This window comes from Pseudoalteromonas sp. JC28, from assembly GCF_013319255.1.
GTDB lineage: Bacteria > Pseudomonadota > Gammaproteobacteria > Enterobacterales > Alteromonadaceae > Pseudoalteromonas.
The window spans coordinates 1-115343 of record NZ_QOKX01000010.1; the positions used below are offsets into that span (position 1 = coordinate 1).

Below are 115343 nucleotides of genomic sequence, written 5' to 3' on the forward strand. Positions count from 1 at the left end.
AAGGCCTTCTTCACACACGCGGCATGGCTGCATCAGGCTTGCGCCCATTGTGCAATATTCCCCACTGCTGCCTCCCGTAGGAGTCTGGACCGTGTCTCAGTTCCAGTGTGGCTGATCATCCTCTCAAACCAGCTAGGGATCGTCGCCTTGGTGAGCCTTTACCTCACCAACTAGCTAATCCCACTTGGGCCAATCTAAAGGCGAGAGCCGAAGCCCCCTTTGGTCCGTAGACATYATGCGGTATTAGCCATCGTTTCCAATGGTTGTCCCCCACCTCAAGGCATGTTCCCAAGCATTACTCACCCGTCCGCCGCTCGTCATCTTCTAGCAAGCTAGAAATGTTACCGCTCGACTTGCATGTGTTAGGCCTGCCGCCAGCGTTCAATCTGAGCCATGATCAAACTCTTCAATTAAAAGTTTTTTGAAGCCTAAGCTTCGTGCTCATTGAATTCTGATTGTTTKTTTCTACTTTTYAAAAAAGTAAAATCAAAACGAATTGACTATATAGTCACTCAGTTACAATTGAGACTCTAAATTTGTTTGCGTCATCTAGCGAACTAGAATCTGCTGTTAGAACTCAATCTGTACGAGTGCCCACACAGATGATTGCTTCATATTTTTAAAGAACGTTTCGAAACATTTCGTTGTTTCGAGGGATGTGCATTCTAAGCATTCCCAATTTTTTGTCAACACTTAATCACTTCGATTATCGATTTAAGTTTCTTTTCGAATCCTCAAAACCTAAGTTTCACTTGACTCCCAACTCGTTAGCCTGTTGCTTTTCAGCGCTGCTCCCCGTGNAGCGAACTAGAATCTGCTGTTAGAACTCAATCTGTACGAGTGCCCACACAGATGATTGCTTCATATTTTTAAAGAACGTTTCGAAACATTTCGTTGTTTCGAGGGATGTGCATTCTAAGCATTCCCAATTTTTTGTCAACACTTAATCACTTCGATTATCGATTTAAGTTTCTTTTCGAATCCTCAAAACCTAAGTTTCACTTGACTCCCAACTCGTTAGCCTGTTGCTTTTCAGCGCTGCTCCCCGTGCCGGTGGATGCGCATTATAGGGAAATCCGATTTTAGTGCAACCCCTTTTTTCATTAAAACTTATAAAAAAGGTTTGTTCGAACAGAAAATACACAAAACCACTTAAAAACCACATTAATGAAATATTTTCTTCATAAAACTGTCACCAGTTTTCGCGAAGGGATCATAAGTATTGATCAAATTTGGGAGGATGCAAGATACAGTTGAAGAAATTTTCACCTGTATCTTGGTATTCAACTATCTATTCTTTTAGTAAAGAAGACTATATAGCTTTCGTCGATATGCTGAAGCAACACTATCGCCATCAGGAAGCGAAGCGATAATATCTAAAAATCCCTTTTTGGCTTCACCGTAGTTCATATCTTTCTTAAGCACCATAAGTAGGCTTGCCAATGCTTCTTCTTTTTTACCCACATCTAACTGAGCTTGAGCTAACTGACAACGTAAGTCTAATGAATCAGGTTCAGCTTCCACCGCTTGCTCTAGACGCTTTACCTCTGGTGAATCTTGTGCAGCCGCAGCTTGCGCCAATTTAGCGACTAAATTGTGGTAATACGGGTCTCGCTGTTCTTCATTTATAGAATCTAATAACGCTTGAGCTTCATCAAATTTTTGAATTTGCATGCAGATATCCGCAAACACCAACTTAACCCGAGTGTTACTACTGTCAATGTCGTATGCCTTCTTCGCATAACCAAAGGCATTATTTAGGTCACCGCTTGCGAGGAACTGCTTCGCTTGATCAAGTAAAATAACTTCAGGTGATGGTAAATGCTCAGACAAAGCTTCTTTAATTTCTTCTTCTGTTTTTGCCCCTGCCAGCATATCTACTGGCGCACCACCTTTTAAAATCACAATCGTTGGCAAAGCTTGTAAACCAATTTGCTGAGCGAGTTGAGATGCCAGCGCTTGTTGGACATCACAATCAATAACGCCTACGGTTATATGCTCACTATAAGCTGCCGCTATCCTCTCCAATATTTGGTCTTGCTGAACACATTCAGGATTTTGATTGCTATAAAAGGTCAGCAATAACACTTTCTCTGGATTTGGATCGGTTATTACTTGCTGAATGTTTTCAGGGGTTAGTTGGATTTTATTGCTCATATTCTATTTTCTGTCTGAGTAATTAATATGGTTGATATAGTGACACTATCTGAATTTACAACCAAGCCAAGAAAACAATTATGCAGAGCTTGGCTTTCTCTTTCGGGTAAATTTCCCCTTTCTTGCCCCACGTTTTTTAAATGCAGGTACAGGAACACCTTTCAGTGCATTCGTATTGATAGACTGAGCGCTGTCAATAAATCCACCTAACTCATCACAAAGCGGTTGCATAAATTGATTATACGACGTTTCCTTATTGGCGATCTTTCCGAGCAATGACTCCCAGAGCGCTGTTCTATCTGGTAATGAAAGTGACTCAGGTAGGGTTTGAATAAATGCTTTTCCCAGCGCCGTAGAATATATCGTCTTACCTTCTCGTCTAAGAAACTGCCGTCTAAACAAAAGCTCAATAATTCCGGCCCGCGTCGCCTCAGTGCCAAGCCCATCAGTGTCTTTCAATACCTTTTTGATAGATTGATCGGAAACAAACCGTGCAATACCTGTCATCGCACCTAATAAGGTAGCTTCAGTGTAATGCTTTGACGGCTGAGTTTGTTTTTCTTTAACTTCACCTTTCTCGCATAAAAGTTGCTCTCCCACCTGTAACTCCGGCAATAGGCTTTCTTTCTCGACCTCATGACCTTTAAACAGTATCTTGAATCCTTGATCTGTTATTTGCTTCGCTTGTGCTTTGAATTGACCACCACTAATCTCCAACTCCACTTTAGTTTCGTTGTAGCGGTAGGGGTGAAAGAATTGCGCAAGATACTGTACAGAGATGAGTTGATAGACCTGTAACTCTCTATGCCCAAGCTGAGCACTGCGGAGCTTTTTAGTGGTTGGAATGATAGCGTGATGCGCTTCTACCTTTTTATCATTCCAACACGCTCCTTTTAGATTCATGTCAGCTAACTTAATAAACTTACTTTCTATTCCCTGATTGTGCTCGGCAGCCGCAATGACTTGCTCTCTTTCAACAAAATGTTCTTGTGGTAGATAACGGTTATCTGATCTAGGGTAAGTGATCAATTTATGTTTCTCATAAAGTGCCTGACAAATATCCAACACTTGCTGAGCCGATAAACCGTAGCGCTTATTTGCGTCAATCTGCAAAGAAGAAAGGTTATAGGGTAACGGCGGGTTTATCTTTTTTGGTTTTGTTTCAACCTTATTTATTGTTGCTTGCTTTTGACTGATCCGATCCGCAACGTTTTCGGCTAAGGCCTTAACCAGAACACGCCCATCTTCGTCCATATAGGGCTTACATGCTTCACTTGGTACCCACTTAGCTTCAAAAACACCCCAATTTGGTTTATTGATGTGTGCAATCACCTCATAAAATGGTTTAGATACAAAGTTCTCTATTTCTAGATCTCTTCTAACAACCAAACCAAGTACCGGAGTTTGCACTCTGCCAACCGACAAAACAGTATTCACTCCCGCTTTTTGCCCGGCCAACGTAAATGCTCTGGTTAAATTCATCCCAAATAGCCAATCCGCTCTAGCTCTTGCAAGTGCAGATACACTTAAAGGAACAAATTCTTGATTAGAACGTGTCGAAGCCAATGCCTTTTTCACAGCTTGTGGGTTTAAATCACTGATCAACAAGCGTCGGATCGTTGCTCTTTTCCGTTCAGGCAAGTTTACAAATTGAAATACTTCGTCCACGAGCAATTGCCCTTCTCTATCAGGATCTCCAGCATGGTAGATTTCATCGGCTTTTGTGAGTAACTTTTTTAAAGTGCTAAGCTGCTTTTTTGTTTTTGGCTTTGCTTTGAACTGCCATTGAGTCGGCACGATTGGTAGATCATGAAACTGCCATTTTTTGTATTTGACGTCGTAGTCTTCAGGTTCTGCTTGTTCCAACAGGTGACCTATACACCAAGAAACCACATCACCATTCGCGACTTCTATATAACCATCTTGTTTTTTATGTGGTTTTGGTAAGACATCGGCGATTGCTCGGCCTAAAGAGGGTTTTTCTGCGATATAGAGTTTCATGATTAGCTTAACTGTATATAGATACAGTTATCATAGTGAATTTTGACGAAAAACACCATAGCTGCAAAGAGACTGTCTCCAGTCTCTTTGCAAACCAACAAACTTACGTTCTTAATAAATTAAGTTGCTTATGTTTTTGTTCGACTATCAGCGTCATTGAACTGGCCGCTTGCTCTACTTCATCTGCAAACTTCGAAAGCTCAGCAGCGGCATCTGAAATGCCCGTCGTATTCGTATTAATTTCTTCGGTAACCATACTTTGCTCTTCCGCAGCCGTAGCAATTTGTGTTACTTCGTTAGAAATGCTTGTCAGCTCAGCAACTAGCGTACTCATTAACCTAGCCGATTCTTGGCAATAACTCACTGCGTCTTCACCTAGCTGCACAGAACTCTCAATGATCCGGCCTGAGTTCGCGACTTCACTCTGTAGGTTATCTATTAGTTTACTAATGTCGTCCGTCGATGCTTGTGTTTTTGACGCCAAAGCTCGAACTTCATCTGCAACAACCGCAAAACCACGCCCTTGCTCCCCTGCCCTTGCCGCTTCAATTGCCGCGTTTAAGGCCAGTAAATTAGTTTGCTCTGCAATAGCTCTGATCACTTCTAGTATTTTAGAAATATCATCACTGCGCTCAGATACCTTCACGACCGCTTGTTTTGCATCAATGACTTGATCCGCCATTGATTGCACCGTTTCGGTCGTTTTAATGATGCTTTGTTCGCTTTGCTGAACTTGATCTGCGGCCTGATTCGTACTTGCAGCCGCTTTTTCCGATGCCCGAGCCACCTCTGAAGCAGTTGCACTGAGTTCGTTAATTGCAGTAACTACGCTATCTATTTCTAAGTGCTGATTAGCGACTTTGTTTTTGATGTTTATCGCGGCTTCTGTTGTTCGATGCGACTGCTCGTAGGAAGATTCAGCAAGACCTTTGAGGTCATCAATCATCTTTCGTAGTTTATCAGTAAAGCGGTTAAAGCCATGTGCCAAGGCAATCAACTCAGCATGATGACTCACTTCTAGTTCATGCGTTAAATCGCCTTCGCTAGAAGCTAAGTTCTCTACCCGCTCCTGAATATGCGTAAGCGGGCCGATAATTGTGTTCACTAATACCACCGCAATGGCAATGCCAATAACAGCAATAACAATACCGATAATGAGCATCCAGCGACCAACGGAGTTTGTCGACTCCTCCAGCTGACTTTGCAGCGTTGTAGCAGAACTAAGTGCAATTGCCTTAGGTAGTTCGATTACTAGAGACCAAGTGGTGTTTGGTAACGCAATTTTAATCGGTACCGCTACGACTAAGTCTTCACCAAGCTCTTTAATCCCAGAACCTGTGTGCAGCGATTTTAACACCTCAGCCCTATCTGACTTTGTCGACTCAGCAAGTGGGCGGGCTAAATTCTTGTAGTGACTAGAACCCACAACAAGACCCAACTCACTTAACAAGGTTACCTTAGCGGCTCCTGAGTAAAGCGAGTTTGAGAGCTCGTCGACCATGGTTTGGAAAATCGGCAAATTTACATCCACGCCCACTAAGCCTCTAAATTGACGATTGACCACGACTGGTGTGGTCAATGAGGTCATCAGCATTTTGTTGCCCGGAGAAATTTCATATAAATAGGGCTCCATGATACACGGCGCCACTTTATCTTTTGCGCACAGATACCACTCGGCTTCTCGTAGGCCAAACTCATTGATTGCATCGGCATATTTTTCTTCTGCCGACTCAACTTTTTGTTGCATCGGACCATTGGCTTCTTGAGTAAAGTAGAGCTCTAAGGTACCAGCGCCCGGCACAGAGTGACTCGAACCACCTTGATTACTGGCATCATTGCCATCGTAACCATTCGGTTCAAACTGTGCATACATAGAAGACACAAAGCGATTTTGCTTTAGCGCACCATTGACAATTTCTTGCACTTGTTCACGGCTCAGAGGATCCTGCTCGGCGGTATGAGATAGTACACCCGCCAAAGTATGAGGAACACGATAGGCTTCATTGATAAAGCCAGCCACACGTTGCCCATATTGATTGCCTTTAGCGATAAGACCTTGGGATATTTCATCATAAATCGCTTGTTGGACCCCTTCACTTTGCTTGGTATTTTCTGCTGCAAGGTGAAACCACATTGTTGTCACTAATATAACAACCAAACTCGTTACTAATGCTGTTACAAAGAATAAGAGTTTGTTTTTAATCGAAGCTTGTTTCATAACATTCCCAGTTTTTAGACTTAGTATGCAAACAAATTGCACTGCACGTTCATCATCAACTTGATAAAACGAGTGACCCCTATTTTTATCGGCGACTATGAAGTCTTTTTTAACTGTAGCAAAAAATTTAATAACGTACTGAAATTTATGATGCTTGAGTGGGATTATTTAGGGAATAAATTATAAAGTGATGGGTAAAAAAATAGCGCCGAAGCACTATTTTTTTATCTTGTCTTTGCCTGTCGTCTTTTCATTACTCGGCAAGCGGTGATGTATTGCTGACTTAATCAGCATATATCCAGAAATAGGGGCAGTGAGCAGCAAAAATATTGAAATCAAGATTTCCTTTACACTCACACCATCAGTCGTGGTACTAAAATACACCATTGCCGAGGTCAATAAGCACGCCATTCCAAGCGTTGTGGCCTTTGTAGGACCGTGGAGACGCATAAAAAAGTCAGGCATTTTCACAAGACCAATAGAGCCTATCAATACAAACGCACCACCTAACAGTAATAAAATGGAAATTATCCATTCCGACATATCGCTCTCCTATTCTATGATGTCGCCGCGTAGCAAATACTTACATACCGCAACCGTACTTACAAAACCAAGCATTGCTATTAATAATGCGGCTTCAAAGTACAATGCAGTTCCCATACTCATTCCGTAAAGAATAATAAGCGCAATGGTATTTATGTACATGGTATCGAGCGCTAAAATTCTATCTGGAATTGAAGGTCCAACAACCAAACGCCAAAGATTTAGCAAAAGTGATACACCTATCATCGCAAAGACAATAAGAATTACAGTTTCTAGCATTCAAAAATCTCCTTCAATGGCGCTTCATAACGAGATTTAATAGTATCAATCAACGCTTGCTCATCCGTAAGATCTAACACGTGGATCAATAAGTATTTACGTTCTGGTTTTTCGCCACTTTTTACAGACTCAGGCCAAGGGTATACCTCAGCACTTACGGTGCCAGGAGTTAAAGATACCGTGCTGGCTAAAATAGTGATTGGCATAGCTTGATCTATATCGAGCGGCACCAACACGAAACCGGGGCGCAATTTCTTCGTTGGTCCTAAGATCTTTATCGCAACCTCAACGTTGGCGGTAATGATATCGTAAAGTACCAAAAGCAAATGAGTAAACGCACGCCATGGCTTAATGATCAGTGGCTGCTTAGTTCTAAACCGATAGGTAATAAGCGGGATCACAATCGCTAGAATAGTCGCGAGAATAATATGCCCAGCTGACACACTATTATTCATCAATAACCACACAGTAAATAGCAGTAAGCTGCGAAATGGAGTTGGTAGCCATTTAAACCTTGCTTCTAAACGCATCTATTTCGCTCCTTTTAACACAGCATTCGTCATGCTAGAAAAGTCGTGCAAAGAGTCGGCTGCCGACAATGCGTAATCAGTCAATGGACCGGCAAAAATCACCATTAACGGCGCACAAGTTATCAAGGTAAGAATTGCGATAATTTGGGCTGGGTGCGCTTTTTCTGCCGATTGTGTATCAGCCTTACCTGTATGATGCCAAAACACTGTGCTACCAGCTTTTGAGACACTTACTAATACCGCTAAGCTTACTAACAAATACACCGCCCAAAACCAATACGTGTGACTCGACTCGATGGTCGACTTTAAGATCCATACTTTGCCAATAAAGCCTGATAACGGCGGCATACCAATCACAGTGATTGCCGCAATCGCAAACATGATGCCAAGTAACATAGGTTGAACTACTGGGCGACCCGCGGTGATCCTATCAGCGACTTTCCCCCTTTGTTTCCCCACTAAATCAGCAAGTAAAAACAAAGCAGCAGACACTAATGTCGAGTGCACTAAATAGTAAATGGCTGCAGCGCTGCTATTTACCGTTTGTACGGCGACTAATGCCACTAGGGTACCAACTGACACCACCACTAAATTTGCAGACAGCTTACGCAAATCTTGACTAGCAAGTACGCCGATCCCACCCATGACGATAGTCGCCAGAGCGAGCCACCATAGCCACTCTTGTGCCATATGACTTAATTCACCAGCTTGGTCACCAAAAATCAGTGTATACACACGCATCATAGAATACACACCCACTTTAGTCATGATTGCAAATAAAGCAGCTACAACAGGTAACGCGGTTGCATAGGTGTTTGGCAGCCATAGATGAAGCGGTAGCAAGGCGCCTTTTAGCGCAAATACAACCAATAATAACAAGCCGCCAATTTTAGCAAGATAAACATCATCTCCTTGTAAGAAGGTGATCTTATATGCCATATCCGCCATGTTTAGGGTACCAAGCACACCGTACAAGATACCTAATGCAATCAAAAATACCGACGAACCTACTAGATTTAGGATCACGTATTGCAGTGAAGCACGGGTATTGTGCTTATCACCACCATGCATTAACAGCGCATAAGACGCTATCAACAAAATCTCAAAGAATACAAATAAGTTGAACGCGTCACCAGTTAAGAAGGCGCCATTTACCCCCATCACCAAAAAGTGCAGTAACGGATGGAAGAAACTTCCTCGTTCGTCGTCTCCGGCACAGCTATACAGCGAACACACAAAACACAACAAAGCGGTTAAGCTGACTAACAGAGTCGAAAGTTGATCAGCAACTAACACAATACCAAACGGTGCTTGCCAGTTACCAATCGCATAAACCTGAATGCCAGACTGCTGAACATGTAGTAAAAGTGAGGCACAAACTGCAAACGTAATTAGCGACATAAGTACTGAAACTTTACGCCTAATCGCTAAGTTCTTACCACACGGTGGCATCAGCAGGATCACCCCTGCCAACATAGGTAATAAAATAGGTAAAGAAGTCAAATGTTGGATCATGCTTTACCCTTTTTGTCAGGAACAATGCCATTTACATGGTCATTACCCAAATCAGAACGACCGCGAATAGCTAAGATCACGACAAATGCCGTCATCGCGAACCCGATAACAATTGCCGTCAATACCAAGGCTTGCGGCAGTGGATCTGCATACTCACTGCTATAACCAAGCACTGCTGCTTTGTTTAAGGTCAATCTACCCGATGCGAACAAAAACAAGTTGACCGCATAAGACAACATAGTTAAACCAAGAACAACAGGGAATGTTCTTGCTCGTAGAATCAAAAATACGCCACAGGCTACTAGCAAGCCCACGCACGATGCATAAAGCAATTCCATTAAATATTCACCTCTTCTTTGGGCGCATTTGCCGTTACTTTACCTAGGCTCGCCAAAATCATCAGCGTTGCACCTACCACGGTGATATAAACACCAAGGTCGAATGCGATGGCACTTGCCAACTCAGTTTTACCTACCAATGGGATATCAAAATAATCAAACCATGAGGTTAAGAATGGTTTGCCAAAGAACCAACTTCCCACACCGGTTGCTAGAGAAATAGCGATACCCGTTGCGATAATCTTGCGGTAATTGACATCAAAGCGCTCTGCAATCCAATTCGAACCATGAGCAATATATTGTAAAATAAAGGCTATCGCCGTGATTAGGCCTGCGATAAATCCACCACCCGGTAGATTGTGGCCGCGCAAGAAAATATAAACCGAGACCAGCAATGCCAAAGGCAATAAGCTTTGTGAAATACTTGCCAGCAGTAGCGGATATCTTTCTTTCGCCCAAGGTCTGCCTTCACTGTCACTGCCAGGCATAAATAATGGTAAATTAATCAGTAACTTATAAATCCCCAGTGCCGCAATACCCAGCACGGTAATTTCACCTAGCGTATCAAAACCACGGAAATCCACTAAGATAACGTTAACGACATTCGTCCCGCCACCGCCAACTTTGGCGTTTGCAATAAAGAACTCAGAAATACTATCCAATGGCCTTGTGATCAAGGCGTAACTGATACTTCCGATGATCACACCAATTGCTGAAGCAATACCCATATCACGGAGTACGCGAATAGAACTAGACTCCTTCGGCGTTCTTTGCGGTAAGAAGAATAACGCAAGCATCAACAGAATAATGGTCACTACTTCTACCGTTAACTGAGTAAGCGCCAGATCCGGTGCTGAGAAGCGCGTAAAGGCAACCGACACCATGAGACCAACAACCGAAATCATTAGCAGTGCAACCATACGAGTACGATGCCAGATAACCGTGCCAATCGCTCCAATCATTAATAAACCAGCACCAATACCGTTATGTACGTCAATTGGCGTCGGCTCTAAATTACCCACTAACTGTGACATTTCAAACAATGGCCAGCCTGCACTCACCAGCACAACGATAAACATCAGCATCAGATAACGCTGTAACGAACCATTTTCTATTGCGTTTACACGCGCGCGACTCCAAGACACTATGTTGTACATAGTGCGTTCAAACGTTTTCTTAGCGTTCATCGGCGGTAATGAAGCTTGGAATTGGAATAGATATTTGCGCTGAGTATAAATTAATAAGCCACCACATACCGCAAGGCCACTCATGAGCAGTGGTAAGTTAAAGCCATGCCAAATAGCAACCTCAAAGGTTGGCGCAGCCTCCCCTAATACCGCACTTGATGCTGTCTTTAACATGCCATCAACGATAAAGTTAGGGAACATGCCGACTATCAAACATAAAGCGACCAAGATTTCGATTGGAAAACGCATATAGCGCGGCGCTTCATGTGGCTCCTTGGGTAAATCAATTGGATCTCCATTGAAGAATACGTCATGAATAAATCGTGCCGAATACGCAACAGAGAATGCACCGGCGATTGTCGCCAAAATTGGAATCAACCACGACATAGAGCCCAGCAGTTGCTGGTGTAGCGTCTCGGCAAAGAACATTTCTTTTGACAAGAAACCATTAAGTAGCGGCACCCCAGCCATCGCAGAAGCGGCAACCATCGCAAGCGTTGCGGTATAGGGCATAAAACGCCACATACCGTTAAGTTTACGCATATCACGAGTGCCCGTTTCATGGTCGATGATCCCCGTCGCCATGAATAAAGAGGCCTTAAACGTTGCGTGGTTAATAATATGGAAAACCGCCGCGACAGTCGCAAGCTCAGTATCCAGACCAAGTAATAAAGTAATAAGGCCTAAATGACTGATCGTTGAAAACGCCAGCAGACCTTTTAGATCATGCTTAAATAACGCGATATAGGCACCAACGAGCAATGTCGCTAAGCCAGTTAACCCTACGAGGATAAACCACAGCTCTGTACCCGCCAGCGCAGGATAAAAGCGCGCCAGTAAGAATATCCCAGCTTTCACCATAGTCGCAGAGTGTAAGTACGCACTTACAGGTGTTGGTGCAGCCATCGCGTGCGGTAGCCAGAAATGGAATGGAAATTGCGCGGACTTGGTAAATGCGCCCAGTAGCACAAGGATTAACGCCACTTCATATAATGCATGGGATTGAATAAGCTCACGACTAGATAAAATCACATCCAGGTTATAACTACCTACAATATCTCCTATCAACATCAAGCCGGCAAGCAGTGCTAAACCGCCACCGCCAGTGATCGCAAGTGCCATTTTCGCCCCTTTGCGGGCCTCTGACTTATGCCACCAATAGCTAATAAGTAAAAATGAACTAATACTGGTAAGCTCCCAGAATAACCAAAGCTGTAATACGTTATTAGACATAACGATACCAAGCATGGCGGTCATAAAGAGCATTAAGTAAGCATAAAGTTTAGGCATGGAATCATTGGGGCTCAGGTAGTATCTGGCATAGAAGATAACCAGCATACCGATGCCCAAAATCATGAAAACGAACAGCAACGCAAGACCATCCAGTCTAAACGCGATGTTAATATCTAGAAGCGGAACCCATTCAAATGTGTACCGAATAGTCTCTCCTGCGAAAACGGCAGGAGCGAGATCAACAGCAAGTAAAATTGCCACTGCTGGCGCTACTAAGGTTATAGCAGTCGACTGATTACGAGAAAGCTTTCCCGTAAATGCAGAGATAAAACTGCCAATTAAGGATAGCAAGGGTATCCAAAATAAAGTCATAGATGAAACCTTTTATTTGCGTCGTTATGGCTCGTTTAGATTAATGTGACATTCCCCCTTCCAAGTTGGAGCGATCGGTACACATCAACCACACGTACATGAACCCTGTTATACTTGATTAGTGTTTGAGTTGTCTAGAGTTTCACTTTCTAGCTGATGCTATTTTAGCCAACCTTAACAAACTATTCAGAATAAGTTCAAAACTATTCAGCCGAATTAACCGCTATTTTATCCTCTAAACGTATTGAATTCAGTACTGCTAACCACCTTTGACGGTAATTTGCATCTAACTTAATTGATTGATATTCGAGCAAAGAGTGACTATTCGAGGGTTTATATGAGGAAAATTTACCTAACTCGCAGGTGCGACTTGGCACCCAATTGTTCGGTGCATGGTCACCAACGTAAAGATTTGGTGCCTTTTGCCCTGAAGTCGCGCAAAGCCATTTTGCTTTTTTAGCTGGTACTGGGTATTCATCTTCAAAACCACTAAAGTGCATAAGCTCGTGTACCAGCGTGTTGTAAGTGCTGGCGCCGCTCAAAGTCATGTGCTTACCGCTGACATTAGCAAGCCCCTCCGTTGCCATAAACACCAAGTGATCGTATTTTGACAAGCCCTGCTCGTATCGTAAGTCGCACATTGCAAATCCCCTTTGCCTCTTACAACTGAGCTTATTCGCCGCATATATCGGTTTAGATAAACAATATACGCCTTTGGCTGGCTCTGGTTGTTGCTCATAAGCATGTTTAAGCACTTGTAAACGCTGCAAACCATCTAAATTACTGGCGATTAATGCGAGATTAAACTGACAAGACGCACCTAAATGCTGACGCTCTGAGAGAGTGTGAAACTGTCTTAAATAGGGGTTATTCAAAAATGTCGTGACAGACTTTCCTTGCCACACAGCGAGCAACGAAGTGAGTTCTGGGTTTAACGCGTAGCGCTTTGAAAGCGCATAAAGCAAGTGATATCGGCCAAGTGATATTAACTGCTCGGACACTTGCTGACGCTGCTGACGATTTAAACGAGACCAAGTATCAAGTAAAAGCAGCTTAGTGCTATTTTTCTCTTGAGCACTCAAATCGCGCTGTAACCGTTCAAACTCCCAACTTGGTTGCTTTAGGCCTGCAATGGCTTTTACTAATTGTGCACTTGCTTGTGAGGGTAACACCTCAAGCGCCGGTGCAATGGCAAAATAGCTATTTGGATTGGCGACGACAAGTGCTGATTTTTGCGCGATAGAGAGGTGTGCATAATTAGGACTGCTTGAAAACAGCAGCCCTATAAGCATAAAAATAAAAAGGTGTTTAGCTCGCGTCTTGTTCGTCATTCAACTGGGCAAGTAAATCAAGCTCAAGACGGGCGTATTTATGTTCTACAAACTCATATACATTGGTTGCCAATGCGAGCTTAAAATAGCTAATCGCAGAGGCTAAGTCCCCTTGCGTCTGATATTGCTTAGCCAGATAAAAATAGGCCTCACAGAGACGCTGCGCATACTCTTCTTGGGTGCTCACGCCCTCAGAGATCTGCGCAAGAAATGCTTCTTCAGATAAAGTACCCAAATACAATGCAACTAACTGAGACGACCACTCGTCAGGGTCTAATGCTTGGCTATTTGCCGCCAATGTCTGCTTAGCAAGCGCATCGTCTACTTGCTGCTGAGCAATATACAGCCACATAGCACGGTACGCATCTTTTGGAGCACGCGCCAAAAAGGCTTCAAAATCTTTTACAGCTAAATCGGCTCTTTCACCGTAATACAATGCGATACCACGATTTAAATAGGCATATTCATGTTGCTCGTCGAGCTCTAGCACAGCATCAAACATTTCATATGCCCGGCCATAATTTTGCTCTAGCGTTTGATGAATACCTAGGAAGTTATATACTTCAGCGAGATCTGGCTTAATTTTTACGGCGCGATTGAAGTCAATACGAGCAAGGGTTTGCAAACCAATGCTATCGTACAGCATACCGCGATTGTATAGCAGCTGCGCGCGTTGCTCATTTGCCATATCCGGCTGCAAGAGTAACTCGTTAAATCGAGCAATGGCAATTTCATTACGGAAATTGGCTTGAAGTGGTACTGCAAGCGGAACATTTACAATGTTTTTAGTGGCCTCTGGCTGCGTGCTTTTACATCCTACCAGCCCCATTAGCACTAATGGCACAACTATTTTCGCTAACTTCATTTCCTTCCTCATTCAATGGCATTTGCCCGTTTAGAGTCTTTGCACAGGTATACCAACAATCTGATTATTTACTATAACTTTGCCTAGTTCTCTATTGACCAGATAAACTCAGTTTTGTTTCATCATTTTGAGTCAAACAGCATTAAAGCATAAAAAAAGGGGCTATTCAGCCCCTTTACACTTCTATTCTATGCAAAGCATTGCAAAGATTACTCAGCGCCTTCTTCTTTAGGCTGCTCAGCTTTTTTCTCTTGTGCTTCTTTGATACTTAAGCGAACACGGCCTTGGCGGTCAACTTCAAGTACTTTAACTTTAACTTCTTGACCAACAGTTAAGTGATCTGAAACGTTATTTACGCGCTCTTCACTGATTTGTGATATGTGCACTAGGCCATCTTTACCAGGAAGTACGTTTACAAACGCACCGAAGTCTACGATACGGATAACTTTACCAGTGTAAAGCGTACCAACTTCAAGCTCTGCTGTAAGCGCTTCGATACGTGAAATAGCAGCTTGTGCACTATTACCATTCGTTGCAGCGATCTTGATAGTACCGTCGTCTTCGATTTCAATCGTTGTATCTGTTTCTTCAGTAAGCTGGCGAATTGTTGCACCACCTTTACCAATAACTTCAGCAATCTTCTTCGCAGGGATCTTCATAGTGTAGATACGTGGAGCAAACTCAGATAGCTCTTCAGAAGGTGCAGAAATCGCTTGGTCCATCACACCTAGGATGTGTAGACGCGCAGCTTTCGCTTGGCGAAGCGCGATCTGCATGATTTCTTTGGTGATACCTTCAATCTTGATATCCATCTGTAGTGCAGTTACACCGTTTGCTGTACCCGCTACTTTAAAGTCCATATCACCTAAGTGATCTTCATCACCAAGAATGTCAGAAAGTACAACGAAATCTTCGCCTTCTTTCACTAGACCCATCGCGATACCAGCAACTGACGCTTTAACTGGAACACCAGCGTTCATTAGCGCAAGTGAAGTACCACATACTGATGCCATTGAAGATGAACCGTTTGATTCAGTGATTTCAGATACTACACGTACTGAATATGGGAATTCAGCCAGTGTTGGCATTACTGCCGCAATACCACGCTTAGCTAAGTTACCGTGGCCGATTTCACGACGCTTAGGAGACCCTACAAAACCCGTTTCACCTACACAGAATGGAGGGAAGTTATAGTGAAGCATAAAGTGATGCTTGTGAGTACCAGTTAGGTCATCTAGCATCTGCGCGTCACGCTCAGTACCAAGGGTTGCTGTTACAAGTGCCTGAGTTTCACCACGAGTAAAGATTGCAGAACCGTGAGTACGTGGCAGTACACCCGTCATCACGTCTAGCGCACGAACCATATCTGGTTCACGACCGTCGATACGTTTTTCGCCAGCAATGATACGGCTACGTACAATTTTCTTCTCAAGTGAGCTGAATGTTTTACCTACCACTTGCTCGTCTAGTGACTCGCCTTCAGCAACTTCAGCGCCTAGCTTTTCAATGACTTCCGCTTTTGCTTCAGAAAGTGCTTCTTTACGTGCAACTTTGTCAGTAATACGGTAAGCATCACCTACTTTTTGCTCTGCAATTGCAGCGACTTTTTCAGCTAGTGTTAAATCTTTTTCAGGTGCTGTCCAATCCCATGCAGCTTTACCAGCTTCAGCGCGGAATTCTTCGATTGCTTTGATGATAGCTTGTGATTGCTCGTGACCATATACAACAGCGCCAAGCATTTCTTCTTCAGTTAACACTTCAGCTTCTGATTCAACCATTAGTACTGCGTTTTCAGTACCAGCAACAACTAGGTCAAGCTTACTTGTCTCTAGCTCTTTTAACGTAGGGTTAAGTACGTATTGACCATCGATGAAACCAACGCGCGCGGCACCTAGAGGGCCATTGAATGGAATGCCAGAGATAGCTAGTGCTGCTGAAGTACCAATCAAAGCAACGATATCTGGTTGGATCTCAGGGTTTACAGAAACCACTGTCGCGATAACCTGAACTTCGTTTACAAAGCCGTCTGGGAATAGAGGACGAATTGGACGGTCGATTAGACGAGCGGTTAGTGTTTCACCGTCTGAAGGACGACCTTCACGCTTCAAGAAACCACCAGGGATACGACCCGCAGCGTACATTTTTTCTTGGTAGTTAACCGTTAGTGGGAAAAAGTCTTGGCCAGGAGCCGCTTCTCTTCTTCCTACAACAGTAACAAGTACCGAAGTATCACCAATGCTTGCAAGTACTGCGCCGTCAGCTTGACGTGCGATAGCACCTGTCTCTAGAGTCACCGTGTGTTGACCTAGTTGAAATTCTTTAATAATTGCTTGCACAATATTTTCCTTACTAAATTGTTTTCAACGTCAACGGGGACCAATCACAGTCTTAAATAAACTCACCATAATTTACTTAAGCACTACAATTGGAAATCCGATTGACGCTTGTTTAAAAGTATTTTTAAACGGCTGTAAGTATACTGATAGAACAGCCACAAAAAAAGGGGCTAATTAGCCCCTTTTTTACTGTTGGATAAATTTCCAACAAGAAATCAAAAATATTAGCGACGTAGGCCAAGCTCTTTGATTAGTGCAGCATAACGGTCAACGCTCTTGCCTTTTAGGTAGTCAAGAAGGTTACGACGTTGGCTAACTTTACGTAGAAGACCACGACGTGAGTGGAAATCTTGCTTGTGGTTAGCGAAGTGACCTTGTAGCTTGTTGATGTCAGCAGTTAGAAGTGCAACTTGTACTTCTGGTGAACCTGTATCACCTTCTGCGCGTGCGAACTTTGCTACGATTTCTGCTTTTTCTTGATTGCTTAGTGACATAATAACTCCAAAATAAGTTTAGTAATGCTTCAGCCGATCACTAATTCAGCCAAAGCGGAAGCTGGCGGATTATACCAGCATAAACTCCCCTTGCATAGGAAGATTTTATTGTGATTCCGGCTGAGCGGAAGATAGCGCGCGTTTTGCTTTCAATAATCCTTGTGGATTACGCTCGCCAATCCCAACAAACTTACCATCGGCAACCACTTTAACAATACCGTCTGGTAAATTTTCGACAGCAACGGTTTGCCCATGACCAAAAGCAACGCCTTGCTCAGCACTAATATCAACAACGCTCAAATCGACCAAAGCGGTATCCATCGGCAACAATAATTCATCGAGATAAGTCGAAGGCGCAACTTCTTCCGCTTTTGCTTTCTCAAGTAACGCTTCTAACTCGACTAAGGTAATCATTTTGTCGCTAGGGTAATGACCAACTTCACTACGGTGTAACATAATGACATGCGCACCACAGCCAAGCTTTTCCCCCAAATCATCGACTATCGTACGAATATAAGTGCCCTTAGACACATGCACCGTCATTTGAATTTGTTGAGTTTGCTCGTCATATTCATCTAACGTAATACGATAAACATTAATCTTGCGACATTTTCGCGGTACTTCGATGCCTTCGCGGGCATATTTGTATAGCGGTTGGCCCTGATATTTGAGCGCCGAATACATCGAAGGGTACTGATCAGATTCCCCCAAGAAGCTGGCAATTTCTTGCTCTAGCTGCTCAAGTGTTACATTTACTGGTCGCGTTTCAACAATTTCACCATCAGAATCTGATGTCGTCGTGCGCTCACCCAGCTGCGCTCTCACCACGTAGGTTTTGTCAGTATCAAGCAAAAACTGGGTAAACTTAGTTGCTTCTCCAAAGCAAATTGGCAACATACCTGTTGCCAGCGGATCCAAAGCACCGGTGTGGCCCGCTTTTTGAGCGAAATAAATGCCCTTTGCTTGCTGTAGTGCTTTGTTAGAAGAAATACCTTGCGGTTTATTTAATAACAGAATGCCGTCGATCGCACGGCCTTTGGTGCGACGCGCCATTACTCTTCCTCTTGGTCTTTATCTCCAGACTCAGGACCACGCTTTGCGTTGTCTTCTCTGATCACAGAGTCAACCAAGTTAGAAATACGCATACCTTCCATTAGGGAGTTATCAATAACAAATTTAAGCTCAGGCATGATACGCGCACGGATACGCTTGCCAAGAAGCGAGCGGATATAACCGGTTGCTTCATTCAGAATAGCCGCACTTTGCTTAGTTTTGTCTTCATCACTCGTATTCAACACAGTAATGAATACTTTTGCATAAGAAAGATCGCGTGATACCTCAACAGCTGACACTGTTACCATACCCAATCTTGGATCTTTAATTTCGCGCTGTAGGATCACCGCAATTTCTTTTTGAATTTGCTGTGCTACGCGATCTGTACGAGAAAATTCTCTCATTTTCACCACTTAAAATTTCAAAATCTATGAGATCACAAATGGGGGCTAGTGCCCCCATCTCAAGTATTTTAATAACTTACAATTAAAGCGTACGCTCTACCTGTACAGTTTCAAATACTTCGATTTGGTCACCGACTTTAACGTCGTTGTAGTTCTTAACGCCGATACCACATTCCATACCGCTACGAACTTCAGCAACGTCATCTTTAAAGCGACGTAGTGACTCAAGCTCACCTTCGTAAATAACAACATTATCACGAAGTACACGGATTGGCGCACTACGTTTAACCACACCTTCAGTTACCATACAACCTGCAACAGCACCGATCTTAGGCGACTTGAACACGTCACGAACTTCAGCAAGACCAATGATCTCTTGCTTAAATTCTGGTGCAAGCATACCTGTCATTGCTTGTTTTACTTCTTCGATTAGGTTGTAGATAACGCTGTAGTAACGTAAGTCTAGGTTCTCAGTATCAATAACTTTACGCGCCGAAGCGTCCGCACGTACGTTAAAGCCAACCATAATAGCGTTAGAAGCCGCTGCAAGTGTTGCATCCGTTTCAGTAATACCACCAACACCAGAGCCTACGATCTTCACTTTAACTTCATCTGTAGACAGTTTAGTCAATGAATCAGCGATTGCTTCGATAGAACCTTGAACGTCTGCTTTCAGTACGATGTTCACTTCAGATACGTCGCCTTCAGTCATGTTAGAGAACATGTTCTCAAGCTTCGCTTTCTGCTGACGAGCAAGCTTCACTTCGCGGAACTTACCTTGACGGTATAGTGCCACTTCACGTGCTTTACGCTCATCACGAACTACTGTCGCTTCGTCACCAGCAGCTGGTACGCCAGAAAGACCTAAGATCTCTACTGGAATTGAAGGACCCGCTGATTTAATGTCTTTACCGTTTTCGTCTTTCATCGCGCGAACACGACCATATTCAAGACCGCAAAGTACGATATCACCTTGGTTTAGGGTACCTGATTGAACAAGTACAGAAGCGATTGGACCACGACCTTTATCAAGGCGAGATTCGATTACCACACCAGACGCCATGCCTTCTTTAGAAGCTTGTAATTCTAATAGCTCAGATTGCATTAAGATAGCTTCTAGTAGCTCATCAATACCAAGACCAGTCTTCGCTGAGATATGAACAAACTGCGTTTCACCACCCCAGTCTTCTGGGATTACATCTAGTTGAGCAAGCTCATTCTTAACGCGGTCAGGGTCAATACCCTCTTTATCCATTTTGTTCACAGCAACGATAAGTGGTACTTCGGCCGCTTTCGCGTGTTGTACCGCTTCTTTCGTCTGAGGCATTACACCATCGTCCGCTGCAACAACAAGTACAACGATGTCGGTTGCTTTCGCACCACGAGCACGCATCGACGTAAACGCCGCGTGTCCAGGAGTATCTAGGAAAGTGACCATGCCACTGTCCGTCTCAACATGGTAAGCACCGATATGCTGAGTAATACCACCGGCCTCGCCGTCAGCAACTTTTGCTTTACGAATGTAGTCAAGCGTTGACGTTTTACCGTGGTCAACGTGACCCATTACCGTTACTACCGGCGCTCGTGGCTCAAGAGAACCTTCTTCACTGCGGTCACTTAGTACTTTTTCTTCCAGCTCGTTTTCTTTCACTAGAATAACTTTGTGACCCATTTCTTCTGCCACTAGCTGCGCAGTTTCTTGATCGATAACTTGGTTAATGGTAACCATGTCACCCATCTTCATCATTGTCTTAACAACTTCAGCGCCTTTAACTGCCATACGAGAAGCAAGTTCTGCAACAGTGATAGTTTCACTGATACGTACTTCTTGTTTCACTTCTGCCGCAGGCTTTTGGAAACCATGCTGTAATGAAGTTGGCGCTTTTAAGCGACCTTTTTTGCCTTTCAGCCTCTTCGCATTCGCTTCTGCTGCTTCTTCTTTCGCACTTGGCTTTTTCTTCTTCTTACGACGTGCGCTTTTCTCTTCACGTGCGTCAGACTCATCTTCCGCTTCACGAGCGTAAGTAGAAGTTGTTAGGTGGTGATCAGCACTTTCTTCTCGACGAAGACGCTCTTCTTCTTCCGCCTTCCAACGTGCTTCGTTTTCTTCCGCTAGACGGCGAGCTTCTTCCGCTTGACGTTTCGCTTCTTCTTCTGCCTTTTTCAGGGCTGCTGCTTCTGCTTCTTGACGCAGACGCTCAGCTTCTTGACGTTCTTTAATTTGTTGCGCGCTATCCACTTCTTTACTCTGCTTATCTTTGGCTTGACGTTCAGCATCCGCTTGTCGCTTCGCCTCTTCTTTAGCTTTGCGCTCGGCTTCCTCATCGGCCTTGCGTTCCGCTTCTTCGCGCGCATTGCGCTCAGCTTCTACTTTGGCCTGTTGCTCTGCTTGTTGCTGAGCCATTAACTCTGCTTCTTTGCGCGCAGCTTCCTCTGCAGCTAAGCGTTCTTCCTCTCTCTGCTGCTCGATTGCGCTCTTTTTAACGTAAGTGCGCTTCTTACGGACTTCTACAGATACAGACTTTGCTTTACCAGATGAGTTAACACTTAACGTGCTTTTACTCTTACGCTGTAGAGTCATACGCTCAGGGCCGGTTGAACCAGTGCCACCGTGTTGCTTGCTTAGGTGATCAAGCAACGTCGCCTTTTCGGATTCAGTAACTTGGTCGCCCTCGGCTTTGGTGATCCCTGCATCTTTTAACTGTTGTAGTAATTTATCAACAGTTGTACCAATACTCTCGGCTAGTTTGTTAATGCTCACTTCTGCCATATGTGATGTTACCTCCGTTAATAAATTACTCTTCGCTGAACCAGCAAATGTTACGTGCGGCCATGATTAACTCACCAGCTTGCTCTTCTGATAACTCAGAAATTTCAACTAAGTCATCAATACCCTGCTCTGCAAGGTCTTCAAGTGTAACGATACCTTTGCTAGCAAAAACAAAAGCGGTATGACGCTCAAGTCCTTCAAGTGCTAGTAGGTCTTCTGCAGGTTCTGCATTTTCAAGACTTTCTTCATCGCGAAGTGCTTTCGTAGTCAGTGCATCTTTCGCACGGTTACGTAGCTCTTCAACGGTTTCTTCGTCTAGACCGTCGATTTCTAAAAATTCAGCTACTGGTACATAAGCCACCTCTTCAAGTGAAGAGAAACCTTCGTTAATCAGTAGTGTTGCAAAATCATCGTCGATGTCTAGATTTTCAGTGAATAGATTAACCAATTTATCTGATTCTTCCGAGCTCTTACGCTCCATCTCTTCCACTGTCATTACATTTAGTTCCCAACCAGTAAGTTGGCTAGCTAAACGTACGTTTTGACCATTACGACCAATCGCTTGCGCTAGGTTGTCAGCTTCAACTGCAATTTCCATCGTGCGCGTATCTTCATCCATTACGATTGAAGCTACTTCAGCCGGTGCCATTGCGTTGATTACGAACTGTGCTGGATTATCATCGTAAAGTACAATGTCAACACGCTCACCGCCAAGTTCTGAAGACACAGCTTGTACACGTGCGCCACGCATACCAACACATGCACCTACAGGGTCGATACGCTTGTCGTTTGATTTTACAGCGATTTTAGCACGAGAACCAGGGTCGCGTGCAGCACCTCTAAGTTCAATCATTTCTTCGCCGATTTCCGGAACTTCAATACGGAATAGTTCCATCAACATTTCAGGCTTAGAACGCGTAACAAATAGCTGAGCACCACGCGCTTCAGGCTTCACTTCGTAAAGTAGACCACGCACGCGGTCACCCGGACGGAAGCTTTCACGTGGTAGCATGTCTTCACGGTAAATTACCGCTTCAGCATTGTTACCAAGGTCGATAACGATAGCGTCACGCGTTGCTTTTTTAACAACACCTGTCACTAGCTCGCCTTTTTGATCTTTATATGCATCAACAACTAATGCGCGCTCAGCTTCACGTACTTTTTGTACGATTACCTGTTTCGCCATCTGTGTGGTGATACGGTCAAATTTAATTGATTCGATCTGCTCTTCAACGTAATCACCTAATTGAACGTCAGGCTCATCAACTTGCGCCGCTTCAATCGTGATTTCCGCATATGGATTTTCTAGTGAACCGTCTTCTTGTGGTTCAACCGCTTTCCAACGACGAAAAGTATCGTACTCGCCCGTTTTACGGTCGATAGTAACGCGTACTTCGATCTCACCGCCGTGCTTCTTTTTTGTTGCTGTCGCTAGTGCGAACTCTAATGCTTCAAAAATCTTTTCTCTTGGGACCGCTTTTTCATTGGAAACAGCTTCTGCCACCAACAATATTTCTTTTGCCATAGGTAATGCCTCGCTTGCCCTTGTCCTTCGCACTCAAAGTTAGAATTTTGCGATGATATTGGCACGCTCAATGTTGCTTAACATCAGGATAAAGTCCTGAGCGTCAACTTTTAACGTGATCATATCGCCATTAACTGCTACTAAGTCGCCTTTAAAATTACGGCGACCTTCTTGCGGAAGTTTAGTACGCAAACGTACTTCCTCTCCCACTGCTGCTTCATAGTGAGCTTGTTTGAATAATGGTCTGTCAACACCAGGAGAAGATACTTCCAAACTATATTCGTTCGTAATCGGGTCTTCGACATCTAAAATTGCACTAACTTGACGACTCACTTCAGCACAGTCATCTACATTAATGCCGTTTTCATGATCGATATATACACGAAGTGTAGAATGACGACCAGCTTGCACAAACTCAAGACCGAGTAATTCAAAGCCACACGCAGCAACTGCAGGCTCCAACATTTCAGTCAAATCTTGCTCGAGTTTTGACACAGAACTCCTCCATACAAACAAAAAAAGGGCCTAAAGCCCCAAATCATAGCTGCTTGATCTTGGGCTCAGAATACACCTTGCGCCAGATACAACAACGCCCCGAACCAAGCGGGGCGTCACACGAATAACAAACTGTGTGGCCAAAGGCCGTGCTTGGTTTGCGAGCTATCTCAGCCAAATTAATCATCAACTTAAACAAAAAAGCCGATGCTTAAACGCAAAACGCGCATTACAAGGAATGCGCGAAATCAAAGAACTCAATCTTTAACTTGGTTGCGGGAGCCGGATTTGAACCGACGACCTTCGGGTTATGAGCCCGACGAGCTACCAGGCTGCTCCATCCCGCGCCAACACATAAAATTGTTTTACTTCTACTTTTCAAAGAAGTGGCAATCGGATTTGAACCGACGACCTTCGGCACTTTACCAAATCAAGCGCCCGACCATCTATCGAGCAACTCCATTCTACACCGAAACATAAAATTGTTTTACTTCTACTTTTCAAAGAAGTGGTAATCGGATTTGAACCGACGACCTTCGGCACTTTACCAAATCAAGCGCCCGACCATCTATCAAGCAACTTCATTCTACACCGAAACATAAAATTGTTTTACTTCTACTTTTCAAAAGAAGTGGCATCTAAAAAATGCCATTTTAATGGGCGATGTATTGCCCATACTTAAAGCCAATTATACTGAAAAACGAAAGTTTCAGTCCGATTGACTAAATATGCTGCGTATTATAAAGACAGTATGCCTAGATAGCAACCTTGATTTAGAACTATCTTCTGACGTTTCAGCTCGTTGCTGAGATGTAATCAGGTATTTTACTTTTCACATACAACACCGTGATGCCCAACTCATCGGTCCAGTTTCGTCTCCTTTCATTTTTTGTAACAAAAAAGAAATATTTAATCCATAATTGGGGACAAGAAAATCACGAAAGAAAGGAAAACCAAATGAGAACGGTTATAAAACCAAGTAAATTGACAGCGCTGTCTATATTTAGCTTTGAAGCGTTAGCAGCGCAATGCGAATCGGCAGGACCACAAACACCGAGAGATATTGATAGTTTGCAGGGTCACAACAAACGGGTTTTTGCTATGGCTCCACCAAAAGAAAAACTCAACCTATGTAACATCCATTTTCATAAAAATGCAGAACATAAAGCCAAAGACTTCTCTGTCGTTTCCAATGACCCAAAGTACGGCGGATTCCAATGCAATGCAACTGCAAGCCTCACCCCAGCAGAGCTTGATCCTGTAGAAGATAAAGTATGTAACAACGTAAAGCCCGGCGATACGATTGAAGTACACTGGGTTCATAGCTCTTGTGATGTAAAACCAGGCCCGACCCTCGGTGCTTGCTTAAATGACAGCTGCGCCAACCCCAATCTACGCGTCGAAACTCAGGTGTTTTTAGTGGTTAATGATGAAAATGCGCAAGACTTCACTGAGCTTGATTATCAAGGCCAAGTTGGCGGTTACCATCAAGCAGGTGTTTTACCAAGTAATACAGGCACACCAGTTGAGTTTTTAGGTTCGACGACTGGACCTAGCTATAACAACCAACAGTGCTCACCTTTACAGGTAAGTTGGAGTGTACGCCCAAGCTGTGCCAAAGTTGATATAAATAGTCTCGCGCATTGGTGTAAAGACAATGCTTTTGAAGAGGACCATGCGCATGGCATTCGTAAACTCGTGACAGATCCACAGTTGCTTTCACCAATTAAGCACTAATATTTTTAAATCAATGTGGGCCGTTACTCAATCTCGGCCTACTATAGCTAGGTCCAGCATATTGAAATTCAATTAATTATTGCAACGTAAGAAAAAGCTCACAAAAAAATATTAAAAAGTCTCGCATTTAAAAAAAACAGCTATACTCAGACTTAGGCTATTTGTTTTTGAGCAAAGGATCCGCTCTTCATCAGTTTGAAGAGGCGTCTATGAGCATTACTCCCTATCAATATCAACTTTTAACTCAAACGCTTGCGAGTATTCGTCCGAATTTCCATGGCTTTTGCACTTCTTGGTACAACCAAATTCAACATTACGATTTGCGCATGCAAATTCCAACAAATGTGGGACAACTCATAATCTGGGAGCATCAAATATTTGATTTTGTTCAAAATTGTGTGATGCGTATCCCACAGCAGTCAAACTTATTACATTATCTGCAAAAACAACGCGGTACGCTGTTATTTATGGGAACGTCAGAAAAAGATATCAGTGTCTTGATGTTTACCTTTACAGCAACGCTGAAAAGTCATCTTGGCAGGCATTTTACCACAGCAGCAAAAAACGCTTGGAACAAAGCACTGTTACTCATCGAAAATATGCTGCGCTTTGAATTATTCAAAAAAACCAATATTGTTGGTCTACAAGAGTTCAAAAGAGCGCAGCAACAAGCAAACTAACTTGAGCTGCTAAACGAAGAGACAACGGTAGCCACTAAACATTACTCTAAGATCAAAGTCATGCAGAGCTTACAAAACCAAACTCTGCGTGACTTCTGGCTCTCAGCTCTTTAGACTTTCACAAAATCTTTATATAGGAAGTGATAAAATGCTAAGAGCGATTGCCTTTGCGTCTACTATGGTCGTTTCACTTACCGCATGCGATATGCTGGAAGACTCTAAAGCCCAAATCGAGGCACAATATTTATCTGAACATCAAGAACTACAACAAGTGGTTGAGCAGATCCGTGATAAAGGAATTGAGTCAGTGCAAGCATCAGCAGAGGCTGGCAGTGTTGCAGCTTGCGTTGCAAATAATCTAGATGCCGATCCGATGGGCGCGCTTATTGCGGTTGAAGGCGCATTGCAAGACAGTGCAAATTTAAGCGACCTACTCAACTCTATTTCTCGCCTAAGCCAACAGGAAATTTCCATCGAACAATTTCCTGATTTGCTTCAGCAAGGTGCTGATACAGTTAGATATTTAAGAACTTTGCTCGAGCAGTATGATTTGGCGGAACTAAAACAGCAAGCGAGCCACTTACTTGAGCAAGGCCAAACCAAAACACAAGACGTTGGTGCTCACTTGCGTACACTTATAGAATCTTGCCAAACTAACTGAGCAATTTAGTTGATCGTTACGTATAGAGTCTTATTCGTTCATGACTGTTAAGAATAAACGTGAAAGTAGGACTCTATTTATTTGAAAACGACTGCCGCCTTAGTGATAACCCCGCACTTACAAAGCTGGCGTCTCTAGTTGATACACTTATCTGCATTTATCTACCCACTGTAAACCTTTGGACGGCTCGCAAAGCGCAGTGCTCAACTTCTTTTGCTGTCGAATGTTATCGCAATCAGACGCTCAACGCCTTGCATCAATCACTAACGTCACAACAACAGAAGCTGTATATGCTACGTAACACAGCTCAGCTCAAAGCACTGACTGAGATTATTCATACACAGCAGGTAACTCATATTGGCCGCGCAGCTCATCCAGGATTCGATGAACAAAAGCTTTGGTTAAAATTACAAGATAACTTTCCTTACATTCAATACGTTAGCGCTTATTCTAGTACGCTGTTTGAACCAGATACACTACCACTCAAAATCAGTGAGCTGCCACCGAGCTTTACGCCATTTCGCAAAGCTGTAGAGGAAATTGAACCTAAATCACCTATTGCAACCGCTACGCTTCCACCAAGACCGAATCGGGTTTTAGATTTAGCTGAATTTAAAGCAAACTCTTCATACAATATCAAAGTAGCCGCAGGCGAAGCGCAAGCCCAGCAACAGCTACAACAATACTTCCAAACGGATGCGGCTTTCACATACAAAGAAACTCGAAACGCCTTGTTCGGTGATCATTTTTCCACTCGGTTTAGTCCAATACTTGCTTCTGGCGCTATCAGTCCTAGACAGATCAAGCAATCACTTACTCAATTTGAGGAGCAAAGAGGCGCAAATGAATCAACCTATTGGATTTGGTTTGAACTGTTGTGGCGTGAGTATTTTTATTGGTATGCCCTCAAACATCAACACACGCTATTTTGCTTTTCAGGCGTCAAAGCCAAAACACCAAAAACCAGTTTCTATCCAGAGCGCTTTTTAAAGTGGTGCCAAGGCCGAACACCCAGCGCACTGGTCAATGCCATTATGCACGAATTGACTAAAACTGGCTGGATTTCCAACAGAGCGAGACAAATAGCTGCGAGCTACTGTGTTAATGAGCTACAGCTAGATTGGCGCTACGGCGCCGCTTTTTTCGAGCAACATCTTATCGATTACGACGTCGCAGCGAACTGGGGTAATTGGCAGTATATCGCTGGTGTTGGAGCAGATCCTCGTGGCGGTCGCCATTTCAATATCACAAAGCAACAAGCACTATTTGACCCAGATGGTGAATATATAAAATTATGGCAAGGAGAAGCCACTCTACAACTCGACAGCCAAGATCATGTTGGTTGGCCTTTGGAGGATAACTAATGACACAACAAAAGCCTCAATATAAAGGCCTCAGATTAATTCTTGGCGACCAACTCAACGCCAAGCATAGTTGGTTTGCTGACGATAAAGCTGAGTACCTTTATCTGATTGCAGAACTCAAACAAGAGGCCGACTACACCAAACATCATATACAAAAAGTATGCGCATTCTTCAAAGCCATGGAAAATTTCGCCATCGCACTGAATAAGGTAGGCTTTCATGTGCTACATCTCACCCTCGATGAGACTCAGGACTATTCTGATCTCCCCGCTTTAATTGCTCATTTATGTGATAAATATCAAGTGTCGAGCTTTGACTATCAACGACCTGATGAATATCGCTTACTGAAGCAAATGATGGAATTAACACTCGACCAGTTACAGGTTCGTTGCTATGACACTGAGCATTTTCTAGTCCCTTACGAAGAGTTGGATGATTATTTAACGCCAGGAAAACACACCACAATGGAGTTTTTTTATCGCAAGCTCAGGCGCCGTTTTAATGTATTAATGGACGACGGTGAACCGCTTGGCAAGCAATGGAATTTCGACAGTAAAAACCGTAATAAGCTCAAGTCAAAAGACATCGACGCTATCCCACAGCCGCTTTGTTTTGCCAACGATGTTAGTGACATTTTAAAGCGGATAAAACGGCATAAAGTGAAGACCATTGGTAACAGCGAAGAATCATTGCTGTGGCCGGCTAACCGTGCGCAAGCTCACGATCTTTTGGCCTTTTTCTGTGAACACCTATTGCCTTTATTCGGTCAATTTCAAGATGCAATGACCTGTAAAAGTGTCGATAAATGGACACTGTATCACTCACGACTCTCTTTTGCGTTGAATACAAAAATGCTTCACCCCAAACACGTTATCGATAGCGCGATAGCGGCTTACCAAGACAACTCACAAATTGATATTGCACAGATTGAGGGATTTGTTAGGCAAATATTGGGCTGGCGAGAGTATATCCGAGCCGTCTATTGGCTCAATATGCCGGACTACCGTCATAAAAATTACTTGCTTGCTCAGCGCAATTTGCCAGGCTATTTTTGGCATGGAAAAACGAAGATGCGCTGTTTAAGTGAAGCTATCAATCAAAGCCTTGATTATGCCTACGCTCACCACATTCAAAGATTAATGGTCACGGGAAACTTTTGTCTGCTAACCGGAATACACCCTGATCAAGTGGATGAATGGTATTTAGGTATATACATCGACGCCATTGAATGGGTCGAAATGCCAAACACCAGAGGCATGACACAATTTGCAGACCACGGCATAGTGGCAACCAAACCCTACTCCGCAAGTGGTAACTACATACAAAAAATGAGTGATTATTGTCAGCACTGCCACTACGACGTCAAGCAAAAATCAAGCAATGATGCATGTCCCCTTAACAGCCTATATTGGCATTTTATGCACCGCCATGAGGATAAGTTTGCCAATAACCACCGTATTGGTATGATCTATCGAAATTGGCAAAAACAAGATGAGAAAACACGGCAAGAGGTGCTTGCAAGGGCTCAGTGGTGTTTAGATAACATCGAGCAACTTTAGGCTACGCTCGCACGCAGCCTTCGGATCAAAAGAGGCGCCAACGCCTTTTTTTTGTTTTTACTTTGTGAACCCAATTCACCTCAATAGTGGTCACAGCTAGCACATCTCGAGACTGCTTTGAGATAAGCTCATAGCTCAAACTTTCATCCGAACTAAAGTCTAGCTCATATTTAAAGGTATCCGCTTTGGCCCAACACTGCAGGATCTTCTTCGATAAACTTTCTCGAATGCAGTAATCCCCTTCGGAAGGCGCATTCACCGTTACTTTGACATCCGCATAGCAAGTTCGCCCTTGGTTCAGGGCTACACACTTGCTCGGCACGGCATGAAGTATTCCCACTGGATTAGTTTCAGCAGCACGGAGTTGTTGGCTCAGTGAAATACTCCAAAACAGCACTGTCCATGTGATTAATTTAGAAAACATATTTCACCCCAGTAAAGAATACTCTGGCGTGACGAGAGCGAACTAAGGGGCTATCTAACGTATCTTGAGAACCAACTAACCACGATGCACCTGCGCTAAACACCCAATCCTCTGCAATTGGGTAATTAAGTTGCATTTGCATAAACGCAGAAGCTGAAGCACCAGGTTTATAGGGGGTTAAATAATCATTGACTTCGGATTCTAAAACACCATAAAAGTAATTATGAAAATTACTAGAGTAATAGTTAGCGCCAAAATTAAGCCATAAATCCCAGTTTCTCAGTTCAAAATTACGTGTCGCTTCGAGGTGAAAAACCCAACCGTTTGTTTCCCCAAAGACATCGTAAACAATCTCAGCAACAGCAAGAAATTCACCAACATGACGGTAATAGGAAAAGCCCAATGAATTATCTTGATCGCGTTTACGTATTCCTCTCAGTTCAGGCACGACATCATCAGTGTCATAGTAACCACGTTCAGAAAAAGGCAACATATAACTGCCATAGATAGCATCTATACCCCATTCTCCATTATTGATAATTTGGTAACCTATATCCGAGCCACCAAAAAAATCACCTGAATGGGTATTCAAGTAAAAGCTTTTATACTCTACCTTTGCATCGACTAAAAAAGTGCCATGTTTGAATGTCGAGTCCGTGCCAATTAAAGCAGGCATTGTCATATCAACGTAAAAGGCACCGACACTCAGCTGCCAAGCAAACTCGTCATCAAGTTCGTCACTTTGTTCTTCGCAAATTCCATAAAACGGTAACAATAAACTGATTATTATAAGTAGTTTTTTCATAGTTCCATTCGTTTAGCGCAGGTGTGCCTAAATTCTCCCCGAGATCATACCTGACCCATTTGTGACCAACAAGCATCTTCTCTGAATTTTAACACAATCAAAATTTAACTTTATTTTAATCAAAAATTCACATAAATTATTTTAAATAGCGCACTTCGTTTTTTAAGTAGAAAAATTGCGTTCACACAAATTAAAATTTATAGAGGCAACTCATGAAAAATTATTTACTTCCTATGGCCCTTTTAGTCGCAGCAGGGCAAAGCCACGCGTTTAGTCAAGAGACACATAAGCGCATCGTCATCGACGCCGTAAATTACATGGCACAGAATCCAACTACAACACAGTACGCAAAGTTACAAGCATATGCTCAAGCTAACGGCATGTCAGTTTCTCAACTAGCCAATTTACTGGGCCAAGCTGCGTATGATGTTGATGATTTTGAGGATACATTCTTCTGCGGCGCCATTACGGGTGACTGTGTACAAGCACCGCTTTGGGGTGCAGCTGAAAGCATCGTGAAATACACCAGTTACTGGCACTTCCAAAACCATACTCAAGGTGCTGATACTCACGGCAATGACTTCGGTGGTTATAATTATCAGAAACTTACCGTATCAGGCTCTGTTGATTCAATGGCTGCCACTTGGCTGAAAGGCGATTATTTAGACGATGGTCATGGCGGCGAAACAGGTTGGTTTAGCGCTGATGATACTGAATATGATAGTTATGGGATCACAGAAAAACACTATCGTATCGATAGCCACTCAACGTATAGCATGTACGATGATTTTGAAGAAATGCCTTTTCAGCCAATTGATAACTTAGGCCAGTACTGGTATCAAAGCTATGTACAGAGCGGTAACCCACAGGTACTAGGCTTTGTTTTTCACACTACAGATTTACTTCAACCGCATCATACTTGGACAACATCAGATTTGAATCATGCAGGTTGGGAGTCTTGGGTGAAAGACTACTATGACCAAGAATCATTGAACGATTTTACCTTAGTAAAGCAAGCGATGAATAGTTTCAGCGCTGTTGATAGCAACTCAACAGATATTCGCCCATTACTAACACAAGGCGGTTCTTTCTCTTATTCACAAGGTGGTATCGTGTTAAATTCAGAGGATCATTACGATCGTGTAAATACAGGTAAGCAAGTGATCCCTCACGCAATAGCCATGGTCGTTCATTTGATAAATCATGCGATGGACGTTAGGTAATGCGTCTAGTTCTATTTTTCTTGGTAAGTAGCTTTTGCTTACCAAGTTTTGCCTCACCGAGCATACCTAAATCTCTGACGCATTTAGTTCATCAACTCTATCTTGAGCAAGGCCGAGAGTTATCAAAAAAGCAAACTACTGCGCAATTGCTTGAAAATCAATTCTTGCTATTCCAAGCAAAGCAACTTAATCCAAGTATTTTAGAGCGCCAATCCAGAGTCGGTTTCAGCACCCAATATCATGTCGATAAGTTTCTCGCCAGTTCACTCCTTCACTGGTTTCCTGCACTTACTCAGCTTGAAAAGAAGCATTACCCTTTGGTATTTGATAAGGATCAGATGCTGTCTTTACTAGGACAGTACCCCGCTGACGGGCAATACACTGCTGAGCAATTACTCAAATGGCAACAGCTGCAACTAACAAAATCAGCGCCACTGACACTTGCTCAAGTATTACATAGCCAATCAATGCAAAACCGCTTTAAACTTCACCAAGGAGAGCTCTCGTTATTGCAAGCTATTGTCAATCAACATCTCAATCAACAGGCGCTATTTACCGCCGCAAAACCTTATGTGGCAAAGCAAGGTCTGACAATAGAACAGTTACGACAAGTGGTAACCGCAGAACTATTGAGGCCGAGCATGCTGGCATTTCTTGGTGTTAAGGAAGAGATGCATGGTGCAACGAGCCAGTATGTCGATACCCTAAAAAGTGAAATTCCTGATAGTGCCATCGCGAAGTATTATGAGCGTCATAAGAAGAGGTTTAAATACGTCAAGCAAGTGAGTGCGAGCGCAGCGAAATTTCCCGAACAAAAAACCGCACAGCAATTTAACGAATATGCAAATGCACACTCATGGCAACAAGCCGTCGCTAAATATACCCCTACATTAATATGGCAGACTGAATTAATTCCGCTGACACGCCAAAGCACGCCGAAATGGGAAACACAACTGGCATTTAGTAGTAAACAGGGCAAGATCACGCCTAGTATTCGCACGCCAAATGGCGAGTGGCTAGTATTGTATAGCCAGTCACCGGTATATGATTACTACGATGTGAAAAGTGAGACAGTACGCTACCAAGCGCTGCGAGCACTGACCCAAGAGTTTGCTCAGCACAAATTCGAGCGAGATTATATGGCTTGGAAAGCGGCAATCAACGGAGCGGTGATATGAAGTACTGGCAAGCATTGATTGTCATACTCCTTGGAGCAGTGATCGCTGTATTCACACTGCGTTTTGCCAACATAGGTTGGCAAAACCCCACATATAACGCCCCCTCGCAGGCTGAGCTTGAGCAAGAGGAAAAAGTTGTAGCATTAAGTCCCCCTATCAATACTTATACTGCTATCAAACCAAATGCCGAGACCTCACGCAAAGCCGTTAAGCCAATCACAGAACCTGAATATCTGCCGCCAATAAGCCAAGCCGAAAAGCAAATAGATGATTTTCATGGCGATTTGTCGGATACCGAAGCTTACCAAGCATATTTGGATCAAAAAGACACCAAGCTAAAACAACAGTATATTGCGGCTGTTGATGGCAAAGTAGAACAAATAGAAACGCTGCTAGCACGTGGGATTAAAGAGGGATTACCACAGCAACAGTTACAAGAAGCAAGAGATAAAATCACAGCACTTAAAGACATGCAAAGTAAACTACGTACTGAATTGAGCGAACGTGATAACAAATAAAGTTAGGCAGTGGCTCTTCTCGCGTCTCCCATACGCTCAGTCATAGAACAAAACGATTAACGTACCTGCAGCTGAACCTTGCCGCTAGCCACATTAGGGTTTTTCATCACCGCATTGAGGACTACATCTTGTTGTCCTCCGTGATAATAGCTAATAATTTCTTCTAGCACTTTTTTGGGAGTACTTGGATTCATGGCAAGTGCTAAGTGCGTAGCAAAGTCTCGTTTTAGACTCAAGTAAGTTAGCGTGTTTGGTGCCGTCGCGGGATTTTGTGCAACAGCAAGATCTATCACATCACCACTTTCAGGCAGATAAGAAACCAACGCTTCAAGTTGCTGAGCTGAAGTGTGGCTGTCTTTGGCTTGTTTTAACACCAAAACATGTTGATTCATGTGTAATAAGATATAAATCGCAATGCTGACAACACCTCCCCAAAGTACTAAGTGTGTATATTTTATGCTCAGAACTAAGCCATCGACATGCATATCATGACGGGCAGCATGCATTTTCAAAAAGAAATAGCTAAAAATGGCACTAAATAGAAAAACCAAGAAGCTATAAATTAGCATCGCGTTTACGCCAATATCCTGCGAGAAGGGCGAAAATTGCACTTGGTGATGAAATTGTGCAGACATGTAAAACAACAAAGTATAAAATCCACCCGCGATGAGTAACGATAACCCACCTGATTTCAACAACAATATCAGCTTATCTTTTAGCTCCATTCTTCATCTCAACGCAATATTTTTCTTCTACCATACAAGTAACTCGCTAAAAACACTACTTAGATAAAAACTAAACACAATGATCGAACCGTTAAACAAAGGTGCAATGAGAAAGTGCTGACTCGAATAACGATAGCCCGTCACTTTAAATCCAAGCGCAGTAGCCCCAAGTACAGCAAAGAATGGGGTAAATGTAAAAATCGCTTCTCCCACCACTAATCCAACAATGACGTCATGCAATGCGCCACTCACTATGAAAGTAAACCAATAGCCAAGTTTTTCCCCCACTTTCGCTGCGCATGGACGAAATACGAAGCGCGCCAAGTAATAACTCCAGATAGGATTCCAATACACCCAGAAACCATCGAAAGACCGAGCGCCGAAAGCCCGCCGAAACATGTTTCCTAGTGACTGACTATGACCCAGTGGTACACCATTTCGTCTTTTTACGTATTGTCTTAGTCCAAGTTTCATTTTCTGGGGGATAACGACTGAAGCATAACTTTACTAATAACAAATGCTTTGTATTTAGGCAAAAAAAGCCGCCTGACGGCGGCGGGTTGGAAATCAATAAATTAGATTGATATTACTTGCTTTCAAGCAAGTTGCCCGAGCCAATTTCTATTTTTCTTGGCTTCAGTGCTTCTGGGATCTCGCGTTCAAGGTCAATAACCAGTAAGCCGTGCGCTAAGTCTGCACCTAATACTTTGACGTGATCGCCAAGTTGGAATTTGCGCTCGAACCCGCGCTCGGCGATCCCTTGATGAATAAATTTACGCTCGTTGGCTTCTTCAGTTGCTTGCTTTTGTCCCTTTACGGTCAACGTATTGTTTTCTGATTCCAGCGTTAGCTCTTGCTCGGTAAACCCTGCAACAGCCATGGTAATTTGGTACTTGTCTTTACCTAGCGCTTCGATGTTGTATGGTGGATAGCTAGGTTGTTTATCTGTTCTTGCAGCAGCATCCATCATAGAAGCTAAATGATCAAAACCTATAAATGAACGATATAATGGTGATAAATCTACTGTACGCATAATTTTGTATCCTCTTAAAGCTATACATAGGTGCTCACTCTTCAAAAAAGAACCAATAAGCACTTTTAAAACAAATAGTTATTTAATTCATGAGGCCCTGTCGGCGTCCTCATAAAGCTATTTATGGTCAGCAAATTTATTTTCAAGAAAATTCTTTTAAAAATTTTCAACTTTTTTAAAAAACCTATTTAAAACAGATAAGTATATTTTTTCTATCGCATGTAGATCGCTGAGGGATAGATGTTCATTCACTTGATGAATTGAATCATTCTTTACCCCACATTCGATCACTTGCGTTTTTCCGGTCGCAAAGAAGCGACCATCGGAGGTGCCGCCTGCAGTACTTAAACTCGGATACTGCCCCGTTGTTTCCTGAATTGCTTGCTCTACCAGCGTTAAGAAACAGTTTTCTTGCCTCGCGCCGGTATAAAACGACTCACAAGGTCGCTCCCAACTGATCGCTAACATAGCACCGGATTTAGCCAGCGACTCTTGAATATAGTGCACAACTTCTTGGCTCTTATAGGCATGGCTGTAACGAATATTAAAGGTGATTTCACACTCTGCTGGTACTAAATTATCCACGATATTTGGAACTGTGATCCCAGTAACTTGCAGCGTGGTTTGCGATCCCGCTTCATCTTTCCACCAAGGTAAAAGCGCGAGTTGACTAACCAGCTGGCCTGCGATGTGAGCTGCATTAACCGTTTGTTCTGGATAAGCCACATGCCCCGTTCTTCCTTTAACCTGAATACGCCCAGAAATCGCACCGCGACGACCATTTTTAACCGTATCTCCCACTACTTGATGTGAAGTCGGTTCACCTACCAAACAAGCATCTAGCTCGATGCCATTTTCAGCTAATCGCTCTGCAATCAATTTGGAACCAAACTCCGCTTCACCTTCCTCGTCAGAAGTGAGTAACCAGTAAAAGCTTCCTCGTAATTTTTCACGATGCTGTAGTAATGTTTTGGTTGCAGCAAGCATTGCCGCAACGCCACCTTTCATATCAGCAGCACCACGTCCATACATCACGCCATCAATAATCTGCGCACTAAATGGCGGCACAATCCAGCCTTTATTATTTGCAGGCACGACATCCACATGACCAGAAAAAGCAAAAGTTGGTCCCAAAGAGAAACGATAACTTGCAATCAAGTTTTTTACTCCCTGCACCTCAAACTGCTCAATAGTAAAACCCAGCGCGGCGAGTTGCTCTGACATAAAAGCGATAGTGCCTGCATCACACGGTGTAACCGAAGGCGCTTGGATCAAATGCGTTAATATCTCGGTTGCGTGAGACGCGCTAAGATTTTGATTCTGTGTTGCTAATGACATAACTGAGAATGACTTGTAGGTGAAATCTAGCAATTATTTAAAGATGAAACTTTGACCACAGCATTGCAGTTTTAATGCAAATTAATGACATCGAGAAAACTTAATCTAAATCAAACTTTCAAAAATTTCTGAAATCTTACAATTTAAAAATTGATCTAGAACAGTTTTTCATTTTTTGAACCCTTTTAAGATGGCTTCATTGAAAACACACACTGTTTCACAGTTTAAAAATGTCCTCACATAGGGTTAGGAGAAGAAAATGAAAACTTTAAGCGCTGCACTTTTATCTACTCTGCTAGTTGCTGCTCCCTTCGCACACGCAAATTTCAGTGTTAATGTTGGTGCTATTAATGTAAACCCTGACAACACGGCTTCTGCCATTGATCAAGATAACTCGCTAGGCTTAGTCGCTGATTCAAACACCCAGCTTGGTATCACTCTTGATTACCACTACAGCGATAACATCGTATTTGAGCTAGTTGCGGCAACACCATTTTCTCACACCGTAGACGGTGCTGGTGGCTTAGCAGGGGCGGAAATCGCTGACATCAAACACTTGCCACCAACGCTACTTGCGCAGTATCACTTCTTTGATGCAAGCGCTAAGTTCCGCCCATTTATCGGCGCGGGTCTAAACTACACAGTATTCTTCGATGAAGAGCCAAGTGCTGCACTAAAAGCAACACTAAAGACTAACGATGTAGAAGTTGATTTGGATAGTTCTTTTGGTATCGCACTACAAGTCGGCTTTAACTACGACTTAAATGAAAAATGGGGTCTACATGGTATGATCTCTAAAATGGATATCAATACCGATGCAACAGTGTACGCAAACGGCGTAAAAGCATTAACTTCAGACGTAGAGCTTGACCCAATTGTGGCCATGTTCGGTGTGAAATATAAGTTCTAATACCTAAATGGTTTAAATCACAGATTTACTGTTACTTTCTCAATCCCCAAGGCCACAGATGTGGCCTTTATAGTTTATAGATTACTGTTTTTCTTTGCCTCTAACATGGCTTTCCAATGCATAATCTCAGGAGATAAAATAGGTGCTTCACCGTTAAACCCAGCTACTTCGAGCATTTCTTCGACCGCAACCACCCCACCCTTACGCTTGAATACCCCACGCACATAAGCAATTGCATGCAGCCCACGCTCTGAATGAAAACGCTGTTCAATGTAAAAGTATTTATGATCCCATCCCACCACCTTAGTGGTAATGGTAAATTTTTGCAGCGGCTTGATATCGCGAATATAGGTAATCGCTGTAGCGTTAACAATTGGGAACCAGCGGCGTTTCATCACAGCTGCAAATAACCCAACTCGCTCTGTCATCCAAGTACGCGCTAAATCCATAAATGCGAGATATCGTGAGTTGGTCAAGTGCATATTAATATCGCAATCGCTTGGCAGGGCGCGATACTCAATATCTATCGGAGACAAAATGGAATCTGCTGTTTGTTTATTCTGTCTTATTCTCCAAAACAACAGCAGTAAACGAAAATATAAATTCATAACAATGGTCTTACCAGTTAATAATTTTTCGATTCTAGCATAGCAATTCATATTCTAAAGTGATTATTTTGCTACGCTTACGTCTATAACTGATACATTACTTTGCCCTTAGTTGCAGTAATGCAGTCGGTAAACTAGATTAATAACCTGAGCTTCAAAAAATGAACGCCTTTCTAGCATGACCAAAAAGGCCTATAAAATGAGCTTAAAAACAATGAGTTCGGTTACTACATACGCGAACCTCAAATTAAGTAAAATAACTGAAGTGAAGTCGATGAAAAAATTATCCCTTGTTACCTGTTCCACCTTATTTGCCTTTTCCAGTATGTGCTACGCAGACTTTGACTTTAAAGGGGAAGGCACACTAACCTACCCAACCGGTGTAGAGAAAGCGTTTGAGTTTGGTTTTGCTTGGAACAAACAGACTGAACAGTTTCGCATCGGTGCAAATCATTATGATATGTCTGAACTACCAGAGTCTTACTCAGTTGCCATTACACTGAGTAAAGACGATACCCGCGTGTGGATCCAAGAATTCAATCAAGGTTTTATTTCTGAATTTAAGTGGCAAATTGCAGATCATCAAATCTCTCTTGTGAAAAAAGAGTTTAGCGACTCTGTAAAGGGTAATTACGTCTTGACGGTAAATGGGATAGATTACTTCTTTGCGCGAGATAACGTGAGCATCACACTCTCTTTTGAAGAAGATGGCGTTAAGAATATTAAGGTAGATGGCGTGACAAAAGACATGGGAACTAAATCATAAAGGCCACACTCATTGCGTAGCCTTATATATCATACTTTGACTGTTTTTCTATTTATCCCATACTCACGCAGCTTGTTGGCTACGGCTGTGTGGCTTAATCCCAAACGTTTAGCCAGTTGCCTTGAGCTTGGATAAGCGGGGTAAAGCTTGCGCAACAAGGTTGCTTCAAATCTCTTCACGGCTTGATCTAACGTCCCTTCAAAATCAGACTCCAAATAACCTAAGTCATGGGTAAAGGTCGGTAGGTTTAGATGCTCAGTACGAAGCTCTTTATCATCAAGCAACGAAACCGCACGATAAATAGCGTTTTCTAACTGCCTCACATTACCAGGCCACGGGTAATTCTCTAAAAATTCAATGCATTCTCTGGCAAATGTTGGCGCTGGATGACCATTTTGCTGGGCATATTTTTGCACAAAGTGTTCAGCCAAAGGACCGATATCCGCTTTTCTATCTCTCAGCGGTGAAATTTCGAGCGTTAGCACGTTAATACGATAGTAGAGATCTTCTCTAAATACACCTTCTTGAACCATTGCTGGCAAGTCTTTTTGCGTTGCAGCTATGATGCGAACATTGACCTTAACTTCATTCTCATCACCGACTTTTCGGAAAGTACCGTCTTGTAAGAAACGCAGTAACTTAGTCTGTAACTGGGTTGACATTTCACCCACTTCGTCGAGGAATACCGTGCCGCCATCCGCTTGCTCTAATACACCGCGTTTTGGCGCTGCATTTTCTTCATATCCTGCATACCCAAACAACTCGGACTCAGCAACGTCATCAGGCAGCGAAGCACAAGAAAGTGCGATAAAAGGCTTTAATGACCGGTTGGAAGCATAATGACATGCTCTGGCAAGCAGTTCCTTACCAGTACCTGTTTCACCTGTGATCAGAATTGGCGCTTCTAACTGCGCCATTTTTCTGGCTTCACGCACGACTCTACGCATGGCAGTGCTGTGATTATGGATGGTCGCAAAACTTTCTTGTCCATAACGACGAAATGCGCTGACTTGCTGTCCTAATCGCGACTGCGATTTAATGTTAATCACCGCACCGGCTAATACATCGCCTTCAATCCCTTGGGGCACCGAAATTGGCAAAATATCAGCAATAAAATCTTCCCCGCCCACTTCGACACGGGTTGTCTGGCCTAACACCTCTTTACCTTCTAACCAACGAGTAAAGTTAAACCCTTTCAAAAGGTTGTTAATGTTGGCACCGATCACTTCCTTTTCAACCATGTTAAGGTCGCGACAAGCTGCGTCATTGCAATGACGTACCCAGCCTTTAGCGTCGATAGAAATTACACCATCAGGCAACGCACTGAGCAAAGTATTCAGCTCATTATGTTCACGTTCTGACGGTAAAAACGCTGTAGTACGAACATCTTCAACGCCATCGATTAAGCGGATCTCAGGCATAATTTTCTGAAACTGTTCAAATTCGATGGGTGGAAAGCTCACGTACATTCGACAATTTACTGAATCGACTTCTATACCTTTCAAGTCGACACGGTAACTCACCAAGATATTGAGAATTTCTTGGGCAATACCAATACGGTCAGCGCAATGTATCTCTAGACGCATTTGTTCCTCAAAGCGGGTTTTCACAATTGACGAGATCATACTCTAAGAATAGCTGTCCGACTAGAAAAACGTAAAGAATATTGAACAGAATTTTAGCTATCTTCGTAAATTCTTGTCCTATACTAATGAAGAACTGAAAAAAGTTGTTTTTTAAGGCGTTTTTCAGCACTTGTTAAGTTTTTGATTTGGAAACTTACATTCCATTTCAAAGGATTGCAACACATAAAGAGTTACAGATATAATACTAAAGAATTAAATAATGTATCTTTTTTGAAAGCAGGCTGGCCACAATGAAAAAAATCTTAAATGTAGTATTGCTATTTGCACTCACAGCCTGCTCAGTTGAGGACCCAAATGAAACAGGTCCTTCACAAATAGATAAGGATGAAGATAAAAGCCAACAAGATAGGGATAGCGAGACGCCCAATTTAAGCATACTTTTGCACGACACAAATGCAACCCCCATTGCCAATGCTAGCCTCACGATAAATGATCAGTTATTTACCTCAAATAACAATGGGATCTTTGACCTGTCGGCTTTAGCATACGGCGCTTATGTCGCAGAAATATCCCACCCAGATTATTTGCCCTTGATTTTTACCTTAGCGAATCAAAATAACAATGAGCAGCAGCTCACGCTTGAACTAAAAGCAAAGTCGAGCACGCTAAAAACCTTACTTTTTGCCGGTGATACCATGTTTGGGCGTCGTTATTTCAACCCTGCTCTCATTACTATGGGAAATTCATTGCCCAGCACCCCTGACGGACTTATTCAGCCCCAAAGCGCAGGACCTGATGCCCAAGCGCTGGTGCAGTTTATGCTTCCTTTATTTAAACATGTCGATTTCGCTTCGGTTAACTTGGAGTCTCCAATCCTAAAAAACCCAACCACGGTCCATCCAAGTAAAGAGTCCGCATTTTTTAGTCTGCCGGAGTCATTAGTTGCCCTCAATGATTTGGGTATTGACTATGTAGCACTTGGCAATAACCACGTCTATGACTATCGAGCACCTGGACTGAACGATACCTTGAAGTATGTCGAGCAGGCAGGGTTTAAATACAGTGGCGCGGGTACAAGTGCGGCAGAGGCATTTAAGCCCTACAGCCAAAGCCTTGGTGAAACAACGATAGACTTTGTGTCTGCGACTTCTATTACAGGCGATCAACATACCGTCACTTATGTGGCATCAGACGCTAAAGGGGGAGCTGCCGATCTAACAGATACCAATGGCATGAAAGAAACGGTGATGCAAGCCAGTACCAACGGCCGCTTTGTTGTGGCTCAGCTCCACGGTGGCGATGAGTATTCATACGCACCAACGGCGTATATTTCAAATCGCTTTGATTTACTTTCCAAAAATGGTGCTAACTTGATGATTGCGCATCATCCTCACGTTGCGCAAGGGTTTGGCTTATATAATGGCGTACCAAGCATACTTGGGCTAGGCAACTTTGTGTTTGAGCAAAATCGTCTTGAAACCTTTTTAGGACTGATAGCTGTGGTAGAGTTAGAAACTGCAGGCACACCTAAAATCAGTGCATTAAAAGCCTATCCCGTTTATCTAGAAGACTATGTTCCTAAGTTTGTAAGTGGCGATCTTGCCAATGCCCTACTGAAACGCATCGCTGAATTTTCTTCACCCGAAATTGGTATCTCATTGCGCTCTGGATTTGCAGAAGTCACCTTTGATAAACCCGCTCAAGCAAAAGCAATCGAACAAAAAGTCATTACCTTAGAAGCCGGTGAGCATATTGTCGATTTACGCCAATATTCAAACAGTGCTGAGTTCCTTAGCAAACTCGCGGCTAGTGATCCTCAAGCAGAGATTGTGCTTGGTCGGGACTTATTGTTCTTTGGTGATTTTGAAGACTGGGACAGCGATAACGAAAAAGGGGAAGTCTCTCGTTGGCTAATTGAGGCCGACGATATTGCGCCCTGCTTAGTCGGCAAATATCGTGGCGTACAAGGGCTTTGTCTACAACGAACACAATTTAACGAAACGCCAACGCGTGTGCCGTTCAAACATACAATTCGTACCATGCCGATTACGCCAGCGCCGAGCACGGCACAGGCTTACCATGAGCTCTCGCTCTTTGGTTATGCCAAAGGAGAGAACGCTGGTGAGTTTAAGGCTGATATTCGTATCTTAACATCAGAAGATAGCCTTATCTTTTCTGAGTCAACGCCCCAATTAAAGCCTGCGGGTAGTTATGAGTGGCAAACATTTAGACAAGATATTACCTTACCTGACGATTCCGTTGTGCTTGGCGAAGAAGGATTGCCCGCTCGTGGCGTCCAGTTTGGCCTCTCCATGGCGCCACCAAGTAGCGGTGAAAGTGCCTTATTTTTAGATGATATTGCGATGATTTCGTGGCAGCGTCCAGTGCAACTTCAGAGCGGTCAGTGGCAAAGCGAGCAAATTCATGGCTTAGAATTTATTAAAGTAAAAACAACGAAGACGACTGAGCTGACTCTCACTTTCAGCCAGCAATAAGAGAGTGAAAAAGCATGTCGATTTTTAGTCAATTAAACTTTATAAAACGCCAACGTGAGTTTTGGCTATTTATGAGTTTATTCGCTATTTTGTTGATCGCGTCAGCATCAGGCTTATATAAACAGGTAAACCTAATTGGGTTACAATGGTTTTCCAAGCTCAACACCACGCAAGCAACGCAAGTAGTCGTGATTGAAGCGGAAAACTTACAGCAACAACATCAGCAGTTAGCAAAAATACTCTCTGGCTATCAACCAAAAGCCGTTGTGTTCTTTGCAAATACCGAACTTTCGCCACAACAAAACAATGACTCAATTTACTATCCATTCAATACGCAATCGGTTTGTTTATTGGAGACAGAAAATTGGTACGGCAGCGCAATTAGTCTCGCACCACCAGCAGGCGCGTGTGACATATTGTGGGATAAAATATTTCCGCAGCATGGTGAATACCTCAACAAAATCATAGACTACTCGCTGCCTTATTATTCACTACCAAAATTTAGTGCGCAGAGAGTGCTTGATGGTGACTTATTCACCGCACAACTTAGCGAAAAAGTCATCTTAGTTGCTCAGCACTCAAAATTTTCACGTTTGAATAGTAATGCTTATTTTGGTGCGCAAGAACTTCCGCCTGTTTACCTACAAGCATTTATTGCCAATAGCTTTGCATCCGACAGTTTTATCCAACCTTTAAATAAAGTGACGATAGTCGCATTGATGGTACTGGCATCAATATTTTTCTTAGTGGGCTACCAAAGAAATGCGACAAAAACCAATGTAGTCATTGCAGTATTCACCAGCATGTTACTTATTATGTGTGGCATTGCTGCGCATCATTGGTATTCCGTGTTATTGCCGCTTGGTGAGTTGTTTTCCTTGATATGGCTATCGCTAATTTGGGTGTTTATTTCACTGAAGTGGTCAGAAGAGGAAAACTTAAAATCACTGATAGCCCTAATCCAGCAACGTATGATGGGTCGATACTTACCACGGCATTTTCTTGAGCATAATGAACCTTGGGATGCAATCATCCAACTTGTAAATCAACAGCTCAACCTGAAAAGAAGTATCTTTCTCACCCGCTTAGAGGGGGACCACAGAGTAACTGAAATACGTGCAATACACTGTCAGCTCAGCGATATCTTAGAGATGCGGAGAGACTACGAACGAGTACCCTATTCAGATGCAATCAAAGCGTTTGGTGCTATCAAAATTACCCGCCCTTTCTTCCAACATCTAGCTGAAGATGAGCAGCAGTACATCGCCCCCTTGATGTACGCAGGAGATGTTCGGGGTTTTTGGGCGCTAACCGTCACTCCTCAAGACAACTTTGATGAGCAAGCATTTATTAAAAATGTAAATCTCTTTGCGCATCAAATTGGTGAATTATTATTCCACTATAAGGTGTTTGCTGCTGAGCAAAAAAATCTCAAAAGCACACTGACTCGAGCGCTGACTTTTTCTCTAAAGGAGCCACTAAGTCATAAAATCAAAAATGCAATTAATGAGATGGATCAAAAACTCACCTCACTGGAGCATGTCTTCAACCAGCTTCACAGTGCCAGTATTTTATATAACTTATTTGGCCAAATTGTGCAGGTAAATGAATCTCTTGAACGCTTTGCTAGAGAACATAAGCTGTCTATTTTCGACATGTCCGCCTTAGACTTACTTTGCCGCTGTACCGAGATGGATAGTGAACAAGCTAAAGGAAAGTTGCGCTATTTAACCCTAAAACGTGGCAAAATCGTATTACCTGTGTATTTAGACAATCGAACTTATTTACTAAGCATTCGCGCCTTACTCAAACAATCAACCAGCCTTAACACCAGTACCCCATTTGAAACCAGCGGGGTGTTGTTTGAATTTATCGACCTTGGCGAGCAATTATCTCAACTAGATGATAAAGAAGCTTTTTTAACACACTTGTCAGAGCAGCTTGCGGTTAACGAGCAACTTTTGCCTGAAAAGTGGGATGACGAATAAATGGACTGGACGCTAATGCTATTCCCAAGTGCGGGCGGACTTGGGCAATCCGTTATCACGTGTGTTTGGATAGGCATCGCGGTTGTTGCATTTTTCAATCTTAGGTTTGGCTTCCCGTTAACTGGTTTAGTGGTTCCAGGTTACCTAGTCCCTTTATTTATCGTGAGCCCAACATCGGCTTGGGTGATCATTGTTGAGGCCATTGTTGTTTATGGCTTAATGCGGTTTTTTGCCAAAACACTTGTTGAGCGACTAGGCTATGCAGAAATGTTTGGCCGTGACCGATTTTTTGCCATCGTTTTGTTAAGCATTATGGTTCGAGTTACCATGGATGTGCTATTTTGGCCGCTGGTCGCCGCGTACTTAACACAATGGGACATCACTTTTGATTACGCCGCACAACTTTATAGCCTCGGGCTGATTATCATCGCATTGACCGCCAATGTAATGTGGAATGGCGGCTTTAAATATGGCATAAAAGTCACCGCTATTCAGTTGATTGTTACCTATATCATCATTCGTTTTGGATTGATGACGTTTACCAACTTTAGCATTGCCAATCTTGCCGTCATGTACGAAGCTGTTGCGGCCTCAATTATTGCAGCCCCTAAAGCTTATATTATCTTGGTGATCACTGCTTTTATCGCATCAAGGGCTAATTTAAAGTACGGCTGGGAATTTAATGGCATTATGCTGCCAGCGCTGCTAGCTCTGCAACTGATGCAACCCACAAAGCTGCTCACATCATTCGTAGAAACAGCGATTATTTTAGTCTTTGGATATGTAGTCTTAAACTTTACTCGTTTAAAACACGCCAATATCGAAGGCGCGCGACTCATGCTGCTGTTTTTTAATATCGGCTTTGTCTACAAACTGATTTTAAACTACGTTGTCGTCGGTTACTTCCCAACCTTAAAAGTGACCGATACCTTTGCTTTTGGCTACATGCTATCGACCTTACTTGCCCTTAAAATTTACCAAAAAAATGCGCTAGGCCTTGTGATCCGTGCAACTTTTCAAACTTCAATTGTTGGTGGCTTTATCGCCATCTGTATCGGTTTTGCAATTATGGTTATTCCAAGCCTATTCGTACAAAGTAATACATTAGCGATAAATGAAACAGCCAGCGATTTAACGCTCGGCCAAGTGATCAGTAATTACAAGAGCCAGCTGTATACTCAAAATGCGGCTAACGTTAATGTCAGCCAATATGTGACCGAGCAGCAACGTAGCCACTTTAAACAAGCAATTAGGTTGCTTAAGCAGGATAGTGAGTCACACTATGCCGAGGCCGCCACCTTACTGCGTCAAGCCGACTTTTCTTTGCAACGTACAACACAATTTTTAGTAATAAAAGACAATCAACAAGATCATAAACGCGGTCTGTTTATCATTAATTTAGCTGCTCAAAAAGCCCATATCATCAGTGTGCCTTACCCCACTGCAGAGCGGCTTGCCAGTGAGGCTGGTGGGATATTGTTTTCCTACTGGCAAAGCCAGGCAATGGCGTTTGGCAATGCGCGACCTAACCAAAGTGGCGATAAGAACGGTAAACAAAGCGAGTTCTACAGTGACTTTTTTATGGCGATGGATATTCCAGAGGTCGTCCAACTCAGAGAAATTAATCGGCAAGTAAGCCAATTGATGCACCAACACAGTTTAAAAGAAGACGCACAGATGTGGATATTTAACAGTGTGCCAAGCTCAGTGCAACAATCTGAACTTGCTACCTTGTTTAACATCAACGATGCACACTTTGGTCTCGCGGCAAATGCGCCTTTACCTTACAGCCAATTCCATGGACAGATGATTGAGGCGTATTTAAGCTCGGATAGCTATTCGTCGTTGCTAAGCGCATATGGCCTGCAACGCATCGACAAAGACATGGATAAAATAAGCACAAGCGATGAGAGCATACAGGCACTTATTGAAGCATTTTCTAGTCACATTAGCGCCAAAGGCAGCGGTGCATTTAGTGCACTGAGCGATACCAGTGCTGCACTGTGGGAATATGAAGTGTTAAGGCCGTTATTTGCTATCACCCAAAACCTTGAGATAGTAACAACGCCAGAAACGCTTGAGGTAAGGCTGAGTCAGATAAATCGCGTAGCAAACCTATTACAGTACCAATTAACTTTAGTTGAAAATAATCAAGGGCAATTCGTTGCGCTTTCTCCTTTAGATACCAAATCTGCCTATGATTTGGGTCAAGGGGTGTACTTTATTGCCTTGCTGGCTAAACCATCCCTCACCATTGCGGTGCCTAGACCACTCTTTGAAAGTAACACGCTGGAGTTCTCTGGGCAGTTGTTTACGGCCACCCATGCAAAGTTACTGGCAATCGCTGGTGCTCATCCGTATACCAGCATAGATGCAAATGTAATGGCAGCCGACAACGTGCGGTCATTATTTAATGTGGTGTATCAAAGTGCACAGCGCTACTTTTATGACAACCCCTTACTTAATTTACAGATCCGCAGTCATAGCGCGCCTGCAAGCATCAGACCTTCAGCGCTTGCGTACCAATTTACAACGCCTAACCCTATTCATAATGACACCATTGCTACACTACAAAGGGTGCTAGCTGATCTTGGTGTTAATACTCAAACCGTTTCAGGACAACAAGCAACCAGAGGCTTAGAACTCGGTACCACACCACAGTCGGGATATCAGCTGTTCGCACCAAAAAGTGAGTTAGCGGCACTGTGGTTGGCATCGGATTTTAAATCGCACTTTGCCATTACCAACGATGCTTTATTGCAACGCCTTTTAGCCGTTGCACACACACCTAGGCTCAAAGTAATCGATTTGCTTACTCTCTCTCCAAATGATTGGCATGAAGCCAGTGCGCAATTTATTGACGCACTTAAAGTGGCCACAGGGCGCTATGCCACCACCCAACATTTACCTGTGCTCCAAGCACTTTGTCAGTTTGAAAGCCAGTGTAAAATAAGCGCCTTTAGCACGCATAGAAATGGTGAGCTGGGATTAATGTTTACCCGAGATAACGCACTGCTCGCGCTATACTTACCAAGAAGAAATCGCGTTATTGATTTAGCCACTTATGCAAAAGCAGTTCATGAGGGGCGTTATGTACTGGATTAAACAGATATTACGATTTGCTATTTTTACAGCTTTGCTGCTACTTTTTGTTTGGTTCGCCGTCACTTTATTTGTGTGGGTAAAATCGGCGGAGCCTTCAAATACCTCGACCTTGTTTAATATTCGCTCCAATGTTCATTGGCTAAAAACCGACAGTGCACTGAAGTTTTCCTTTTCTCCGTCTCGGACCATGTCTGTTCGGGTGTTGTCCAATGGGATATTCGAATCGCAACCACTGGATGATCAGCCTGTCAACTATGCTATTGAATATCAGTTACTTGATGCAAAAGGAGCGATTATTTATCGCGGTACTTATCACCATGCAGCTAAAGCCGCCTCGAACGACTTTCAGCAACAAGTAAAACAGATCATTGAAAACCGTGAAGCGTTGGCCGTGGCGTCTGGGCAATCCTTTTATTTAAATCGTGAAGAGTTACAACAGGCTGCAACCATCACGTTAAAGCTAATACCAGAAAATGCTCAGCTTAAAGGCGTGGTAGTACGCGTCCATGCCCAAACCAGTAACAGTATTATCGACCCTGCCAAAGCATGGCTGAAAAGGCCAACTGAGTGGCGTGAACGCATGACGAATTACCACACCATAGGTGAAAACGCCTTAACCAACGAAGAAAAATACAATTCGGTCATGTTAGATTGGCAAAAGCTAGCGCCACAGGGCGTGCCTAACATCGACTTTCGTGCTGACTTGTTATATGAGTCACTCCCCTACAATGTGCTTAATCATGATTTTTCGACCCAGCTAGACTTAGACAGTTTGTTGATTTCGGAGCAGCTAAGCGCCAGTTTTCGTGTCTATGAACACACTGAATATTTATTAAGCCATCCCGAAAATGCAAATCTTACTTTTGTTTGGCATGATTTACGCCAACTCAACGCGCCAAAGCGACTAACTCCTGAGATGCTAGCCACTACCCAATCTAGACTGAGCAACTTACCTACAGGCCTTGTTACCATTAGCGCAAACGCCCCCACCAGCATTCGGGTATTTAGCAATGGCGTCGACCCTATAGTCCCGCTGCATAGTTATTATTATATGCTCAACGCGCAAACGCCGGTTTACTATCAAGTCTCTCCTAAAAGCGATATCGCTTTAGAGTGGCGCGCGCCCATGGGCAGCACTCTCTCTGTGAGCCTCTATAACAACAATGAGCGGATCAAGGACTACGTTTTTACCGCAACGGCGGAGCAAGCTTTGTTCGATAGACTGATAACTGAAACCACGGAGCGACAAACCTTACCAACCGCAGAGAAGCGTTATTTGGCAATACCAGATAACGTTAATCAAATCAAAATTGAAGCCGAAGATGCGATGGTGAAGCTGCAAGCCCGCAGCCCAACATTTAATTACCTGAGCCATCGTTGCTACCCAGTGTGTGACCCTGAAAGTCCAATTTATCAAGGTATTGACGCATGGTTTAGCCAAAAGGCCGACAACCATTACCTCTTTCACACACAAAAGCAGATAGCATCGGTGCGCTTATTTGAAGCGCCACCAGAAGTACCTGAGTTGCTGCCTCAATACCGCTCCAAAGACTTAGATCAGCTTTTAGCTGTATCGGATATCGCGTTGGTGCCCATTGAGCAAGCTTACTTTGATAACTCAGTACCGCAAATGGAGTTTGAATATCGTCAGGTAGCCAAATCTGCGCTCTTTAAGCTCGGTGAAGCAACAAGCTACCCAAGCAGTGTGATTGTGAAGCAAAAGCGTAAACCAACACTATTTGAAGTTCCGCTAAACAGCTTACAAATAGAGGAGTTAGCTAATACCCAAGCACTTTTCATCAATCAAGGGATCCCAAGAACCGTGCGGAAGATCCGCCTGTACAAAGTAGCGAAAGCAACGCCACTCACTGTTGCTGTTAGAGAGGATAACTTGCAACCTATCGCTTTGGTCGTCAAAGTGTTTAGTGCCGACCCTGAAGATGAAATTACGGTAGCAACCGCTCTGGATAGCACTAAGGTAATCACCCCAAGCGATGAATACACCATTTTAGCTAAACACTTTGTACTACATCTAAACCCAGCACAAACGAGGATGTTTTTTAACCCTAATCACGCGGAGCTGTACGAGTACCCAAGTATTACTTTGCCGCTGTTTCAAGACTTAACATCGCCTAAAACCATGACGCTTAACTTTTCACATGATGTTTGGATAAGTGTACTAGAGGAAAATGAACAGCCTGATGCAACATTAAACTGGTGGCAAGATGAGACACCTTAGTCGCTACGCACTTTACATTACATTGTGCCTGTCATTGAATGTTAACGCTGCGATTCCCGACAGCAGCAAAATGGCGCAATGGTTTAACCAACCTGTAGCGCTCGATGGCTGGCAATTTACGCACCAAGCAGAGCAATTTACACTGACGCCAAAGCCTCAAAGTGACGCGCACGGCGAAGTCACGTATGCGCCAACGCATCGGCCTTGCGTGGTATCTGTTCCACATCGCTTTCATGATAAACATACGCTGACCATTGGTGAGCACATTTTCCAGCACAGTTGCCAAGTGTTACTGAACAACACAAAACACAGATACGATAACAATGACACAGGTAAAACCTATGATTACGCCAAGCAACCTCACAATATTCACGCGTCAGCTATCATAGCTTTTACATCTTTACACCCAATAGCAAAAGTGTTCCAAATACATGGGTTTAGTCAGAAGAAGCGAAAAACCGACGCCGGTAAACTAAGCGAAATAATTTTAAGCCAAGGCAAAACAAATGACGACACACTATGGAAGTTGAAGTCTTGTCTTGTTAAGCAAGGTTATCGGGCGCTGATTTACCCTCAAGAAGTGCAAGAACTTGGCGGGACGCAAAATATCATGCATCAGCTTGCGCTTCCTGAATATAGCTTTATCCATATTGAGCTAAGCTATCAAACAAGAAAGCAATTAATTAATAACAATCAACAACTAGAGCAGTTTACTAAATGCGTGCAATCACTTTTATAATGACACTACTGCTGTTTGCAACGATATCCCGAGCCAATGAGGTAGGGATACAGACGGCTGCCCAATGGATTGATCTGTCACGTATGCAATTTATCCAAGCCAATGCTAACAAGCACTTTGCACCGCAGCAAAAAGCGTGGCTGTTTTTGCCAAGTCACGCGTGGTTAGTCACAACGCCAAGTGCCCTCGACACATTCGAATTTTTTGCGGGGCAAACCCCAGAGCTACGACGTGCCATTCCAACATCCGATTGGTTATGTATTCAATCCCGCTGCCAACTGAGTGCAATAGCACAAAACCGCTTAATTCAGGTTGCTTACACCGGTGATAACGCTCAATCTCTCGCGCTTTGGCAAGGCAGCATGCATAGCCACAGAGATCCGTATCGAAGAGCACTTAGACTGCCAGGGCTTGACGACCAAACACTGCAATTAGCGCAAGATACAGAGCGCTGGTTTCACCTACAACCTACACAAATGACAAGCTTGTTCTTTGAGCACGCCAAAAAGCTCAAACTAGAAGTTCGAAAAGATCTACACGCGATTGCGCAAAATGGTACTGTCACAATTAAAGTCAACGGTGAGGTTATAAGCACCATTGCAATATCAGACATCCAAGCGGATGAGTACCTTGAGCCTAAAGTCGGCTTGTCTAACCAAGATTATATTGCTGTCCCGCAAGGTAGTTATCTCACTATCACAACATCGGTACCTGCCTACCTTAACTTACTACAAATGCACCGTGGTATTTACGACGATAATGCAGGAATAAAGCAGCAAGAGTCGCTATTTAGTCCGTATTGGAATAAACAGCTGAACGAGCAGCTCAGCGCCCTTTACATGAATGGTGATACTTCTCCACTCACTTTTAACGCTTCTGACACGGCGTTAGCGGTCAAACGTAAGCAAATGCTTAACGATATTGCCTCTACGGTGTATTTTTTAACGCCAAGCTCCCCTCAACCGCTCACTCATCATGTTGCGATAAGTGGAGTAACACTGGGCAGCCGCAGCGCCGCTGGGCAAGTGCTGCTCACTTCAAGCGCTCAGCGAGTCAATTACATTACATCGCCTCAGCCACTGAAGTATCATCTTGAGAACATACTGAGAATTGATAATGCAATTACCTTGTATGTTCGAGCAAGAACGCCAGAACGCTTAACCATCACCAGCGAGCATGGCCAACATACGCTGCTTGTTGCGCCTAGCAGTCATTTTCAAAGACTTACCCTACACATGAATCCAGCATCCAAAGTTGTGATGATTGAAGGGGCTAAGCAAGCGCTTGATATCGCTGTAGCAATAAACCGCTTACAACCATTTCCCGACTTCTTAACCATGACGCAAGAAGCGCTAGGCCAAGGGTCATTGATTCAAGGTCTGCTGGCAAGAAGCAAACAAAATCGAGCGGACACTTACTATTTATCTCTTAGCGGGCTGAGTGCACCGGAACTAAGTGTTAAGACAGACAGCCACGGCCAGTTTACCGCCACCAAAGTGCTTGCGGAGCTGCAAATCGTAGCAAAGACCAAACCACTCATGGCACTTGCGAAACTGAAGCCGTATTTGAGTGGGCATAGTGAGCAAGTTGCGTTAATGGCTTGGCAACTGAATATTACTATTTTGACTCAGCTAGAACGCAGTGGAAACGCCGAGGTATTACTAAAATCACTGCTAAAAAGCACCGCTCAATCTTTAAGAGAGTACGCTGCCAATGAACTACTCACGAGATATTTAGCACAGAATGAATATATCCAAGCTAGCCTATTATGCGCTGCCCACGAAACTGATATCACGCAATATCAATGCGATGATATCCTGTTGACGTACCTGCTTGACTCTGGGCTTCAGCAAGAAGCGCTGTGGACAAGCCAGCAAATGGCATTAACACCAAAACAGGCCGAACAAGTCGCGGCAATTCAAACAAACGAACTGACCCAGCCTCAATACAGCCTTAATCACTATGACCTACAAGCCGTGGAGTCACTGGATAATCAAACTGAGCTGTACCCGCTAGGTTCAGGTAAACCCATCAAACTGGTTGCTAAAACGCCTTTGACGGTCAAGCTAAGTGCACGTGCTGCGTACCAAGGACAAGAATACAAAAATACTCAATGGCTGCTATATGAACACAACGCCAAAACCCGGATTTTACCCATATTTAGTGATATTGCAGCAAACTTGCAATTGCAGCCACAAGCGACTCGATTATCTGTTGCATCGCAGCAATATATTCAATTAGCGGCAAATGAAAGCCTCACACTTTTCAGTAGTAATGAGTTGTTTGTAGAGATCCGGGTGCAACCAGAAACCGCTAACACTCCGGCTTTTGCAGATAAGTCTGCGCACTTGGTTAGTAGCACTGATGCGAACATAGCAGATGAGCTCAGTGCTAAAGAAATTGCGATAAATGCCTTGTATCAATTGAGTCAGCAAACATTGTCTAACGAAAGCTACAACAGGGTCCTTCAACGTCTGCACCCCAGTTTATCGGATGATGCCGTTTTAACCGATTTATATGCCCGCTTGATGCGCTATGGTCAATGGCTTGCTGCGGAACAATACACGAGTTATGTGGGCACACAAAAGGTAAAAGTTGATACGCTTGCGGCGCAAAGCGTTGGTGACCAGATCACCGCACACCTCACAGAAAATCAGCCGTCAGGCTTGCCACTCAGAGCAAACGAAATACTGACTATTGATTTTTCTGAGTATCAACAAGTTCAAGTAAGAGTAAAGTTTGCATACTCTGCTGCCAAGCAAATCGTGGCACCGCCTGCTAATGTAGAGCTGGTGGGGCCAAGTCAAAGTGATGTGATCTCGCTGCAGTCAACGCAACCGCTCTATTACGGCATTAAACAAGTTGAGACGCGACAAGGACTATTGCAATTGCGTTGGCTCAACCCTTTATCGGGGCAAAGCGTTAGCGTACGTCCGCAATACTTTGGCCAAGGTCAATGGCATGATATCCCCTTGGATACGAGGCAGATTTTTTATCGCTCTGATAAAACAACCCCAATCACGGCGAAATTAACTAGAGATAGTCTGATTAAAATTGAAACCTTTGCCGATGGTATTAGAAATGAAGCCACCTATTTTCACCCGGCAGGACAAGTCTCACTAACCGGCCAACAACAGCAAACGTTAGCACGCATGTCTATCTGGACGTTAAGTCCAACTTTGCATCGCGTTAACCTAGTACCTGAAGTGCCAATGTTCTTAAAAGCCAAACAACAGTTAACACCAACAAATGCTGAGCCCAAATTTCAGCAAGCTCGTATTGAAACTGATGAAAGTCGCACTGGCGTCGAAGGATTTTTGAATATTGATAGCGACGACATTGTGCAAACAACGGAGCCTAGCCCTAGCCGTACTACACTCGATTTAGGTTTATCGTTGAGAGTGAAGGATGAGAATAACTGGTACCGCATCGATACTTTCTACACGATGGATAATCATCACCAAGACACCTTCTCTATCAATGGTCAATACGATTGGCTCTCTCAGCAGTCGAACTGGTTTGCAGAAGCGAGGGTGCGTAATCGTTGGCAGGATGCAACGGCTATCAGTGAAACCCATTTAAGCTCTAGTATTTCGGCAAAGTTTGGCCAAATTCACCGTTATAACAGCGGTTTTAGAAGCATTTGGTGGTGGCAGCCTTTTTACACTTACACCAGTATCAGCAAGGACGAATTTATTGCAGATGAGCAAATTGGCCCTGATATGTACACCTTTTACCGTAATAATCATAAGCACGGCTGGCAAGCGCATGCTGGGCTGCGCTATCAGCCTTGGGTTGATAGTTACTTCAGCTCCGGCGTTACACTGACGTCAAATCAAGATTGGCAAACGCTCGACAATGCACTGTTTTCATTTGATTGGTATCAATTTTATCAAGGCCATATTTTCCACGCCGGATTAACATCAAGCTATGTATTTGCCGATCAGAACCGTCCTAATCCAACATGGCAATACTTAACTCAATTGGGTTGGCAAACGGGTTTTGACTTTAGTCATAACACCGCGGGTTGGTTAGGTGTAACTTGGACTCAAGACTGGTTTAACAATACCCATCAGGTTGGGCTACAAGTACGTTTAGGCAATTTACAGCAAACCGCTTTTGCCCCCTATGCTCACGATGAAATTATTTTTGAATCGTTACAGCTAAGTCATTTATTAGAGCAAGATTTACATGAGCGTTGAAGCCTTAAAGAGTCAATTAGAAGCCCTATTTTTTGCCGAAACTGAAAAGTTTTGGCTGAACTTGTATCAACATAAATACAGTGCGTTGATCGACGAATTGTGCGCATGGGAACTCATTTACAATCGCCCTGAAAACGAGGATGAAACCGACTGGCTGGTACTTCAATCTATCGCCTTTTTGCGGCATAAAATTGAGACCCTACATGAGCAAATTTTGCTGCTCGAGGTATCCCACACCGGATTTGTACAGCGTATCGCTAAGTCTGAATTTGCCAGCGAAAAAGAGCTACATATTATCGCCTATGCTCAAGAACTTGGCACCACTAAAGTCGCGTTAGAACAAGATAAAAAAGCATTTTCGCGATGGTTTGACGAAGGCGCTGTAGTTGCTCGATATCAACATCAAGTTGCCACGATAGAACAGCAAGTTAAGTTTTTAATTGCCAAACTTGGCGCCTTAACTAACCGATATTTACGTGCTCACCACGATACTCTAGAAAATGCTTGGCAACGTTTGGATTTGCAGCCATTTTGCTTAAATTTACTCGCCCATAGCCAAAATCAACATATTCGTCATGGCTTGATCCGTGCACTAGTCAATATGGTCGCAACCTTAAACAACTATGAAGTCGACTCGGAATTAGACGCAGAGCTTATCGCCAAACTTATTGAGTTGCTTGAGTCTGACAATATGCCCTATCAAGCCACCGTCGATATTCTAGAGATCTTAATACATCAACGCCCCACCTTTATTCGTGCCTACATGTGGGCTTTGCTTGAAGAAGCGAACGACATTGAAAATAGTCAGCAAGTTGATGCCGAAGTACTCTATATTTTGAGTATCTTTCCTAAAATTATTGTCAGCCAGCCACAGCTTACAGAAAAAGATCTCAATATGCTTTGTGCACTCAGCGAGCACACCTTGCCCAGAGTGCGCCAAGTTACGCTAGAGTTTGTCGAGTTTTATCCCACATCCTTTGCACAAGAGTTAATCGCCAAACGGTTTGAGCAAGAAAGTGAAAATGCCGTACTTTTCACCTTGATAAAACAGTTATCCGCAGACCGCTTTTGCCAGCAGGACTTTGCATTTTTACTGTGGCAACGTGTGCTAACAGGCGACTTTAGTATGCAGCTCAAGCGCTTAGCGCTTGAGCAAAGCGCACGTATTATGCTGAATATGCAACTTGAATCAAATCAAGCCGAACTCTGCTTCAAACGGTTTATTGATACCTTAAATGACTGCTTATCGAACGAAACAAACATCGCCGTTTGCCGTTATATCACCAGAGCCAGGGAACAGCTAGGTAGCTTCTATCATCAAGCCATCATCGCGCAGCTCAACGCTTCTCTTGAAGCCAATGAACAAAGTGACGCACTGGCAACTTGGTCTCGTGATGAACTGGGTCGCTCACTTTCTTATATTGCACAGCGCGGTCAAAGTCTTAATGCCTCAAAAACAAAAGCTGGCTGGCGTATCCAACAAGGCTATCGCCAAGCAAGAAGGTTGTGGCGAGTAATACACGAAATAAGACAACCAAGTACCGATAAACGTCAAAGCTATTCTCATACCAAAGCGAAAAAGCCCAGCGTGTCGATCCACGTCCCTAGCTGCACTACCGCGGAAATTAGCGAAACAAAAGTGCCGGGGGAGTTGCTCTTTAATATCGCCGAACAAACGAGTCGACCACATTTACCATTACTCGACTTTTTGCTAAGTGTACTGACTAATGACCACAGTAAAGAAGACGCCAAAACCTATACGCCGGATGGTATTTTAGCCGTTACTCCGCCATCAACTTTGTGGCGACGCCTTAAAGCGTACTGGACCATAACATGGCAGTTTGCAGAGCTAGACCGCTTACGAAAAGGCAACGAACTTGAGCAAGGTAAGTATTTGGATGCACTTAACACGCTGGGGTTTTCTCTACACTTTAGTGCCTATGGCGACATCGCAAAAACGCCATTTCCTGTCGCGAAAGACATTCAGCAACTTTATACTCGCTCTGGTGTCACCTCTGCGCTACTCACAATTTGGAGCAGTTTTAAAGAATACGTCGATGCCATTTATCAAAATAGTATTTCGCAGCTGGTTTTCTTTGTGCTTGCATTTATTAGCTACTTTTGGACTCGGCATATTTATGTCAGTAAAAGAATAAAACAAAATCGAAAACACATTCCGGTGTCCATTGGCGGCTGGGGAACACGAGGAAAATCAGGAACCGAGAGGCTGAAGTCGGCCTTATTTAGCAGTTTGGCGCTGAGAGTCGTGAGCAAGACCACGGGCTGTGAAGCAATGCTTATCTATTCAAAAATTTCTGGTGAGCAATATGAGATCCCACTATTTCGGCCTTTCGACAAAGCGAGTATTTGGGAGCAAGCTGATGTGCTACATTTTGCAAAGCAGGTAAAAGCGGACGTTTTCCTGTGGGAATGTATGGGCCTGACTCCGAGATATGTAAAAATTCTAGTGCGCTGGATGAAAGATAACTTCGCCACCATTACTAATGCCTACCCAGATCATGAAGATATTTTAGGCCCAACAGGCTTGGATGTAGCAAAAGAGATGTCTGCCTTTTTGGGTTACAACACCCAAGTGTTCACCGCCGAGCAGAATATGGCCTCCGTACTCAACTTGGCGGCGGAGCAAAAAAACACGTCACTCATTCAGATTCATTGGGGTGATGGATATCAAATAACGCCTGACATTCTCGCAAAATATCCCTATGTTGAGCATCCGGATAACATCGCCTTAGTCTGCAAAATGGCGCAATATATTGGCATCAATAAAGACTATGTGTTCAAAGAAACGGCTTCTAGGGTTATTCCCGATGTTGGCGTGCTTCAGCAGTTTACGACTGCAAAGATTGGTGCAATCAGTCAAAGCTTTATCAACAGCATGTCTGCCAACGAACGCCTAGCAACGATAGAAAATTGGAAACGCTTAAACATCGTCGAACAGGGAAAGCAGGCGCAAATTGTTGCATTAATTAATAATCGTAACGACCGTGTAGCGCGCTCGCAAGTATTTGCGAACATTCTGGCCAATGATCTGCATTTTGATGCCATTGTGGTGATCGGCACCAATATCGATGGCTTCTTTAAGTACTTTATGGTTGCACTGGAAAATCTCTTACACAGTATTTTCAGCAATAACGACCACAACGCACTGCGCGATTTACTCAGGCGCCTTAGGCTCACATTATCGCGAGATGCGCTGATCGCATCATTAAATACTACGACAGACAAGCTACCTGAGTCTGCGTTTTCAAGCCTCGACTCGCTGCAGTCGCAACTTAATAATGAGGACGACACACATCACCCTACTCTAAAGCGTTTTGAAGCGTGGACAATTGCCCAGTCGCTTTTGGAAGTTGAAGACCTGAGCACTAGGCTTTCGCAAACCGCAGCGCTTGCAGAGCAACTTGCCTCTCTCAAATGTACGTTAGTGCATGATAGCGACATCAAGCCTGATGCTTTAAACCAAATCATCGCAAAACAAGCACTGCCAAATGAACACCAAATTATCGTCGGCATGCAAAATATCAAAGGCGCGGGACTGGGCTATGTTTACATGTGGCAAAAGTGGCAGTTGTTTAATCAGCATTGCGAGCGTCTGAGCCACCGCAGCGTGACACAAACTGAGTTTAGAAATGGCTTAAGTAGAATTTTACAACAAGAGGAACTCAGCGCGATTGAATGCCAATACTTAGCTGACAAGCTCGACTTGTTCGAAGCGTTGCCCAATGCCCAAAGCGAATTTAGCCAAGCCGAATTAACGCAAATAAAGCGCAAACTAGAGCAACAAATACAACGCTTAGGAAGTAAAGATAATACCCGAGCTCGCTCGCCGCTAACACGCTTTTTGAATAAATTGGTCGAGTCATTTTTAGATGCCGGCGCGGCGGTAAAAAGAAAGAAAATAGCAGTTCAGGTATACAAAGATATCGCCGACTTTAGGATCACAATAGAAAAGGCAACCCTTATTTTAAGTGAATTAAATCGTTCGCAAAAACCAGGATGGTTGAAGTTACAAAATGGTAAGCGCCGCAAAAAATAGCTCGGCGCTTGTTACCCGACTACCAAAACGTAGATAAGTTTAATGATCAGCGTCACCATTAATAAAGGCAGTACATATTTGGCATACTTTTGCATTTTATCTAGCCCTAAGCGCTGCTGATACTTTTCCAACAGCGGTATCAAGACAACCAATGCGATGACTAAACTCACTAATAATATAACTACGTTCATCTTAGCTCCTCTTTCTAAACAGGTATCTTACAACCAGTATTCACTTCACGCAAAATTCCAGCTATGCTCATAAACACATCTGACCAGTAGAATAACAATGATGAAAACTGCTATCACCGAATTATTTGGCATCGAAAAACCCATTATATTACCCGGTATGAGCTGGATTTCTGTCCCTGAGCTTGTTGCGGCAGTGAGCAATGCTGGTGGCTTAGGTATTTTAGCCACGGGCCCGCTCAGTCAGGACGAGACACGTCAAGCAATACGAAAAATTCGTGCACTCACCGATAAGCCTTTTGGCATTGGTGTGACGTTAATGATGCCAGGCGCCAAAGAAAATGCCAAAGTCGCATTAGAAGAGCAAGTGCCTGTTATCAATTTTTCTTTAGGAAAAGGCGATTGGCTAGTACAAGCAGCTAAAGCCTACGGCGGAAAAGTCATTGCCACAGTGGTGACGCAAAAGCATGCATTGGCAGCACAAAAATCTGGCGTTGATGCGCTATTAGTTACAGGTCATGAAGCCGCAGCCCATGGTGGTGAGGTAACTTCACTGTGTTTAGTGCCGAGCATAGTCGATATCGTCAATATACCTGTAATTGCCGCAGGGGGATTTGCCGATGGTCGAGGACTTATCGCCGCGCTAGCGCTTGGCGCAGAGGGCGTTGCGATGGGCTCTCGTTTTGCAACATCTAAAGAAAGCCCTTTGCATCAACATGTCAAAAATACCGTTGTGGAAAAAGACGTTGAACAGACGATTTATTCCAAAAACTTCGATGGTCTTTATGCTCGAGTAATGAAAACCCCCATGGCTGAAAAGGCAACGCGCCGCCCGATGAACTTTTTCATGGCCATCATAAAATCATTCAAGGCTGCAAAAATGGTCGACATGCCCTTATGGAAGCTACTACTAGGACTGTTATCTCAATTCGATAAAATTAAGATGCTGTCACTCTTTGGTGCCGCCACCGAAAAGCTTGAAGCCGCCACAATCCACGGAGATTTAGACCATGGCGTGCAATTTATTGGTCAATCTCAAGGCTTAATTCGAGAAATCGAATCAGTACAAACCTTAATGGATAACATGATGGCTCAAGCCACTGAGGTGCATTCACGTATCAGCAACAGTACAGCCAAGTAACGGATGTTTGGTATTGATGCGGTAAAAGCGGTATTATTTGCTTAATATCGCTCTGGCCCTAGCTGCGCCATTCAAGTGCTGGCCATAAACTCTGATTTTATAAGTGACTTTCAATGCCTAAACATTATCTTTTCTACATTGAGCAGCCATATAGCTTTGCCATTCTAAGACCCCTCCAAAATGCTATCCGTGCAAACGGTGATGTGGTGAAATGGTTTTTAAAAGGTAAAGATGTAAACTCAAGTTCACTTGCACCAGACGAATCAGAGTTACTGAGCGTAGAGGACGTCAAGGCGTTTAACCCCAGAGCAGTATTTGTACCTGGAAACGTTGTTCCTGACTTTTTTCCAGGCGCCAAAGTGCAAGTATTTCACGGATTGGAATATAAAAAGAAAGGTCACTTTGGGATCCGCGGTTTCTTCGATTTATATTGTACTCACGGCCCAATTACCACCGTGCCATTTAACCAACTTGCACAAAAACATGGTTATTTCTCAGTGATTGAAACTGGCTGGCCAAAACTCGACCCTTATTTTGATTACACCAAGCAAGAGAATGAAAAGCCAGTCATACTGTACGCTCCCACTTTTTCACCCAATCTCACGTCGCTTGAAGCATTACATGCACAAATCAAACAGCTCGCAGAGTCAGGAAAATACAAAGTCCAACTTAAGTTTCATCCTAAGACGAAACAGCAGTGGCAACAGATGTACATAGAACTTGAAACCATCAGCGACTTTGAAATCGCCGGAAATGACAATCTTATTCCACTCATTCAGCAAGCCGATATGGTGATTTCTGATACCTCTAGCGCCGTTGATGAGTCACTATTAATTGGTAAACCGGTTATCACTTTTAATAATCACCAACCTCAAGATGCCTTAATCAATATTACCGACGCAGGCCAATTATCTGTAGCGGTTGAACAAGCACTCAACCTCTCCGACGCACAAAGTGAACGTATTGAGCAATATATTCAGCAAGTGCACCCTTACCGCGATGGTAAAAGCGCCGAGCGCATACTCGCTGCAACAGAGACCGTAATTGCTGCTGGATTAAAGCGTAAACCGCTTAACTTATTGAGGCGTTACAAAATACGTAAATCATTGAATTATATGAAAATAAAATAAAATGGTAACTTTCGGAAATAAAAAAGCTCACTTTACTGTGAGCTTATGCAAGTTAATTTATCACTAACCTTAACACTCACACTGCCAGTATTGGTTACCAGTTTCCGTCAAAGGCGGACGACAACGAATACCTGTCGCACCACCAGCGATGTTTGGTGTTTGCTCTTGAGGCAAACTTTGTTGTTTATCTAATTGTTTTAATGCTGTTTTTTTAAATTTCAATTTCATCTTCTTATCCTTGAGTTAATCTTAATTTATAAATTATGTTGTTTAAGGTTGATAGTCCAACAAGTAGATTCTCCACCTCATCAGGCTAACCTAAAACACTGCTCGACTATACTAACAACGGCACTGACCGTAATCCGTACCAGTCAACGTTTCTGTTAAACGGCATGGGATTCTAGTATTTGGCTCAGCACCGCCAGCTACTTGAGGCGTTTGCTGTAAAGGTAGGTTTTGGTTTTTATCTAGTTGCTTCAACGCTGATTTTTTTAATTTTAATTTCATTATCATTTCCTTGAAATAGTCGTTTAGTGATCAAAATTTATCACTAATTCTTAAGCTGCCATGAAAAAATAAAAAATTCAACATTATTAACAATAAAATCAACTTTAAAATTCACTCACCACAAATACAACACTTAACCACATGTTAAATAATAACTTCTAACCAAGCACCTCAAAGAAACGCACCATCAAAAACAAACAAAAAATTAATAAGTCTGCAATCTAATGAGATAAGCTTACCTCAACTAGGCATCTTGTTGCTTATCCATAAAATCAGCCATACGCGCGAGTAACTCGGTTTCTGTGAGATCTTCTTTATGCGTGCCAATCGTCCAGACATGACCAAATGGGTCTCGTAGCGTTCCCGCCCTATCACCATAAAACTGATCACAAACGGGCGTGACTTGCTGTGCCCCCAATTCAATTGCCCCCGCAAACACAGTGTCCACATCGTCAACATACAACATCAAGCTAACGGGCGTACCACCAAGCTCACTGGGATCTTTAAAGTGCATATCAGGGCACATATCTGAAAGCATCACATAAGAGTTACCAATCAGCAGCTCCGCATGTGCTATTCCTCCATCTGGTATAGGTAACTGAAGCTTTACGCTCGCGCCAAAAGCAGCTCGGTAAAATTCGATAGCTTTTGCTGCACCAGCCACAATGAGGTAAGGCGTGAGTGAATGATAACCGGAGGGAATTGAAGAAGTCGCCATTATATGGATCCTATAAAGTCCGTTAAATTCCCTCTAAACCTAGCCGATTATTTGAAATATGCGAATTAAAATTGCGATGCTCAGGTTATTGCAGCGATGAGATTTACTCATAACTCGAGTGTTGATTAACGAATTATTTACCTATATGCTAATTTGGTTTTGTTCATAAAACACACAACAACATGTAAGGGATCAGTATGAAACCAACTTCTATATTACGATTGGCTTGGACGAGTGGTGCTCTCATCCTCGCAGGCCAAGCAAACGCCTACGACTGTAGTAATTTAAGCCCTTGGTCTGAACAACAAGTCTACAGACAAGGGGATATCACACAGTCCCAAAACCAAGCATATGAAGCAAAGTGGTATAGTCAGAACGACAATCCAGCAGGCCACTCCGGTCCTTATGATGTCTGGCGGTCATTGGGGACTTGTGCAACGGGGTCAGGTCAAGCGCCAAGTGTCGTACTCACCAGCCCAAATAATGGCGCGGTGCTGGGCGAAAATGACAGCGCTGTTTTTTTCTGCTGATGCCAATGATGTCGATGGTGATCTGGCTTATGTCGAATTCTTAGTAAATGGTCAAGTTATCGCTACGGACACTACCGCGCCATTTCAAACCACTTGGAACGCAGTACTTGGCGAATACGATATCAGTGCAATTGCCACCGATTTACAAGGGCTAACCGGAAGTTCGCAATCAGCACAGATTACAGTAAAACCTAGCGGGGGAAATTTACCACCGAACGTATCCATTGTAGCACCAGCCAACGGCCAGCAGTTCTATCAAGGTGATATGGTAGGGATCAGCGTCACAGCTGACGATAGCGACGGTACTATTGCGGGAGTGGAAATTAGCGTGAACAACCAGCTTGTTGCGAACCTAACAACCTCTCCTTTTGAGTTCCAATTCCAAGCGGAGCAAGTTGGCGTAAACCAACTAAATGTAAAAGCGATGGACAATCAAGGCTTGGTAAGTGAGGCTAATCTTGCCATCGATGTGCTAACAAAAGTGGGAGGTGGCTGCCTAGGCCTTAGATCATACAGCGCTGGACAAAATTACCAGACTGGTGAACTGGTCGCTCATAATAATCATAAATATCGCTGTGATATTGCAGGTTGGTGTAGCTCAAACGCGCAATGGGCATACGAGCCAGGTGCAGGCCAGTATTGGACCGATGCATGGAGCGATTTAGGGATCTGCGCAATCGTGCCAACCGTAACGTTCGAACGCCCGTCCAATAACGGTACTGTTTTGGTCAATACGCCCACCACTATCTCTGTCAGAGCTCAAGATACAGACGGCAGTATTGCTACGCTGTCACTCTATGCCGACAACACACTCCTCGCCACAGCCAATCAGGAAACACTTAGTCACAGCTGGACACCGACAGCCCTCAATCCTGTGAGCTTAAAAGCCATTGCCGTCGATAACGAAAGTAATCAAAGCGAGCAAACAATTACAGTGAATGTGACAGATAAACCGATTGCCGTTGATTTACTTGCCCCCACTAGCGGCAGCCAAATTACCTTGGGTAATTCCACTCAATTGATTGCACAAGCATCCTCTTTTGTTGGACAAATCACTCAAGTACAGTTTTATGCTGATGGCGTGTTACTCAATACAGACACAACGCCACCCTACGAATATAGTTATGCACCGGCCTCAATCGGCACAAAAACACTTTATGCCACGGCCACCAACGACAATAATGATCTAGTGTCCAGTAGCGGCGTGACTGTTCAAGTCATCGACAAACCCATAGGTAAAAAGCACAAACTGATTGGCTATTGGCATAACTTTGTCAATCCAGCTGGTTGCCCTATTCCACTTGATCAGATGTCTACTGCTTGGGACATCATAGATATTGCCTTTGCTGAAAATGATAGAAACTCGAATGGCACAGTGCACTTCACACCATTTGAAAAAGACATTCGCTCTAACTGCCCGCCTATCGATCCGGTAAAATTCAAATCCGACATGCAGGCACTACAAGCGCAAGGTAAAGTTTTTGTGCTAAGCCTTGGTGGTGCAGAAGGCACAATTACCCTCAATACGGATGCCGATGAAGCGGCATTTGTCAGTAGCCTCACCGATATTATTCAACAATGGGGATTTGACGGGCTCGATATCGACTTAGAGAGTGGCTCGAACCTTGTGCATGGCTCTCAGATCCAAGCTCGGCTGCCAAGAGCATTAAAGCAAATTGAACAAAATATTGGTGGCAATATGGTACTTACCATGGCCCCTGAACATCCCTATGTACATGGTGGCATGATTGCCTATTCAGGTATTTGGGGCGCTTATATTCCACTTATAAACGAGCTACGCGATACATTAGATTTACTTCACGTACAGCTATACAACAATGGCGGCCTACCTAACCCATACGAACCGGGAAGTGCTCCAGAGGGCTCAGTGAACATGATGGTTGCCCATGCAAAAATGTTGATTGAGGGATTTGATCTTGCTGATGGCACCCGCTTTGCACCACTTAGGGATGACCAAGTAGCCATCGGTCTACCTTCTGGTCCACAGTCGGCAAATTCAGGTCAAGCGCCTATCGGCAATATCATCAATGCCTTAGATTGTTTAACCAAAGGTACAGGATGTGGCACTATCCAACCAAGTAAGACTTATCCGAACTTTGGTGGCGTGATGACATGGTCGATTAACTGGGACAAATACGATGGCTATAACTTCTCTCAACCCATTGGTGATAAATTAACGCAGATGAATCAGGGGAATTAATACCAACTGCTCAGGGTGAGATGCCCTGATTGTGTGATTTTTTATACCAGCTATTTTAAGTATTGGAGTATTACTTCAATTGGTATTATTCCTCGAACAGGACTGATACTAAGCCACATAAATATCACTATTGTTTATGAACACAAGGAAGTGTTCATTTTCAAGCTGGCTTTTACAACAGTCCACTCAGCCCGGCAGGCAGGCAAAATGTAGAAATGCCAATCAAGCACAGCTCTTGAAATTTGCAAACTAGCCTGTCATCTTAAGCTAATTCAATACCGACTTTTTACGGTACTCTGTAGGCGTGCAACCCACTCGCTGCTTAAAAATATTATAGAAACAAGATTTAGAGTTAAACCCTGATTCATAAGCTATTGTTGTAACTTGTTGGGCTGGTGATCGCAGTAATAAACGCTTTGACTCTTCTACCCTAAGGTTGTTCATATAATCATAAAAGTTTGAATGATAGATCAGGTTTATCGCTTGAGACACTTCGTGGGTAGTCATCACACACGCATTGGCTAACTCGTTAAGCGTTAAACCGTTGCGCAGATACAATTTCTGCTTCTTAACTTCGCTATCTATTTTAGTAAACACCTTCTCAATGCCCTTTAACGCCTCCTTTTCTACCGTCACTTGAGTATCTAAAGGGGCAATTGCAGAAGGAGCAATAAAATCAACTTTGGTGCTTAGTAACAGAGCAAAAATAAACAACAGCCAATGTGTATCAAGCCAAAAGAGCTGAGGCATAAATGGCGATGTACAGACTAAAATCGCCATCGCCGTAATTAAGTAGAGCCACCACTTAAACCAGCTAACATCATGACGTTGCACGTTTGAGAAGTGTGCCTTAATAGAGTCGAGATATTCCTTCAATAGTGCAAACGTAAACATGAGATATGGCAATAAGCTTCCCAAAAAAAGTAAACTAAAAAAAGTGAGAAACAACCTATTTTGCTGTAATTCTGGATATATCTTTTGAGCGCAAATACTCAGTATGAAAAACATCATAATCGGACTTAAGTGCAGTAGCACTTTACTCCAACTAAAACGTTTACATAGTGCCGATGCATATAAATAGGTCAAAGGCCCGAGTACTAGGTTTAGGCTGGTAATAAGTAACGCCCAATAACCCTGACCTTCCGTCAAAAGTCTGTTTTGAACAAAAAACTCATCCGCCAACAAAGTAGCCAAAACAACAAACAGTCCAATCAGGTGACCCGAGGTATGCTCATCATCAAGCTGAGCATACCTCAATCGCATTAGTCGCACAGCAAGTAGTATGTATAAAATACTGGCAATAAATAGCGGCAAGGTCTTCCAATCTATCAATTTACTTCCTTATTCACTAACCAACGCTTGAGCACCGCTTCTTCCGATTTATAAAGGATCATCACGCCGTAAACAAACAGCGGAAAACACACAATGATAGCAGGAACGGTGGCAATAAAAGAGGCAGCTTCAGCCTTCGTAGGATCATGACCCATAAAGCTAAACCAATTAATGAGTATATGTATAACAATAAGCGGAATTAAGCTTCTAGTTCTTAGGTAACATGCCGCAAACCCCATACCAATAAAGGTCGCATAAATAACCTGTCCAATTATTACACCAATTGAATCCGGTTTTTCAAACACGTTCACCAAATGAACTATACCAAACGAAAGCGCAGAGAAGAATGCAGCTTTCAACACTGGACGCCGAGCGCCACCACTGACATAACAGCAAAGTAATATGTACACTACAATACCTCGGCATAACACCTCTTCTAAAATTCCAGTGAAAAGGGTTGAGATACTACCAATAGCAATTTCCGAAAACGAATGCGGGTACCACTGAGAAATATTGATTGATACGTATGCCAGTGGCAATACAAAAAGATACCAGTATTGTTTGGCATCTACGGTTAACCAATATATTTTTTCCCAGACTTTTAAGTATCTAGCAATCAAAATGACAAACACTACACCGAGTAAATTCTCAGTAAAGTTACGCCAATGTGGAGATCCACTAAACCATCCTGCTAACTCCCACCCTAGTCGCTGTACTAAAATAGCTCCAAGATATGCTAGAAAGACCTGAATATAAATTGCTCGCTGCGAAAAATTGAAACGCATTCTGTTACTCCTTTATAAACTTGAGCAATGAATCTACCGCACTAGCTCAGTTTATACGTCCTGCTAGTTAATTGGAGTAAATATAAAAAAGTAACTTTCTATTTCAATTAGTTAAAAGAGCTTTAACTCATACATTTTCTCCGCCTATGCACTCGTTACTTTGCTTTTTGAGCACAGTTATCTTTAAATGCTGGCGCTAAAGAAGGTTCACTCTCGTTATTCAACGCCTTATCAGATCCCCCCAGCAACGAGCTGAAAACCTGAATAAAAATGTACTAGGTAGAACCTAAGCCAAACACCAAAGATTGCTTGGAAATAAACTATTTGTCCCCTACTATTATAGCGTTACACGCAAATCCATAATGAGTCCCAAGGTCGATATGAAATCTTTTCCATCGCTTTATTTAACAAATCTATTCTTAGTCGGTGGGACAGGCCTGCTGACTACTTACTTAGCGCTTTATTTAGGCCAGCACGGCGTCAGTACGTTTTGGATTGGCTTGCTTACCTCGTTTTATTACTTGGGTTTGTTGTTCGGTGCCAAACTAGGCTATCACCTGATCAAATCAGTTGGACATATTCGCGCGTTTGCGGCAAGCACAGCGGCAGTGACTGCCTGCGTAGCAATACATGGGGTGAGTGACAATATCTATCTTTGGCTTGGACTACGACTTGTGGTGGGTCTTGGCATGATGTGTAACTTTATGGTGCTCGAAAGCTGGCTAAATGAACAAGCAGCGCCTGAGCAGCGGGGACGAGTATTTTCTTTTTACATGCTCACCTCCTACCTAGGTATGGTAACAGGGCAATTTGCGCTTTCTAATTTTCCTGAGCTTGGCTATGCGCCGCTGTTTTTAATTGTTGTTGCCTTATCCTTTGGAATTATCCCTATTTCAACGACGAGGCGGATCCACCCTAAGCCACTTAAGCCTATTCAAGTAAGTCTGTTTACCTACTTCAAAAAAGTGCCTCAGTCTCTCACGGCGGTCTGTTTTGCCGGAGTGATTAATGGTAGTTTTTATGGCCTTGCCCCGACTTTTGCCAGCCAGTCAGGATTTAATGCCGAAGAAATTGCTATGTATATGTCGGTAACGATTTTTGCAGGTTTGCTTGCGCAGTGGCCAATGGGCATTATCTCTGACCGAGTTCGCAGAAGTATCTTACTGCGCAGTAACGCTGTTTTTATCGGTTTGATTTCTCTTTGTATATTTTTGCTTCCACTGAGTCCAAGCTACAGTCTCTGGCTGACTTTTGGCTTTGGGTTATTCGCATTTACCATGTATCCACTTTCTTCGGCACTAGCAAACTCCCGCGTTGATGATGAAGACCGTGTTGGCGTTTCTTCTGCACTGTTGGTGGCATTTGGCGGAGGTGCCTGTGTTGGCTCGGCCGCTATTGCACAGATCATGTCCCATTTTGGTCATCAAGCCCTATATGCTTCGTTAAGCGCACTAACCGTTGTCATGTTCTTACTGCTCCACTTTATCAACGCCAGACAAAAAGCTGAGCAACCAGAGCCTAGCGACTATGTTGCTGCGACTTCTGATATTACCAGCTCACCGCTCGCAGCCACCATGGACCCGCGTATCGAAGAAAAAACAGCACACGAACAGCTGCTTGTCGTTGACGAAGACACGCCTCGCGATAACGACGATGAACTCGACGACAATGAGCAAAATAGTGAGCCAACCGAGGAGCTGGACGAAATAACTAACAAACCTCAGCCATAGTCTGACTGATAAACGCTCGTAACCAACGAAGTGCAGGATATTGATGCTGTACTTCGTGCCACACCATAGCGACGTCAAAAGCACAGTCAGGTATCGGATTTTCAACGAGGGTAAAATCTGCTTCGAGTTTTGATGCCTGACGAGCCGGAATCAGTGCAACCAACTCGGTATTTCTCACCAGTTCCGGCACCAATAAAAATGAGGGCACTGACGTCATCACCTGCCTCGATACACCATATTGCTGCAAGATTGAATCAACGAATGTTGAGGTGCTATTTCCTTCAAAAGACACCACAATATGCTCAAGCTTTACATAATCTGCGATTGTCATTTCTGACGTTAGCTGTGGATGGTGTTTTCTGCCAATCAAGACATACTTCTCTTGATATAAGGTTTTAAATCTTAACGAATCAGGCCCACATTCCGGCGACATTAATGCCAAATCGAGTTCTGAGTGTTGTAGCTGGGCTGCAAGTGTTGCTATTGTTAAGTGGCAAAGCACGACCTTGATATTGGGCGCAGCTATTTTTAAACGCCGTATCACCTCTGTCATCACCACCAGCTGTAAATAGTCGGTACATGCCACTTTAAAGGTTAAATTGGCCGTTTCAGGGATAAAGTCTTGATGCTCTACTAACACGTTACTTACAAGCTTCATCGCAGCGCGAAGTTCCGGCAGCAAAGCAAGCGCTTTGGCAGTTGGTAGCATGCCTTTATGAATAGGGACTAATAACTGATCATCAAATAGCCCGCGCAGCCGACTTAGCTGAGTGCTTACTGCTGGCTGGCTGAGGTTCAGCCTATCTGCCGCTTTGGTCACATTGCACTCTTCCAGTAGCACCACCAAAGTCTGAAGCAGGTTTAAGTCCACCTTTTTGCTATCCATTTAATTTATACCTAGGGTAAAAATATTCAATTTCATTTATAGCAAGATTACAGAGATAGTAACAACTCCTATTCGTTACAGAGCACTTATCATGACCAAATCCACACTAGTGGTATCGGCACATCCAGAGCCGACTTCCTTAACCCAGACACTCGCCAAAACAAGTGTCGAAACCTTAACGCGCATGGGCTTGCAAGTTCAAACTTCAGATCTATACCAAATGGACTGGAAGGCTGTGGTTGACGCAGCCGACTTCCCGCAAAATGACTCTCAAACACCACTTGCGATTATTGCAGCGTCTGGCAAGGCATATCACTCAAACACCCTAACCGAAGACGTTATTCAAGAGCAGCAAAAATTGCTGGCTGCCGACTTGGTTATTTTTCATTTTCCGCTTTGGTGGTACAGCGTGCCTGCCATACTTAAAGGCTGGTTCGATAGAGTCTATGCCTATGGCTTTGCTTACGGTTATCAAAACAAAGGGAACCAATTGCGCTACGGCGAGGGAGTTTTACAGGGAAAACGAGCGTTAATTTGTGTAACCACAGGTGGTGGATATAAGGATTACTCTCCTTTAGGGATAAACGGCACAATGGACGAATTACTATTTCCGATCACGCACGGGACTTTGTTTTTCCCAGGTATGGACGTTCTACAAAACCATGTTATTTTCGACGCAAAAGGCGAGCCTAATCAACGTATAGCTGATGAAATCGCTAATTGGTCAGAGCGCTTAACACACGTATTTAGTGAACAGCCAATCCCCTATCGAAAGCAAAATAGTGGCGATTACATCAACGGCCAAGTACTAAAAGCCGAAGTCGCCATGGGAAAAGCGGGTATTGCTGCACATATTGCTTAATCAAGGTGTTATCAGCTATGTTTATAGGATGTAGCTGATGACTGATGAGTATTGTGATTTGCAAAACACTTGGATTGCCTTTTGTGGCGTTATGCTGCTCACGGCTTGTACCATAGCCAATAGCTGTGAGCTTGCTGTACTTGATGGTAATGTCGTGCTCAACTCCTCAAAGATACAGCCTAAATGTCGTTTTAAACAAGATCAAACCGGCCAATTGTCTGCTGTGGCTAAGTTCACCTCCGCGCTAACTCATCAAACGCCAAATTCTAAAATAAAGCCGCTATCACAGGAGCAAGCTCAGCAATCATGCAACATCGACACTACACTGGGCAGTTTGACTTGTACATTTAATGGTAAAAGCGACCACTTCACGCTGACTAACACCGTTAAACAGGGGAAAATCGCATCAACAAACTGGCAAGATGATGAATATGTTTACCTTGGCTGGATGACCAACACAGAGGTATTAATGGGCTATATTGCGTTTGGCGCGCTTAACAAGCACAGCGCTCCCTTTTTCATTCCCACCTCCCAGTTTTGCCAATATGGTCTAAGCTCGCATATTATCGACCTTGGTAAGGGCGACTTATTGTGCCAAAACCACGAGGGGCTTTGGTCTCATAGCCGTTTACTGCCCCTACCACAGCCCTGCCAACAACCACAACAAATGATCCAAGATAAAGGTGGGATTTGGGCGCTGGAGTTTATCGAAAGTAGCTATCAATGGCGGATCTGCAGATACAACGATAACGCAGGTAGCCTATTAGCCGCATACGAATACAGTATAGATTTAAAGGCAACGCTGGCTCGGTATGACTTACAGCCCAGTGATTACACCCAACTTACTTTTTTATCCAATGGCGATACTAACACTATCGCGAATTCGGTGGAAATAGATAACGTCTTTCCTGTCAGTGATATTACGCCAGAGCTTGACCCACAGACGATAGAGCTGCCTATTCAGCAGCTACAATACAAACTGACTAAGCTAGATTAGGCCCTAATTGCCACTTACTCTTGTGCTTCACGTAGCACTTGCGTTTGACCATTTTGCTTTCTAAATTGATTTGGCGTGGTTCCAGTGGCGATTTTAAATGCTCTAGTAAATGGTCCAACCGACGCAAAACCACTTTCCAGTCCAACGACAAGTACTGGCCAATGCTGTTTAGCGGGGTCTTGTAACAGCACTTTGGCATGTTCAACCCTCAACTCATTGACCAATTGGCTGAAATTTCGCGCTTGCAGGTTTTGTCGTATCACTCGGCTTATCTTGTATTCAGGTTCATTAAATTGCTGAGCTAAGTCAGCGACTTTTAACCCTTCTTTGAGGAAACCTTTTTGCTCGATAAGAAAGTGTTCCACCTGTTGCTGGAGCGCAATATCATCCTCGGTTTGTGTTGGCTCGTTTGATTCAACGCACCTAACAGATGTAATTGTACGTTGAGATGAAAATCGCCAATACAGTAACACTTGCGCTGTCAATATGATGAGGATAGCTGCGCTTGTCACTGCCCATTCTTGAACCTCACGATTATCGGCAAAGCGATTTTCGACTAATTTGGTGCCTGCGACGCAAATAAAATAAGCGGATAAGAATAGCACCCTTTGTGCTTTTTCCTGCCCTTGAGACTGCGAGACCCTCGGCACCCTTCCCAAAATGCCAGCATGAGTACACTAGATGACAACAACAAAGTAAGCTCATACGCCGCAATGTTAAGCCACTCAACTAATCCGCTAGCAGCCATGTGTAATTGACTGTCGATAAACAAATAGCCTTGCCGCCACACGACTAAGGCAGCAATGGCGATTGCAAACACAATATGCCTTTTTAAAATGGCATGTTTTTCTCTAAATAATGCCCTTGCAAGCAACCAAAACCCATTACAGGTCACACAAGCGCCCATGCCAATTAAATACTGATATCCATTTAAGGAGTCCTGAGTCAGCTTTTTGGTCGTGGCCAATGCTATCGAGCCGCACACCAAAGCAAAGAGTAAATGTGCTGCTTTTTTCTCTTTTACAAAAAGCTGAGCAACAACCAAAGTGCAACATAGGCTAAGCAAAAGTAGGTAATAGTTTTCAATAGTCATGGCGATTGAAGGAATATTGATAGACGCAGAAACTCTAACAGCCACACCAAAAGCATTCAAATTAACTTTGTAAGTAAACTTAACACCAGCATTTTTAAAATTCGGCCTACTTTCTTTGCTTTGATTTTCAAAATCAAAGCGACGAGATAGCAAAACCTTGTCATTTTATATACCAAGTTTATTGATTTATAAGGATAAGTATTTTGTCTTCCCTCAATCTAACCAAAACAACAGGGGTTTTCTTTAGTCCCTTTAGCGTATTGAATGGTGCCGCAAAGAGCTGGATGTGTGTCGCACTGCTCGGGCAATGGATGTTTGCTGTTTATATCTTAGGCCTATATGCCATCCCGCTTATCGTGGGACTCACAGAGCAAAGTGCAGCGGTTTCACCGGCGAGTGGACACACAAAAGATGCCAAGGTGTTTTTTAGCCATGTTTTACCCGCTGTGATTTTGGCCACCATACAGCTTATTCCTGCGGTGCGAAAACGCTTTCCACGCTTTCATCGCTACAACGGACGCGTATTTTTTATTCTCGGTATTTCGGGCGCACTCACAGGGTTATATCTCACTTGGGTAACCGGTCTTAGGCTAAGCGATGTTGGTGCCATTGGGATAACACTCAACGGTATATTAATTCCCATTGCGATATTTTTTGCTTGGCGCGCTGCCATACAAAAAAATATCGCCGCACATCAACGTTATGCCGCACATAGTTTTTTCTTGGTTAATGGGGTGTGGACGTTTCGTCTTTATTTGTTTGGTTGGTACATGGTCAATCAAGGCTTCAATGGCAATACCGCAACCTTAGATGGCCCTGTCGATATATTTATTTCGTTTGCCTGCTATCTGCTACCAATGGTACTCGCAGAGCTCTACTTTTGGGCAAAACGCCAAACCAACGTCAGCGCACCGGTGTGGATAATCGCGGTGATGATGAGCTTAGGTTTTGTGATCACCGCGATTGGTGTCTGCGCGGCCGCTGTCATGATGTGGTGGCCACGCATTTCAGCCGTCTTTTTTAGTTAAATTACAGTTTAATCAGTTAGGAGTAGAAACATGTTTTCAGTCAAAGCGAACAAAATCAACAAAGGCCTAATTACATCGGCAATTTTGCTCGTGATATTAACGCTGATGTGGCAACATTTAAATGGCGAAATAGTGAGTCACCACTTACTTCACAGAGCTGATTTTCCAGCAGTATCTAACGCATGGGGCATTATCATAATTCCCGTATTAGCTTGGCTTACTGCACTGCGGCTACATAAAGCAATTGGCACAGAGCGCATTAAAAAAACAGCACCCGTGGTTATTCCTACTGAGTTTTTGGTCGCATTCTTTGTGATGTTACTCTTTAGCTTGTTGCAATCAGCCCTTTGGGAGTTCGGTTATCAAAGCCTCACCATGTATACAGCCTTAGGACTTTTGATAGCTGGATTATTTTATCCAATCTACCGCGCAGAATGCATATTGGGACACGTGGTCGGTGCTAGTTTTACCTTTGGTTATGCTATTCCACTGATCGGCATTTTAGTGATGGCAATAGTTTCAGTGTTTTCTCTTTTTTGCTTAAAACCTATCTTTTCTAAATTACTTAAGAAGACACAAACACCAATGAGAATGGAGTGATAGTGATCTTGCAAAGCTCAAGACAACACAAATAATTCCTAGGCGCTGCTATATAACTCGTTCCTTGTCGTTTTGACTCGTGTTAAATTAGTGATGATTTTTAAGCAAGGAACGAGCGGTTATGCAAGCTAGGTTAGTTACTCACATTGTTATCGTGGCTATTTTTACGTTGCTGTCAATTGGTAGCGCTATTGCTAATAAATCAGTAGATTCGAACTCGACACTGCAGCTTTCGTCCGCTTATTTTTCGCAAAAAAGAACGGTTCATATCGTCCTGCCACCAAGCTATGAGCAAGGCAATACAGGCTATCCAGTGTTATATCTAACTGATGGTCAGAGCAATCTTGAACATACCGCTTCAGCGGCTCGCTTCTTGGCACAACAACATAAAATACCGGAACTTATCATTGTTGCCATCGAAACCAACGAACACCGCACTCGAGATCTGACCCCGTCTTATCGCAAAGGTAGCCTTGCGGTACTGGGACATTTTGCAGGTCCAACACGGCAGCAAAATCCGGGCGGTGCAGAAATGCTACTGCAATTTATCGACAAAGAACTCATCCCTTACGTAGACAAGCATTATCGCACATCAGGCTATCGCGCGTTAGCAGGACACTCATTCGGTGGGCTGTTTGCAACCTATGCGCTACTTGAAAAACCCGATTTATTTAATGGTGTGATGTTGGCAAGTCCAAGCCTTTGGTGGGATAAAGAGCGATTATTAAATGACTTACTGGCAAAAGCGTTAATCAACAAGTGTATCTACATCAGCATGGCTGACGAAAGCGCAATCATAACGCAGCCATTTCAACGTCTTAATGATGCTTGGCGAAAGCCAAATGGAATTGACTTCAAAGCGCAGCACTTTAGCGGCGAATCCCATATGAGCGTCGTCTACCCGAGCTATTATCATGGTCTGCAGCACCTCTTTAACCATTATCAGCCATCCTTGAAGGTAGCGACCGCGGGTGTCACTCAGCTGGAAAATCATGTTGCCATCGCTAAATCGCTATACGGACTCAAGACTTACCCCTACGACGCACTGACTTCGCTCGGGTATGGCGCCCTATTCGAACGTAACTTCACTGCGGCCATCAACCTGTTCAGCTTTGTGAGCCAGCACAACTCAGCGTCCCTCAATGCACTGCAGCAATTGGCCATGGCTTATCAGCAAAAAGGAGATAAGCCATCACTATTAAAGACCTACCAAGCCATGCTTAAGCTTGAAGGGCTAAGTGAAAGTGAACAAAAACATTTGCTCTCTGAAATCAAAGCATTGCAACACTTACATTAACTGATTTTTTCTAAAGTGATGATACTCACTCAAGGCAAGTGGCACGGAAACCACTGGATTTTGTGAATGCCCCGCGCCCTCGCTAATGCTGTGTCCCCAACGCACATTGGCAGGCGCATGCTGTTCAAGTGCCTCTAATAAACCGCGAAATGACCCCGTAATGATGTCATTCTCAGCACCGCCTATGGAGAGGTAAATATACTTAGGTTTGCCTTGAATATTGGCTAGGCTTTTTGCGAATTCTTTTACGACAACCGAGTCGTCATACCACGCAGCAGGACTAAAAGCAAAGTAGCCATCAAAAAGCGCAGGTTTAGTCACCATGGTATAAAGTACAAAACTTCCACCAGCAGAGAACCCACTTAACACACGGTTGTCGTTAATTGAGTAGTTAGCTTCTAAATAGGGTAACAGCTCGCTTTCAACAAATTGCAAAAAACGATCTGCACGACCAAAAATGGCAGGATCATTGTCACTCTCTGGACGAGCCTCAATCGCAACATCTTGTCGAGCATAAGGCGGTACTAAGTCGCGGTTGCGGGTCTGCGTCCAAAATTGATTGGGAATAGACACTAAAATGGCATCTTCTACCCTACCTTGTTCGGCAAGGCTGCTTAGTACCTCATCCCACCGCGCGAGATTAAAGTTGCCGTCGGTGCGAATAATGAGTGGATAACTATATGCCTTGTCATATCCTTTTGGGAGGCGAATAAAGACCTTTCGATCTTCGTTAAGCACTTGTGAAGACAACACTACATCAACATAATCTGAAGTGTAATGAGACTGGTACTGGGTAAACTTCCAACCAGCAGCGACGATTGCAATTAAACCTAAGAGAGAAAATAGATATCGCTTCATAAAACTTCCTGTCATTGTTTTTATTATTTCGTACTTTTGAATACAGTTTACTTCATCCTACTGTATATTTTTTAGAAACTAAATCGCAACCGCTATAATATCAAGCAGCTAAACATAACATACTGAAAACACTAAAATTTACTTCACAATTCAATGTAACATTATGTTTTAAAAATAAATTATCGCTGTAATGTGGTGTAATGGATAAAATCAGAATCTACCTTACCTTTATACTGCGTAACAAATTTACAACCAATTAAGTTCATTTTTTTTACTTGCGCAAATCATGTATCTGCATCAGCAGTACAGCCAGATACTTCTTACTCCATTTGAACAATATCTTGTCGCAGCGGTGAGGTTTTCCGATTAGATAATGCAAATGGTATCTTTTGACATGGAGTTCACAATGATGAAAATCATAGTATCTGCCATTGCATTGGCAACCACAATGTCGAGTTTCAATTCGCTCGCTGCGCCTGAATCTTATGGCGTGCTTTTTTTAGACCGTAGTAGTTCAATGAACACGTTGCGCCCAGATGGACAAAGCCGATGTTCATTCTCAAAGCAACAGGCAGTGCAAAAAGTATCAAAGTTCTTTCTAGATGCCACAATTAATGGCCAGCAGCTAAATGTGAAAACGTTTGCTAGTGGCGGTCAAATTCAATCTCTAACTAACGGGTTTGTCGGTTTCAATGCGGCAATGATGGCACTCTATCAACTAGATCCAGAAGGGTGCTCAGGGTTAACTGCACTTGCCCAAGCTATGTGTGATGGCGCTGATGAGTTGAGAGCAAACTACTCAACGGAAGCCGCTAATGGCGCACTGTTAAGAGTGTATGGCTCTACTGATGGCAGCGAAAATGACAGCCCAATCTCTAGCTGCGGTGGCTCAAATTGGCAAACAAGCGTAACCTCTAAATACCTGTTTGAGCTACCTCCAGTGCAATTCAATGCCACAATCTATACAGGTACAGTGCAAAATATTCTGGCTAATAAAGATAAGATGTATGTATTAGATGTTTCACCTGCATCTCAGTCGGTATCTAGTACCCCTACATTTCAGTTTCTTAAACAGCTGAGTATTGACACCGGCGGTACTTACGAAGAGATCAGCGACTCAGATGGCGGCGACCCAGGCGACTGGTAACTCACCAAATACCAAAGCATATGTAAAGGCCGATAAGGCCTTTTTTCTATTCGCCGTTGAGAAAATACAGAATGTTGTTTTTACACATTATTTAAAATAAAAAAACAATTAAATTACACAAAACGCAAATACCTAAGGATCTTCAACTACACTCTCCGTGGGCATTTGCCCTGTGCAAGTTAAAAGGAGATTGTAATGAAGATTAATGGCAAACAACCGAATTTTCTAATCATTACCACAGATGAAGAGCGTTTCCCTCCACCTTACGAAAATTCACAAGCAAAAGAGTATCGACTCAAGCACAGTGCGTGTATGGCAGAAATGCGCCGCTGTGGCATGGAATTTATGAATCATAATGCAGCAGCGACGGCATGCGCACCTAGTAGAACATCCATTTACACGGGACAATATCCATCCCTACACGGCGTGAGCCAAACTCCAGGAATTGGCAAGTCGTCATTTGATCAAAACATGTTCTGGCTGACTCCCAATACTGTGCCAACCATGGGATCTTGGTTTCGCGAAGCGGGTTATCAAACCTATTATCGTGGTAAATGGCACCTCTCCGATGAGGATATTATCGTGCCGGGGAGTCAGCAAGCGCTGTATAGTAACTCTGAAACTGGAGAGCCTTACCCAGCAAAACAAGCTCTCTATGAGCGCGCAGAGCGTCTAGATAAGTTTGGCTTTAGTCAATGGATAGGTCCTGAACCTCATGGCGCTGCAGAGAACAATTCAGGTACATCTCGAGATCCGGGATTTGCCAATCAAGTTTGTGAAACCCTTAAACAACTTGAAGAAAAGGCACAAAGCGGCGACCAAACGCCATTTTTACTGGTTTCTTCATTCGTAAACCCACACGACATTGTATTAATGGGACAAAAAGATTGGTTTTCCAACTTTTATGCCGAAAAAGAAGCCGGTAACCTTCCAAGTATTGCGCCAGCCCCAAGCCAAAATGAAAGCTTAATGGACAAGCCAAGATGCCAAAAAGACTATCAGCTTATGTACCCGCATATGTATCTACCACAGCCACCAGATGAAACCTATCGACAGTTTTATTACTACCTTATCGCAGAAGTGAACAAGCATATAGAACAGGTAGTTAACGCATTAAAGCAGTCATCTTTTTATGAAAATACTATTGTCGTTTTTACCTCAGATCATGGTGAGCTACTAGGTGCTCACGGCGGTCTACATCAAAAGTGGTACACCGCATATCAAGAAGTATTAAACGTGCCGTTTATTATTTCTAATCCTGTGCTTTTCAATCAACCTAAGCAGCTTGATATCACCACATCACATATCGACTTACTGCCTACCCTGCTTGGTCTAGCGGATATAGATATTGAGCAAACTCGTACTCAGCTTGCTAAAGATCACAGCGAAGCACAGCCACTCGTTGGCAGAAACCTAGCTAACGTCATTTTGGGTGAAGCGTCGCCCAAAGAAGAAGCCATTTACTTTATGACCGATGACAACATCGAAGTTGGTAGTGATATGACGAATATGCTTACCGGTAAAGCTTACAATAGTATTATCCAACCGAACCATATCGAAGCTGTAATAACGCAACTACCGGATATCAGCGGTGATACGAAATGGAAGTTTGTGCGTTATTTTGATAACGCTCGATTCTATGAGCAAGACCCGAATTTAGTTGATCTTGGTGGTAACGATGAGCCTACCACGCAATCGTCTGTGAGTAATGTCATTGGCGTCAGCAACCCAGACGGAATAACAACCACTCAGTTCATTCCCAGTGAATACGAGTGTTATAACTTGAGTGAAGATCCGACGGAAGAGAACAACCTGTTAAGCCCGTTTTGCGAAACGCCATTGGATGCGCGGATTTTAAAAGCGCTGCAATTTACGCTACGGGAGCAGCGTAAAGCCAAACGTTTATTACCACAAAACCTCAATGAAGCACCGCAAAAGCCAGTCAACCAGCAAGTGCCGATTAGAAGGTAATCGAAAGGCTCTGCAAGTAGCCCTGAAATATACGGCTACTTGCGATATAGATATTTATGCTTTTTTAAACATTGCCAACAACTGACTTAGCACCGCCGCAATAATGACACCGATCACCGCACCCAATCCAAGCTTGGCGATAATACTCAAAAGCCAGCTCAATGCAGGGATCAGATTTTCAATAGCGTGAACAATTTCTTCAAGTAAGTGGAACTGGTGAGCCAAAATATCAACGCCAACTAAAAGCATTGCCAGCACACCGGCGACTGACAGAAACTTCATCAGACCGTTAGCAAAATAAAGCAGCCCTTTACCCACCCCACGTTTTATCGCTGCAAGTGTAGTCTTACTTGCGTCCTTAATCATGGCTAAACCAATATCATCAAGCTTAACAATCAGGGCCACAATTCCGTAAACCCCGATTGTCAGTGCAAGCCCAATTAACGAAAGGACTATTGCTTGCTTTTCAAAAGGCTGATCAGCAATCGCCCCCAGCGCAATAATGATAATTTCCGCCGATAGAACAAAGTCGGTAACGATAGCGCCCTTGATTTTGTCTTTTTCAAACTCGACTAAGTCAACACGCTCATCCTCAAGCGCTTTGACAAACTCATCGGTTTCTTGCTGTTGTTCCCGACGGTGAAAAATAGCGTGGAGAATTTTTTCGCCACCTTCAAACAGCAAGTACAGCGCCCCCAAAATTAGCATAATGGGGATCATAAACGGCGCAAAGTAACTGCAAGCCAAAGCAGCGGGCACTAAAATAAACTTGTTTAGCAAGGAGCCTTTAAACACCTTCCATACCACTGCAAGCTCCCGATCTGGTTTGATCCCGCCCGAGAGTTGCTCTGCGTTGACGGCAAGATCGTCTCCTAACACCGGAGCGGTTTTGGTTGCGGCTAATTTTGTTAGCGCAGCGACATCATCGAGCAAGGCAAGTAAGTTTGCGGATGGCATAGCACACTCCTTTCGTTTAAGTTATTCATTAAGTGCGGTTGTCAAATAGCTGCTTATGTTAGCAACAGGCCCTAATACACAATATTTTTATCATAGGCCAAACATGATATTGCAGGCATGACCGCTTCAAGACAACTTAAATGTTGTTTTAATTCTCTCGGCTCGGTAATTTTTTATACCGAATCCAAGGGATCAAAGGCGTAGTGTCGCCCTGCTATACCGTTAGATAAGCCTTATACCCTTTTATCCAATCACAACAACAGAAGCCGTTAGCAAAAGCAAATAAGGTCTAATTTCAACACTAAAGTTACCATTAAAGATGCTGCTTTTGGTGATTAGACCTTGATAATATTTGCACGGCAGCGGTTGACTATATGCGCTCCCTTTTAGTACAACTAGCAACAGTCTTAACGCATGCTAATTGACACCGAAATAGCGCAGTGATCGCTGAGCATTTTCTCTTCAGACATATCCGCAAAAAAGTGTACGCTGGGGGCGAATTTTACTGTGTTTGCAAGTTTGTTGCTCAGTAATATATGGTCAATCGGCACAGGGTAACGAGGGTGACAACCTGTCAGCGTCTTAGTTGCATTTATCAAAGGTGTAGAGGCGTTATTTTGGTGCTTGGTTAACTGCTGCCAAAATTGATTGTCGCCATGACTTAAACGATGATTAAAGTCGCCCAACACAATGGTGTTGCTATTTGCGTGTTTCTTCAACCAGGACTTGAGTACTGGTAATTGCTCTGCCAGCAATCGACAGGCTTTTTTATCCGATGTCGAGTAGTTATCAACAAAACAGCCGCTTTTAAGATGGACATTAAGCACTGAAAGCTCACCAAACTGAGTATCTAAGGTCACAACTAGACCATGTCTTAGCCCTTCAACATCCACGCTAAGTTCGCTCACGTTATCCACTTTGCTTGAGGCAAGGCTATTTTTAATTGCAAAAGCGGTTTTCTGCTGTGTAGAGACGTTGCCACTTCCTCTACAGTCGTACGTCACGCTATCAGCTCTACTTGAAATCAGTAATTGCCACTCACTACTTGGAAAGACCTGCTCTAATGCTTTAACCGATGCGACTTCTTGCAGCGCAATAACATCTGCATTAAGCCCTTTTGCATAATCGCGCAGTGCGCTTATCTCCTGCTCATCACGAGGCCTACACCCTGTGTTCGATGGATATGCTAAATGCTCCATGTTCCAAGTCGCGATTTTAAGCGGAGCGACGGTTGCTTGGCCACTTACCGCGGAGGTACCGATATTTGTAGGCTCTGACTGGCATCCCAAAAGCGAGAGGCTAAAAATAGCGCTAAATACAAATGCAGTTAATTTTGTTGTCATAATAAATCCAGTCTATGCGATAAAATCTAATGTCAGTAGCAATCGTCTTTCCCCTGTTACTACTGCTGGTGAGCGATGCACTAAGCCACGGCCTTCATTGCCTTCCCAACGCTCACCTTTTAATAATGCCACATCCCCACAGGCAAGCTGTATTGCATCAGCTTCAGGAGAAATAGTCAGTTTGTTGCCATCCCTTGATACATGCTGGTTTCTAAGCCACTCGCTGCCAGCGCCTGCGAGTGTAGTCACCAGTCGTACTGGCACTTTATCAACATGAAATTTCGGGCACATTGCAGTCTCGAGCATTTTTAACCGTAAACCAACGACGCGAAGTTCAAATAAGCAGCTAAACATATCTACTATTTCAATAATATGCGCCACCATCGCATCACTAAAATTCAACCGCTTTAACGGCTCACTAACTTCGCAAGTGATATTGCTAGTCGCAATTTGTAGCGCTAATTCTATCTCTTTTGCTGTTTCTAAGTAGTGGCCAAACTCTGCTTTCAAAGCAGGTGATAATGCATGTTGCCAAATCACAATATTGGTGTTGGACTCATAAATCTTGGTTAACACAGTTGCATGTTCTGACTGCTCATGATGCAGAGAGTCCGCATCAAGCAAGGGCTCTATAGGCATAAGACTATTCATATTAACTCCAAATAGGGTTTTATTTAGTGAAAATTGCGATGCAGCGCATAATTTCGAAGATGCGCGTAGGAGATGAGTATAGAGCCAAGCACTGTGAACAAGGTTTCTCCACCTTTTTCACCTAAAATAGTTGCTATCACCAAGAGTGTGCAGCCTACTAACCCCATGCCCACAACAAGACCTGACTTATGCCGCACATAGCCAAACCCAAGGGCCAAAACGCTAATAGGTATTACTGCTATTAGTAACCACTCGTGAAAAGCTTCATCAGAGAGCGCTAATAAACCCGCGAAGGGAGGAAGTACAAGTAATAAAAAAGGTAATATTAAACAGTGGACTAAGCACAACATAGATAACCCAATTGCTGCTTTGTCTCCAAACGACTGTACTTTTACGTTCACACTTTCTCCTTTGTCATGCTCGCCTACAATTGATACAATATAACATATCAACCAAAAAAGAGTAAAACGTTAAAAGCCATACTACAAAAGAGTGTTCGATACAAAGCCCAACATATAAAAGTGACGTATATTTAAAGCACTCAGAGAGTCAATCTCTACTTGTCGTGATTTTTCTGTGTTGTAGCAAGTAAACGCAAAGGCACTTTGGAAGGTGTTTGATAAAATAGGAATGCACTGAATTACAATTCATAAGTTTGAGATTCTGAACAAACCTATGAATTGATGAGTAATCGCCAACTATGGAGCAAGGTTACGCGTTACACCCCATAGTTTCACACTCTGGATACGCAGATGGACAATGCGTTGTCCCACAAAAATAAAAGTCTGTATAACCTCGATTATAACCACCAGCAATTTGCAAAGTGACATTTTTAACAACGTGGCTATTGTCTTTATTGAGTACTTTCATGTTCCTTTTCTTAAGGCTTAGTTTCATTTTATTTCCTCGATAATCATTGTTTAAAGTTTCCAAATCGGAAACTACTAATGGCTATACTGGCAGCGGAGAAACAAAAAATCAACATGTAAAACACTTATTAAACATATTAATAATGTGATCTCCAAGCCTAAACAATGCTGTAATGTGGCAAGCGCTAAAAGCCCCATGTATGAGCACTTTTGACTCCCTATGAATTAAATAGCTGACACCCACCACTAACCCTATGAATTAAATAGCTGACACCCACCACTAATTTGCACCTTCTTATTAAATAGCTGACACCCAACACTAATTTGCACCTTCTTAAGATTCCGCCTACGCTTTAATTTTGCACTCAAAGGATTGAGGAAACCAAACTATGGCAACTGCCCGTAAAAAACAAATTAGTTTAACCGACACCAAATGTTATCACTGTATCTCCCGTTGCGTGAGGCAGGCCTTTCTGTGCGGTGAAGATAAATTTACTGGAAAATCATACGAACACCGCCGTGATTGGGTTGAAGAAAAGCTCCTGATGCTGGGCTCCGTGTTTTGTATTGATATCTGTGCTTATGCCGTGATGAGTAATCACACCCACATTGTTTTATATGTTGATGATAAAAAGGCTAAGTGTCTGTCGGATAAAGCGATTGTGATACGGTGGCACAAGCTGTTTAAAGGCAATTGGATAACCCATAAGCTCGTTGAGGGAGAACCACTCAATGAATCGGAACAATTGATATTCAATGAGCATGTCGCTAACTAAATCGCTGACACCCACTACTAATTTGCACCTTCCTAAGATACCACCTACGCTTTAATTCTGCACTCAAAGGATTGAGGAAACCAAACTATGGCTACTGCCCGTAAAAAACAAATCAGTTTAACCGACACCAAATACTACCACTGTATCTCCCGCTGTGTAAGGCGCGCCTTTTTATGCGGTGAAGATAAATTTACTGGAAAATCATATGAACACCGCCGGGATTGGGTTGAAGAAAAGCTCCTGATGCTGGGCTCCGTGTTTTGTATTGATATCTGTGCTTATGCCGTGATGAGTAATCACACCCACATTGTTTTATATGTTGATGATAAAAAGGCTAAGTGTCTGTCGGATAAAGCGATTGTGATACGGTGGCACAAGCTGTTTAAAGGCAATTGGATAACCCATAAGCTCGTTGAGGGAGAANGGCTAAGTGTCTGTCGGATAAAGCGATTGTGATACGGTGGCACAAGCTGTTTAAAGGCAATTGGATAACCCATAAGCTCGTTGAGGGAGAACCACTCAATGAATCGGAACAATTGATATTCGATGAGCATGTCGCCAAGTACAGGGAAAGGCTCGCAGATATTAGCTGGTTTATGCGAGTGCTTAACGAAGACATCGCCCGCCGAGCAAATAAAGAAGATAATTGTACAGGCCGTTTTTGGGAAGGACGATTCAAATCCCAAGCATTACTGGACGAGGCAGCACTGGCTGCTTGTTTGGCATATGTAGACCTAAACCCCATTAGAGCCAAAATCGCCGCAACGCCTGAAACCTCAGACTACACCAGCATCAAAAAGCGCATCGACCACGCTAAGCTGGGCAAACAACCAAAAAGCCTACTACGCTTTGCTGGTAGCCCGCGAAAACATATGCCTAAAGGCCTACCTTTTGAACTCAAGTCCTATATTGAATTAGTTGAGCTCACGGGCAAATGCATTCGAGTCGATAAACGCGGGTATATCAATGAAGCACAACCGATTCTTACTCGACTCAATATAGAACCTGAGAACTGGATAAAACTCACCACGCAATTTTCTCGGGTATTTCATGGTGCAGTGGGCCGAGAACGGACAATAACCGCTTACAGTGAAACACTGCAAAAAAGACGGCGGACAAACCTAACAAACTGCGAGCGTTTGTTGGCTTAGCAAAACTCACATTCTCAACGCTAGAATTTCTTATTTCTGTATTTACAGCGCTTTGTCGTGCACGATAACTCGGTTTTGATGTAGAGATACGCTTGGGCGCTAAAAATTAGCCTATCTATAAACGTTTTTGACCAAAGTGGTTGAAGTATTTTTATACTTTTTACTTCACTTCCTCAGCTTGGATATTAATAGTGATGGATGTCACTTATTTCTTACTCTTCCTCAGCTTGGATATTAATAGTGATGGATGTCACTTATTTCTTACTTTATTTCTTACTTATTTCTTTTATCTATTTATTAGCTTTCATTGGCCAACTCAATTTGACCACTATTTTTAACCTCAGATGCAGCCTAAATTTGATAAGTCTTTAACTGGCTTTTTAAAGCCTTCAACTTTGCTTCTAGATCACCGTAGATATCCGCATCCTCATTAAAAAAAATAGTGTTACGCGTTAAATAGTCCACCGCGCCTTTGGATTGCTTGACGAGTTCTGAGCTAGCAATCGAGTTTGAATCCAGCTTCTCTTTGAGAAGGGATGCAAAACAGCTCGCTATCTCAGAAGCGTCGAATGGTTCATGATCTGTTTTCATTAGGAAGTCAATGAAGAAGTAAAAGTACGTATTAAATAACACATTAGGCATAACTCTTAGTTCATTTGCCCTTTCAATTACGCTGCGAGAAAATGCTGCTGAAATAGACTCGTTAGACTGGTTAAAAAACGTATTTTTGGCATAAGCTAAATCGGGATCACAGCCATAACCTGAAAGCTGCTCTTGCCATATACTTTCGATTGATTGTGTTTCTGTATTATTCATAAAACCTCTTAATAAAAAGAGTAGAAAGCCTACTCCTGCAGCAATTGATAATTAAGGCTAGTCAAACATGCAGCCGATTTATAGTGATGGGTGTCATTGATTTATTCTTTCTTGTTTTCTGTTTTTGATGCAAATAGTAGTGGGTGATGAGATGGACGCTCCCAAATCGGCGTCAATGCGCCAAACTGATAGTTGCAAACACAGTTATTAGGAGAGTCCATCATGAATAACGTTAGCACGCTTTCAATTGATCTAGCAAAAAATGTATTCCAACTTTTATCGTTTGATAAGCAAGGTAATAAATGTTTTTCCAGAAGGTTAGATAGAGCAAAGCTCTTGCAAACATTGACCCAATTACCTGCTTGTAATGTTGTTATGGGATCATGCTCAACGTCTCATTATTGGGGGCGGTACTGCTTACAAGCTGGGCACCAAGTTCAGCTTATCCCTGCGCAACATGTTACCCCTTTTGTCCGTGGCAATAAAAACGATAAAAATGATTGTATGGCGATTTATGAAGCGAGCCTTCGACCTAACATTCGCTTTGTTCCTGTAAAAACAGAGCATCAACAAGCAATCCTAGCACTACATCGCTATCGGGAACGGCTCATACATAATCGAACCGCCTGCATCAACCAAACATGTGGTTTGTTACTTGAATTTGGCATCGTCATCAAGAAGAGCTTAAAGTCTTTTCGTGCAACCATTGCTGATCTGCTCAACCGTAATTTACATGGAGCTTTAAATCTACTCCTCAGAGACGTTTATGAAGAAATGCAAAAGTTAGACGTCAATATTAAAAATGTAGAGGCACAATTTAAGCAGTTTAATGAACAGAGCCAAGCTGCTCAAATTATCCAATCCATCCCCGGAATTGGGATTATCAACGCATCGGCATTGAGTGCCACAATAGATAAAGGGCAAGTATTTTCTAATAAAAAGGAGTTGGCTGTGTGGCTTGGGATCACACCTCGTCAATATGCTTCGGGTGAAACTAATAAGATGGGAGGGATCACTAAACGAGGTGATCGTTATCTAAGAAAGCAACTCATTCATGGTGCCCGTACAGTGGTCAATCATGCGCACAAAAAGCAGGATGATTTAAACAAATGGATCAACGCATTGGTAGAGCGTCGCGGTAAAAATAAAGCGGTGGTGGCCACGGCCCACCGATTGGCTCGCTTAATGTGGATATTGCTACAAAGAAATGAACCTTATAAAGCCCAATATACACAAAGTGAGGCGCAATCATGACTCAAATTATGGCTATCAAGGAGCTCGGTTGTGACAAGGGCCTCAAGCCCGAGTGGGTGTTTATGAGCCCTTGATAGCCATATTCTCATTGCTGTAAACATAACGATGAACAAAAGGTCAAACCTACCTAGTTAAACCCGTTATAGGCAAGGCATTCAATGCCGCGTGGGTGTATTCTACTTTTTGGGTGGCTAGGTTCGAAACTCATTAGGGGCGCTGAAAGTCAGTTAAGCCCGAATATATGTCAGAGCAGCACCTTATTTAGGGTGACTCAAAGTGACTGTTTATCAATACATACAAATAGTAAATGAGAGATAAATAAAAGAAGCAACAAGGCTGTTAAAACAACCTTGTTGGATGAGTATTACTTGACTGCAGCTGAGCGTCCATATATGTCACTTGTTTTTCTTGTTTTTCGTTCACTTGTTTTTTCGACACAGATATTGCACCTGACTATTGTGACGCAGTTATTGATCTGTTTTTACTTGCGACGACTCCACTTCGATGTGACGGCCCATTTGATTTCGCTAATAGCCAACTGAGTAAAGGGCTCAGTGAAAAAGGGCTAGCGTTGAATGGCAGCTCTAACGAGTGGCATACTCCACCTGTAGATGCGTTGTTTATTCACCGCAAACTGGCGGGGTTATATTTAATCGCAGTAAAATTACAAGCTAAGGTAGACTTAACAGCACTGCAAGCATACTTATAATAACGGCCTGCCAGTAAGCAGGCCTTGGGTCATTACAACATGCTTTTTAGCACGCCATCTTTTCTTATAAAGTGATGATAAAGCGCCGCTCCAATATGAACTGCAAGTACTGCAATCAGTAGCAATACAGCAAAACCATGTCCTTCGCGAAATACAGCAAAGTATTCGATGTAAGGCACCATTGCGGCTGGAATGGTGAAAAAGTCGAACACCACTATTGGTCGCGCTGCATAATACTGCATCAACAGGCCGCTAGTCGGTATGATTAACATCAATGCGTAAAGCAGCCAGTGGCTGAATTTGGCCAGTTTGACTTGTATTGTCGACATCCCAGATGGCAAGCTAGGTGTCGATGACTTTATTCTAATAAGAAAGCGCAATAAAAGTAGCAAAAGTGCCAGCACACCAAATGATTTATGTAGCCCAAGTAAGGTAAGCTGCCAAGGCTCAAGCGCACGTACCATCGCAAGTCCTGCAAAAATCATGGCAAAGATAAGTAATGCCATAGACCAGTGAAGCACTCTCATCGCGAGATTAAATCGTGTTATTTGATTAATCATTCACTGTCTCCTCAAGTGCGCCCATCAATTGCTCCTTAGCCCTACGGCGATAAGACTCTGCATAGGCAGCAGAGCGCGCTCTTAGAATTGGATCTTCGGTTGCTTTAACACCGCTAGGTAATATCAAGGGATCAAAATTGAGCGCATGGCAGCTCCCCGATAATTGCGGTTGCCAATGCGTTATGAAGATCTCTCCTGCATCTACCTTCGCGCGGTTACTGGGCCAAAGCTTGGCTGGATTATTTTCATCATCTTCTTGCTTGGCAAATATAAACTGCCAATTGAAGCGTACAGCTCCTTTCTCTAATCGAGTTGCAAATTCTTGCTGTAGCGCGTCTTTGCCTGTGTAAGGATTTTTACTTTCTTCATTTAATGGCAGCATTTTCCAGCGAATAGCCTGACGCTGCGCTTTTTCATCAACCAAATAAAACGCATTAATACTATGATAAGTCTCAAGGGCAAAACTCGAGCTTGGCGTGTAACTCGCTTTCCATGCCAAAAAATCCGCACTCTCAGGGTGCCCAGCAAAAAAGTCTTTTACTGCCTCTTTGCCCTGCTTCAGAGCAACAATTTGCTGATAAAAATCATGCGGATTCGTTACCGCCATCACTGGAGGCGTATTCATCGCAATATTCCAACGCTGAGCACCTGTTACGAAGCTCAGCGCAAAGCTCCTTACTGGTGCAGTCAACTCCGCAGCGTGCGGATTATTTCCAGCAATGGACAATCGACCAATAAATGGATGCGTGCCGGCTTTAAAAACGGTTGCGTCTGAGTACTGAGATAGCCGCCCATTCGATTTAAACTCTCCTGACACACAAATCCCTTTTGCGTGTGCCCTACGAAACCCAGGGAAGTGGTTTTGTCCTTGTTGCAAATCGACAAATTGCTGGGCGGTGACTTGCTCGGTTTGCGCTTGTGTTAATGGTGAAAGTAACAACGCAACAGCAAGGCTCGCAACATAAAACCCCTTTTCTAACAAGGATACAGATGTGTATTTCACAAAACGGCTCCTAAGTTAACCCAGTTTGTCGAATTAGTGACTTATATACAGCGCAAACTGGTCGTGAATAACTAATGCCATCAATAGACCTGTAGTACGAACGTTTCCTTTCACTTATTTTGTATGTAATCCTGATGTTTACGCTATGCTTTGTTATCTACCCGCCTATCGTTATTTAACTTGAGGCTATTTAAAAACACGGCAAAATTGCTTAAGCGGAGTAAATACTGTACTCTTGCCCGCCGCCCAATACAGAGTACAAAATCATGAGCTTTAGCCACCTAGGTTTAGCCCCAGAAATAAATCAAGCCGTTGTCGAACAAGGTTACGACAAACCAACTCCCATTCAAGAGCAAGCCATTCCTGCCATTTTAGAAGGCAGAGACGTGATGGCTGCGGCGCAAACGGGGACAGGTAAAACAGCGGGCTTTACATTACCTTTGTTGCAAAAGCTGATTGCCGGTACTAAGCCACGTGCGAACAATGTACGCGCGTTAATTCTAACGCCGACTAGAGAGCTTGCTGACCAAGTATGGCAAAGTGTTTCGCTGTACAGTAAACACCTGCCTATCAGCTCTGAAGTTGTTTACGGCGGTGTGAAGATCAATCCGCAAATGATGAAGCTGCGTAAAGGCATTGATGTTTTAGTGGCAACACCTGGGCGATTACTCGACCTTTACCAGCAAAATGCTGTCAAATTTGATGACCTTGAAGTACTGGTATTGGATGAAGCCGACCGTATGCTAGACATGGGCTTTATTCACGATATCAAGCGCATCATCAAAGTATTGCCAAGCCGCAGACAAAACTTGATGTTCTCTGCCACTTTCTCTGAAGAGATTAGAGCATTAGCGAAAGGGCTAATTCATGATCCAGTAGAGATTTCTGTGGCACCAGCAAACAGCACCGCAAAAAGCGTGACTCAATGGGTATACCCGGTAGACAAAAGTAAACGCACCAACTTACTCAAGCATTTAGTGCAAACGCATGATTGGCAACAAGTGTTGGTATTCACCCGCACAAAACACGGTGCCAACCGCTTGGTAAAGGATCTAGAAAAAGACAAGATCAATGCCGCAGCAATCCATGGTAATAAAAGCCAAAGCGCTCGCATGAAAGCCCTTGCTGGCTTTAAAAATGGTGAAGTGCGTGTACTTGTTGCCACTGATATTGTAGCAAGGGGCTTGGATATTCAAGAGCTGCCTCATGTCGTGAACTTTGACCTGCCAAATGTTTACGAAGATTATGTTCACCGTATCGGCAGAACGGGCCGCGCTGGTGCGACAGGTGAAGCTATCTCGTTTGTTACCCAAGAGACCGCAAGCGACTTATTTGGCATTGAACGATTAATTCAACAGCTGGTGCCACGTAAAGTGGAGCCAGGGTTTGAGCCGCAACTTGCCGTACCTGAGTCAAAATTAGATACACGCCCAATCAAGCCGAAAAAGCCAAAGAAACCTAAAAAGCCAAAGGCGACAGACGCTGAGCAAACACCTTCCGCTCAGCCGAAAAACAAACCTAAGCAAAATTCAGGTCCTCGCAACAATAAGCCAAGTGGCAACGGTAAACCTGCTGGTAATAACAATGGCAACCGCAGACGCCGTCCATCATCGTCTGCAAACAAGCCAAAGAGCCAACACGCTGGAGAAAAGCGTACACCACGTCAGAAGCCCACTTCTGGCAATTAATGGTGTAAGCAGGTGTAATAGCATTTGCAACACCTTCTCCTAAGCTAAAAGGGCTGTTAATCGTAACAGCTTTTTTAGTCAAAGGAGCTAGACAATGAATATCTTGAAATTGATACTGTTCACATTGTTTGGTAGTACATTTCTAGCGCACGCTGGTACGCAATATGTGACCCAAGCTGCGAGCAATATCACAGAAACCTCCGCCCAATTAAACGGCTATTCCGCCTCTACTATTGGTTTAAGTGGAGAAACGTTTGATTATGGCCCAACTACTAACTACGGCTACAGCGTACTCGCAACACCGGCTGGCATTAATGGCCCGGTTAGCGCACAAATAGCGAACCTAGATTGCGGCAGCGAATATCATTTTCGTTTTCGAGGAGATCCAAAGCCACCTCGCACCACCATTCAAGGGGAAGACTTAACCTTCACTACAGCCCCATGTGGCCCGACGATTTTTACTAATGTGTCGTTTGAAACCGGCGGACAATATTACTTCGTTGCAGAAAACAATGGCGGTAATACAGTAAACGCCAATCGTATTGCGATTGGCCCTTGGGAGCGGTTTAATCTTATCGATGTCAACGGCGGTAACCTGTTTGATGGCGACACCGTCCATATTCAAACAGCCACTGGCTATTACTTTGTTGCAGAGCAAGGTGGTGGCGCTGAGTTAAATGCCAATCGAACGGTGGCTTCTATTTGGGAAACCTTCACGATTGAGCTGCCGAATAACCCCGGTGCTTTGATCCAAAATGGCGATAAAGTGGCGCTTAAGTCAATCAATGGTCACTATATCCAAGCCGCAGGTAATGGTGGCACGGGAGCCAATGTGCATCCTACCGTCATAGGCTGTAATGCCACTTATCCCTGTTCATGGGAAATGTTTAAGATTATTTTTTAACGCACTTGGCCGTGGTAAAAATTTTATCACGGCCTTACACGCGCTATCCGTTCGAGCCATGTTATAATTGCTGTTTTAGAACTACAGAGACAGCGACTTTGACTCAGCCACTTTTTTCAAGTACCTCACTTTCCAGCGCCTTACTCGATAACCTCGCGTCATTGGGGTATCACACCATGACTGACATTCAAGCACAAACCTTACCGCTTATCTTGGCGGGTAAAGATGTCATTGGCCAAGGTAAAACGGGCTCAGGTAAAACCGCCGCTTTCTCTTTAGGACTATTACATAATTTAAACGTGAAACGCTTTCGCGTGCAGGCGCTTGTGGTATGCCCAACTCGAGAGCTTGCCGATCAGGTTGCGGCTGAAATTCGCAAGCTTGCCCGTGCAGTTCATAACATCAAAGTGTTAGCGCTATGCGGTGGTGCACCTATGGGTCCACAAATTGGCTCTCTTGAACACGGCGCGCACATCATTGTGGGTACGCCAGGGCGTATTGAAGAGCACCTCCGCAAAGGCCGTTTGTCACTAGATGAAGTGAATACCTTTGTACTGGATGAAGCGGATCGCATGTTAGAGATGGGTTTTGAAGAGTCGCTGCAGTGCATCATAGATCACTGCCCTACAGCACGCCAAAACCTGTTATTTAGTGCAACTTACCCGCCAAAAATAGAGCAGCTCGCGCAGCACATCATGAAAGATGCAGCCAAAGTCACGGTTGAAGCAACGCATGATGATAGCTCAATTGAACAATACTTTTACGAAGTCGACAACAACGATGCGCGATTGCCTGCGGTACAAAAGCTGTTAATGCAATTTCAACCAAACTCAGCGGTTATCTTCTGCAATACCAAGGTAGAATGCCAGAACGTATGCGACAGCCTATATAGCCTAGGTTTTGATGCAGCAGCACTTCACGGTGACTTAGAGCAAAAAGACCGTGACCGCACATTGGTTCGTTTTGCGAATAAGAGCGTGACCATTTTATTGGCAACGGATGTCGCAGCCCGGGGTATCGACGTCGACCATGTAGATATGGTGATCAACTACCATATCGCCCATGACCCAGAAGTGCATGTTCACCGCGTTGGCAGAACCGGACGTGCAGGCAATAAAGGCGTGGCATGCTCTTTAATGAGTTATAAAGAATCGCATAAAGTAAATGCCCTCGAAGACTATTTAGGTAAGACAATTGAGCCCAATACTCTGCCAAGCGACCAAGTGTTAAATAACAAAATTAACCGAGCGCCGATGGTAACCATTCAAATCGACGGCGGTAAGAAAGCGAAATTAAGACCGGGTGATATCTTAGGTGCACTGACCTCAAATCAAGCGTTAAAAGGTGATCAAATCGGCAAAATCAAAGTCACTGCGATGTCTTCATACGTTGCGGTTGAGCGTAGTATTGCCAACGTGGCGCTTAAAACAATCTCAGAAGGAAAAATGAAAGGCCGAAATTTTAGAGCTCGCAAAGTAACAAAGTAACAGGTCACTCTCCCCTCTCTATGGTGGTCAACTTTTCCCTGACCACCACGACTTTAGATTATCCAAGCAATTACTCGCCTATTAATAACCTATTTGTAACCTATTTCCACCATAGGGGTTTAAATCTGCACCATGACCCCAAGGTCTTAATTGAGCAAACACTTTAAAGGAGTTTATCTATGAAGACCTTAATTATTGGTGCCAGTGGTCAAATTGGAAAAATGACGACAAAGAAAATGCTGGAACAAGGCCATGACGTCGTGGCGTTAGTGCGCAATAAAAGTAAGCTAGCAGATATTCAGTCTGAGCAACTTACTATCATTGAGCAAGACCTTGAAGGCGATTTTAGCTCAGCCTTTGACAACGTCGAGCAGGTAATATTTAGTGCAGGTTCTGGTGGAGAGACTGAAGCGGATAAAACCCTACTTATTGATTTGTGGGCCGCCATTAAAGCCATTGACTATGCTGTGAAAGCAAACGTTAAGCATTTTATTATGGTCAGCTCTATTGGCGCCGACGATCCTGATAACATTGAAAGTGAAATCAAACCATACTTGGTAGCCAAACACATGGCCGACCAACATCTACAAAGAAGTGTCGTAAACTACACTATCGTTCGGCCAGGTGCGTTACAAAATGAACCTGCAACCGGGGGGTTCTCTACTTCACGCCCTACAAATAGAGAAGACGCCGTAATAAGTCGAGAGAATGTCGCAGACGCGCTAGTTTACCTTGCCACTCAACATCCTCAGAATCTAACGTTCGAGCTATTTGACGGCAAGCAGTCAGTCGAACAAACGCTGTGCTAATAGGGCAGCTATGTCTCGAGGTTTAAAGCCTCGGGGCAAACTTAGGTGCTTTAATTTGGCTAAGTGTTGAGGGTATTTATCGCTCTGCCGACATAAAAAGCTTGCTTTAAAAAATGCAATTCTATATTATCCCTCCCTTGCTTTAACTTCCTCTCAAAATAAAGCAAACCTCAAGTAATGCCTCCTTGCCTTGATCCAGTAAGTCCGCATAAAAAATACAAGTAGAGCTTAATATAGTCAGGCGAAAATCAAGCCAATCAAGAAAATTGGTATAAGCTGTCATACCCGTATCGGGTTGTTGCGAGGACAGTGTCTTCTGTTCGCTAAACTGTAATGAAGCTCATCTACTATCAAAAGCATCAGCTAATTTGCTGTGCATTATAAAAGTGAGTTTTATTATGTCATATACATATAACGGAACAGAGATCCGTGTTGAGCAACCAATTCGCTCAATTTCGGTGAACAAATCTAAAGTGATCTTTGCTGACGGCACAGGCCGTAAAATCACACAATTCGCCAATGGCGGCGAAGCACGTCAATTTCTGAGCTGGTTAACTTCAGCTCAGTAATCGCTAAAACGTCGAGCTTGCTCGACGTTTTCCACCCTAATAAAACAAATGAACTAAATACTCAGATTCGCAGCTGTCTAATCGCTTTGATTAGATCTTTGTCGCTGATTCGCGTTGACTTTAATTTGCCGATTAACTTTTTAGCACCTAGGGTATTTCCTTGGAGCATATAGAGCTGGCTTAAACGTAACCGTGCCCAGTTTTTATCTGGACCATCTGTACTGATCTCAAGTGTTAAATACGTTTGTAATGCTGCGATCCCCTCGTCTACATTAACCTCTGAAAACACCGCCGTCCGACCAATTTGGTAAAGCCCCGCAGCGTAATGCTTTGCTTCCTTAATTACTATTAAAGTTCTAAAAAACGCAAATGCACCATCGTAATGTTTGATACTCTGCAGCGCTATTCCAGCTTTAAACAACACTGCTTCATCAATAGTTTTGCGTTCAAGCAAGGTGTCAGTATAGGTTATCAACGCTTCATCATTGCCAGTCAGCAAATAAAAGTCGATCCATAGCTTCATTGCGGCATGGGAAGATAAGGCTTCTATCGCCCTTATCTGTCGCACCGCCTTGGCCTCAGAGCCACCTGCAATGCTTGGTGCTGAAAGGTAGAAATAGAACAACCCTTGCAGCGCTTTGATATGCGTTGCGTCTTTGTCTATTGCCGCTAAAAACGCATCTTCTGTGTTGCTGGCATAACTCAGTTTTGAAAATATAGAAGCATGCTTTATCTGCTCTGCATTTACCTTGGCGTACCAATAATACTCATCCGCACTGTTAGGCTCGAGACGCAGTGCTTTTTCAAGGTACTCTTCTGCTTCATCAAATTGATTCAACGCCAACTTAACTCTGCCAAGATAATAGAACGACTCATTTGGATGCGTTTCTTGCAGCGCCAGAAAAGCTTGCTCAGCATCCACTATCGCCTGTTGCTCAAATAGTATTTTGGCATGCTCCAATGCATCGGTAATATTCGGCATCGCAAACACTTTTGGAGTTACCACTAGTATCATCATTAAACAAAGTACTTTATTCATCTGAAACATTATTTGCTCCCCCTTGCTTGACAGTGATTAAGCTGTTTTTTGTAAAACAGGATGCCCAAGGTGCCAACCACAGCGGGTAACAACCATGGCACTAGCTGCCAAGCCCCAGGCATTAGCTGCGCTAACCAATGACGTCCACCCACCGCAAAAAATGCCGTATATACCGCAATCCCAGCGCCTAAAATGGTACTCATATGCTCCAGCACCCACTCTCGTGGTTTGAGTGTTGGTTTAAATATGTAGAACAACATAGTAGCGACAGTAGAGAGCACAATAAGTGAAAATATTAGATAGAGCGTACTGACAAATGTAAGCGCAGTGTACAACACTCGCCCACCTGTTGCCGCTAAGAGCCCAATTAGCAATAAATGAGACCCGCTTTTTAATCGCTCACGGTGCTGTTTAGCCGCTAAAACCAAGCTTGAATGACGAATATTTGCCAACACCAATACTGACAGCATCAGTAAAAATTCACTTAATTGACGTTGCTTCAATACCAGCTGTTGCCCTAGCGCCTGATCAATGTGTTGAGAGGGGTAACGGATCGCCAATGGGTCGTAGATCACAATTAGGCACATGACAATGCCACTGACGGAAACTAGCCACATACACCAAGTAAATATTTTTCCCCATAGTCTATGCTGTGGGCTGCCTTTTACGGTCACGACTGGAACCCAAAATACAATTAGCGCAATAGCACCAATAATTATGTGCAAATACAAAGCAAACTGATGAACAATAAGCATAACAATTTCTCTTTTACGATTTTGGTCTTTAGCTTAACGTCACTACATTTGGAGTGCCTGTCCCAGACGTCATGATGTAAAACCATGACTTTTGGCCTATAGGCACAACCTTGTTACTTTGTCATACTTAGTGAAGAAAACGGCAAGAGGACATAAGCGTTGGCATTCAGCATATTAATCGCAAATCGAGATATGAGAGATTTACTAGCGCTGATCACATGGGCAGCCCTTTTCGCTATCTCGGTATACATAACGAGTCAACAGCCTGAAGCGCCCGAAATATCTCTCTTTAGCAGCTTCTTCTGTTTCTATGCGCTTGGCTATCTCATTGGCACCTGCGAGCAATGTCAACACAAATTACGATGGCTTGCCCTAGTCCTCATGCTATTTTCAGCCTTTGCCTGTGGCTGGATCCTGCAATTTGGATACCTATCCATTCTCACCATTATCTGGGTTGCCGTTGTCGCTTATTTGCTCCCCATTCGCGTATCAGCTTGCTTCACCCTCATCATCGTATTGGCCTGGTTTACAATGCAGAGTGTAAAGCAACAGCATCTACTTTGGATTGAGGGATTACTATATGGCTTGTTTCACTTATTCGCCTTGCTATTAGCCACCACCCATCAACGAGAACAGCAAGCTAGGGTTGAGCTACAAAATCAACATGCTCAGTTGCAATCCACACAACACTTGCTTTCTGAGCTGTCGAAGCACTCTGAGCGCACCCGCATCGCGCGGGACTTACACGATCTGTTAGGTCATCACCTCACGGCACTCAGTATTAAGTTGCAAATAGCGCAAAGAATGACTGCCGACGCACCAGCCCAGCAGCAAATCCTAGAATGTCAAAGCGTAGCTAAATTACTACTCAATGATGTACGAGATGCCGTGGATATGCTCAGACAGCACAGAGATATTGATTTTCATCAATCGCTTACCTTACTACTCCAATATACTCCTGAGCTAAAAGTGCATGCAACCATTCCACAACATATTGTTGTTGACGATAGCCATATAGCACAAGTGCTGCTGCGCTGTGTTCAAGAAGCAATAACCAACAGCCTAAGACACAGTCATGCGAAGCAATTTTGGATTGTAATGACGCAAGATGAAGAAAAGCTTTTCGTCAATATGCATGATGATGGCTATATCAGTGAACAATGGCACAAAGGGAATGGTTTAACGGGGATGTCTGAACGCGTATCTGAATGTGGTGGCTACTTGCATCTCTATGAGCACAATCGTGCCCTACACTATAAAATTGAACTCCCGTTAACTCCACAGTAAGGACGATATTGATGAAAGTAGTCGTGGTTGACGACCAGAAACTCGTAAGAGAAGGCATTGTCACTTTATTACAATTCAACGAAGAAGTTGAAGTGATTGCCCAGTACGACAATGGTCAGACGTTACTTGATGGGCTATCAGAGGTTGCACCTGATATTATTCTACTGGATCTATCCATGCCAGTTATGAACGGTATCGCTACCTTGAAGCAGCTAAATAGTCGAGGTATAACGATCCCAGTATTAGTGTTAACAACCTTTGATGACCCCAAACTCGTTCTGGACAGCTTAAGTAATGGAGCCAAAGGCTTTGTACTCAAAGATATCGCTCTGGATTCGTTGGTGAATGCAATGAAAACCATCCTCAATGGTGAAACCTACTTTCAACCGGCAATTACAGAAACCCTATTAAAGTATGCACCAAAACTCGACAATGATTTTTCTGAGTTCAAAGCCACAGAGACGCTTAGCGTACGAGAAATAGAGGTATTGAGACTGGTTGCAAATGGTTATTCCAACAAGGAAATAGCCGAAGCCTTACACAAGTCAGAAGGCACAATCAAAAATCACGTCTCCAATTTACTTTCTAAACTGGGTGTGAGGGATAGAACCCGTGCAGTGCTATTAGCAATCGAGATGGGAATATTACAGTAGCTTAAACAAAGCGCACCAATTTACCCCTGAGCAGATTGGTGCATCGTCACGGCGCTTAGCAATAGTAAGCTTCAACCGTTCCTTTTGATTTAATTAGCAAAGGCTGACCTCGGCGATCTAGCGCTTTTGGCGCAGCGACTTTAATCCAGCCTTCACTAATGCAATACTCTTCAACATCGGTACGTTCTTTTCCATTAAAACGAATGCCAATGTGGTGCTCTAGTATTTCTTTAGCATAATGTGGGCTGCGAGGATTGATAGAAAGTCTATCTGGTAGTGCTGGTTTTTCGATTGAATCTGTCATCGTTTTTCTTCAATTATTTAAGCATGCTGTATTGTAGGTAATCCCATGCGTGCGCTCAATAGCTGAGCGTCTTATAATCGCAATTGAATTAAAAACTGTATCGATTTAAGAGCACTATGAGGTCTCTGAAGTTTAGCTAACGTTATTACTTAGAAATGCCTTGGCACATTCACCCACGTATCGACGGCCAGGATTATCTCCACTCAACCATTCTTCCACAGTAAACAGCTCAAATAGACCTATTTTACACAGCGTTGGGATTGCAAGCTTGAGCTCGTCCTCTACTTGTCCTCGCTCACCAGCATTGTAAAGGTCAATGTTATGCAACATAGTTGCTACTGTACCCGTTTGCACTCTACTACCATCTTTTAATTGTACCAATGGTAAGCACTCACCTTCTCTTACTACCTTTTGATTTACCGCAGCCAACTGCTCAGTGTTTTCTACATTTTTCATCAATATATGCTTCCTATAAATAAAATACCCATCCCCCTTGCACTCTCCACTTTTCTCGATAAGATAAACAATGAAGTTAACACAAGGAAACAAGTATGAAACTTAAATTAAACAAAAAGGCGATTAAGTCCCTTTCAAAAGATTTACAAGACTTACCAATGGCGCAAACCCCAAATATTGCAGGTGCTGGCAATCCACCTTTATACCCAGAAAGCAAGTTCGATCAAGGCTGTCCTTGGTTTACACACTTTCAGGTTCGAACTTGTCCAAATCCGTATTAATGCGCCATTGTGGGTAAGTACTCTTACCCACTAAACTTGTTATAACTCCTTTACCATAAAATACTTACAGCCATCTTTAGGGTAATGTTCTTGGATCCATTGGGTCTCATAGCCATGCTTTTCATAAAATGGCATTGCCTGAAAATTTAAGGTATCGAGTAAGCATTTCACGCACCCTCTTTGTTTGGCTGCCGCTTCTAGGCTTTCTAGTATCTGTGAGCCGATATTTTGACCCCTTAGTGTCTCAGACACCCACAAAGTATCAAGCAACAACCAGTTGCCAAAAGTACGCGCGGCTGCACCTGCAACAACCTCTCCAGACTCACCCTTTACTTCAACCGCCAATGGAAGACGCTCTGTGACCTCCCAATTAGCCCAGTTAAACTCGCTAATTTTACTACTTAAAAAATCGACAAATTGTTGCTCAGGATTTTCTACCACGGATATTTTCACTACTGCGCTCCGGTTGATATCGTTGAACTAAGGTAATTGTTGTTCGCTTTAGTATTGTCACCTATCATAGCGAACAAAGTACCTATAAAGGAATCATCTATGATGAAATCAAAATCTAGCATTGGAAGCTCAATTATATCTATTATCGTGATTGGCATTGTGTTACTTTTTTCCATCACATCTTGCACTAACCCCAGCACACCCGCAGGACATGAAGGCTATGTTTTTGAGCAACCTAGATTTTTTGGTTCTGGTGGTTACCAAGGTAGCTTAATCGGTCCGAGCAACTATGGTTTTTCCCCGCTTAGAAATCAAGTCGTCAATATCGATATGCGTCCAAACACGTATACCGAGCGCTTTGAGATCTTAGCCAAGGATGACTTGAATATCAGTTTTGATTTTCATGCCGTCATTGCAATTAAACCAGGTACAGTAAAAGATGTCGTCGAAAATTATGGTGCAGAGAACTGGTATCAGCGTTTTGTTCGCGAAACTTTCAGAACCTATGTTCGCGACGAAGTCCAACAATACGACAGCGGCGCATTAAAAAGCAAACGCGAACAAATTGCTGAAATCGTCACAAAACGTTTAAAAGGCTACCTACAGTTAGCGCCATTTGATATCAAGCAAGTGGTGATCGGTAACATTAATTATCCAGATATCGTAGCCAATGCTGTAGAAAAGAAACTCGCTGCGCAACAGCTGCTAGCAGAAAAAGAAACTCAAAAGGCCATTGCGAAAAAAGATGCGGAAATTCGGATTGAAGAAGCAAAAGGTATCGCTGAAGCGCAAAAGATCATCAACGCCACACTTACTGCAAACTACTTACAACATGAAGCGATAAATGCGCAGCTAAAAATGGCAGAATCTCCTAACCATACAACGGTTTATATTCCGGTTGGCACCAACGGCATTCCACTGGTTAAAGAGAGTCGATAACAAAGTACCAATAATTCGTTTGAGTTGGGAGTAACAATAGCGAGAAGGTCAGTTGTTGCTCTCAACCAGGGTTATTGAGTAAACTCTTTTTCTGTCGCATTTACCAGCTGTTGAAATGCGCGAGTACTGCCAAGTAGCTCTCGCTTTACCTTGTTCCACTGTGCATTGTGATGACCAAACTTTAATTGCCATTCGCGCTTTTCGTCCACACTTAAAGGGTGCAGCTTTGCGCCCAAGGCCATGAGCTCGCGCTCACAGCGTTTTTGCAGTTGCTCAATCTGCGCAATATGAGTATGAAATGTTTGCTTACTCGCGTCCTCGATTTCCCCTTTTAAGCGCAGTGGCAAACTATCTAACCAATGCTGATTTGCGACGGTCACCCAAGCATCGGGGACACTTTCGAGTAAAGCTACCTGCCCTATCTCGTTTTTAAGCAGATCAGGACCTGCGAACAAACCAATAACGCTAGGGTCAATAACCTCTATATGTTTTGTTCTTGCCATTTTGGCCACTTGCGCCCAAGGCACATCAATAACATTTGCCGACGTCATACTGTAAAAATGACTCAAAACCCTAGAAGCAGGTACTCTTAGCACCACTCCTTTGAGTTTTTCAGGCAAGTTAATTAAGCGGTTGAACTGTTTTGTGCTTGTTAATGTGCGACCCCCAACGAGATGATGCATTAAGATATTCAGTTTTCCTTGTTCACTAATAGGCTTAATAACAAGTGACTGCCATTGTGGCGAACAAATTAGATTGAGAAACGCGCGATTTGAGCTCGCCCAAAATGGGATATTAAGGATATCTAGCACAGGTAACGCCCGAGACAGATTTGACACAGAGATAAGTGCGGCCTCCACATGTCCACGAGTCACTGCCGCCATTAACTCGCGGCCACTTCCAAGCGCGCCACTATGGTGAACATCAACATAGATTTTACCGCGAGTCATAGACTCAACATTCTTCTTAAACACTTGATGCATGTGCGGGATAAAGTCACTTTGATCCGCAGGGTATGGGGAAGCTAATCTTAAAATATGGAGGGCAGCACTGCGCTTAGCCATTTCTTGTTCTCGTTCATCTTCTGAGAGTAAATTTAGTGCAAGTACTTGGCTAACCGGAAATGAAGCACTCAAACATGCCACTAGTGAAGCTTCAAGAAATTGACGTCTACTCTTGGACATGGCTGTACAACCTAAATTCCATACCTCAATTAAAGATAGCTGTTTGCTTTGCTGTTTCAACCTATAGTTACATAGCTTTAGCCGCACCTATCACAAAATTCATGCTCCTCTTGCAATTGCTAACAGCGCCAGTCTATCTTCTAATTTATGGAAAATGGAGCCTTATCTATGCGTATGCCTCTTTGCTTTTTTGCTGTTCATTGTGCTCTGAGCTTCAGTGTGCTGGGATGTGAATTAGCTGTTGTAGCAAAAACGATTGCCGTCATCCCTTCTGTTTCAAAACCTGATTGCTATTTTTCACAGGATAAAAATGCAAACCTGCGCCCAGTGCGACAATATGCAGAACCTCTAACGCCAAATTATCCAGATGCTGCAATACCTCTCAATTTCGATAGGGTTCAGTCAGCCTGTAAACTTAAGAGTGACACCATCCATTGCCAGTTTACTGACCGACAAGGCGCTTTGCCTTTAGCTAGTCAATACCAACAAGGTCGGTTAAGTTATGATCAGTGGCGCGTAGACAATGATTATTTTGTTGGATGGACCTCGCACGACCCAGAAAAACCTGCTGGATTTATGGTACTTTCCACCACTAAACCCGCTTATTGGTTACCTGTGGAAGATGCTTGTAAAGCAAGGCTCAGCACACGAGTAGTGACGCTTAATAGCAAAGAGAGTCTCTGTTTGAATCATCAGGGTACTTGGCAGCGCAGTAACACACAGTCACTACCTGCACCTTGCGAAAAACCATACTCTGTCGCTACCGATCAAAATGGGGTGTGGGCTTTGCAGCTAAACAATGAACATAAAAGTTGGAATATTTGCCACTTTGATCACACATTACAACTGGTGAAAGCATATCAATATCAACTTGATGTACCGCAATCGCTAGCGCCATTCAAGCTCATATCTACGCCTTTTACTCAGGTTACCGCCTTATTCGGCGAGTATGACAATGCGCCAGCATACGCATTTGATATTAGTGCTGTTGAGCCTATGTTTCTATCAACCTTCCCAAGCTCAATACGTCGTATACAAATCCCACTTACACAAGCTAAATATCGGTTAAGCCTAATAGCTCACTAGCCTGCTTTAGCGATAACTCAAAATCCATGTGAGATTTTAAAAAATGCTGTAACGGTTCCAAATTATTTTTTCTTTCTCTCCCTTTCAAAACAAAAATTTTCATTTTCACATTCTCTGCACTTTTGCCTGCCAATTTTAAAACTCGAATCACAATAAGGTTTGGAATAACGATGAACAACGCGAACTTTCTACGTGCAATGGCACTTGTTACCGCGGTGGCAAGTTTACCAATAGCAGCACAACATAAGCCTCTACCACCTCCGCCTCCAGGCCAGCCACAACCAAACTCGGCGCTGGATGATGAACTCTCACAAATTATGCGTGCTCGCGGTATTACTGGCAGAGTAGCAGGTGCACAACAACTGCCGAGGATCTCAGATCCCATTGCTCAGCTCGGCATGCAGTTATTCTTTAGCAAGGCCCTTGGGGGAGAAAAATCAGTCGCCTGTGCAAGCTGTCACGATCCAAGGCTCGGTGGTGCCGATGGCCTTTCGTTGCCAATAGGTACAAACGCAGTAGAAAGTGATGTGGTAGGCCCAGGTCGTCAAGCAATCAACGATGACATCAATATTCCACGTAACTCTCCCACCATTTTTAATACCGGATTTGCCAACAACGCTTTATTTTGGGACGGCCGTGTTCAACGTGTGACTATCACTGACGACCAAGGCAATGAAAGCAGTTTTATCAGTACGCCTGATTCAGGTTTTAACCAACCAGATGTAAACGCGGCAGATTCACTAGTTGCAACCCTGTCTCGCTTTCCTGTCACCTCTCGTGAAGAAATGCGTGGAGAGGCTTTCGAAAGTGCCGAAACCAATGAACAAGTCCGCTCACACTTAGCCCAGCGTATTGGCGATTACGGTGAAGAGGCAGGAGGTTTGGCCACCAATGATTGGCTTCAAGCCTTTAGAAAAGCATTCAACTCGCAAGCTGACGCGCAAACCTTAATTACCTTTGATAGTATCGCTTTTGCACTCGGCCAGTATCAAGCGTCATTTGTGATGGTGGATACCAATTGGCATCGCTATGCCCGAGGTGACCGTGGCGCACTCAGCGACAAACAAAAACGTGGTGCTAAACTCTTTTTTACTCCTATAGCTGAAGGCGGTGCAGGATGTGTTGGGTGCCACAGCGGTGAACGTTTCACTAACGATGGTTTCTTTAACCTCGCCTTTCCACAGTATGGTATTGGTACACAAGATAATCAGGCCGATATCGGACGCGCTGCAATTGACCCTTCGACTCGCAACCAATTTGCGTTTAGAGTCCCAAGCTTAATAAATGTTGCCCTGACTGCGCCATATGGTCACGCAGGAGCCTACGAGTCGTTAGAACAAGTGGTCAATCATTACTCAAACCCTGAGCAAACCGTCGAGCAATTTTTTCAACGTGGTGGTGCTTGTGGATTAAAGCAGTTTTCCTTAACCGCTCAGTGTGACACACTAAACCTACAAGCGAGAGAAAATAGTGAAGCGGCGTTAACGTTACTGCGCCAATCACCCTTTGTTGCCGCCAATTTAGCGCCACAACAAAAGCAGGATCTCGTTGCGTTTTTACATGCCTTGACAGACAAGTGTGCAAAAGACCAACGGTGCGTAAGAAAATGGATGCCAAACCGTCGCACACCAGACCCTGATAATTTACGCTTGCATGCACAACGTTAACCGGTGGAATAACAACAACCATGAAAATGACCATTCGCGTCAAACTATTGCTGATAATTTTGATAGCCAACACCACATTGGTGCTGGCTATCTATATCGCCAATAAATTAGCGTTTGAAAAGAGCTTTACTGCCTATCTTGAAAATACCTCTCGGGCACAGCTCAAAGAGGTGGTAACGCAAGTTGCCGAGACTTACGCACGCCATGGTTCATTGGACTGGGTGTATCGAGGCTCAGAGGATTGGGATAGCATAGTACGTAGCTTCTATGGTCTTTCTGAGGATGAGCGCCCACGAGATAGGCTACATTCTCGTCCACCACCAAGACATCGTGAAAGAGGCGAAGGAGGGCCACGAAGACGTGATGGCCCTCCACCGCGTTTGGACAATAAAAAACGCCTGCTGATCAAAGACACACAAGGCAATATTATTATGGGCACACCGAAAAGTAAGCAGACTTCGCTGTGGTTCCCAGTCTATCAAAGCGACCACTTGGCGCAGCCTAAACGCGAACAGATTATCGCCTACTTAGGTGTCGAGCAAAGTGGCTTGGTACGCAATGACTTCGACCAACTGTTTGCAGAGCAACAACGTAAACAGTTCATCATCATTGCGCTCGTCGCCCTGTTGGTTACTTTAGTGATTGCCGTGCCTTTTAGTAAATATATGGTCAACCCAATCGTTTTGTTGCGCCGCAATGCAAAAACACTGACACAAGGAAATTACGATGCTCGCGTCGATATCGCGAGTAAAGACGAACTCGGTTTGCTTGCCAGAGATATGAACCGTTTGGCAGGCACATTAGCGCAGAACCAAATAGCTAGGCAGCAATGGATAGCGGATATTTCACACGAGCTACGCACGCCGATTGCTGTGATCCGCGCGGAACTTGAGGGCATGATTGATGGCATTATCGCAAGCAATCCCGAACAACTTATGTCGCTTAACGAAGAGATCCAACGATTGACTCGGCTGGTGGACGATTTACATCAACTATCGCTGTCAGACCGCGGTGCGCTTACTTACAACATGGATAAAGAAAACCTTTACGACCTGCTCTCACGCACATTTGCAAAAAGTAGTCACCAAATTGAAAAGCACCATCTTGCTTATTCCTTGCAATGCGATGAGCATATTACCTTAGAATGTGACGAGCAGCGCCTTGGGCAGCTATTCGACAACTTACTACAAAACACCTTGCGTTACACAGAGTCCTCAGTTGAACAGCCGGGAAATCTCGATGTAAAAGTCATACAACGACAAGATAAAACGATAATTTACTGGCAGGACAGCGCACCTTCTGTACCACAAGAACAGCTAAACAAACTCTTTGATAGGCTCTATCGAGTAGAGGAAGCGCGGAGTAGAAAAACGGGTGGCTCTGGCCTTGGTTTAGCCATTTGCCAAAGTATTGTTGCTGCCCACAACGGAAAAATCACTGCGGACTTGAGCGAACTGGGTGGTCTCGCTATTATTATTGAACTGAAAAGATAATGAGTTTCTCCCGTGCCAAACAAACATATTTTAATCGTCGAAGATGAACCAAAACTTGCCGATATTTTAAGTAAGTATTTGGCTCAAGCCGAGTATACCAGCCATTGTGTTCACGATGGCGCTTTGGCTGAAGAGGCTTTTAAACAACAGCAACCTGCCCTTATCTTACTCGACCTCATGCTGCCTAATCTTGACGGTATCGAAATTTGCAAGCGGATCAGAGCTTATTCAAACGTGCCAATTGTCATGATCACTGCCAAAGTAGAAGAAATCGATCGTCTTCTTGGTCTTGAAGTGGGTGCTGATGATTACGTGTGCAAACCCTATAGTCCAAAAGAAGTCGTCGCAAGAGTGAAGGCGATTTTAAGACGCGTGACGCTAAACGAGCGCGGCACAGTGTCAGAAACAGAGAGCAAACTTAAACTAGACGAAGAGAGCTTGTTTGTCTCCTTCCTCGACGCGAGAGCGACGTTCACTTATGTCGAGTTTATGCTCTTAAAGGCAATGTACGGACACCCGTGCCGAATTTATAGCCGCGACTTATTGATGGATCACATCTACGATGACAGCCACATTGTTAGCGACAGAACCATAGATAGCCATATTAAAAATATTCGTAAAAAGCTGCAAAGCATCGCGCCTAAATACGACTTTATCCACTCTATTTACGGAGCGGGATATAAGTTTGAGGCGCAGGAACGTAATTCCTAGTCTCTAACCTACAATGAGAGTTGGGTTACACACTAATCCAACTCTCACCTAAGGCTTAATTCACCGCTACACCCCATTCCCTTTTATTGGTAAACTCCAAAAAATAACTAATAATTATAAAAAGGAATGGGCATGAAAAGGCTTACTTTGGCAGTCATAATCACATTAACAGGCTGCAGTAATAGTAATGTTGTAGAGCGAATAAAATCTGAGTCTTCCGTGGTAAAACATAGCTCTGTAGAAGGGTATGAAGATAGATATTCCAACATCTACAATAAGTTTAAAGATTATCCCGTGACTTGCGAAGAAAACTGCTATCCAGTCACCCAACAAATTCAATGTCAGTCCGAGATGCAAGATTGTACTTACGTTGGCAACAACCCCACTCTCTCGCTCAATACCGGCTTTGCTATCCAATGGCTCGGACATGCGAGTTTTAAAGTCAACACCAAAGATGGGCAACAGTTTTTGTTTGACCCCGTCACGGCTCAATTTGACTGGCCTGTAAACTGGGCATTTCGCCTCTCAGAAGGGTTTAATCGCAAGCAACCTGCACAGCTCAGTCAAACAGAGTTACAACAAACCAATGCCGTAATGTACTCCCATATTCATTACGATCATTTTAACAAGAACGATATCGAAGCGATTGGTACTAGGCCTAATTATCTTACTCCACTAGGATTTGCTGAGCACTTTCCTGAAGATGGATACAAGGTTTCTGAAATGGAGTGGTATTCAAGCAAACAACTTGGTGAAGTAACCGCACACTTTGTGCCTGCAAATCACTTTAGCAGCCGTATTTGGGTGCCGTTTTTATACGAAGATCATGGCGCTGCACTATGGGGTGGCTGGATATTAGAACACCAAGGCAAGACTCTATTTTTTGCTGGAGATACGGGATATTCACCACATTTCAAAGATATTCAAGAAAAATATGGTGATATTGATGTGTGCCTACTTCCAATTGCCTCATACTACAGCGAAGAACATCCTGATTGGTATCGTAAAGTACACACCACACCAGAAGATGCACTGACTGCCGCAAAAGAGCTCGGTTGTAAGGTTATGGTGCCGTGGGGCTATGGCAATGCTAGTTGGAAAATGGGAGATAAAACCTCACATTCAGCGCTTTTCCGCTTACTGCATATGCAACAAGTGCTAAAAGCCAAAACGCCACTGTATATTTTAAATGAAGGCGAAAAAGTCCATCTCTAATCCAAAAAGGCACCATAGTCAGATTACATAAAAATAACATTAAACTATAATTCTAAGTTGTCGATAAAAGATCGTTACCTATACGTAGATAAGGAAATATATGAAGATTATAAATCAACCAAGAGAAACGTTGGTAAACAGTCTATCAACTGTAAGCTCAGATACAGTTGCTCAGACTAAAGTCGAGAGATCCGGAGACGCACTGAAAAATGATACATTTTCTCAAACAGCTAAGCATGTGACCCCACCAGTTTATGAGCGACCAATAACGATAGGTGTATCAAAAGAGGTCGAGCAAACGATAAAAAGTGCAAGCGTTATGACTGGTGAAGCAATCGCCGAGCTTTATCTGGGTGGCAGCATGTTTAAATCGGCGGACAGCATGTCTAAAGAATATGACAAAACACTCTCGGATATTGCCACTGAACGACCTGAACTGACTGAAAATGAGTGGGGGTTTTCAGTCAACGAACAGGGCGAATTGAAGGTGACAGGTAATATCTCGGCTGAAGATATTACTTATTTAGAAGGAAAGCTCAATAGCAATAAGGCACTAGTCAACCTTGCAAATGAAGTAAAAGCCAACTTCTTACAATATACGCAGATGGAACGAGACGATAATGGCGGCACCAGTAAACTCTGGGGAAAGTATGATGTTACTAGCGAAAATTTCGCAGATATAATCGACTTCAAAGCACTGATGGATGGTCCTAGAGAAACACAACAAACGACTCTAGCATTAGGAAGACAATTGACTGGGCATGGGTTTATTCAAAATATTGCTGAGCAGCTGGGACAAAATGCAACGGTTAGGTATTCTTAATCTTTAATCAAGAGGCTCTAATATCCGTTAAAGCCTCTAATATACCTTTGGTCTATGAAGGCGTACTGGAAACTAACCTTTGGTAACATATATGTGCGAAATGTACCCATGGAAAGTTATCACCGCCAACACCTATCAAATCCACTTCTTCATCATCATTTAAGTCAACATTGGTAGGTATCTCGATTCGCCATGCACCTCGTTCAAATTGCGACTCCCAAGTATTTTTATAGCCCATACTATAGTCGACATGCCTAACTCGCGCTTCGTTTTCATCGCAGAGATTCAGATCAACTAGCCCGGAAATTATACCATCCGAATTAGAGGTTTGCTGATAACCTACCATACTGTCAACTGGGTTGTACCAATCCTTTACAAACTTCAATGTAGCCGTAGCTCCCTGAACCGGTGCTCCTGTAGAATCTTGAAGCACTAATGACCAATTCAGTTTGTGATAAGCTTGAGTTGTGAGGTATGGGTTACTAAATGCGGAATAAGGGATGCGAATTACACCATTTTCCCCAGAAACAACGTGATTGCTAAATGAGGTGATGATAGAAGCAACTTGCAAACTGTAGGTGTTACTCGGGTTAGCCGAAATAGCTGTGTTAGCCCTAACCCTGATGTTGATTGGTTGATTTTCCTGCAGACCTGTAACTGGGATATATTTACCTTTATCTATTGGCATCCACCCATTATTGTAAATCTCGAAAATATATTCATTAATGTTTGTACTTTCAAGCTTCAAAGAAAGATCTTGTCCTCGAACAGCTGTAAACTGAAAATAATCTATGTCCGTAATACTATCCATGTTCCCGACAATATTATTTTGTCTATCAGGTAAAATCGTTGATGAAGCGACTGTATCATTGAATTCATTTGCATCAAGCTCAGTCGCAACTGCAGCACCGAAGTTAAATGGTGTACCATCTGATTCCACAACTTCGATATACCAGTAATAATGCCCAGGTTCCGTCAATATAACAACTGATTCATCCTGATTTCCGGGATTTTTCGAAGAACCCAGTAACGTATATGTATCGTCATTGTTATGGCGTAGAATAGAAAGATCTACATTAGTAGCACCAACTTGATCCACTAAAATAGCAGTGGTCTTACTTCGTTCCGTAATTTCAAAATGGTAGCAATTTATATTCCCAGCCTGAGAATTTGTTAACGTATATAGGTTTCCAGTATGTAATGTTGGACATGCTGGTGTTATTTGCGCCACACTCTCTTTAATCGCAAATGATACTTTCTGAAGCGGCTTAACGTTTGATGGATTTGTAAATAGAGTTCGCATTCTTTCATCTACATTAAACTGTCCAATCTCTCCCATTGATGGGAGTTCATGCGCAGCAGCGACACAATTAAAACCCACACCAAAAGCCAAGAGACCAACTAGATGATATGATAATTTCATTTAACTTTCCTTTTAAATATAAGATTACACAAAATAAACAAAAGAACAGGTAATTACAATTTAATTACACTCATTTTATATAATATTTTATGGTAATATTTAAGCGCACAATATCAGGAGGCACCATACCCGAGTGAGCAGAGCCAAACTAAGTCAAGACGAAAGCTTATCTTTTAAAATCAACTATCAACTCCTTCCCAAAGAGACAAACCAACTCGACCTGTATTTTTCAATCCCAACCGATATGGGGATTAATACCAACACATTGAACGAAGTAGACTACTTTAATGCCAATATAAAAAGTCACAGTGCATATTACTCGGAGCAGCTTCATCTCCCCTTGGTACGTAGCCGCTTTATCAGCCAAAGCAAAGGTCAAAAAACCGATTACCGCGTTAATCTAAACCTATTTTGCTACCAGATCCGCATTGCGCTAGATGCCGATGTAAAACAGACATTGAAGCTAAAAGAGGCTGATGAGTTTTATCCAGCCGCACAATTATTAGTGGAAGAAACCGAACGCCTATTGAAAAAACTCAGGCGTTACACGCCACCAGACAATAAGCTTAAGCCTTACTATCAAAACGCAGATAACTACCTCAGTTGGCATACTGAACAAGCGTTTTTAAAACTCATCGCTAGCGGGCCTAAGTCAAGCGACTTTAGTCATGAGCGAAGCTGTATTGTTAGTTTCTGTCAACGAGAGAGCCAATACCGCGAGGAGCAGAGCTACAACTCGCAAGTCACGTTGGATGACCCAAACCGCATTACCAATAAAATGAAGTTGCTTGAAAGACTCATTGAATATGGTGTTGTTTTTAACAAACAAACCATCGACTTAAGTACCAACCTAAAGCGTTTAGTTCGCGGAGTGGTTACTGGTATTATCATGGCCTTTGTGATGTTTATTGTGCTCAACGCCCGCTCTAACTTTCAAGAAGTCACCGTCGCCCTTATTGCTTTGCTTGGCGTAATTTATGGCCTTAGAGAAACGTTCAAAGAAGACTTAACCCAGTGGGCATGGCGTCATATTCAACGCGGCCGGCCAAAGTGGCGCAACAAGTTTAAAAATTCAGTAACGGACGCCATCGTTTGTACACAAACGATATGGCTGGAACATATTCGCAAAAAAGACCTACCAGAAGACGTTGATAAGCTGCTAAAAAAACGTCGACAGCAAAATAAACAAGCTGCGCATCTACTGCATTTTTGCTGTAAAAACCAAGTACATATTGATGAGTTTTTACCCGGTTACGAAGAAGTACAGCAACGTATCACCTTTAACATGAGTTCGTTTGTACGCTATCTAAAAAAAGGCGCAGGAAAGCTTTATAGCCTTGAAGGGAAAAAGGTCTCGAAAAAGTCAGTTGAACGTCGCTATCAAATCAACTTGGTAATGCGGTTTAAATCTTCTCAAGGAATACAGTTAGAAAGGTATAAACTCACCATGAACCGCTCTGAAATCGTCGCCATAGAGCTTATGGCAAGCGATTCCGTCTATATTGAAAACGACGCTTAAGCACTGACGCAGCTTCGTATAACCACCGACAAAACGGATTGGAAGCAGGTTTATCCTGCACTCCAATCCCAAATCCAGTGATGCGGCTACTCAAAAGATATTAATGTGCTTTCTTTGGTCCGTAACGAACCATGTCTTTGCCGTTTTCGAACACGTCTTGAGATACCCAACGACCCAACAACAATTGGTGTTTATCATCCAAAATCGCAATAAATGGTCTACCATCGCTGTTGTTCGTTGCCAGCGCCACACCAGCCACGTTTTGTAAACCTAAGCCACCGTTATCAATTAGCAACAAAAAAGCTTCCAGCTCGTCCAAGGTTTCAATGATATCTTTATCGTTGATCATCTCTTCACTCTCACTTACTCAGTATGCCGCGTAGAATACCAGTTCTGCTGAAATGATTGAACCCAACACCAAATGGCGTTTAACCAGTTTGACCCATACTGAAATCCAAAACGAAGCGGGAATGAGCGAGCAACAAATAGCCGAGCTAAATGTAGGGTTGTCGTCGATTCCATTAGGGCGCATGTTACAAGCAACAGCAATGCGCGGCGCGCACATCACTGCTGACGGTGGTTACTGCTTGTAAAAATGTAAGGATCAGTCCGCCGTTGGTTTTACCTCTCTGGGCTGATCCTGCATTTTTTGAAACAGCCAACCAATTCCCACCAAACATAAGCCTAAACCGATAAAAGACAAGGCGCGCAGCAAGCCTTCGAGGTTTGCCATATCGACCACAAAAGCTTTTAAAATAACAATGGCTAGCCCTGCAAAACCGGCGTTAATCAGCACTTTATGCTCTATCCGCTTGGCAACAAAAATTAATACGGTTGAAATCAATAGCCAAACAATCGAATAGGTATATAACTCGGATTGCTCCATCGGCATCGACAGCACAAGGAAACCCTCATGAAATAACGCCCGAATTTCACCATTGATAAACAAGACCCCTAGCAAGGCTATCAGCCCGTATACCAACCGCTTAAATTGCGGTGGTATTAACTTAAACTGGAGCATGAAAGCGAATACGCATGCTGGTACCAACCACTGCAAAAGTAACCAATTAAACACGCCGTCTCCAATATATTGCCTGTCAAAAAACGGATTATTGGCAAACGAAATATCGGCGTGGAGCAACGCGCTTCCAAGTAATAGCAAGCTAGCTGCAAGCGGATAAAGTCTGTTGCCCTTGTCGCTGAGCTGCCCTCGCCACAGATATACAGCGCCAAGCACCAGCCAATTCAAAGCAAGCAACACGGATTCTTGGAAACCGAGATTAGTAAAATCAGGGTAGTCACCAATCAAGAGATAACCTGTTTCGGTCGTAACCAGAAGCGCCACAATATGCATTGCGACGCCCATAAACCAAGTGTTCAGGGCCTTTGAAGGGTTGTATTTGGTAGCAAACCAAATGATGCCCAGCACCAGCGGATAGACCACAAGTGTCCAATGTATAGTTAAAATCGTTTCGTGCTTGTAATCTGCAAGCCAAGGCGCAAAAGTAAGACGGGTAACAACGGCAATAAGTGCAGCCTTATACAACCAATCAGGTATACGCACTTTGTACTTCCAGCTCAAATAACTCATAGACGCTACCTGTGCCGCAATCGCTAAAGTCAACGAGCTTGCCGAGAGTAACATCGTAAAACACAAACTCAGCATGGCATTCGCCAAAATAAGGTAAGTGACCTGCTGAATATTAGTATCCGTTTTCATCGCACAATACGAAGCGAAGAGCCCGATGGCCAACATCTCAACCGCCCATACAGGATATAAAATTGCTTCTGCGACTCTAGGAGAAATAGCGTAGCTTACACCGTAAAGCGCAAGTGGTGCCACGTTCAACAGCATCAAATAAGCGAGTCTTGATGGATATCGCTTAATCATCATCATGCTAA

Annotated in this window: 101 protein-coding genes, 1 tRNA gene, 1 rRNA gene and 2 pseudogenes (1 of these 105 running past the window's edge); 50 read left to right on the top strand and 55 right to left on the bottom strand. The window is 43.4% G+C overall.

Annotated elements, in window-relative coordinates; translation table 11 throughout:
- The 20 genes from DS891_RS19940 to DS891_RS20035 form a co-directional block, all read right to left on the bottom strand.
- Positions 1-413 (bottom strand): 16S ribosomal RNA (locus DS891_RS19940); the annotation flags it as partial.
- An 886-nt stretch (positions 414-1299) separates the two neighbouring features.
- Positions 1300-2157 carry a tetratricopeptide repeat protein gene (locus tag DS891_RS19945; protein WP_010607880.1) on the bottom strand — a complete coding sequence of 286 codons (858 nt, stop codon included), beginning with the start codon at positions 2155-2157 and terminating at the stop codon, positions 1300-1302.
- 78 nt (positions 2158-2235) lie between these two features.
- Positions 2236-4158: a DNA topoisomerase III gene (locus tag DS891_RS19950; protein ID WP_174170739.1), complete on the bottom strand. Its 1923-nt coding sequence runs from the start codon at positions 4156-4158 to the stop codon at positions 2236-2238.
- Between the two features lie 103 nt (positions 4159-4261).
- A complete protein-coding gene (locus DS891_RS19955; RefSeq protein WP_174170740.1) occupies positions 4262-6376 on the bottom strand; it encodes a methyl-accepting chemotaxis protein in 2115 nt (704 codons plus the stop codon).
- 216 nt (positions 6377-6592) lie between these two features.
- A complete protein-coding gene (locus DS891_RS19960) occupies positions 6593-6919 on the bottom strand; it encodes a Na+/H+ antiporter subunit G (protein WP_010370840.1) in 327 nt (108 codons plus the stop codon).
- Between the two features lie 9 nt (positions 6920-6928).
- On the bottom strand, positions 6929-7198 hold the full coding sequence (locus tag DS891_RS19965; RefSeq protein WP_010370838.1) for a K+/H+ antiporter subunit F: 270 nt from the start codon (positions 7196-7198) through the stop codon (positions 6929-6931).
- Positions 7192-7728, bottom strand: coding sequence for a Na+/H+ antiporter subunit E (locus DS891_RS19970; protein WP_010607877.1), 537 nt, complete (start codon positions 7726-7728; stop codon positions 7192-7194). The genes DS891_RS19965 and DS891_RS19970 overlap by 7 nt, the downstream gene beginning before the upstream one ends.
- Positions 7729-9243, bottom strand: a complete 1515-nt coding sequence (locus DS891_RS19975; RefSeq protein WP_174170741.1) for a monovalent cation/H+ antiporter subunit D — start codon at positions 9241-9243, stop codon at positions 7729-7731.
- Entirely contained in the window at positions 9240-9581 is a 342-nt protein-coding gene (locus tag DS891_RS19980; protein WP_010370832.1) for a Na+/H+ antiporter subunit C, read from the bottom strand. The genes DS891_RS19975 and DS891_RS19980 overlap by 4 nt, the downstream gene beginning before the upstream one ends.
- Entirely contained in the window at positions 9581-12373 is a 2793-nt protein-coding gene (locus tag DS891_RS19985) for a monovalent cation/H+ antiporter subunit A (protein ID WP_130164624.1), read from the bottom strand. The genes DS891_RS19980 and DS891_RS19985 overlap by 1 nt, the downstream gene beginning before the upstream one ends.
- 203 nt (positions 12374-12576) lie before the next feature.
- Entirely contained in the window at positions 12577-13704 is a 1128-nt protein-coding gene (locus DS891_RS19990) for a hypothetical protein (RefSeq protein WP_174170742.1), read from the bottom strand.
- The gene (gene nlpI / locus DS891_RS19995) at positions 13682-14569 is read right to left on the bottom strand and encodes a lipoprotein NlpI (protein ID WP_010607873.1); all 888 of its coding nucleotides are present in this window, start codon (positions 14567-14569) and stop codon (positions 13682-13684) included. The genes DS891_RS19990 and nlpI overlap by 23 nt, the downstream gene beginning before the upstream one ends.
- Before the next feature lie 209 nt (positions 14570-14778).
- Positions 14779-16905, bottom strand: coding sequence for a polyribonucleotide nucleotidyltransferase (gene pnp, locus DS891_RS20000; RefSeq protein WP_010370826.1), 2127 nt, complete (start codon positions 16903-16905; stop codon positions 14779-14781).
- Positions 16906-17129: 224 nt separating this feature from the next.
- Positions 17130-17399 (bottom strand): 30S ribosomal protein S15, encoded by a 270-nt coding sequence (rpsO, locus tag DS891_RS20005; protein ID WP_010370825.1) that lies wholly within the window; start codon positions 17397-17399, stop codon positions 17130-17132.
- A 105-nt stretch (positions 17400-17504) separates the two neighbouring features.
- Entirely contained in the window at positions 17505-18452 is a 948-nt protein-coding gene (gene truB / locus DS891_RS20010; protein ID WP_045989551.1) for a tRNA pseudouridine(55) synthase TruB, read from the bottom strand.
- Positions 18452-18856, bottom strand: a complete 405-nt coding sequence (rbfA, locus tag DS891_RS20015) for a 30S ribosome-binding factor RbfA (protein ID WP_010370823.1) — start codon at positions 18854-18856, stop codon at positions 18452-18454. Before rbfA ends, truB begins: the two co-directional genes overlap by 1 nt.
- A gap of 82 nt (positions 18857-18938) precedes the next feature.
- Positions 18939-21626 (bottom strand): translation initiation factor IF-2, encoded by a 2688-nt coding sequence (gene infB / locus DS891_RS20020; protein WP_010607871.1) that lies wholly within the window; start codon positions 21624-21626, stop codon positions 18939-18941.
- A gap of 25 nt (positions 21627-21651) precedes the next feature.
- Positions 21652-23151: a transcription termination factor NusA gene (gene nusA, locus DS891_RS20025; protein WP_010607870.1), complete on the bottom strand. Its 1500-nt coding sequence runs from the start codon at positions 23149-23151 to the stop codon at positions 21652-21654.
- A gap of 39 nt (positions 23152-23190) precedes the next feature.
- Positions 23191-23646, bottom strand: a complete 456-nt coding sequence (gene rimP / locus DS891_RS20030) for a ribosome maturation factor RimP (RefSeq protein WP_010370818.1) — start codon at positions 23644-23646, stop codon at positions 23191-23193.
- 270 nt (positions 23647-23916) lie between these two features.
- Positions 23917-23993: transfer RNA gene (locus DS891_RS20035), tRNA-Met, on the bottom strand.
- Between the two features lie 610 nt (positions 23994-24603).
- Between DS891_RS20035 and DS891_RS20040 the strand changes: the two genes are divergently transcribed.
- From DS891_RS20040 to DS891_RS20060, 5 genes are all read left to right on the top strand, one after another.
- On the top strand, positions 24604-25383 hold the full coding sequence (locus tag DS891_RS20040; RefSeq protein ID WP_174170743.1) for a delta-class carbonic anhydrase: 780 nt from the start codon (positions 24604-24606) through the stop codon (positions 25381-25383).
- Positions 25384-25592: 209 nt separating this feature from the next.
- Positions 25593-26063, top strand: a complete 471-nt coding sequence (locus DS891_RS20045; RefSeq protein WP_174170744.1) for a hypothetical protein — start codon at positions 25593-25595, stop codon at positions 26061-26063.
- Between the two features lie 148 nt (positions 26064-26211).
- The gene (locus DS891_RS20050; RefSeq protein WP_010607867.1) at positions 26212-26724 is read left to right on the top strand and encodes a hypothetical protein; all 513 of its coding nucleotides are present in this window, start codon (positions 26212-26214) and stop codon (positions 26722-26724) included.
- Between the two features lie 59 nt (positions 26725-26783).
- A complete protein-coding gene (locus tag DS891_RS20055) occupies positions 26784-28088 on the top strand; it encodes a DASH family cryptochrome (protein WP_174170745.1) in 1305 nt (434 codons plus the stop codon).
- Positions 28088-29647 carry a cryptochrome/photolyase family protein gene (locus DS891_RS20060; RefSeq protein WP_010607865.1) on the top strand — a complete coding sequence of 520 codons (1560 nt, stop codon included), beginning with the start codon at positions 28088-28090 and terminating at the stop codon, positions 29645-29647. The genes DS891_RS20055 and DS891_RS20060 overlap by 1 nt, the downstream gene beginning before the upstream one ends.
- 25 nt (positions 29648-29672) lie before the next feature.
- Here DS891_RS20060 and DS891_RS20065 read toward each other — a convergent pair whose 3' ends face one another.
- Together DS891_RS20065 and DS891_RS20070 are read right to left on the bottom strand one after the other, a co-directional pair.
- Complete coding sequence (locus DS891_RS20065) at positions 29673-30071, bottom strand: DUF3019 domain-containing protein (RefSeq protein ID WP_010607864.1); 399 nt, start codon at positions 30069-30071, stop codon at positions 29673-29675.
- Positions 30061-30876: a MipA/OmpV family protein gene (locus DS891_RS20070; RefSeq protein ID WP_174170746.1), complete on the bottom strand. Its 816-nt coding sequence runs from the start codon at positions 30874-30876 to the stop codon at positions 30061-30063. Before DS891_RS20070 ends, DS891_RS20065 begins: the two co-directional genes overlap by 11 nt.
- Before the next feature lie 212 nt (positions 30877-31088).
- Here DS891_RS20070 and DS891_RS20075 point away from each other — a divergent pair, with 212 nt between their 5' ends.
- The 3 genes from DS891_RS20075 to DS891_RS20085 are packed head-to-tail and all read left to right on the top strand — an operon-like array spanning position 31089 to position 33795.
- Positions 31089-32099, top strand: coding sequence for a phospholipase (locus DS891_RS20075; protein ID WP_010607862.1), 1011 nt, complete (start codon positions 31089-31091; stop codon positions 32097-32099).
- Positions 32099-33277, top strand: a complete 1179-nt coding sequence (locus DS891_RS20080; RefSeq protein ID WP_174170747.1) for a peptidyl-prolyl cis-trans isomerase — start codon at positions 32099-32101, stop codon at positions 33275-33277. Before DS891_RS20075 ends, DS891_RS20080 begins: the two co-directional genes overlap by 1 nt.
- Positions 33274-33795: a hypothetical protein gene (locus DS891_RS20085; protein WP_174170748.1), complete on the top strand. Its 522-nt coding sequence runs from the start codon at positions 33274-33276 to the stop codon at positions 33793-33795. Before DS891_RS20080 ends, DS891_RS20085 begins: the two co-directional genes overlap by 4 nt.
- Before the next feature lie 56 nt (positions 33796-33851).
- Here the strand turns inward: DS891_RS20085 and DS891_RS20090 are convergent, their stop codons facing one another.
- From DS891_RS20090 to dapE, 4 genes are all read right to left on the bottom strand, one after another.
- Positions 33852-34520 (bottom strand): hypothetical protein, encoded by a 669-nt coding sequence (locus DS891_RS20090; protein ID WP_010607859.1) that lies wholly within the window; start codon positions 34518-34520, stop codon positions 33852-33854.
- Between the two features lie 27 nt (positions 34521-34547).
- Positions 34548-34844 carry a hypothetical protein gene (locus DS891_RS20095; protein WP_010607858.1) on the bottom strand — a complete coding sequence of 99 codons (297 nt, stop codon included), beginning with the start codon at positions 34842-34844 and terminating at the stop codon, positions 34548-34550.
- Between the two features lie 262 nt (positions 34845-35106).
- On the bottom strand, positions 35107-35553 hold the full coding sequence (locus DS891_RS20100) for an Hsp20 family protein (protein ID WP_010607857.1): 447 nt from the start codon (positions 35551-35553) through the stop codon (positions 35107-35109).
- Between the two features lie 156 nt (positions 35554-35709).
- Positions 35710-36891, bottom strand: coding sequence for a succinyl-diaminopimelate desuccinylase (dapE, locus tag DS891_RS20105; RefSeq protein ID WP_010607856.1), 1182 nt, complete (start codon positions 36889-36891; stop codon positions 35710-35712).
- 259 nt (positions 36892-37150) lie between these two features.
- Here dapE and DS891_RS20110 point away from each other — a divergent pair, with 259 nt between their 5' ends.
- Positions 37151-37801, top strand: a complete 651-nt coding sequence (locus tag DS891_RS20110) for an OmpW family protein (RefSeq protein WP_010607855.1) — start codon at positions 37151-37153, stop codon at positions 37799-37801.
- A gap of 74 nt (positions 37802-37875) precedes the next feature.
- Here DS891_RS20110 and DS891_RS20115 read toward each other — a convergent pair whose 3' ends face one another.
- The gene (locus DS891_RS20115) at positions 37876-38409 is read right to left on the bottom strand and encodes an acyl-CoA thioesterase (RefSeq protein ID WP_174170749.1); all 534 of its coding nucleotides are present in this window, start codon (positions 38407-38409) and stop codon (positions 37876-37878) included.
- Between the two features lie 199 nt (positions 38410-38608).
- Between DS891_RS20115 and DS891_RS20120 the strand changes: the two genes are divergently transcribed.
- Positions 38609-39175, top strand: a complete 567-nt coding sequence (locus tag DS891_RS20120; protein WP_039841562.1) for a hypothetical protein — start codon at positions 38609-38611, stop codon at positions 39173-39175.
- Positions 39176-39204: 29 nt separating this feature from the next.
- Here DS891_RS20120 and tyrR read toward each other — a convergent pair whose 3' ends face one another.
- Positions 39205-40761, bottom strand: a complete 1557-nt coding sequence (gene tyrR, locus DS891_RS20125) for a transcriptional regulator TyrR (protein ID WP_010607852.1) — start codon at positions 40759-40761, stop codon at positions 39205-39207.
- 290 nt (positions 40762-41051) lie between these two features.
- Between tyrR and DS891_RS20130 the strand changes: the two genes are divergently transcribed.
- From DS891_RS20130 to pgsB, 7 genes are read left to right on the top strand one after another with little or no spacing between them, the layout of a single operon-like run.
- Positions 41052-43256 carry a CapA family protein gene (locus tag DS891_RS20130; RefSeq protein ID WP_217448683.1) on the top strand — a complete coding sequence of 735 codons (2205 nt, stop codon included), beginning with the start codon at positions 41052-41054 and terminating at the stop codon, positions 43254-43256.
- A 14-nt stretch (positions 43257-43270) separates the two neighbouring features.
- Complete coding sequence (locus DS891_RS20135; RefSeq protein WP_010607850.1) at positions 43271-45244, top strand: hypothetical protein; 1974 nt, start codon at positions 43271-43273, stop codon at positions 45242-45244.
- Positions 45245-48349 (top strand): poly-gamma-glutamate biosynthesis protein PgsC/CapC, encoded by a 3105-nt coding sequence (locus DS891_RS20140; protein WP_174170750.1) that lies wholly within the window; start codon positions 45245-45247, stop codon positions 48347-48349.
- On the top strand, positions 48336-50588 hold the full coding sequence (locus DS891_RS20145; protein WP_174170751.1) for a hypothetical protein: 2253 nt from the start codon (positions 48336-48338) through the stop codon (positions 50586-50588). Before DS891_RS20140 ends, DS891_RS20145 begins: the two co-directional genes overlap by 14 nt.
- Positions 50575-51327, top strand: a complete 753-nt coding sequence (locus DS891_RS20150) for a hypothetical protein (protein ID WP_019647400.1) — start codon at positions 50575-50577, stop codon at positions 51325-51327. Before DS891_RS20145 ends, DS891_RS20150 begins: the two co-directional genes overlap by 14 nt.
- On the top strand, positions 51306-55529 hold the full coding sequence (locus tag DS891_RS20155) for a hypothetical protein (RefSeq protein WP_174170752.1): 4224 nt from the start codon (positions 51306-51308) through the stop codon (positions 55527-55529). The genes DS891_RS20150 and DS891_RS20155 overlap by 22 nt, the downstream gene beginning before the upstream one ends.
- Positions 55519-59586, top strand: a complete 4068-nt coding sequence (gene pgsB, locus DS891_RS20160) for a poly-gamma-glutamate synthase PgsB (protein WP_174170753.1) — start codon at positions 55519-55521, stop codon at positions 59584-59586. Before DS891_RS20155 ends, pgsB begins: the two co-directional genes overlap by 11 nt.
- Before the next feature lie 11 nt (positions 59587-59597).
- Here the strand turns inward: pgsB and DS891_RS20165 are convergent, their stop codons facing one another.
- Positions 59598-59777, bottom strand: a complete 180-nt coding sequence (locus DS891_RS20165; protein ID WP_010370747.1) for a hypothetical protein — start codon at positions 59775-59777, stop codon at positions 59598-59600.
- Positions 59778-59868: 91 nt separating this feature from the next.
- Between DS891_RS20165 and DS891_RS20170 the strand changes: the two genes are divergently transcribed.
- Together DS891_RS20170 and DS891_RS20175 are read left to right on the top strand one after the other, a co-directional pair.
- On the top strand, positions 59869-60915 hold the full coding sequence (locus DS891_RS20170; RefSeq protein ID WP_323054436.1) for a nitronate monooxygenase: 1047 nt from the start codon (positions 59869-59871) through the stop codon (positions 60913-60915).
- 113 nt (positions 60916-61028) lie between these two features.
- Positions 61029-62045 carry a UDP-N-acetylglucosamine 2-epimerase gene (locus DS891_RS20175; RefSeq protein ID WP_174170754.1) on the top strand — a complete coding sequence of 339 codons (1017 nt, stop codon included), beginning with the start codon at positions 61029-61031 and terminating at the stop codon, positions 62043-62045.
- A gap of 69 nt (positions 62046-62114) precedes the next feature.
- Here the strand turns inward: DS891_RS20175 and DS891_RS20180 are convergent, their stop codons facing one another.
- From DS891_RS20180 to DS891_RS20190, 3 genes are all read right to left on the bottom strand, one after another.
- Entirely contained in the window at positions 62115-62273 is a 159-nt protein-coding gene (locus DS891_RS20180) for a hypothetical protein (protein WP_167310207.1), read from the bottom strand.
- A 111-nt stretch (positions 62274-62384) separates the two neighbouring features.
- Positions 62385-62552 carry a hypothetical protein gene (locus DS891_RS20185; RefSeq protein WP_017217813.1) on the bottom strand — a complete coding sequence of 56 codons (168 nt, stop codon included), beginning with the start codon at positions 62550-62552 and terminating at the stop codon, positions 62385-62387.
- Between the two features lie 244 nt (positions 62553-62796).
- A complete protein-coding gene (locus DS891_RS20190; protein WP_010607842.1) occupies positions 62797-63270 on the bottom strand; it encodes a VOC family protein in 474 nt (157 codons plus the stop codon).
- A gap of 197 nt (positions 63271-63467) precedes the next feature.
- Between DS891_RS20190 and DS891_RS24615 the strand changes: the two genes are divergently transcribed.
- Both DS891_RS24615 and DS891_RS20195 read left to right on the top strand, forming a co-directional pair.
- Positions 63468-63800 (top strand): carbohydrate-binding protein, encoded by a 333-nt coding sequence (locus DS891_RS24615; protein WP_254605974.1) that lies wholly within the window; start codon positions 63468-63470, stop codon positions 63798-63800.
- Positions 63775-66021: an Ig-like domain-containing protein gene (locus DS891_RS20195; protein WP_254605975.1), complete on the top strand. Its 2247-nt coding sequence runs from the start codon at positions 63775-63777 to the stop codon at positions 66019-66021. Before DS891_RS24615 ends, DS891_RS20195 begins: the two co-directional genes overlap by 26 nt.
- 267 nt (positions 66022-66288) lie before the next feature.
- Here the strand turns inward: DS891_RS20195 and DS891_RS20200 are convergent, their stop codons facing one another.
- A complete protein-coding gene (locus DS891_RS20200; RefSeq protein WP_174170755.1) occupies positions 66289-67353 on the bottom strand; it encodes an AraC family transcriptional regulator in 1065 nt (354 codons plus the stop codon).
- Entirely contained in the window at positions 67350-68138 is a 789-nt protein-coding gene (locus tag DS891_RS20205) for a CPBP family intramembrane glutamic endopeptidase (RefSeq protein WP_102056341.1), read from the bottom strand. The genes DS891_RS20200 and DS891_RS20205 overlap by 4 nt, the downstream gene beginning before the upstream one ends.
- A 380-nt stretch (positions 68139-68518) precedes the next feature.
- Between DS891_RS20205 and DS891_RS20210 the strand changes: the two genes are divergently transcribed.
- Positions 68519-69868, top strand: a complete 1350-nt coding sequence (locus DS891_RS20210) for an MFS transporter (RefSeq protein WP_174170756.1) — start codon at positions 68519-68521, stop codon at positions 69866-69868.
- Here the strand turns inward: DS891_RS20210 and DS891_RS20215 are convergent.
- Positions 69849-70754, bottom strand: coding sequence for a LysR family transcriptional regulator (locus tag DS891_RS20215; protein ID WP_174170757.1), 906 nt, complete (start codon positions 70752-70754; stop codon positions 69849-69851). The two genes, DS891_RS20210 and DS891_RS20215, sit on opposite strands and share 20 nt — an antisense overlap.
- A 91-nt stretch (positions 70755-70845) precedes the next feature.
- Here DS891_RS20215 and DS891_RS20220 point away from each other — a divergent pair, with 91 nt between their 5' ends.
- Both DS891_RS20220 and DS891_RS20225 read left to right on the top strand, forming a co-directional pair.
- Complete coding sequence (locus DS891_RS20220) at positions 70846-71616, top strand: NAD(P)H-dependent oxidoreductase (RefSeq protein ID WP_174170758.1); 771 nt, start codon at positions 70846-70848, stop codon at positions 71614-71616.
- Between the two features lie 37 nt (positions 71617-71653).
- Positions 71654-72613, top strand: a complete 960-nt coding sequence (locus DS891_RS20225; RefSeq protein ID WP_174170759.1) for a hypothetical protein — start codon at positions 71654-71656, stop codon at positions 72611-72613.
- 14 nt (positions 72614-72627) lie between these two features.
- Here the strand turns inward: DS891_RS20225 and DS891_RS24620 are convergent, their stop codons facing one another.
- Both DS891_RS24620 and DS891_RS24625 read right to left on the bottom strand, forming a co-directional pair.
- Positions 72628-73218, bottom strand: coding sequence for a helix-turn-helix domain-containing protein (locus DS891_RS24620; protein WP_368032231.1), 591 nt, complete (start codon positions 73216-73218; stop codon positions 72628-72630).
- Positions 73170-73751 (bottom strand): hypothetical protein, encoded by a 582-nt coding sequence (locus DS891_RS24625; RefSeq protein WP_254605977.1) that lies wholly within the window; start codon positions 73749-73751, stop codon positions 73170-73172. Before DS891_RS24625 ends, DS891_RS24620 begins: the two co-directional genes overlap by 49 nt.
- A 158-nt stretch (positions 73752-73909) precedes the next feature.
- Here DS891_RS24625 and DS891_RS20235 point away from each other — a divergent pair, with 158 nt between their 5' ends.
- The 3 genes from DS891_RS20235 to DS891_RS20245 all read left to right on the top strand — a co-directional run bounded on the left by DS891_RS20235 (position 73910) and on the right by DS891_RS20245 (position 76631).
- Entirely contained in the window at positions 73910-74734 is an 825-nt protein-coding gene (locus DS891_RS20235; protein WP_174170760.1) for a DUF2306 domain-containing protein, read from the top strand.
- 30 nt (positions 74735-74764) lie between these two features.
- Complete coding sequence (locus DS891_RS20240; RefSeq protein WP_174170761.1) at positions 74765-75334, top strand: hypothetical protein; 570 nt, start codon at positions 74765-74767, stop codon at positions 75332-75334.
- 121 nt (positions 75335-75455) lie between these two features.
- Positions 75456-76631: an alpha/beta hydrolase gene (locus DS891_RS20245; RefSeq protein WP_174170762.1), complete on the top strand. Its 1176-nt coding sequence runs from the start codon at positions 75456-75458 to the stop codon at positions 76629-76631.
- Here the strand turns inward: DS891_RS20245 and DS891_RS20250 are convergent.
- Positions 76623-77489 carry an alpha/beta hydrolase gene (locus tag DS891_RS20250; protein ID WP_174170763.1) on the bottom strand — a complete coding sequence of 289 codons (867 nt, stop codon included), beginning with the start codon at positions 77487-77489 and terminating at the stop codon, positions 76623-76625. The two genes, DS891_RS20245 and DS891_RS20250, sit on opposite strands and share 9 nt — an antisense overlap.
- A gap of 406 nt (positions 77490-77895) precedes the next feature.
- Between DS891_RS20250 and DS891_RS20255 the strand changes: the two genes are divergently transcribed.
- Together DS891_RS20255 and DS891_RS20260 are read left to right on the top strand one after the other, a co-directional pair.
- Positions 77896-78636 carry a VWA domain-containing protein gene (locus tag DS891_RS20255; RefSeq protein ID WP_174170764.1) on the top strand — a complete coding sequence of 247 codons (741 nt, stop codon included), beginning with the start codon at positions 77896-77898 and terminating at the stop codon, positions 78634-78636.
- Positions 78637-78831: 195 nt separating this feature from the next.
- The gene (locus DS891_RS20260; protein ID WP_174170765.1) at positions 78832-80607 is read left to right on the top strand and encodes a sulfatase-like hydrolase/transferase; all 1776 of its coding nucleotides are present in this window, start codon (positions 78832-78834) and stop codon (positions 80605-80607) included.
- A gap of 54 nt (positions 80608-80661) precedes the next feature.
- Here the strand turns inward: DS891_RS20260 and DS891_RS20265 are convergent, their stop codons facing one another.
- The 5 genes from DS891_RS20265 to DS891_RS20285 all read right to left on the bottom strand — a co-directional run bounded on the left by DS891_RS20265 (position 80662) and on the right by DS891_RS20285 (position 84428).
- Positions 80662-81564 (bottom strand): DUF808 domain-containing protein, encoded by a 903-nt coding sequence (locus DS891_RS20265; protein WP_174170766.1) that lies wholly within the window; start codon positions 81562-81564, stop codon positions 80662-80664.
- Between the two features lie 407 nt (positions 81565-81971).
- Positions 81972-82907, bottom strand: a complete 936-nt coding sequence (locus DS891_RS20270) for an endonuclease/exonuclease/phosphatase family protein (protein ID WP_174170767.1) — start codon at positions 82905-82907, stop codon at positions 81972-81974.
- A 12-nt stretch (positions 82908-82919) separates the two neighbouring features.
- Positions 82920-83558, bottom strand: a complete 639-nt coding sequence (locus tag DS891_RS20275; protein ID WP_174170768.1) for a DUF1826 domain-containing protein — start codon at positions 83556-83558, stop codon at positions 82920-82922.
- A 23-nt stretch (positions 83559-83581) separates the two neighbouring features.
- Positions 83582-83959, bottom strand: coding sequence for a MerC domain-containing protein (locus DS891_RS20280; protein ID WP_174170769.1), 378 nt, complete (start codon positions 83957-83959; stop codon positions 83582-83584).
- A 310-nt stretch (positions 83960-84269) separates the two neighbouring features.
- Positions 84270-84428, bottom strand: a complete 159-nt coding sequence (locus tag DS891_RS20285) for a hypothetical protein (RefSeq protein ID WP_227387324.1) — start codon at positions 84426-84428, stop codon at positions 84270-84272.
- A gap of 388 nt (positions 84429-84816) precedes the next feature.
- Between DS891_RS20285 and DS891_RS20290 the strand changes: the two are divergent.
- Both DS891_RS20290 and DS891_RS20295 read left to right on the top strand, forming a co-directional pair.
- Positions 84817-85188 (top strand): annotated as a pseudogene (locus DS891_RS20290) (transposase); the annotation flags it as partial.
- Positions 85189-85290: 102 nt separating this feature from the next.
- Positions 85291-86354: pseudogene (locus tag DS891_RS20295) on the top strand (transposase).
- Positions 86355-86705: 351 nt separating this feature from the next.
- On the opposite strand, the gene DS891_RS20300 reads toward DS891_RS20295, so the two are convergent.
- On the bottom strand, positions 86706-87170 hold the full coding sequence (locus DS891_RS20300; protein WP_010607246.1) for a hypothetical protein: 465 nt from the start codon (positions 87168-87170) through the stop codon (positions 86706-86708).
- A gap of 222 nt (positions 87171-87392) precedes the next feature.
- Here DS891_RS20300 and DS891_RS20305 point away from each other — a divergent pair, with 222 nt between their 5' ends.
- A complete protein-coding gene (locus DS891_RS20305) occupies positions 87393-88424 on the top strand; it encodes an IS110 family transposase (RefSeq protein WP_174170770.1) in 1032 nt (343 codons plus the stop codon).
- Positions 88425-88995: 571 nt separating this feature from the next.
- Positions 88996-89133, top strand: coding sequence for a hypothetical protein (locus DS891_RS20310; protein ID WP_174170771.1), 138 nt, complete (start codon positions 88996-88998; stop codon positions 89131-89133).
- Positions 89134-89165: 32 nt separating this feature from the next.
- Here DS891_RS20310 and DS891_RS20315 read toward each other — a convergent pair whose 3' ends face one another.
- Together DS891_RS20315 and DS891_RS20320 are read right to left on the bottom strand one after the other, a co-directional pair.
- Positions 89166-89693 (bottom strand): cytochrome b, encoded by a 528-nt coding sequence (locus tag DS891_RS20315; protein ID WP_174170772.1) that lies wholly within the window; start codon positions 89691-89693, stop codon positions 89166-89168.
- Positions 89686-90696, bottom strand: coding sequence for a catalase family peroxidase (locus DS891_RS20320; protein ID WP_174170773.1), 1011 nt, complete (start codon positions 90694-90696; stop codon positions 89686-89688). Before DS891_RS20320 ends, DS891_RS20315 begins: the two co-directional genes overlap by 8 nt.
- A gap of 266 nt (positions 90697-90962) precedes the next feature.
- Here DS891_RS20320 and DS891_RS20325 point away from each other — a divergent pair, with 266 nt between their 5' ends.
- The 5 genes from DS891_RS20325 to DS891_RS20345 all read left to right on the top strand — a co-directional run bounded on the left by DS891_RS20325 (position 90963) and on the right by DS891_RS20345 (position 96153).
- Positions 90963-92384, top strand: a complete 1422-nt coding sequence (locus tag DS891_RS20325; RefSeq protein ID WP_174170774.1) for a DEAD/DEAH box helicase — start codon at positions 90963-90965, stop codon at positions 92382-92384.
- Positions 92385-92478: 94 nt separating this feature from the next.
- Positions 92479-93288 (top strand): peptidase S8, encoded by an 810-nt coding sequence (locus DS891_RS20330; RefSeq protein WP_174170775.1) that lies wholly within the window; start codon positions 92479-92481, stop codon positions 93286-93288.
- Positions 93289-93386: 98 nt separating this feature from the next.
- Entirely contained in the window at positions 93387-94775 is a 1389-nt protein-coding gene (gene dbpA / locus DS891_RS20335; protein ID WP_174170776.1) for an ATP-dependent RNA helicase DbpA, read from the top strand.
- 179 nt (positions 94776-94954) lie between these two features.
- Positions 94955-95584 carry an SDR family oxidoreductase gene (locus DS891_RS20340; RefSeq protein WP_174170777.1) on the top strand — a complete coding sequence of 210 codons (630 nt, stop codon included), beginning with the start codon at positions 94955-94957 and terminating at the stop codon, positions 95582-95584.
- A gap of 398 nt (positions 95585-95982) precedes the next feature.
- Entirely contained in the window at positions 95983-96153 is a 171-nt protein-coding gene (locus DS891_RS20345) for a hypothetical protein (RefSeq protein WP_099642116.1), read from the top strand.
- A 61-nt stretch (positions 96154-96214) separates the two neighbouring features.
- On the opposite strand, the gene DS891_RS20350 is transcribed toward DS891_RS20345, so the two are convergent.
- Both DS891_RS20350 and DS891_RS20355 read right to left on the bottom strand, forming a co-directional pair.
- On the bottom strand, positions 96215-97201 hold the full coding sequence (locus DS891_RS20350) for a lipopolysaccharide assembly protein LapB (RefSeq protein WP_174170778.1): 987 nt from the start codon (positions 97199-97201) through the stop codon (positions 96215-96217).
- Positions 97201-97947, bottom strand: coding sequence for a hypothetical protein (locus tag DS891_RS20355; RefSeq protein WP_174170779.1), 747 nt, complete (start codon positions 97945-97947; stop codon positions 97201-97203). Before DS891_RS20355 ends, DS891_RS20350 begins: the two co-directional genes overlap by 1 nt.
- Positions 97948-98139: 192 nt before the next feature.
- Here DS891_RS20355 and DS891_RS20360 point away from each other — a divergent pair, with 192 nt between their 5' ends.
- Positions 98140-99234 carry a sensor histidine kinase gene (locus tag DS891_RS20360; protein WP_254605980.1) on the top strand — a complete coding sequence of 365 codons (1095 nt, stop codon included), beginning with the start codon at positions 98140-98142 and terminating at the stop codon, positions 99232-99234.
- An 11-nt stretch (positions 99235-99245) separates the two neighbouring features.
- The gene (locus DS891_RS20365) at positions 99246-99887 is read left to right on the top strand and encodes a response regulator transcription factor (RefSeq protein WP_174170781.1); all 642 of its coding nucleotides are present in this window, start codon (positions 99246-99248) and stop codon (positions 99885-99887) included.
- A 55-nt stretch (positions 99888-99942) separates the two neighbouring features.
- Here the strand turns inward: DS891_RS20365 and DS891_RS20370 are convergent, their stop codons facing one another.
- Together DS891_RS20370 and DS891_RS20375 are read right to left on the bottom strand one after the other, a co-directional pair.
- Positions 99943-100191 carry a DUF3297 family protein gene (locus DS891_RS20370; protein ID WP_102056316.1) on the bottom strand — a complete coding sequence of 83 codons (249 nt, stop codon included), beginning with the start codon at positions 100189-100191 and terminating at the stop codon, positions 99943-99945.
- A gap of 132 nt (positions 100192-100323) precedes the next feature.
- Positions 100324-100647 carry a hypothetical protein gene (locus DS891_RS20375; RefSeq protein ID WP_174170782.1) on the bottom strand — a complete coding sequence of 108 codons (324 nt, stop codon included), beginning with the start codon at positions 100645-100647 and terminating at the stop codon, positions 100324-100326.
- Positions 100648-100742: 95 nt separating this feature from the next.
- On the opposite strand from DS891_RS20375, the gene DS891_RS20380 reads away from it, so the two are divergent.
- A complete protein-coding gene (locus DS891_RS20380; RefSeq protein ID WP_010607259.1) occupies positions 100743-100928 on the top strand; it encodes a hypothetical protein in 186 nt (61 codons plus the stop codon).
- Between the two features lie 39 nt (positions 100929-100967).
- On the opposite strand, the gene DS891_RS20385 is transcribed toward DS891_RS20380, so the two are convergent.
- A complete protein-coding gene (locus DS891_RS20385; RefSeq protein ID WP_174170783.1) occupies positions 100968-101381 on the bottom strand; it encodes a GNAT family N-acetyltransferase in 414 nt (137 codons plus the stop codon).
- A 102-nt stretch (positions 101382-101483) separates the two neighbouring features.
- On the opposite strand from DS891_RS20385, the gene DS891_RS20390 reads away from it, so the two are divergent.
- Complete coding sequence (locus tag DS891_RS20390; RefSeq protein ID WP_029215911.1) at positions 101484-102320, top strand: SPFH domain-containing protein; 837 nt, start codon at positions 101484-101486, stop codon at positions 102318-102320.
- Between the two features lie 71 nt (positions 102321-102391).
- Here DS891_RS20390 and DS891_RS20395 read toward each other — a convergent pair whose 3' ends face one another.
- Complete coding sequence (locus tag DS891_RS20395; RefSeq protein WP_174170784.1) at positions 102392-103504, bottom strand: TRAP transporter substrate-binding protein; 1113 nt, start codon at positions 103502-103504, stop codon at positions 102392-102394.
- Positions 103505-103672: 168 nt separating this feature from the next.
- Between DS891_RS20395 and DS891_RS20400 the strand changes: the two genes are divergently transcribed.
- The 6 genes from DS891_RS20400 (at position 103673) to DS891_RS20425 (ending at position 110499) form a co-directional block, all read left to right on the top strand.
- Positions 103673-104590, top strand: a complete 918-nt coding sequence (locus DS891_RS20400) for a hypothetical protein (protein ID WP_254605982.1) — start codon at positions 103673-103675, stop codon at positions 104588-104590.
- 170 nt (positions 104591-104760) lie between these two features.
- Complete coding sequence (locus tag DS891_RS20405) at positions 104761-106257, top strand: cytochrome-c peroxidase (RefSeq protein WP_174170786.1); 1497 nt, start codon at positions 104761-104763, stop codon at positions 106255-106257.
- Positions 106258-106277: 20 nt separating this feature from the next.
- Positions 106278-107750 carry an ATP-binding protein gene (locus tag DS891_RS20410; protein WP_174170787.1) on the top strand — a complete coding sequence of 491 codons (1473 nt, stop codon included), beginning with the start codon at positions 106278-106280 and terminating at the stop codon, positions 107748-107750.
- A gap of 12 nt (positions 107751-107762) precedes the next feature.
- Complete coding sequence (locus DS891_RS20415; RefSeq protein ID WP_010607267.1) at positions 107763-108461, top strand: response regulator; 699 nt, start codon at positions 107763-107765, stop codon at positions 108459-108461.
- Between the two features lie 132 nt (positions 108462-108593).
- Positions 108594-109676 carry an MBL fold metallo-hydrolase gene (locus DS891_RS20420; protein ID WP_174170788.1) on the top strand — a complete coding sequence of 361 codons (1083 nt, stop codon included), beginning with the start codon at positions 108594-108596 and terminating at the stop codon, positions 109674-109676.
- Positions 109677-109776: 100 nt separating this feature from the next.
- Positions 109777-110499 carry a hypothetical protein gene (locus DS891_RS20425; RefSeq protein ID WP_102056310.1) on the top strand — a complete coding sequence of 241 codons (723 nt, stop codon included), beginning with the start codon at positions 109777-109779 and terminating at the stop codon, positions 110497-110499.
- 52 nt (positions 110500-110551) lie between these two features.
- Here DS891_RS20425 and DS891_RS20430 read toward each other — a convergent pair whose 3' ends face one another.
- On the bottom strand, positions 110552-111922 hold the full coding sequence (locus DS891_RS20430) for a hypothetical protein (RefSeq protein ID WP_130126742.1): 1371 nt from the start codon (positions 111920-111922) through the stop codon (positions 110552-110554).
- Positions 111923-112055: 133 nt separating this feature from the next.
- Between DS891_RS20430 and DS891_RS20435 the strand changes: the two genes are divergently transcribed.
- A complete protein-coding gene (locus tag DS891_RS20435; RefSeq protein WP_102056308.1) occupies positions 112056-113441 on the top strand; it encodes a hypothetical protein in 1386 nt (461 codons plus the stop codon).
- 100 nt (positions 113442-113541) lie between these two features.
- Here DS891_RS20435 and DS891_RS20440 read toward each other — a convergent pair whose 3' ends face one another.
- Complete coding sequence (locus tag DS891_RS20440; RefSeq protein ID WP_130126743.1) at positions 113542-113790, bottom strand: hypothetical protein; 249 nt, start codon at positions 113788-113790, stop codon at positions 113542-113544.
- Positions 113791-113842: 52 nt separating this feature from the next.
- On the opposite strand from DS891_RS20440, the gene DS891_RS20445 reads away from it, so the two are divergent.
- Positions 113843-114034, top strand: a complete 192-nt coding sequence (locus DS891_RS20445; RefSeq protein ID WP_254605983.1) for a hypothetical protein — start codon at positions 113843-113845, stop codon at positions 114032-114034.
- An 11-nt stretch (positions 114035-114045) separates the two neighbouring features.
- Here DS891_RS20445 and DS891_RS20450 read toward each other — a convergent pair whose 3' ends face one another.
- A protein-coding gene (locus tag DS891_RS20450; protein ID WP_174170789.1) for a DUF2339 domain-containing protein crosses the window boundary here: on the bottom strand, positions 114046-115343 show its 3' end. It continues 1384 nt past the right edge of the window; 1298 of the gene's 2682 nt are visible here — the last part of the coding sequence; its start codon lies beyond the right edge, outside the window; the stop codon is at positions 114046-114048.

What these genes read in the sequence shown, in the direction of transcription:
- DS891_RS19945 (WP_010607880.1), bottom strand. Translation starts at nt 2,157, where the DNA reads ATGAGCAATAAAATCCAACTAACCCCTGAAAACATTCAGCAAGTAATA.
- DS891_RS19950 (WP_174170739.1), bottom strand. Translation starts at nt 4,158, where the DNA reads ATGAAACTCTATATCGCAGAAAAACCCTCTTTAGGCCGAGCAATCGCC.
- DS891_RS19955 (WP_174170740.1), bottom strand. Translation starts at nt 6,376, where the DNA reads ATGAAACAAGCTTCGATTAAAAACAAACTCTTATTCTTTGTAACAGCA.
- DS891_RS19960 (WP_010370840.1), bottom strand. Translation starts at nt 6,919, where the DNA reads ATGTCGGAATGGATAATTTCCATTTTATTACTGTTAGGTGGTGCGTTT.
- DS891_RS19965 (WP_010370838.1), bottom strand. Translation starts at nt 7,198, where the DNA reads ATGCTAGAAACTGTAATTCTTATTGTCTTTGCGATGATAGGTGTATCA.
- DS891_RS19970 (WP_010607877.1), bottom strand. Translation starts at nt 7,728, where the DNA reads ATGCGTTTAGAAGCAAGGTTTAAATGGCTACCAACTCCATTTCGCAGC.
- DS891_RS19975 (WP_174170741.1), bottom strand. Translation starts at nt 9,243, where the DNA reads ATGATCCAACATTTGACTTCTTTACCTATTTTATTACCTATGTTGGCA.
- DS891_RS19980 (WP_010370832.1), bottom strand. Translation starts at nt 9,581, where the DNA reads ATGGAATTGCTTTATGCATCGTGCGTGGGCTTGCTAGTAGCCTGTGGC.
- DS891_RS19985 (WP_130164624.1), bottom strand. Translation starts at nt 12,373, where the DNA reads ATGACTTTATTTTGGATACCCTTGCTATCCTTAATTGGCAGTTTTATC.
- DS891_RS19990 (WP_174170742.1), bottom strand. Translation starts at nt 13,704, where the DNA reads ATGACGAACAAGACGCGAGCTAAACACCTTTTTATTTTTATGCTTATA.
- nlpI (WP_010607873.1), bottom strand. Translation starts at nt 14,569, where the DNA reads ATGAAGTTAGCGAAAATAGTTGTGCCATTAGTGCTAATGGGGCTGGTA.
- rpsO (WP_010370825.1), bottom strand. Translation starts at nt 17,399, where the DNA reads ATGTCACTAAGCAATCAAGAAAAAGCAGAAATCGTAGCAAAGTTCGCA.
- truB (WP_045989551.1), bottom strand. Translation starts at nt 18,452, where the DNA reads ATGGCGCGTCGCACCAAAGGCCGTGCGATCGACGGCATTCTGTTATTA.
- rbfA (WP_010370823.1), bottom strand. Translation starts at nt 18,856, where the DNA reads ATGAGAGAATTTTCTCGTACAGATCGCGTAGCACAGCAAATTCAAAAA.
- infB (WP_010607871.1), bottom strand. Translation starts at nt 21,626, where the DNA reads ATGGCAGAAGTGAGCATTAACAAACTAGCCGAGAGTATTGGTACAACT.
- nusA (WP_010607870.1), bottom strand. Translation starts at nt 23,151, where the DNA reads ATGGCAAAAGAAATATTGTTGGTGGCAGAAGCTGTTTCCAATGAAAAA.
- DS891_RS20040 (WP_174170743.1), top strand. Translation starts at nt 24,604, where the DNA reads ATGAGAACGGTTATAAAACCAAGTAAATTGACAGCGCTGTCTATATTT.
- DS891_RS20045 (WP_174170744.1), top strand. Translation starts at nt 25,593, where the DNA reads ATGAGCATTACTCCCTATCAATATCAACTTTTAACTCAAACGCTTGCG.
- DS891_RS20050 (WP_010607867.1), top strand. Translation starts at nt 26,212, where the DNA reads ATGCTAAGAGCGATTGCCTTTGCGTCTACTATGGTCGTTTCACTTACC.
- DS891_RS20060 (WP_010607865.1), top strand. Translation starts at nt 28,088, where the DNA reads ATGACACAACAAAAGCCTCAATATAAAGGCCTCAGATTAATTCTTGGC.
- DS891_RS20065 (WP_010607864.1), bottom strand. Translation starts at nt 30,071, where the DNA reads ATGTTTTCTAAATTAATCACATGGACAGTGCTGTTTTGGAGTATTTCA.
- DS891_RS20070 (WP_174170746.1), bottom strand. Translation starts at nt 30,876, where the DNA reads ATGAAAAAACTACTTATAATAATCAGTTTATTGTTACCGTTTTATGGA.
- DS891_RS20075 (WP_010607862.1), top strand. Translation starts at nt 31,089, where the DNA reads ATGAAAAATTATTTACTTCCTATGGCCCTTTTAGTCGCAGCAGGGCAA.
- DS891_RS20080 (WP_174170747.1), top strand. Translation starts at nt 32,099, where the DNA reads ATGCGTCTAGTTCTATTTTTCTTGGTAAGTAGCTTTTGCTTACCAAGT.
- DS891_RS20085 (WP_174170748.1), top strand. Translation starts at nt 33,274, where the DNA reads ATGAAGTACTGGCAAGCATTGATTGTCATACTCCTTGGAGCAGTGATC.
- DS891_RS20090 (WP_010607859.1), bottom strand. Translation starts at nt 34,520, where the DNA reads ATGGAGCTAAAAGATAAGCTGATATTGTTGTTGAAATCAGGTGGGTTA.
- DS891_RS20100 (WP_010607857.1), bottom strand. Translation starts at nt 35,553, where the DNA reads ATGCGTACAGTAGATTTATCACCATTATATCGTTCATTTATAGGTTTT.
- dapE (WP_010607856.1), bottom strand. Translation starts at nt 36,891, where the DNA reads ATGTCATTAGCAACACAGAATCAAAATCTTAGCGCGTCTCACGCAACC.
- DS891_RS20110 (WP_010607855.1), top strand. Translation starts at nt 37,151, where the DNA reads ATGAAAACTTTAAGCGCTGCACTTTTATCTACTCTGCTAGTTGCTGCT.
- DS891_RS20115 (WP_174170749.1), bottom strand. Translation starts at nt 38,409, where the DNA reads ATGAATTTATATTTTCGTTTACTGCTGTTGTTTTGGAGAATAAGACAG.
- DS891_RS20120 (WP_039841562.1), top strand. Translation starts at nt 38,609, where the DNA reads ATGAGCTTAAAAACAATGAGTTCGGTTACTACATACGCGAACCTCAAA.
- tyrR (WP_010607852.1), bottom strand. Translation starts at nt 40,761, where the DNA reads ATGCGTCTAGAGATACATTGCGCTGACCGTATTGGTATTGCCCAAGAA.
- DS891_RS20130 (WP_217448683.1), top strand. Translation starts at nt 41,052, where the DNA reads ATGAAAAAAATCTTAAATGTAGTATTGCTATTTGCACTCACAGCCTGC.
- DS891_RS20135 (WP_010607850.1), top strand. Translation starts at nt 43,271, where the DNA reads ATGTCGATTTTTAGTCAATTAAACTTTATAAAACGCCAACGTGAGTTT.
- DS891_RS20140 (WP_174170750.1), top strand. Translation starts at nt 45,245, where the DNA reads ATGGACTGGACGCTAATGCTATTCCCAAGTGCGGGCGGACTTGGGCAA.
- DS891_RS20145 (WP_174170751.1), top strand. Translation starts at nt 48,336, where the DNA reads ATGTACTGGATTAAACAGATATTACGATTTGCTATTTTTACAGCTTTG.
- DS891_RS20150 (WP_019647400.1), top strand. Translation starts at nt 50,575, where the DNA reads ATGAGACACCTTAGTCGCTACGCACTTTACATTACATTGTGCCTGTCA.
- DS891_RS20155 (WP_174170752.1), top strand. Translation starts at nt 51,306, where the DNA reads ATGCGTGCAATCACTTTTATAATGACACTACTGCTGTTTGCAACGATA.
- pgsB (WP_174170753.1), top strand. Translation starts at nt 55,519, where the DNA reads ATGAGCGTTGAAGCCTTAAAGAGTCAATTAGAAGCCCTATTTTTTGCC.
- DS891_RS20165 (WP_010370747.1), bottom strand. Translation starts at nt 59,777, where the DNA reads ATGAACGTAGTTATATTATTAGTGAGTTTAGTCATCGCATTGGTTGTC.
- DS891_RS20175 (WP_174170754.1), top strand. Translation starts at nt 61,029, where the DNA reads ATGCCTAAACATTATCTTTTCTACATTGAGCAGCCATATAGCTTTGCC.
- DS891_RS20180 (WP_167310207.1), bottom strand. Translation starts at nt 62,273, where the DNA reads ATGAAATTGAAATTTAAAAAAACAGCATTAAAACAATTAGATAAACAA.
- DS891_RS20185 (WP_017217813.1), bottom strand. Translation starts at nt 62,552, where the DNA reads ATGAAATTAAAATTAAAAAAATCAGCGTTGAAGCAACTAGATAAAAAC.
- DS891_RS20190 (WP_010607842.1), bottom strand. Translation starts at nt 63,270, where the DNA reads ATGGCGACTTCTTCAATTCCCTCCGGTTATCATTCACTCACGCCTTAC.
- DS891_RS24615 (WP_254605974.1), top strand. Translation starts at nt 63,468, where the DNA reads ATGAAACCAACTTCTATATTACGATTGGCTTGGACGAGTGGTGCTCTC.
- DS891_RS20195 (WP_254605975.1), top strand. Translation starts at nt 63,775, where the DNA reads ATGACAGCGCTGTTTTTTTCTGCTGATGCCAATGATGTCGATGGTGAT.
- DS891_RS20205 (WP_102056341.1), bottom strand. Translation starts at nt 68,138, where the DNA reads ATGCGTTTCAATTTTTCGCAGCGAGCAATTTATATTCAGGTCTTTCTA.
- DS891_RS20210 (WP_174170756.1), top strand. Translation starts at nt 68,519, where the DNA reads ATGAAATCTTTTCCATCGCTTTATTTAACAAATCTATTCTTAGTCGGT.
- DS891_RS20215 (WP_174170757.1), bottom strand. Translation starts at nt 70,754, where the DNA reads ATGGATAGCAAAAAGGTGGACTTAAACCTGCTTCAGACTTTGGTGGTG.
- DS891_RS20220 (WP_174170758.1), top strand. Translation starts at nt 70,846, where the DNA reads ATGACCAAATCCACACTAGTGGTATCGGCACATCCAGAGCCGACTTCC.
- DS891_RS20225 (WP_174170759.1), top strand. Translation starts at nt 71,654, where the DNA reads ATGACTGATGAGTATTGTGATTTGCAAAACACTTGGATTGCCTTTTGT.
- DS891_RS20240 (WP_174170761.1), top strand. Translation starts at nt 74,765, where the DNA reads ATGTTTTCAGTCAAAGCGAACAAAATCAACAAAGGCCTAATTACATCG.
- DS891_RS20245 (WP_174170762.1), top strand. Translation starts at nt 75,456, where the DNA reads ATGCAAGCTAGGTTAGTTACTCACATTGTTATCGTGGCTATTTTTACG.
- DS891_RS20250 (WP_174170763.1), bottom strand. Translation starts at nt 77,489, where the DNA reads ATGAAGCGATATCTATTTTCTCTCTTAGGTTTAATTGCAATCGTCGCT.
- DS891_RS20255 (WP_174170764.1), top strand. Translation starts at nt 77,896, where the DNA reads ATGATGAAAATCATAGTATCTGCCATTGCATTGGCAACCACAATGTCG.
- DS891_RS20260 (WP_174170765.1), top strand. Translation starts at nt 78,832, where the DNA reads ATGAAGATTAATGGCAAACAACCGAATTTTCTAATCATTACCACAGAT.
- DS891_RS20265 (WP_174170766.1), bottom strand. Translation starts at nt 81,564, where the DNA reads ATGCCATCCGCAAACTTACTTGCCTTGCTCGATGATGTCGCTGCGCTA.
- DS891_RS20270 (WP_174170767.1), bottom strand. Translation starts at nt 82,907, where the DNA reads ATGACAACAAAATTAACTGCATTTGTATTTAGCGCTATTTTTAGCCTC.
- DS891_RS20275 (WP_174170768.1), bottom strand. Translation starts at nt 83,558, where the DNA reads ATGAATAGTCTTATGCCTATAGAGCCCTTGCTTGATGCGGACTCTCTG.
- DS891_RS20285 (WP_227387324.1), bottom strand. Translation starts at nt 84,428, where the DNA reads ATGAAAGTACTCAATAAAGACAATAGCCACGTTGTTAAAAATGTCACT.
- DS891_RS20300 (WP_010607246.1), bottom strand. Translation starts at nt 87,170, where the DNA reads ATGAATAATACAGAAACACAATCAATCGAAAGTATATGGCAAGAGCAG.
- DS891_RS20305 (WP_174170770.1), top strand. Translation starts at nt 87,393, where the DNA reads ATGAATAACGTTAGCACGCTTTCAATTGATCTAGCAAAAAATGTATTC.
- DS891_RS20315 (WP_174170772.1), bottom strand. Translation starts at nt 89,693, where the DNA reads ATGATTAATCAAATAACACGATTTAATCTCGCGATGAGAGTGCTTCAC.
- DS891_RS20325 (WP_174170774.1), top strand. Translation starts at nt 90,963, where the DNA reads ATGAGCTTTAGCCACCTAGGTTTAGCCCCAGAAATAAATCAAGCCGTT.
- DS891_RS20330 (WP_174170775.1), top strand. Translation starts at nt 92,479, where the DNA reads ATGAATATCTTGAAATTGATACTGTTCACATTGTTTGGTAGTACATTT.
- DS891_RS20340 (WP_174170777.1), top strand. Translation starts at nt 94,955, where the DNA reads ATGAAGACCTTAATTATTGGTGCCAGTGGTCAAATTGGAAAAATGACG.
- DS891_RS20345 (WP_099642116.1), top strand. Translation starts at nt 95,983, where the DNA reads ATGTCATATACATATAACGGAACAGAGATCCGTGTTGAGCAACCAATT.
- DS891_RS20350 (WP_174170778.1), bottom strand. Translation starts at nt 97,201, where the DNA reads ATGTTTCAGATGAATAAAGTACTTTGTTTAATGATGATACTAGTGGTA.
- DS891_RS20355 (WP_174170779.1), bottom strand. Translation starts at nt 97,947, where the DNA reads ATGCTTATTGTTCATCAGTTTGCTTTGTATTTGCACATAATTATTGGT.
- DS891_RS20360 (WP_254605980.1), top strand. Translation starts at nt 98,140, where the DNA reads ATGAGAGATTTACTAGCGCTGATCACATGGGCAGCCCTTTTCGCTATC.
- DS891_RS20365 (WP_174170781.1), top strand. Translation starts at nt 99,246, where the DNA reads ATGAAAGTAGTCGTGGTTGACGACCAGAAACTCGTAAGAGAAGGCATT.
- DS891_RS20370 (WP_102056316.1), bottom strand. Translation starts at nt 100,191, where the DNA reads ATGACAGATTCAATCGAAAAACCAGCACTACCAGATAGACTTTCTATC.
- DS891_RS20375 (WP_174170782.1), bottom strand. Translation starts at nt 100,647, where the DNA reads ATGAAAAATGTAGAAAACACTGAGCAGTTGGCTGCGGTAAATCAAAAG.
- DS891_RS20380 (WP_010607259.1), top strand. Translation starts at nt 100,743, where the DNA reads ATGAAACTTAAATTAAACAAAAAGGCGATTAAGTCCCTTTCAAAAGAT.
- DS891_RS20390 (WP_029215911.1), top strand. Translation starts at nt 101,484, where the DNA reads ATGAAATCAAAATCTAGCATTGGAAGCTCAATTATATCTATTATCGTG.
- DS891_RS20395 (WP_174170784.1), bottom strand. Translation starts at nt 103,504, where the DNA reads ATGTCCAAGAGTAGACGTCAATTTCTTGAAGCTTCACTAGTGGCATGT.
- DS891_RS20400 (WP_254605982.1), top strand. Translation starts at nt 103,673, where the DNA reads ATGCGTATGCCTCTTTGCTTTTTTGCTGTTCATTGTGCTCTGAGCTTC.
- DS891_RS20405 (WP_174170786.1), top strand. Translation starts at nt 104,761, where the DNA reads ATGAACAACGCGAACTTTCTACGTGCAATGGCACTTGTTACCGCGGTG.
- DS891_RS20410 (WP_174170787.1), top strand. Translation starts at nt 106,278, where the DNA reads ATGAAAATGACCATTCGCGTCAAACTATTGCTGATAATTTTGATAGCC.
- DS891_RS20420 (WP_174170788.1), top strand. Translation starts at nt 108,594, where the DNA reads ATGAAAAGGCTTACTTTGGCAGTCATAATCACATTAACAGGCTGCAGT.
- DS891_RS20425 (WP_102056310.1), top strand. Translation starts at nt 109,777, where the DNA reads ATGAAGATTATAAATCAACCAAGAGAAACGTTGGTAAACAGTCTATCA.
- DS891_RS20430 (WP_130126742.1), bottom strand. Translation starts at nt 111,922, where the DNA reads ATGAAATTATCATATCATCTAGTTGGTCTCTTGGCTTTTGGTGTGGGT.
- DS891_RS20440 (WP_130126743.1), bottom strand. Translation starts at nt 113,790, where the DNA reads ATGATCAACGATAAAGATATCATTGAAACCTTGGACGAGCTGGAAGCT.
- DS891_RS20445 (WP_254605983.1), top strand. Translation starts at nt 113,843, where the DNA reads ATGATTGAACCCAACACCAAATGGCGTTTAACCAGTTTGACCCATACT.